Annotated in this window: 94 protein-coding genes and 1 tRNA gene (2 of these 95 only partly in view); 61 read left to right on the forward strand and 34 right to left on the reverse strand. The window is 41.4% G+C overall.

What is annotated here, in order from left to right:
* From narH to panC, 9 genes are all read right to left on the reverse strand, one after another.
* Positions 1–679 carry the 5' end (the start) of a nitrate reductase subunit beta gene (narH, locus tag H3U73_RS05035; RefSeq protein ID WP_198190146.1) on the reverse strand. The gene continues 875 nt to the left of window position 1, outside the view, so the window shows 679 of its 1,554 coding nt (coding positions 1–679); it begins with the start codon at positions 677–679; the stop codon falls past the left edge of the window.
* Between the two features lie 13 nt (positions 680–692).
* A complete protein-coding gene (locus tag H3U73_RS05040) occupies positions 693–4,388 on the reverse strand; it encodes a nitrate reductase subunit alpha (RefSeq protein WP_198190147.1) in 3,696 nt (1,231 codons plus the stop codon).
* 98 nt (positions 4,389–4,486) lie between these two features.
* The gene (locus H3U73_RS05045; RefSeq protein WP_084585996.1) at positions 4,487–5,857 is read right to left on the reverse strand and encodes a NarK family nitrate/nitrite MFS transporter; all 1,371 of its coding nucleotides are present in this window, start codon (positions 5,855–5,857) and stop codon (positions 4,487–4,489) included.
* A gap of 12 nt (positions 5,858–5,869) precedes the next feature.
* A complete protein-coding gene (locus tag H3U73_RS05050) occupies positions 5,870–7,093 on the reverse strand; it encodes a nitrate/nitrite transporter (protein WP_084585997.1) in 1,224 nt (407 codons plus the stop codon).
* A 189-nt stretch (positions 7,094–7,282) separates the two neighbouring features.
* Positions 7,283–7,936 carry a response regulator transcription factor gene (locus H3U73_RS05055; RefSeq protein WP_174830023.1) on the reverse strand — a complete coding sequence of 218 codons (654 nt, stop codon included), beginning with the start codon at positions 7,934–7,936 and terminating at the stop codon, positions 7,283–7,285.
* Positions 7,937–7,953: 17 nt separating this feature from the next.
* Positions 7,954–9,885, reverse strand: coding sequence for a histidine kinase (locus H3U73_RS05060; RefSeq protein WP_198190148.1), 1,932 nt, complete (start codon positions 9,883–9,885; stop codon positions 7,954–7,956).
* A 496-nt stretch (positions 9,886–10,381) separates the two neighbouring features.
* Positions 10,382–10,759 (reverse strand): DUF805 domain-containing protein, encoded by a 378-nt coding sequence (locus H3U73_RS05065; RefSeq protein ID WP_084550842.1) that lies wholly within the window; start codon positions 10,757–10,759, stop codon positions 10,382–10,384.
* A 773-nt stretch (positions 10,760–11,532) separates the two neighbouring features.
* Complete coding sequence (locus H3U73_RS10660; RefSeq protein ID WP_232336201.1) at positions 11,533–15,219, reverse strand: DNA translocase FtsK; 3,687 nt, start codon at positions 15,217–15,219, stop codon at positions 11,533–11,535.
* Positions 15,220–15,272: 53 nt separating this feature from the next.
* The gene (gene panC / locus H3U73_RS05075; RefSeq protein WP_037391876.1) at positions 15,273–16,112 is read right to left on the reverse strand and encodes a pantoate--beta-alanine ligase; all 840 of its coding nucleotides are present in this window, start codon (positions 16,110–16,112) and stop codon (positions 15,273–15,275) included.
* Positions 16,113–16,355: 243 nt separating this feature from the next.
* On the opposite strand from panC, the gene H3U73_RS05080 reads away from it, so the two are divergent.
* The 3 genes from H3U73_RS05080 to H3U73_RS05090 all read left to right on the forward strand — a co-directional run bounded on the left by H3U73_RS05080 (position 16,356) and on the right by H3U73_RS05090 (position 19,935).
* Positions 16,356–17,159, forward strand: a complete 804-nt coding sequence (locus tag H3U73_RS05080; RefSeq protein ID WP_198190149.1) for a basic amino acid ABC transporter substrate-binding protein — start codon at positions 16,356–16,358, stop codon at positions 17,157–17,159.
* A gap of 183 nt (positions 17,160–17,342) precedes the next feature.
* On the forward strand, positions 17,343–18,344 hold the full coding sequence (locus H3U73_RS05085; protein ID WP_084551604.1) for a 2Fe-2S iron-sulfur cluster-binding protein: 1,002 nt from the start codon (positions 17,343–17,345) through the stop codon (positions 18,342–18,344).
* A 7-nt stretch (positions 18,345–18,351) separates the two neighbouring features.
* Positions 18,352–19,935, forward strand: coding sequence for a phosphoethanolamine transferase (locus H3U73_RS05090; RefSeq protein ID WP_084551605.1), 1,584 nt, complete (start codon positions 18,352–18,354; stop codon positions 19,933–19,935).
* Positions 19,936–20,157: 222 nt separating this feature from the next.
* Here the strand turns inward: H3U73_RS05090 and clpA are convergent, their stop codons facing one another.
* Together clpA and clpS are read right to left on the reverse strand one after the other, a co-directional pair.
* Positions 20,158–22,452 (reverse strand): ATP-dependent Clp protease ATP-binding subunit ClpA, encoded by a 2,295-nt coding sequence (gene clpA, locus H3U73_RS05095; protein ID WP_025330481.1) that lies wholly within the window; start codon positions 22,450–22,452, stop codon positions 20,158–20,160.
* A 145-nt stretch (positions 22,453–22,597) separates the two neighbouring features.
* Positions 22,598–22,903 (reverse strand): ATP-dependent Clp protease adapter ClpS, encoded by a 306-nt coding sequence (gene clpS / locus H3U73_RS05100; protein ID WP_025330480.1) that lies wholly within the window; start codon positions 22,901–22,903, stop codon positions 22,598–22,600.
* Between the two features lie 226 nt (positions 22,904–23,129).
* Between clpS and H3U73_RS05105 the strand changes: the two genes are divergently transcribed.
* A complete protein-coding gene (locus H3U73_RS05105; protein WP_025330479.1) occupies positions 23,130–23,333 on the forward strand; it encodes a cold-shock protein in 204 nt (67 codons plus the stop codon).
* A 308-nt stretch (positions 23,334–23,641) separates the two neighbouring features.
* On the opposite strand, the gene H3U73_RS05110 is transcribed toward H3U73_RS05105, so the two are convergent.
* Positions 23,642–24,862, reverse strand: a complete 1,221-nt coding sequence (locus H3U73_RS05110) for a uracil-xanthine permease family protein (RefSeq protein WP_078474813.1) — start codon at positions 24,860–24,862, stop codon at positions 23,642–23,644.
* Positions 24,863–25,063: 201 nt separating this feature from the next.
* On the opposite strand from H3U73_RS05110, the gene H3U73_RS05115 reads away from it, so the two are divergent.
* From H3U73_RS05115 to H3U73_RS05140, 6 genes are all read left to right on the forward strand, one after another.
* A tRNA-Thr gene (locus H3U73_RS05115) sits at positions 25,064–25,139 on the forward strand.
* A gap of 444 nt (positions 25,140–25,583) precedes the next feature.
* Positions 25,584–27,317 (forward strand): MFS transporter, encoded by a 1,734-nt coding sequence (locus tag H3U73_RS05120; protein WP_084551606.1) that lies wholly within the window; start codon positions 25,584–25,586, stop codon positions 27,315–27,317.
* Positions 27,318–27,334: 17 nt separating this feature from the next.
* The gene (locus H3U73_RS05125; RefSeq protein WP_084551607.1) at positions 27,335–28,594 is read left to right on the forward strand and encodes an HlyD family secretion protein; all 1,260 of its coding nucleotides are present in this window, start codon (positions 27,335–27,337) and stop codon (positions 28,592–28,594) included.
* The gene (locus H3U73_RS05130) at positions 28,591–29,985 is read left to right on the forward strand and encodes an efflux transporter outer membrane subunit (RefSeq protein WP_084551608.1); all 1,395 of its coding nucleotides are present in this window, start codon (positions 28,591–28,593) and stop codon (positions 29,983–29,985) included. Before H3U73_RS05125 ends, H3U73_RS05130 begins: the two co-directional genes overlap by 4 nt.
* A 145-nt stretch (positions 29,986–30,130) precedes the next feature.
* Positions 30,131–30,973, forward strand: coding sequence for an RnfABCDGE type electron transport complex subunit B (locus H3U73_RS05135; protein ID WP_110414125.1), 843 nt, complete (start codon positions 30,131–30,133; stop codon positions 30,971–30,973).
* 90 nt (positions 30,974–31,063) lie between these two features.
* Positions 31,064–31,498, forward strand: coding sequence for an META domain-containing protein (locus H3U73_RS05140; RefSeq protein ID WP_078474818.1), 435 nt, complete (start codon positions 31,064–31,066; stop codon positions 31,496–31,498).
* Between the two features lie 134 nt (positions 31,499–31,632).
* Here H3U73_RS05140 and fumC read toward each other — a convergent pair whose 3' ends face one another.
* Complete coding sequence (gene fumC, locus H3U73_RS05145; protein WP_084551610.1) at positions 31,633–33,021, reverse strand: class II fumarate hydratase; 1,389 nt, start codon at positions 33,019–33,021, stop codon at positions 31,633–31,635.
* A gap of 371 nt (positions 33,022–33,392) precedes the next feature.
* Between fumC and H3U73_RS05150 the strand changes: the two genes are divergently transcribed.
* Positions 33,393–35,162: a sodium:proton antiporter gene (locus H3U73_RS05150; RefSeq protein WP_084551611.1), complete on the forward strand. Its 1,770-nt coding sequence runs from the start codon at positions 33,393–33,395 to the stop codon at positions 35,160–35,162.
* A gap of 205 nt (positions 35,163–35,367) precedes the next feature.
* Here H3U73_RS05150 and sbmA read toward each other — a convergent pair whose 3' ends face one another.
* From sbmA to H3U73_RS05175, 5 genes are all read right to left on the reverse strand, one after another.
* Positions 35,368–36,570, reverse strand: coding sequence for a peptide antibiotic transporter SbmA (gene sbmA, locus H3U73_RS05155; RefSeq protein WP_084551612.1), 1,203 nt, complete (start codon positions 36,568–36,570; stop codon positions 35,368–35,370).
* 480 nt (positions 36,571–37,050) lie between these two features.
* The gene (locus tag H3U73_RS05160) at positions 37,051–37,779 is read right to left on the reverse strand and encodes a 5'-methylthioadenosine/adenosylhomocysteine nucleosidase (RefSeq protein WP_084551613.1); all 729 of its coding nucleotides are present in this window, start codon (positions 37,777–37,779) and stop codon (positions 37,051–37,053) included.
* 145 nt (positions 37,780–37,924) lie between these two features.
* Positions 37,925–39,706: an exodeoxyribonuclease V subunit alpha gene (gene recD / locus H3U73_RS05165; RefSeq protein WP_084551614.1), complete on the reverse strand. Its 1,782-nt coding sequence runs from the start codon at positions 39,704–39,706 to the stop codon at positions 37,925–37,927.
* Positions 39,707–39,742: 36 nt separating this feature from the next.
* Positions 39,743–40,438 carry a lipoprotein-releasing ABC transporter ATP-binding protein LolD gene (gene lolD / locus H3U73_RS05170; RefSeq protein WP_084551615.1) on the reverse strand — a complete coding sequence of 232 codons (696 nt, stop codon included), beginning with the start codon at positions 40,436–40,438 and terminating at the stop codon, positions 39,743–39,745.
* Positions 40,431–41,681: a lipoprotein-releasing ABC transporter permease subunit gene (locus H3U73_RS05175; protein ID WP_078475273.1), complete on the reverse strand. Its 1,251-nt coding sequence runs from the start codon at positions 41,679–41,681 to the stop codon at positions 40,431–40,433. Before H3U73_RS05175 ends, lolD begins: the two co-directional genes overlap by 8 nt.
* A gap of 470 nt (positions 41,682–42,151) precedes the next feature.
* Here H3U73_RS05175 and H3U73_RS05180 point away from each other — a divergent pair, with 470 nt between their 5' ends.
* Positions 42,152–44,929 (forward strand): flavocytochrome c, encoded by a 2,778-nt coding sequence (locus H3U73_RS05180; RefSeq protein ID WP_084551616.1) that lies wholly within the window; start codon positions 42,152–42,154, stop codon positions 44,927–44,929.
* A gap of 24 nt (positions 44,930–44,953) precedes the next feature.
* Complete coding sequence (locus tag H3U73_RS05185; RefSeq protein WP_078475275.1) at positions 44,954–45,922, forward strand: FAD:protein FMN transferase; 969 nt, start codon at positions 44,954–44,956, stop codon at positions 45,920–45,922.
* A gap of 74 nt (positions 45,923–45,996) precedes the next feature.
* On the opposite strand, the gene hisC is transcribed toward H3U73_RS05185, so the two are convergent.
* From hisC to H3U73_RS05210, 5 genes are all read right to left on the reverse strand, one after another.
* Complete coding sequence (hisC, locus tag H3U73_RS05190; protein ID WP_084551617.1) at positions 45,997–47,055, reverse strand: histidinol-phosphate transaminase; 1,059 nt, start codon at positions 47,053–47,055, stop codon at positions 45,997–45,999.
* 81 nt (positions 47,056–47,136) lie between these two features.
* Positions 47,137–48,672: a SulP family inorganic anion transporter gene (locus H3U73_RS05195; protein ID WP_084551618.1), complete on the reverse strand. Its 1,536-nt coding sequence runs from the start codon at positions 48,670–48,672 to the stop codon at positions 47,137–47,139.
* Between the two features lie 29 nt (positions 48,673–48,701).
* The gene (locus tag H3U73_RS05200; RefSeq protein WP_084551619.1) at positions 48,702–49,889 is read right to left on the reverse strand and encodes a 5-(carboxyamino)imidazole ribonucleotide synthase; all 1,188 of its coding nucleotides are present in this window, start codon (positions 49,887–49,889) and stop codon (positions 48,702–48,704) included.
* Between the two features lie 479 nt (positions 49,890–50,368).
* The gene (locus tag H3U73_RS10820; RefSeq protein ID WP_084551620.1) at positions 50,369–50,959 is read right to left on the reverse strand and encodes a ricin-type beta-trefoil lectin domain protein; all 591 of its coding nucleotides are present in this window, start codon (positions 50,957–50,959) and stop codon (positions 50,369–50,371) included.
* Positions 50,960–50,987: 28 nt separating this feature from the next.
* On the reverse strand, positions 50,988–51,935 hold the full coding sequence (locus H3U73_RS05210) for a class I SAM-dependent methyltransferase (RefSeq protein ID WP_084551621.1): 948 nt from the start codon (positions 51,933–51,935) through the stop codon (positions 50,988–50,990).
* A gap of 425 nt (positions 51,936–52,360) precedes the next feature.
* On the opposite strand from H3U73_RS05210, the gene H3U73_RS05215 reads away from it, so the two are divergent.
* From H3U73_RS05215 to H3U73_RS05250, 8 genes are all read left to right on the forward strand, one after another.
* Positions 52,361–53,692: a DEAD/DEAH box helicase gene (locus H3U73_RS05215; protein ID WP_078475279.1), complete on the forward strand. Its 1,332-nt coding sequence runs from the start codon at positions 52,361–52,363 to the stop codon at positions 53,690–53,692.
* A gap of 297 nt (positions 53,693–53,989) precedes the next feature.
* Positions 53,990–54,130, forward strand: a complete 141-nt coding sequence (locus H3U73_RS05220; RefSeq protein WP_157785008.1) for a hypothetical protein — start codon at positions 53,990–53,992, stop codon at positions 54,128–54,130.
* Positions 54,131–55,407: 1,277 nt separating this feature from the next.
* Positions 55,408–55,947: an RNA pyrophosphohydrolase gene (locus H3U73_RS05225; RefSeq protein WP_025330459.1), complete on the forward strand. Its 540-nt coding sequence runs from the start codon at positions 55,408–55,410 to the stop codon at positions 55,945–55,947.
* Positions 55,948–56,074: 127 nt separating this feature from the next.
* The gene (locus H3U73_RS05230; protein ID WP_084551622.1) at positions 56,075–58,051 is read left to right on the forward strand and encodes a DNA topoisomerase IV subunit B; all 1,977 of its coding nucleotides are present in this window, start codon (positions 56,075–56,077) and stop codon (positions 58,049–58,051) included.
* 607 nt (positions 58,052–58,658) lie between these two features.
* Positions 58,659–59,021 (forward strand): roadblock/LC7 domain-containing protein, encoded by a 363-nt coding sequence (locus H3U73_RS05235; protein ID WP_078475281.1) that lies wholly within the window; start codon positions 58,659–58,661, stop codon positions 59,019–59,021.
* A gap of 445 nt (positions 59,022–59,466) precedes the next feature.
* Positions 59,467–59,964 (forward strand): PAS domain-containing protein, encoded by a 498-nt coding sequence (locus H3U73_RS05240; RefSeq protein WP_078475340.1) that lies wholly within the window; start codon positions 59,467–59,469, stop codon positions 59,962–59,964.
* A gap of 1 nt (position 59,965) precedes the next feature.
* Entirely contained in the window at positions 59,966–60,712 is a 747-nt protein-coding gene (locus tag H3U73_RS05245; RefSeq protein WP_198190150.1) for a phosphate/phosphite/phosphonate ABC transporter substrate-binding protein, read from the forward strand.
* Between the two features lie 777 nt (positions 60,713–61,489).
* Positions 61,490–62,890 (forward strand): DHA2 family efflux MFS transporter permease subunit, encoded by a 1,401-nt coding sequence (locus H3U73_RS05250; protein WP_084551623.1) that lies wholly within the window; start codon positions 61,490–61,492, stop codon positions 62,888–62,890.
* Positions 62,891–63,141: 251 nt separating this feature from the next.
* Here H3U73_RS05250 and H3U73_RS05255 read toward each other — a convergent pair whose 3' ends face one another.
* Entirely contained in the window at positions 63,142–64,536 is a 1,395-nt protein-coding gene (locus H3U73_RS05255) for a nucleobase:cation symporter-2 family protein (RefSeq protein ID WP_084551624.1), read from the reverse strand.
* Between the two features lie 224 nt (positions 64,537–64,760).
* Here H3U73_RS05255 and dapA point away from each other — a divergent pair, with 224 nt between their 5' ends.
* From dapA to H3U73_RS05315, 12 genes are all read left to right on the forward strand, one after another.
* Positions 64,761–65,636, forward strand: a complete 876-nt coding sequence (gene dapA, locus H3U73_RS05260) for a 4-hydroxy-tetrahydrodipicolinate synthase (protein WP_025330452.1) — start codon at positions 64,761–64,763, stop codon at positions 65,634–65,636.
* 46 nt (positions 65,637–65,682) lie between these two features.
* Positions 65,683–66,831, forward strand: a complete 1,149-nt coding sequence (bamC, locus tag H3U73_RS05265; protein WP_078475284.1) for an outer membrane protein assembly factor BamC — start codon at positions 65,683–65,685, stop codon at positions 66,829–66,831.
* A 746-nt stretch (positions 66,832–67,577) separates the two neighbouring features.
* Complete coding sequence (locus H3U73_RS05270) at positions 67,578–67,820, forward strand: hypothetical protein (RefSeq protein WP_025330450.1); 243 nt, start codon at positions 67,578–67,580, stop codon at positions 67,818–67,820.
* 193 nt (positions 67,821–68,013) lie between these two features.
* Positions 68,014–68,253 (forward strand): NGO_0222 family membrane protein, encoded by a 240-nt coding sequence (locus H3U73_RS05275; protein ID WP_084551625.1) that lies wholly within the window; start codon positions 68,014–68,016, stop codon positions 68,251–68,253.
* Positions 68,246–68,857 carry an RdgB/HAM1 family non-canonical purine NTP pyrophosphatase gene (gene rdgB / locus H3U73_RS05280; protein WP_084551626.1) on the forward strand — a complete coding sequence of 204 codons (612 nt, stop codon included), beginning with the start codon at positions 68,246–68,248 and terminating at the stop codon, positions 68,855–68,857. Before H3U73_RS05275 ends, rdgB begins: the two co-directional genes overlap by 8 nt.
* Positions 68,850–70,049 carry a radical SAM family heme chaperone HemW gene (hemW, locus tag H3U73_RS05285; protein WP_084551627.1) on the forward strand — a complete coding sequence of 400 codons (1,200 nt, stop codon included), beginning with the start codon at positions 68,850–68,852 and terminating at the stop codon, positions 70,047–70,049. Before rdgB ends, hemW begins: the two co-directional genes overlap by 8 nt.
* A 30-nt stretch (positions 70,050–70,079) precedes the next feature.
* Positions 70,080–70,466: a RidA family protein gene (locus H3U73_RS05290; RefSeq protein ID WP_025330446.1), complete on the forward strand. Its 387-nt coding sequence runs from the start codon at positions 70,080–70,082 to the stop codon at positions 70,464–70,466.
* A gap of 60 nt (positions 70,467–70,526) precedes the next feature.
* Positions 70,527–71,345, forward strand: a complete 819-nt coding sequence (locus H3U73_RS05295; protein ID WP_084551628.1) for a symmetrical bis(5'-nucleosyl)-tetraphosphatase — start codon at positions 70,527–70,529, stop codon at positions 71,343–71,345.
* A gap of 257 nt (positions 71,346–71,602) precedes the next feature.
* Positions 71,603–72,151, forward strand: a complete 549-nt coding sequence (locus H3U73_RS05300) for a hypothetical protein (RefSeq protein WP_078475288.1) — start codon at positions 71,603–71,605, stop codon at positions 72,149–72,151.
* Positions 72,152–72,382: 231 nt separating this feature from the next.
* Complete coding sequence (gene hslV / locus H3U73_RS05305; protein ID WP_025330443.1) at positions 72,383–72,916, forward strand: ATP-dependent protease subunit HslV; 534 nt, start codon at positions 72,383–72,385, stop codon at positions 72,914–72,916.
* 57 nt (positions 72,917–72,973) lie between these two features.
* Positions 72,974–74,311: an ATP-dependent protease ATPase subunit HslU gene (gene hslU / locus H3U73_RS05310; RefSeq protein ID WP_078475289.1), complete on the forward strand. Its 1,338-nt coding sequence runs from the start codon at positions 72,974–72,976 to the stop codon at positions 74,309–74,311.
* A gap of 85 nt (positions 74,312–74,396) precedes the next feature.
* The gene (locus H3U73_RS05315) at positions 74,397–74,984 is read left to right on the forward strand and encodes a biotin transporter BioY (RefSeq protein WP_078475290.1); all 588 of its coding nucleotides are present in this window, start codon (positions 74,397–74,399) and stop codon (positions 74,982–74,984) included.
* Between the two features lie 103 nt (positions 74,985–75,087).
* Here H3U73_RS05315 and H3U73_RS05320 read toward each other — a convergent pair whose 3' ends face one another.
* The gene (locus H3U73_RS05320) at positions 75,088–75,426 is read right to left on the reverse strand and encodes a P-II family nitrogen regulator (RefSeq protein ID WP_078475291.1); all 339 of its coding nucleotides are present in this window, start codon (positions 75,424–75,426) and stop codon (positions 75,088–75,090) included.
* 166 nt (positions 75,427–75,592) lie between these two features.
* Here H3U73_RS05320 and purL point away from each other — a divergent pair, with 166 nt between their 5' ends.
* The 16 genes from purL to H3U73_RS05400 all read left to right on the forward strand — a co-directional run bounded on the left by purL (position 75,593) and on the right by H3U73_RS05400 (position 93,836).
* Complete coding sequence (gene purL, locus H3U73_RS05325; protein WP_084551629.1) at positions 75,593–79,528, forward strand: phosphoribosylformylglycinamidine synthase; 3,936 nt, start codon at positions 75,593–75,595, stop codon at positions 79,526–79,528.
* 19 nt (positions 79,529–79,547) lie between these two features.
* Positions 79,548–80,054 (forward strand): S-ribosylhomocysteine lyase, encoded by a 507-nt coding sequence (gene luxS / locus H3U73_RS05330; protein WP_084547848.1) that lies wholly within the window; start codon positions 79,548–79,550, stop codon positions 80,052–80,054.
* Between the two features lie 386 nt (positions 80,055–80,440).
* On the forward strand, positions 80,441–82,720 hold the full coding sequence (gene nrdA / locus H3U73_RS05335) for a class 1a ribonucleoside-diphosphate reductase subunit alpha (RefSeq protein ID WP_084551630.1): 2,280 nt from the start codon (positions 80,441–80,443) through the stop codon (positions 82,718–82,720).
* An 86-nt stretch (positions 82,721–82,806) separates the two neighbouring features.
* Positions 82,807–83,940, forward strand: a complete 1,134-nt coding sequence (gene nrdB, locus H3U73_RS05340; RefSeq protein ID WP_025330436.1) for a class Ia ribonucleoside-diphosphate reductase subunit beta — start codon at positions 82,807–82,809, stop codon at positions 83,938–83,940.
* Between the two features lie 55 nt (positions 83,941–83,995).
* Positions 83,996–84,307, forward strand: coding sequence for a class I ribonucleotide reductase maintenance protein YfaE (gene yfaE, locus H3U73_RS05345; RefSeq protein WP_025330435.1), 312 nt, complete (start codon positions 83,996–83,998; stop codon positions 84,305–84,307).
* A gap of 79 nt (positions 84,308–84,386) precedes the next feature.
* Positions 84,387–85,118, forward strand: a complete 732-nt coding sequence (gene pdxJ / locus H3U73_RS05350) for a pyridoxine 5'-phosphate synthase (protein ID WP_084551631.1) — start codon at positions 84,387–84,389, stop codon at positions 85,116–85,118.
* A gap of 29 nt (positions 85,119–85,147) precedes the next feature.
* Positions 85,148–85,534: a holo-ACP synthase gene (gene acpS, locus H3U73_RS05355; protein WP_025330433.1), complete on the forward strand. Its 387-nt coding sequence runs from the start codon at positions 85,148–85,150 to the stop codon at positions 85,532–85,534.
* Entirely contained in the window at positions 85,531–86,322 is a 792-nt protein-coding gene (locus H3U73_RS05360) for an NUDIX domain-containing protein (protein ID WP_084585823.1), read from the forward strand. Before acpS ends, H3U73_RS05360 begins: the two co-directional genes overlap by 4 nt.
* Positions 86,323–86,409: 87 nt before the next feature.
* The gene (locus tag H3U73_RS05365) at positions 86,410–86,850 is read left to right on the forward strand and encodes a hypothetical protein (RefSeq protein ID WP_078475298.1); all 441 of its coding nucleotides are present in this window, start codon (positions 86,410–86,412) and stop codon (positions 86,848–86,850) included.
* 89 nt (positions 86,851–86,939) lie between these two features.
* Positions 86,940–87,245, forward strand: coding sequence for an accessory factor UbiK family protein (locus H3U73_RS05370; protein WP_084551633.1), 306 nt, complete (start codon positions 86,940–86,942; stop codon positions 87,243–87,245).
* Between the two features lie 11 nt (positions 87,246–87,256).
* The gene (locus H3U73_RS05375) at positions 87,257–88,753 is read left to right on the forward strand and encodes a YifB family Mg chelatase-like AAA ATPase (RefSeq protein ID WP_198190151.1); all 1,497 of its coding nucleotides are present in this window, start codon (positions 87,257–87,259) and stop codon (positions 88,751–88,753) included.
* Between the two features lie 98 nt (positions 88,754–88,851).
* Entirely contained in the window at positions 88,852–89,562 is a 711-nt protein-coding gene (locus tag H3U73_RS05380) for an SPOR domain-containing protein (RefSeq protein WP_198190152.1), read from the forward strand.
* Between the two features lie 29 nt (positions 89,563–89,591).
* Positions 89,592–90,287: a thiol:disulfide interchange protein DsbA/DsbL gene (locus H3U73_RS05385; protein ID WP_025330427.1), complete on the forward strand. Its 696-nt coding sequence runs from the start codon at positions 89,592–89,594 to the stop codon at positions 90,285–90,287.
* 98 nt (positions 90,288–90,385) lie between these two features.
* Positions 90,386–91,204: an undecaprenyl-diphosphate phosphatase gene (locus tag H3U73_RS05390; RefSeq protein WP_198190153.1), complete on the forward strand. Its 819-nt coding sequence runs from the start codon at positions 90,386–90,388 to the stop codon at positions 91,202–91,204.
* Positions 91,205–91,355: 151 nt separating this feature from the next.
* Positions 91,356–92,507 (forward strand): ATP phosphoribosyltransferase regulatory subunit, encoded by a 1,152-nt coding sequence (locus H3U73_RS05395; protein WP_174830001.1) that lies wholly within the window; start codon positions 91,356–91,358, stop codon positions 92,505–92,507.
* Positions 92,508–92,543: 36 nt separating this feature from the next.
* A complete protein-coding gene (locus tag H3U73_RS05400; RefSeq protein WP_198190154.1) occupies positions 92,544–93,836 on the forward strand; it encodes an adenylosuccinate synthase in 1,293 nt (430 codons plus the stop codon).
* A gap of 135 nt (positions 93,837–93,971) precedes the next feature.
* Here the strand turns inward: H3U73_RS05400 and H3U73_RS05405 are convergent, their stop codons facing one another.
* Positions 93,972–95,114, reverse strand: coding sequence for a D-alanyl-D-alanine carboxypeptidase family protein (locus H3U73_RS05405; RefSeq protein ID WP_232336202.1), 1,143 nt, complete (start codon positions 95,112–95,114; stop codon positions 93,972–93,974).
* A gap of 199 nt (positions 95,115–95,313) precedes the next feature.
* Here H3U73_RS05405 and ilvA point away from each other — a divergent pair, with 199 nt between their 5' ends.
* Complete coding sequence (gene ilvA / locus H3U73_RS05410; RefSeq protein WP_084551640.1) at positions 95,314–96,846, forward strand: threonine ammonia-lyase, biosynthetic; 1,533 nt, start codon at positions 95,314–95,316, stop codon at positions 96,844–96,846.
* Between the two features lie 161 nt (positions 96,847–97,007).
* Here the strand turns inward: ilvA and recR are convergent, their stop codons facing one another.
* From recR to dnaX, 3 genes are all read right to left on the reverse strand, one after another.
* Positions 97,008–97,613 carry a recombination mediator RecR gene (gene recR, locus H3U73_RS05415; protein ID WP_084551641.1) on the reverse strand — a complete coding sequence of 202 codons (606 nt, stop codon included), beginning with the start codon at positions 97,611–97,613 and terminating at the stop codon, positions 97,008–97,010.
* Between the two features lie 382 nt (positions 97,614–97,995).
* The gene (locus H3U73_RS05420; RefSeq protein WP_025330421.1) at positions 97,996–98,337 is read right to left on the reverse strand and encodes a YbaB/EbfC family nucleoid-associated protein; all 342 of its coding nucleotides are present in this window, start codon (positions 98,335–98,337) and stop codon (positions 97,996–97,998) included.
* 57 nt (positions 98,338–98,394) lie between these two features.
* On the reverse strand, positions 98,395–100,353 hold the full coding sequence (gene dnaX, locus H3U73_RS05425; RefSeq protein ID WP_198190155.1) for a DNA polymerase III subunit gamma/tau: 1,959 nt from the start codon (positions 100,351–100,353) through the stop codon (positions 98,395–98,397).
* A gap of 674 nt (positions 100,354–101,027) precedes the next feature.
* Between dnaX and H3U73_RS05430 the strand changes: the two genes are divergently transcribed.
* Complete coding sequence (locus H3U73_RS05430) at positions 101,028–102,185, forward strand: hypothetical protein (RefSeq protein ID WP_198190156.1); 1,158 nt, start codon at positions 101,028–101,030, stop codon at positions 102,183–102,185.
* A 349-nt stretch (positions 102,186–102,534) separates the two neighbouring features.
* Here H3U73_RS05430 and mltB read toward each other — a convergent pair whose 3' ends face one another.
* The 5 genes from mltB to rpsF all read right to left on the reverse strand — a co-directional run bounded on the left by mltB (position 102,535) and on the right by rpsF (position 105,137).
* Entirely contained in the window at positions 102,535–103,614 is a 1,080-nt protein-coding gene (gene mltB / locus H3U73_RS05435) for a lytic murein transglycosylase B (protein WP_084586542.1), read from the reverse strand.
* Between the two features lie 116 nt (positions 103,615–103,730).
* Entirely contained in the window at positions 103,731–104,186 is a 456-nt protein-coding gene (rplI, locus tag H3U73_RS05440) for a 50S ribosomal protein L9 (protein ID WP_025330417.1), read from the reverse strand.
* Between the two features lie 15 nt (positions 104,187–104,201).
* Complete coding sequence (gene rpsR / locus H3U73_RS05445) at positions 104,202–104,432, reverse strand: 30S ribosomal protein S18 (RefSeq protein ID WP_025330416.1); 231 nt, start codon at positions 104,430–104,432, stop codon at positions 104,202–104,204.
* Between the two features lie 5 nt (positions 104,433–104,437).
* Complete coding sequence (gene priB, locus H3U73_RS05450) at positions 104,438–104,734, reverse strand: primosomal replication protein N (protein ID WP_025330415.1); 297 nt, start codon at positions 104,732–104,734, stop codon at positions 104,438–104,440.
* Between the two features lie 19 nt (positions 104,735–104,753).
* Entirely contained in the window at positions 104,754–105,137 is a 384-nt protein-coding gene (rpsF, locus tag H3U73_RS05455; protein ID WP_025330414.1) for a 30S ribosomal protein S6, read from the reverse strand.
* 321 nt (positions 105,138–105,458) lie between these two features.
* On the opposite strand from rpsF, the gene H3U73_RS05460 reads away from it, so the two are divergent.
* The 10 genes from H3U73_RS05460 to cyoE all read left to right on the forward strand — a co-directional run.
* On the forward strand, positions 105,459–106,892 hold the full coding sequence (locus tag H3U73_RS05460) for a mechanosensitive ion channel family protein (RefSeq protein WP_084549762.1): 1,434 nt from the start codon (positions 105,459–105,461) through the stop codon (positions 106,890–106,892).
* Positions 106,885–107,328 (forward strand): dihydroneopterin triphosphate diphosphatase, encoded by a 444-nt coding sequence (gene nudB, locus H3U73_RS05465; protein WP_084549760.1) that lies wholly within the window; start codon positions 106,885–106,887, stop codon positions 107,326–107,328. The genes H3U73_RS05460 and nudB overlap by 8 nt, the downstream gene beginning before the upstream one ends.
* Positions 107,329–107,350: 22 nt before the next feature.
* Positions 107,351–108,106, forward strand: a complete 756-nt coding sequence (locus H3U73_RS05470) for an endonuclease/exonuclease/phosphatase family protein (RefSeq protein ID WP_084549758.1) — start codon at positions 107,351–107,353, stop codon at positions 108,104–108,106.
* A gap of 279 nt (positions 108,107–108,385) precedes the next feature.
* Entirely contained in the window at positions 108,386–108,943 is a 558-nt protein-coding gene (locus tag H3U73_RS05475; protein ID WP_279031355.1) for a LysE/ArgO family amino acid transporter, read from the forward strand.
* A gap of 368 nt (positions 108,944–109,311) precedes the next feature.
* Positions 109,312–110,319, forward strand: coding sequence for a porphobilinogen synthase (gene hemB, locus H3U73_RS05480; RefSeq protein ID WP_084549752.1), 1,008 nt, complete (start codon positions 109,312–109,314; stop codon positions 110,317–110,319).
* 1,020 nt (positions 110,320–111,339) lie between these two features.
* Positions 111,340–112,230, forward strand: a complete 891-nt coding sequence (gene cyoA / locus H3U73_RS05485; RefSeq protein ID WP_084549971.1) for a ubiquinol oxidase subunit II — start codon at positions 111,340–111,342, stop codon at positions 112,228–112,230.
* Positions 112,231–112,249: 19 nt separating this feature from the next.
* Complete coding sequence (cyoB, locus tag H3U73_RS05490; RefSeq protein ID WP_084549973.1) at positions 112,250–114,235, forward strand: cytochrome o ubiquinol oxidase subunit I; 1,986 nt, start codon at positions 112,250–112,252, stop codon at positions 114,233–114,235.
* On the forward strand, positions 114,235–114,846 hold the full coding sequence (locus H3U73_RS05495) for a cytochrome o ubiquinol oxidase subunit III (protein ID WP_025330406.1): 612 nt from the start codon (positions 114,235–114,237) through the stop codon (positions 114,844–114,846). Before cyoB ends, H3U73_RS05495 begins: the two co-directional genes overlap by 1 nt.
* A complete protein-coding gene (gene cyoD / locus H3U73_RS05500; protein WP_025330405.1) occupies positions 114,843–115,175 on the forward strand; it encodes a cytochrome o ubiquinol oxidase subunit IV in 333 nt (110 codons plus the stop codon). Before H3U73_RS05495 ends, cyoD begins: the two co-directional genes overlap by 4 nt.
* Positions 115,176–115,184: 9 nt before the next feature.
* Positions 115,185–115,343, forward strand: partial view of a heme o synthase gene (gene cyoE, locus H3U73_RS05505; RefSeq protein WP_041880326.1) — the 5' portion only. The gene runs 732 nt beyond the window's last position; the window shows 159 of its 891 coding nt (coding positions 1–159); it begins with the start codon at positions 115,185–115,187; its stop codon lies beyond the right edge, outside the window.

Raw genomic sequence — 115,343 nt, forward strand, 5'->3', positions numbered from 1 at the left:
GACAGCCAGAAACACACATACGCCAGCCACGGCATTTATCCTGATCAATCAGGACAATCCCATCTTCTTCACGCTTGTATATAGAGCCGGACGGACAACTGGCCACACAGGCTGGATTCAGGCAATGCTCACACAGACGCGGCAAATACATCATAAATGTATTTTCAAAAGCAGCGTAGATATCTTTCTGAATGCCATCAAAAAGTTTATCTTTAGAACGCTTGGCAAATTCACCGCCTAAATCATCTTCCCAGTTCGGTCCCCAGTGAATTTTATCCATTTTCTGCCCGGTTAATACCGAAACAGGCCGTGCTGTAGGCGGTGTTTGCATCAGCGGGGCATTTTGCAGATGCTCATAATCATAGGTAAACGGTTCATAATACTGGTCAATAGCCGGCATATTAGGGTTGGCAAAGATATTGGCCAGTACTTTGAGACGATTACCCTGCTTCAGTTTCAGCTTGCCTGAATTTTCACGTACCCAGCCACCTTTATACTGTTCCTGATCCTCCCAGTTTTTCGGATAACCGATACCGGGTTTCGTTTCTACATTATTAAACCAGGCATATTCAACCCCGTCACGACTTGTCCATACATTTTTACAGGTAACAGAACAGGTATGACAGCCAATACACTTGTCCAGATTTAACACCATTCCGATTTGTGCACGAATTTTCATGATTGTGTCCTTTTTATTCTGTCACCGGTGTTTTGGCCGGTTGATCCAGCCATTCCACTCTGTTCATTTTGCGTACTACGACAAGCTCATCACGGTTGGTACCTACCGTACCGTAATAATTAAAGCCCCATGATAATTGAGCATAACCACCAATCATATGCGTTGGCTTCATAACTACTTTAGTGACTGAGTTATGAATACCTCCGCGTTTACCGGACAGCTCTGAACCGGGCACATTGACAATTTTTTCCTGTGCGTGATACATCAGAATCATGGTTTCAGGTACTCGCTGACTTACCACTACCCGTGCGGTCAGCGTACCATTCACATTGAATACTTCCACCCAGTCGTTATCTTCGAGACCGGCACGTTTAGCATCAATTTCAGAAACCCACACATGCGGACCACCGCGTGATAAGGTCAGCATGCGTAAATTATCTGAATATGTACTGTGAATACCCCATTTCTGATGTGGTGTGATGAAATTCAGTACGATTTCAGGGTTGCCGTTGCTTTGATGGCCTTTCACGTTCAGCGTGGTTTTCAGATCTACAGCCGGACGATAGGAAACCAGTCCCTCACCAAACAGCCGCATCCATTGATGATCCTGATAAAACTGCTGCCGGCCGGTTAAGGTGCGCCATGGAATCAGTTCGTGCACATTGGTATAACCAGCGTTATAGCTGACTTTTTCACTTTCCAGACCAGACCAAGTGGGTGATGAAATAATCTTGCGCGGCTGTGCCTGCACATCGCGGAAACGGATAGCATCATCTTCACGGGCAATGGCCAGATGAGTATGGTCGATACCTGTATTTTTTGATAAAGCTTCCCATGCTTTAACTGCCACATGGCCATTGGTCTCCGGAGCCAGTGTCAGAATCATTTCCGCAGCATCAATAGCTGTGTGCAGTTTCGGCTGGCCTGTGGCCACACCTTCGGATTGGGTGTTGTTAAGTTTGCGCAGTAAATCTACTTCTGCACCAGTCTGCCAGCTAATACCTTTACCACCATTACCGATTTTTTCCAGCAACGGTCCTACAGAAGTGAATTTGTCATAAATAGCACCATAATCACGTTCAACCACGGTCATTTTCGGCATGGTTTTGCCCGGTACCGGTTCACATTCACCCAGTTTCCAGTCTTTCGGGTCAAACGGCTGAGCCAGCTCTTCTGGACTGTCGTGCATCAATGGTGTTAATACCAGATCCTTACGTACACCCAGATAATCTTTGGCAGTTTCGGAAAATGCTTTCGCCAGACCACGATAAATATCCCAGTCAGTTTTACTTTCCCAAAGCGGTTTTACTGCTTCACTAAGCGGATGGATAAACGGATGCATATCCGAAGTATTCAGATCATCTTTTTCGTACCAGGTGGCTGTAGGCAGCACAATATCTGCATACAGACAGGTAGTGGACATACGAAAATCCAGTACGGTAAGTAAATCGAGCTTACCCTCTGCTGCCGGACGTACTTGTACATCAATCGGCTTAATAGCATCAGTTTCATCACTCATCAGTGCATTTTGTGTGCCAAGCAGATACTTGAGGAAATACTCATGCCCCTTACCGGATGAACCAAGAATATTGGAACGCCAGACAAACAGATTACGCGGGAAATTCTGCGGATTATCCGGATCAGTACAAGCCATATCCAGTGCGCCCGATTTCATCTGCTCAACAGCAAATGCAATCGGATCTTTACCTTGTGCTTCTGCGTCACGGGTCACATCAAGCGGATTACGTCCCAGCTGCGGAGCAGAAGGCAGCCAGCCCATTCGTTCAGCTTTAACGTTGAAATCCAGCTGACTCATATCAGCCATCTGACCGGCATGAGTAGGCGCAATAACTTCCGACATCTTCAGTTTTTCATGCCGCCACTGGCTGGTGTGTGCATAGAAGAAAGAAGTACCATTCATCTGACGTGAAGGCCGGTTCCAGTCTGCAGCAAAAGCCAGAGGTGCCCAGCCGGTTTGCGGACGTAATTTTTCCTGACCGACATAATGGCACCAGCCACCGCCGCTCTGACCGATACAGCCACACATCATCAGCATATTGATAATGCCACGATACGCCATGTCCATGTGATACCAGTGATTCAGACCGGCACCCACAATTACCATACTTCGACCATGTGTTTCATGTGCGTTTTGGGCAAATTCGCGTGCCACCTGAATCACCAGCTCCGGCTTCACGCCGGTATGTTTCTGCTGCCACAATGGTGTATAAGGCACATCAGCCAGATAATCATCGGTAACGCCATCACCACCAAAACCACGGTCAATACCATAATTGGCACACATCAAATCAAATACTGTGGTTACCAGTATTTTTTCGCCATCTGCATTAATTATCTGCTTAACCGGTATATTTTTAACAATGACTTCTGCTGCATCATCCCCGCCGAAGTAATCAAAAGATACACCCATGATGACATCATGATTATCTTTAAGTGATATCAGCGCTTTAATTTCTGTACTGTCGGATTTTTGTGCCAGCAGATTCCATTTACCCTGCTCACCCCAGCGGAAGCCTATCGATCCTTTCGGTGCAACAATATTACCGGTATTTTCGTCGATAACCAGTGTTTTCCATTCAGGATGATTGCTTTCATCCAGCCCGCCTGCTATCTGGCTTGCACGCAGGAAGTAGCCCGGCAGCAGTTTGCCATTTTCCTGATTAATCACCACCAGATTAGGCATATCTGTCAGACGACGACAATAATCGATAAAATATTCTGACGGATTCTGCAGATGAAATTCTTTCAGAATCACATGCCCCATTGCCATTGCCAGGGCAGCATCTGTCCCCTGTTTTGGTGCCATCCAGATATCACTGAATTTCACCATTTCACCATAATCAGATGAAACTGCTACTGTTTTTGTACCTTTATAACGCACTTCAGTATAGAAATGCGCATCCGGAGTACGTGTCATGGGTACATTTGAGCCCCATACCATCAGATAGTTGGCGTTATACCAGTCGGCAGATTCTGCAACATCGGTTTGTTCACCCCATGTTTGCGGGCTGGAAGGCGGTAAATCGCAATACCAGTCGTAAAATGACAGCGGTACACCGCCAATCAGACTCAGATAACGCGAACCGGCAGCATAGCTCACCATCGACATTGCCGGAATCGGAGAAAAGCCAATTACACGATCCGGGCCAAACTCTTTAATTGTGAATGCATTGGCAGCAGCAATAATTTCATAAGCTTCTTTCCAGTCCAGACGGACAAAACCGCCCTGACCACGCTCAGATTTGTATTTTTTTGCCAGTTCCGGATTCTGAGTAATACTCTGCCACGCCTCAATTGCATTCAGAGTCTGGCGTTTTTCACGCCACATACGCAGCAAAGAAGCGCGAATCATTGGGTATTTCACCCGCTGAGCAGAGTAAACATACCAGCTATATGATGCACCGCGCGGACAGCCCCGCGGTTCATGATTGGGTAAATCGGCACGAGTACGCGGGTAATCTGTCTGTTGCATTTCCCATGTAATCAGCCCGTTTTTAACAAAAACGCGCCAACTACAGGAACCGGTACAATTTACCCCGTGAGTTGAACGTACAATTTTGTCATGCTGCCAGCGCTGGCGGTAAGCATCTTCCCATTCTCTGCTCTCAGCCACCACTGCCCCATGTCCGGCAGAAAATGTTTCTTTGGTTTTACGTAAAAAATTCAGTCTGTCTAAAAAATGGCTCATGAATTTGTGCTCCATAGAGGCAAAAGCCTCAAACAGTTTCTTATTGATTTATATTTTTTCTGCACCATTAACTATGACAATGGTGCGATCACTTCAAATTAACAACTCGTAACTGATTGTTTGCGAACATAAAACCAGTAATTAACTATCAGACAGCTTACATAGAAAACAATAAAGCCCCATAAAGCCACTGATGCGCTGCCTGTCGCCTCAATCGAAGAACCAAAACTTTTCGGAATCAGAAAACCACCATAAGCACCGATTGCGCCCATAAAGCCTAATACCGTAGCTGATTCTTTAGTGGCATGAGCTTCTGAGGTCTTAACATCGCCCTGATGCAGATGACGATGGAACTGAGAGAAAATCCGCGGCACCTGCGCGTAAGTTGAACCGTTACCAATACCGCTAAAGGCAAACAGCAACATAAAACTACAGAAAAAACCAACAAAACTGCCTTCATTGCCGCCAATAGGCTGAAATACCAGAACACCAATAACCCCGACAATCATCATGGCATAGCTGATTTCGGTAAGTTTTGCCGCAGACATCTTGTCAGACAACCAGCCACCCACGACACGCAGTACTGCACCAACAAACGGACCTAAAAAGGCAAATTTAACTGCATCCAGATGCGGGAAAGAATGGCTGATTAATAACGGGAAAGCAGCCGAAAAACCGATGAACGAACCAAACGTGCCCACATAAAGCCAGCATAAAATCCAGTTGTGCAACCGCTTGAAAATGACAAACTGTTCTTTTAGTGAGGAATGCATGCTGCCAATATCGTTCATCCCAAACCATGCAGCCAGCGTACTAAGCACAATAAACGGTACCCAGATAAAACCCGCATTCTGCAACCAAACCTGTGCAGAACTCTGTGGCGTAGAAATTGTCTGAGACTCACCGCCCATTGCACCAAACAGACAGCTAGTAATCGCCAGTGGCACAGCAATCTGTACTGCGGATACGCCCAGATTGCCCAAACCGGCATTAATCCCCATCGCCTGACCTTTTTCCGATTTCGGGAAAAACAGACTGATATTGGACATAGATGAACTGAAATTTGCTCCGCCAAAACCGCATAAAAGCGCCAGAATGAACATCGTTGTATAAGAAGTATTCGGATTCTGTACAGCAAAGCCCAAACCCAGTGCAGGAATCAGCAAACTGGCTGTAGAAATTGTCGTCCATTTGCGGCCACCGAAAATCGGAATCACAAATGAATAAAAAATTCGTAAAGTTGCACCTGATAATGCCGGCAAGGCTGCCAGCCAGAACAGTTCATTGCTGCTGAACTTAAATCCAACCAGTGGCAGCTTTACTACTGTCACACTCCATACCTGCCAGATGGCAAACGCCAGTAACAATGCAGGAACGGAAATCCATAAATTTCTGCGTGCTATTGCACGACCGCCTGACTGCCAGAACTGTTGGTCTTCCGGCCGCCAATCTTTTAAAACTTTACCCATATCAAACTCACTTTATTGGTGCTTAGGGTTTTTCAGAGAAAAATGCATCCAGATTAAACTGATACATACCGTGCCAAACATCAGCATGAAAGAGGTAGAACGTACACCTGTCCAGTCTACTAACCAACCAAACATAATCGGCAACAGAAAACCGCCCAGTCCCCCGGCCAGACCCACTACACCAGACACAGTACCCATGTCATCCGGAAACTCATCAGAAATAAACTTGAATACCGAAGCTTTACCGATTGCCATAGCCACACCGACCACAAACAGCAGCACAGTAAATATCGTTGCATTTAAACCAATATGCATATCCAGATGACCACTCACTGTACGAATAGACATTTGTGTTTGCGGATAAGACAACAGAAAGAATGCAATTGCACAAATCCACATTACAGCCCAAGTAACTTTATAAGCACCGTATTTATCAGACAGCCAGCCACCGAACGCACGCAGTACACCTCCCGGCAGAGAAAAGCATGCAGCCAGCAACCCAGCCTGTGCTAAGCCGAAGTTATATTCCTTAACATAGTAATTCACCATCCACAGCGAAATGCCCACATAGCCGCCAAACACTACCGAATACAGCTGACTGTATTTCAGCACTTGCGGATTTTTCATTAATAACAACTGAGCTTTCAGACTTGGCTGTTTAGCAGAAGCTGCTTTAGGCTCCGGATAACTGAAAAACCAGAACAGTACTGTAATAACCAGCAAAATTACGGTATATAAGCGGGGTACAGCCTGCCAGCCATATGCTACAACCAATGCAGGTGCCAGAAACTTATTTACGGCAGAACCAGCATTACCAGCTCCAAAAATACCCATTGCCAAACCCTGACGTTCCTTGCGAAACCATTTGGCCACATAAGGAGTACCAACAGAAAATGAGCCGCCTACTAATCCCAGCCACAGCGCAATCCAGAGAAACTGACTATATGTGTGTGCATATTGAAGCAGCCAGACTGCCGGAACGCATGACAGCATCAACAGAAAAAATACAATACGACCGCCAAAACGGTCAGTCCAGATACCTAAAGGCACCCGGATAAGTGATCCGGACAGTACGGGCATCGCTGCCAGCAAACCAAATTCAGCTTCATTAAGTTGTAATTGTTCTTTGATAGGTATTCCTAAAACGGCAAATATCATCCAGATCATAAAACAGACAATAAATGCAATCGTGCTGGAAGTAAGCACTGTTACCGATTTTCTAACACCAGAATCCATTCTGTACCCCCATTAATAATTCTCTTTAGTGTACGTAATCACCTTTTCATATCCAATTAGTCATCCGATGCAAAATCATTAACCAGAAAGCACAACGCCAAATAAGCAAAAAGACCTATTGACAAACTCAATAGGCCTTTATCAAATTCTGATATTCAGTAGTTATTACCTGATACTCAACTCACTTGTTTATTTATCCAGACCATGCTCAATGGCATAGACAGCAGCCTGCACCCTGCTGGCTACATTTAATTTGCGTAAAATATTCTGAACATGCACTTTTATAGTGCTTTCAGTTACATCCAGATTACGCGCAATCACCTTATTACTATTCCCACGTGCCAGCCAGCGCAAAATTTCCCGTTCGCGCGGTGTCAGTGGTTCAGTAATTTTTTCGTCAGCCTGCTCCTGCCTGCGCAACCTTGTTACCAGCTTACTTGTCATTTCAGGCGATAACACACTATCACCGCTAATCGCTTTTTCAATACTATCCAGCAAAAATTCCGTATCAATATTTTTTAACAGATATCCGCGGGCGCCCAGTCGCATACATTCGAGTAAATCGCTACCGTCTTCAGATACTGTCAGCATCAGTACCACCTGCTGTGGATTATGATTTATCATCTGCGGTAGTGCTTCAAGTCCTCTCATTACCGGCATATCCAGATCAAGGAGTACGGCATCCGGCTGGAGCTGTTGCTGCATTTTTACCCCTTCAAGCCCGTCTGTGGCTTCACCCACCACCTCAAAACGCTCACAACTATCAATCAGTGCACGCAAACCACGCCGAAACAAAGTGTGATCATCGACAATCAGAATCCGGTACTTATTTTTATTAAGCATTATTAAATTCCCAAAAATTATTTCTGCGCATGAATATACTGACGCGGCACCATCAACTCTACACATACCCCGTTATTTTCACGTGCAAATATTTTTAATTCTCCATTAATTTTGCCGGCTCGTTCTTTCATGATATGTACACCCACATGCCCGTGCAGCCCCTTCTGAATGAGCGTATCCTCGGCAAAACCTATTCCGTTATCTTCAATACAGAGATTCAGGCGATCAGCCAGATATACCAGCTTCACCCGCACAGCATCAGCATGCGCATGTTTACGTACATTTGATAATGCTTCCTGCACAATGAACACTACCTGCAATTGTACATCCGACTCTACCTCATACACATCGCCTTCTACCGACCAGTCTGCAACAATATCTGTTTGTTGTTCAAATCTTTTCATCACCTCCTGCAACGAACTGATTAGCCCTTCTGAAACCAGACGTACCCGGAAATTTGACAATAATTCGCGTACATCATCATAGCATTGCTGAATACCCTCATGAATAAAATCCAGAGTCTGTTTAGCCTGCTCTTGTTTCTGCTCTGCAAGAGATTTTTCCAGTACCTGTATCTGCATATTCATAAATGAAAGCGACTGCGCGATACTATCATGCAATCCTTGTGCCATCAGGTTACGCTCTTCCAGTATCGCCATCTGCTTATCCAGTTCATTCAGGCGCATACTTTCAATCGCTATCCCGAACTGGCTGCAAACAGTTGAAATCAGACGTTGATTTTCTTCACTCAGTGCAAATGGCTTCAATGCAAACAAGTGCAGCATACCGATTTCATCATCTACTGATTTCACTGCAAAAGTCAGACAAAACGGCAGAACCTGCTGCATCTGACAGCAATGATTATTTTCCTCATGAATGACCAGCGATTGATTATTGTAATTAACCACAGACTGATGCAACCGCACACAGCGCCCGCCATCACAGCGATAATCACGGAACATATCTACCTGCTCCTCTGTCAGCCCGTCCGAACCGGCTACTTCGAGCATCTGTGAATGGCGATTTTTTAACTGCACCACACAGGCATCCGCACCACTAAACGCCTTCATTTTATGCATAAATATTTGTACCAGCACCGTCAGATCATGCTGTTCCTGAAACAATGAGGTCATAGTATATAATACCGCTAGCTCACGATTACGCTTAACCACTGCCTGCGTTTGCTCAGCGACCCGGTTTTCCAGCGTGTCATATACTTCATACAATTTGGCGGCCATCAGATTAAAACCCTGTGCTACCTGCCCGAACTCATTGGCCGTACCCACTTTCAGGCGTGTATCAAAATAACCCTTACCAATCTGACTGATGCCCTGATTCAGACGTAATAGCGGCGAAATGACCAAATGATGCAGTAACAGCAAAGACACAATCGCAGATAGTACAGCCATCATTAATACTAGCGCCTGTAGCCAGCGCAACAGCCTAATATTGTGCGTATTATCTTGCTCAATAAGCAAAACCAGCCGGTCAATTACCGCAGTGAATTCTCTGGCCTGAGCAAGGAAAGCTTCTCCGCTTAGTCTGCCCTGTAAATAAGCTTCACGGTCAGCAAGAAAATCCTGCAACTGCTCCTCAATTTCCTGAACTTGGGTTAATAACTGTTTATGGCGCTGGCCGTTCATAACACCGGTATCATGCAATTCGTATAAATGACCAAGTATTTCCTTAAATTGACGCTTTTCATCCGCAAACTGCTGCTCTGCACCCGGTGTTTTCGTGACCAGTACCATATAAAACACCCGCTTGCGCAGACTGCCGGCTTCATTGATTGCCATTCCCAGCTCTTCCAGCCGCCATGAGGTATTCAACGACAACCCTACCAGACTGGTAGCCAGAAACAGCCACACAGCAATCAGCACAACCAGGACTTTTGATAACTTCTGTCCGCGTAAAAACGACCGATCAAACTTTTGCCACAGATTTTTCATAACACCCCAATCAGAAAACTGGCAGCACTATAACGCAAAAGTCAAAATATATCTTTGATATTTATTTAAACTTTGATAAGAATAAATTTATACATTGTTTAATTTTGGATTTTATTAAGTATTGCATCTCCGAATTTGATATTGAGCAAACAGACTGGTCTGCTTATGGAACCGCCATATTTTATTGTTCTGAAAGTATTAACATTATTGATATTGGCTGATAAAAGTATTCAGCAATGGAAAATATTTGATTCAGTGTTAATGAGCCAACGCAGAATATGAAGAATGCTCAATGAGTGCTGTAGATATCTAGTATCAAAAAATTATTTAAATCAATAAATAATATATTTTTAGCAATAACAATTAAGATATTTATCCAGCAGCTTAATTTCAAGTGAAATAAGCTGCTGGTAAAAAGAAAAAATAAGACTAAGCTATCAAACGGGCAATTTAAGTAATACTGAGCTATTACTGCAAACCAAATTACCAAAAAGCACTAGAATAATCTTTGCTCAAAACGGTTTGGCCTACCTGGCAACAACATCAGTATAATAAACCAAATTTGCCCGATGATCGGTATAAGAGTAATCAGAATCCACCATGCAGAACGGTTTGTATCATGCAGCCGTCTGAACTGAAGTGACAAAGTCGCTATCCACACAGCAAAGCAGACTACCAGAAAGACAAAATCAATCGTCCAGTCGCCCCATGTATAGATATCATTAATCGGATGTCCGAGCATTTTTTCAACTGCATACGTCAAAATTATTCCAAGAACATAGTTAATCACAATCGGCCACCAATAATCAGCACGATTAGAAGTCCCTGAAAAATTTAGAATGTTATGCCAGAATCGTTTGTAAGATTCAATCATAAATTCATCTCCAGATAATTAATATATTTTCATTTATATAAATATATAAATTTTGAAATTAGGATTTATATTTCAAACATTGCCGATTTATCTTAAGACTTATCTATAAACGATTCAAACAACTTAACTTTAAAAACAATTACTTACAATATTTATTTATTAATGAGAATTGATATATATATATTTTTATAATTTATCAATTATGAGAATTTATATACTTTAATTAATATATTTGTATATTTATTTGCGTTTTTATACGTACAAATCAAAATTAATTAATTGTTTGACATTATTTAAGCATAGACCGCGTTTCAGCGTAGCAGACAATTCTTAATAAATATGACATTTTATTAAAAAAAGGCTGTAAAATGTATAAATTAAACAACATTATTACAATCAATTCATTTTAATCATACAAATAAATACAAAGAATTAACTCAAATACTTAATTGGTTTAATATTCAGACTGAAAAATTTAGTTTAAATCTTCTATTTATCGTTTATTTTATAAATATCTACATATCAGTAATTGAAATATTCAATACTATAAATTGATACTAAACATACTTTACTACTAAATATTATTTTATTAAATTTTTCATCAGATGCTGAATACTGATATTAACTATTATGCAGCAATACTGTTTTTTAAAATCATCACTTTAATAAAATACTTGTACATAATATAGGGTTACATTTCATATTGATATAAAAAAACGCATATACAAATATGCGTTTAAGAAATCTATTCAAAACAAACTTATTTGAAAAGACTATCCATCCAGATGGCTATTTTGCGGAGCCAGTACAGTGCGGTTGCCATTACCTTCAGCAGCGGACACGATACCTTCTGCTTCCATCTGCTCAACTAGACGCGCAGCACGGTTATAACCGATGCGCAATTGTCTTTGTACAGAAGAAATACTTGCCTTACGAGTTTTGATTACCAGCGCCACTGCTTCATCATACAGAGGATCAAGCTCATCATCGCTACTGCGTGACGATGCATTGCTGAACATATCATCATCACTGACCCCGGCAGTTAAAATATCATCAATATACTGGGGCTCACCAAACTGTTTCAGATAATGTACTACCCGATGCACTTCTTCGTCGGCGACAAAGGCCCCATGCACACGCTCCGGATAGGCAGTACCCGGTGGTAAAAACAGCATATCCCCCTGTCCGAGCAAGTTTTCAGCGCCCATCTGATCAAGAATGGTACGACTGTCTACTTTACTGGATACCTGAAAAGCAATACGGGTTGGAATATTGGCTTTTATCAGTCCGGTAATAACATCTACGCTCGGACGCTGAGTAGCCAATATCAAATGGATACCGGCAGCACGGGCTTTTTGCGCCAGACGCGCAATAAGTTCTTCAATTTTTTTGCCGGCTGTCATCATCAAATCGGCAAATTCATCAACAATCACAACAATAAAAGGCAATTTTTCCAGTGGTTCAGGATTATCCGGCGTAAGTGAGAACGGATTAAACAGTTTTTGATTGCGTGCACCCAGTTCAGCAATTTTCTGATTGAATCCGGCCAGATTACGCACACCTGCATGACTCATCAGCCGGTAGCGTTTTTCCATCTCGTTTACGCACCAGGTCAGCGCATTGGCAGCCAGCTTCATATCCGTAACCACAGGCGCCAGCAGATGAGGGATACCTTCATATATGCTCAATTCAAGCATTTTCGGATCAATCATAATCAGGCGTACATCTTCAGGTGTGGCTTTAAACAGCAAAGACAGTATCATGGCATTAACACCTACCGACTTACCAGAACCTGTTGTTCCGGCTACCAAAAGATGTGGTGCTTTAGCCAAATCCGTTACCACAGGCTGACCGGTAATACCCTGACCAAGAGCGAGCGTCAATTTAGAACGGGATTGCTGAAATACCGAAGCTGAAAAGATCTCACTAAGACGGATAATCTGTCGTTTGGGGTTAGGTAATTCCAGTCCCATACAGGTTTTGCCCGGAATCGTTTCGACTACCCGGATAGAAGCAAAGCCCAGACTGCGTGCTAAATCTTTTTCCAGATTAACTACCTGACTACCGCGAACGCCCTGTGCCGGTTCAATTTCATAACGAGTAATGACCGGGCCGGCAAATGCATCGATGACACGAACTTTGACTTTAAATTCAGCCAGTTTTTCTTCGATGGTGATACCATTTTCCAGCAAGGTTTCTTCACTTTGTTGTGCCGCGGGATCATAATATGGTGGTAATAATAAATCCATCCCCGGCAGCATAGGTTTTAACTGTGGTTTATGCACCGGTGTGACGGCCGCTGTCTTATGTAAAGCTTTTTGCAGTGCCATACCGATAGCAGTTTGCGATGGCTGAGCACTATAGTTTTTTTGTTCTGTGGGTAGTGACTGCCGGTTATTTCGGATAACTACTCCGGCGCTTTCGACAACCGGTACTGATTCAGTTTGTTGTTCATCTTTTTCAATGACTTCGACATGATTAACAACTTCCGAACTGCCTTGCGGTTGAGTTTCAACCTTTGGCAAAAATGCAGATATATCTGTATTAGCTTCTTCTTCGTTGTAATGTTCATGCAAAGGGAAATAATCTGGCGTTTCTGTCTGCTCTTCAATTTCAGCGAAAAACGGATCTTCTGTAGCCAATATCGGAGTTTCCGCCACAGCAACATCTCCATCACTATCATCAGATAGATAGGAAGCGTTTCCAATACTAAAATCAGAATTCTCATAATAAGAATTTTCTGAATTATTATTGACAGTTACTGCCTGCTTTACTGTTGGCATATCCTGAGAATAATGAAACAGACTTCTTCTCGGGCGCAGATTCTCAGTGAAATTTTCATTCTGCTGTACTGGCTGCCGATTAAAAGAATCGCTATAGTCAGCATTACTGCTGGTGTAATTTTCTGCTACAGGAGCATTTCCAGCCGCAACTGTAGTAACAGATGTTGGCGGCATGGAATGAAAAGGTGTAAATCTGGTTGACAGTGGTGCCTGTGCACTGCCGGCGGCATCGGTAAAACCTTTGTCTGCAGACATATCAGCTACGGGTGCCGTCATTTTTACTGTATGGCTTTTACCGATACGTGCAGCTGCCGGAATAACACTTTCTCTGACTACCGGTCGCTGAAATTTCTGTTTGTTCACCGGTGAATCGGTTTTGGCCAGATTCGCATATATTTCATCTTCAGCTATTACTGGTATGCTATAACCAGAATTAAACTGCTGGGCATTTTCGTGATGGCGCTGTCTTGCCAGTCGCTGACGCAGCAGATTCAAACGAATATCTTCTTCGTTAATAATTTGCACACCATTATGTTCTCTCCCGAGTCTATGCTCATGAACTGACTGCTCAGGAATAGTAGTTACAGAATGCGGCAGGTGCGAAGGAGCACCAACAGAATTACCCAGTTTGTGATGGGTAGCCTGTTGTAAATCATCCAAATCAAAATTTTTTAATGCCCGGGCTTTTAACAAAGCAGCCTGTTCGGCTTTAGTACGCGAACGAACTTTATTTAATATCGGATCATCGACAGTAATTTCTTTCGCATTGCGATTGCGCTGCTGATTCTGACTGTTTAAAGGTTTGTACTGCCATTTAAGCTGAATAACTTCAAGAGCAGGCGCCTGTTCACTAACCGTATCAGTAAGCGGATGAGTTGCCACTTTACGGGTAGCTTCTGCCAGAGTAATTACTTCCAGATTTTTATCCGGAGGGAACACCACAGCGGTTTCAGCATGCTCATCACTGGTAATCAGTATGTTTTGATCTGTCTGATCATCATTATCGATATCAGTCTCTTCGTCTGTATCCGGCAAAATATTTTCTTCGGCCACAGCTTCAGCATGAATATCATTACCATCGGCAGCATCTTCTTTTTCGGCAGTATCTTCTTTTAAAGATTTAAACAATTTAACCGGAAACAAAGGGTTATCCTTTATTACCGGCAATTCATTATCAGTTTCGGCTGTGTCTTGTAAACTATCTTCATTTTCACTGACTGTTTTTTCCGTTTCACTTTTTACCGGTATAGGGGCGGATTCAATAACTGTAATCTGAGGAGTAACCGGTTCAGATTCCGATTTTTCAGTCTGTTGTTCTGGCTGACAGCTCTCACCAGTACTATTAGCCGGTACAGCCGAGTGAATTTCTTCATGATTATTTACAGTATCTATTGCTTCAGATTTAGTCTTTTGCAGTTCTGATTCTGACGGTTGTTCTTGTTGCGCTGAACTTTGAACTGTCTGATTGCGCTGTACAAGCTTTTGCGCCAGATAAGAAATACGGCTTTTCAAAGAGGGTCTGGCAACCTTCAATACCGGAAACTGACCTGCCTGAAACCGGTTTTCATAGCGAGTCAGATAGGTCAATTCCAGTTGCCATTTGCGTTCCTGAATATTACGCCACCAGAATAAAGCGCCTATAGCAATAATTAACAGTATTAATACAATCCACCACATACGTGTTCACGCTGCCTTATGGTTAATATCTGGTTAACAGACTATTTTTATTATTAATGCGACAAATTGACTTCTATATTATCAATTAAACGGGTAGTTCCCAAGATTGCAGCAGCCAGAATAACCAGATTTTTATCGGATATCTGAGCTTTTGTCAGCGTTTGTGCCTGCCTGATTTCAATATAATCAACCTGCCATCCATTTTGTTGCAAATACGTTGCGGCACTATTTTCCAAAGCCGAAAAGTTAGTATTTCCCAGCTTAATTGCATCGGCAATATTTTGTAACTGTGCAAACAACTGTGCTGCCTGTACATGCTCCTGTGCCGAAAGATAACCATTACGGCTGGATAAAGCCAAACCGGTTTGTGCTCGTTCAATTTCTACCGGAATGATTTCTATATTCATATTCAGATCCTGAACCATGCCTTTTATCACAGCCAGTTGCTGATAGTCTTTTTTACCAAAACAGGCTACATCAGGTTGAACAATATTAAACAATTTAGTTACTATTGTCGCCACCCCGCGAAAATGACCCGGACGGCTGCGCCCGCATAACTCATTCTGGATTGCCGGCGGTTCAACAAAATAACTCTGCACACCATTTGGATAAAGCTCGCTTTCATCAGGTGCAAATACCACATCAGCACCAGCTGCTTTAAGTTTTTCTGCATCCTGCTCTAAAGTACGCGGATATTTATCAAAATCTTCCCCGGCACCAAACTGTATCCTGTTAACAAATATACTTACTACCACTGAATCTGCATAAGCTTTAGCTGTACGTACCAGTGACAAATGACCTTCATGCAGATTACCCATAGTCGGTACCAGAGCTACGCGTTTAGCCTGCCTGCGCCATGAACGCATTTCAGCAATGGTATGTATTATATGCATAAATTATCCTGTAAAACTAAAACACACATAATTTATATACTGTTAATAAATGTCTTGTATATGTGAGAGTGAAATTATAACACTGCAAACCTACATTACAGAGTATCTGTAAAGCTTGTGTCATCATTTAAATATGTTACTATCAAACCAGACATGGCAGTAAGGATGCATATTATCAAATGTAAATTTTTGTATAGAACATCTTCCTTAGCCAATTAACCCATCTGAACTTAAGGAGCATTTATGAAAATCAAACACTGGTTCGCCGCTGCGGCCATGTGCTCTGCACTGGTGCTAACAGCCTGTGGCGGAAGTAAAAATAATTCAGAATCTGCATCTGCACCTGCACCTGCACAGTCTAGTGCCGATAAAACTTATATTGTGGGTACAAATGCCGAATTTGCCCCTTTCGAGTCACGTACCGCTAATGGTTCACTTACCGGTTTTGATATTGACTTGCTTACCGCAATGGCTAAAGCCGGTAATTTCAAAATACAGTTTAAAGACCAGCCCTGGGATGGTCTGTTTGCCAGTTTAAATAATGGCGATTTAGATATAGTAGCTTCCGGGGTAACCATCACTGATGAACGTAAACAAAGTATGACTTTCAGCGATCCGTACTTTGATATTTCTATGATGGTACTGACACCGAAAGCAAAAACCTTTCATTCTCTGGCAGAGTTAAATAATATGCAGCGGGTAGCTGTTGCAAGTGGTCAGACCGGTGATCTGGCCGTTCAGAAAATACTTGGTGCCCAAAGTACCAAAATTGCCCGTTTTGATAGTGTACCTTTAGCCATTAAAGAGCTGGAAAATGGCGGAGTTGAGGCCATGGTTTCAGATGGTGCTGTTATCAGTAATTATGTTAAAGCCAACGGTGCTGATAAATTTACTATTAATAAGGTACCGGAATTTGGTGTAGACCATTATGGATTCGTGGTACGCAAAGGTGATACAGCCACAGTAGAAAAACTGAATGATGCATTGAAAAAAATTCGTGCCAGTGGCGAGTACGACAAAATCTACGCCAAATACTTTTCTAATTAAATCTTTCCCTGCCTTTTCAGGCAGTATTCATGATAAGCCTGTTATTAACATAACAGGCTTTTTTCATTAAATAATAATGTAATCTGCGCTGCGGCATTTATTATCACTTTTTACCTCCTGATTTGGCTTTTATCTGGCAAGGTTCTAAAATAGCCGTTTTCTTTAAAATAATATAAAACAGATATGAGTTATCGGATAACTGTTTTACCGGCAAGTGAAACTTTTTACGCAAAACAAGGGGAATCACTGCTTAATGCGGCTATTGAAAACGGTATTATGCTGCCGCATGCCTGTAAAAGTGGCTGTTGTGGTGCCTGCAAGGCGCAACTGACCGAGGGCAAAACTACTGAAATCAATTCACAGGCGGCCTTGAACAGTAAAGACAGCAATCAGCAGGATATTTTATTATGCTGTCAGAGTGCTGAAAGTGATATAACACTTTATCTACCCAATTATCTGGGTAAAAATAATCAGCCGGTTCAAACGCTGAATGCGCGGATTGATGATATTCGCTATTGTGCCAATGTAGCCATTGTTACCCTGAAACTGCCGCTAAAAAAACAGTTTAATTTTACAGCCGGACAATATGTCGATATTGTTCTCGCTGATAATTTACGCCGCAGTTACTCCATCGCCGGTTTTAATACTGATACTCGTCAGCTGGTTATTCATGTCCGCCGCCATACGGGTGGTGTTTTTTCTGAACAATTATTTGACGGACGGCTTCAGCAAAAAGATATTATTCACATTCACGGACCTTTAGGCAGCTTTCAACTGAGTAAACAGCAAAAACCATTAATTATGCTGGCATCTGGTACTGGTATTGCGCCAATTGAAGCTATGCTGAATACTCTGGCTGAACAACAATACCGGCAGGCTATCCATGTATACTGGGGAGTAGCCGCAGAAGAAAATTTGTACGATGCTACCTTATTGGACAAACTCTGCGCCAAATTGGTTCAGGCAAAGTGGACAGCGGTACTGTCCCGTCCGGAATCAGCCTGGAAAGGAGCTCGAGGGTATGTACAGGATATCGCTTTAAATGATTATCCTGACATGAGCAACCATGAAGTATATGCATGCGGACATCCGCAAATGATTGCCAGCGCACAATCCTTATTCTTCAAACAGGCTGCTCTGGCAGAAACAGCTTTCTTTGCCGATAATTTTACTCCTGCATCCTGAGTTATTTATGAAACTGACACCTCGTAAACATTATCTGCTGATGATTTTGTTATTACTTATTTACAGTCTGGTAATGATTTATGCGCTGGCTTATCCGCCGAATCCTAACCGGATTATTGAAACCTGGCTGCTTATGCTGCTTTTACAGCGTTTCTTCCCGAGCGTATGGCGCTGGCTGATGTGGTTAAGTGCTATTATTATTCTTTTATACCACCCTACTGCTACTCTGTACGGCCGGCCAAGTTTTGGTATTGTTGCTTCGTTATTAAGCACAACCGCCAGTGAAGCAAGTGAATATATATGTGCTATTCCATGGCACACCTACCTTGCTACTATTTTACTGGCTGCCGTTCCGCTGTTTATTGTACGTTTTAATCGTAAAGCCGCAGCACCTCGCTGGCGCTTTTACTGGAGTATTCCGCTGGTACTGATTCTAATAGTAATGACAGTACAGACAGCACGTAAGGGCTATACAACCGGTGGTTTTGCGTTGCGCGCACAACCAGTGGAATTTTTAGCAGATGCCTATCTGCAACCACGAGCCTATTTTGCTGCACTGGCAAAAATGAAGCAGGATTTAGCCAAACCTGACAACTGGCAAATCAGCAGCAGCCATCAGATTTATCGTAACTATGTACTGATTATCGGTGAAAGTGTACGTGCAGACTATATGCATCTGTATGGCTTTAAATATGCAGATACACCATTTCTGGATAAACATGCCAATATTGTTATGGATAATATGCTGTCTGCCGGCCCCAACACGCCTATTTCATTATTACACGGCTTAACGCTAAGCCATGGCAAACCTTTCAGCATTCAGAATAATGTTATTACTCTGGCTAAGAAAGCCGGTATGGATACGGTCTGGTTATCTAATCAGGGGGCTCTCGGACAATACGATACATCAATTTCCACTATTGCTCATCAGGCAAATCAGGTGACTTTTCTGAAAACAACCGGATACGATTTTGGTATACGCAGCTTTGATGATCAACTTATTGCACCGCTGCAAAAAGTTTTAAATCAGCCACTGCCTGCGAATCGGTCACGGCTGATTGTGCTGCATATCATGGGTTCTCATCCTAATCCGTGCGACCGTCTTCCACAACCAGCGCATCACTATGTCGATAATAACAACAGTAACTGCTATATTGACACTATCCGGCAGACAGACAATTTACTAAGTCAGATATATAGTGCATTACAGCACAGCGGTCAGCCATTCAGTATGTTGTATTTCAGCGATCACGGTTTAAGTCACGATAAAAACAGTTATGAAAAAAACAGCATCGTGCGTTCTGAAAGTATTCTTCGTCATAATGATCACTTCTATCAGAACTATCATGTTCCATTAGTGATTATCAGCAGTAATCAAACTGGACAATTACGTAACAAAGCACGGCGCAGCGGTTTAGAATTGCTGGATGGAGTTGCACAATGGCTGGGAATCAGCACCCCACAACTGCCGTATAGTAAACAATTTTTCAGTGAAACGGACAGTACTCAGCTAGAGGTTCTGGATCTCAATCAGCGGTTACAACCTGTAGATAAGCTGCAAAACGATCCTCTCCCTGCACAATTGCAGTGACAATTACATAAAAAAACAATCTCTCTGTTTTTTTACAAAGCAGAGAGATTAAATTTTTCAAATAATTTCAGATTAAAGCTTTACATTTGATATGAATCAAAACACTTCTGAACAAAAACATTATAATGAATTTACTTTGATTGGTTTCCTCTTGATGTGTGTGTTTAAGTGTGGCTCTTCGCCACACTTTTTTTTATCTTAATTTTGACATTCTTAACATAATTATTCAATTGTTACTGATTCAAATTTGTTCTGATCAGCTTCCTGAGAATCCGCAAAATCCAGTACTACTTCATCTGACTGCGGAAGATAATCTATAAGCACAGCACCGCCCTCACTTAACCTTCCGAACAGCAATTCATCTGCCAGCAATTTACGGATACGTTCCTGTATCAGACGATGCATCGGACGCGCACCCATTGCTGCATCAAAACCATTTTTAGCCAGAAAAACACGCAGAGCCGGTGTAAATTCTGCCACAACCTGTTTAGACAATAACTGCTGTTCCAGAGCCAGCAAGAACTTATCAACCACTTTCGCAATAATTTGTTCATCCAATGCCTTAAATGGAACAATAGCATCCAGGCGATTGCGAAATTCAGGAGTAAAAGTATTCTTAATAGCAATCAAACTGTCAGACTGTTCACGCTGACCGGTAAATCCAAGATTCGGTCTGGCAAGCTCGGCAGCACCTGCATTAGTGGTCATAATGACAATTACATTACGAAAATCCGCACTACGTCCATTATTATCTGTGAGTTTGGCATAATCCATCACTTGTAACAGCACATTAAATACATCAGGATGGGCTTTTTCAATTTCATCCAGCAGTAACACACAATACGGCTGTTTATTCACCGCGTCAGTTAACAATCCACCCTGCTCGTATCCAACATAGCCCGGCGGTGAACCAATCAAACGCGAAACTGCATGCCGTTCCATATATTCAGACATATCAAAGCGTAGTAATGGTAAATCCAGCAACTGCGCCAGCTGTCTGGCAACCTCAGTTTTACCGACGCCGGTAGGCCCGGCAAACAGAAAACTGCCAATCGGCTTATCAGCCGGTTTCAAACCGGAACGAGCCATTTTTATTGATGCAGCCAGTACATCAATAGCCTGATCCTGTCCAAAAACTTTTGCTTTCAGGTTATCGGCCAGAAAACGCAATACCTGCTTATCATCATGAGAAACAGCAGTTTCCGGAATACGTGCCACCTTAGCGACAATAGCCTCAATCTCAGCCCGTCCGATAACTTTACGCTGTCTGGATTTCGGCTGAATTTTTTGTGCAGCAGCTGCCTCATCAATGATATCAATCGCCTTATCAGGCAGAAATCGCTCGTTTATATAGCGTGCGGATAACTCAGCAGCAGCCTGTAATGCTGCACGGGTATAACGTACCTGATGAAAGTGCTCAAATGCCGGACGTAAGCCCTGCAATATCTGTACCGTTTCCGGTACGGAAGGTTCTACTACATCTATTTTCTGAAAACGCCGGCTTAATGCATGATCCTTATCAAAAATAGTACGGTATTCCTGATACGTAGTGGCACCAATACAGCGCATACTTCCTTTAGCTAACGCGGGCTTAAGCAGATTGGATGCATCCATTGTCCCGCCGGACACACTGCCAGCTCCGATGATGGTATGAATTTCATCAACAAACAACACAGCTTTATCCAGCTCACTTAATTCTTTGATTACTGCTTTCAGGCGTGCTTCGAAATCACCACGATATTTGGTACCGGCCAGCAGTGCGCCCATATCCAGAGAAAAAACTACTGACCCCTTAATAGATTCAGGTACCTTTTCATTCACCAGCAGATAGGCCAGTCCTTCTGCCAGAGCAGTTTTACCTACACCAGCCTCACCTACCAGTAATGGATTGTTTTTGCGCCGTCGACACAATGTCTGAATCAGACGCTGCATTTCTTCATTGCGTCCGATTAAGGGATCAATACGTCCGGCCATTACCTCCATATTAAGATTCACTGTATACAGTTCGAGTGCTTTTGCCTCTGCTTTGGCTGCTTCTGTTTCATTATTCTGCTCGGTATTTTTATCCTGAGAAAAACGATGATTACCCAGTGTCAGATATCGCAGCACATCCAGACGGGTTACTGATTGCGATTCAATAAAATAGACAGCATGACTGTCTTTTTCCGACATTATCGCAACCAATACATCAACCGGCGTTACCTCTCCTTTTGCCTGAGCCGCACGTACATGCACGATAGCCTGCTGTAAAACCCGCTGAAAACCCAGTGTAGGCTGTAATTCAGACTGTTCCAGCTCATTATCCGGCAAAACCGGAGTGTTTTCATAAATACTCTGTTGTAACTGTTTAGCCAGCAAATGATTGTCTACACCCACAGCCTGTAATACTTCACTAACATCTTCACTTTGTTGCAACAGGCCGAGCAATAAATGTTCCACTCCAATAAATTCGAAGGCACGGCTACGAGCCTCGGCATAAACATATTGCAGAATTTTTTCAAGCTGTGCCGAAATCATATCCGACCTCCTGACAAAGTAACGTTATCAATAGCGACTGCAACCAATTTTATTCACTTGTATAAACAACATGAAGCATACACGATAAAATTCAAGTAGCGCCCGCAGAACTAATATTTCACCCGTAATTACCCAAACAGGCAATTCAGGCCTCTTCTACCAAACACTGTAAAGGAAAACCGGCTGCTTCCGAGCGTGACAAAACCTGATTACATTTTGTTTCTGCAATATCTTTTTGAAACACACCGCATATCCCGCTGCCTGATTCATGCACCATCAGCATAATAGCTATGGCCTGCGTATGTGGTAAATGAAACACATCCATTAAAATTGCAATTACAAAGTCCATTGTCGTGTAATCATCATTCAGCAAAACCACTTTATAGCGCTTTGGCGGCATTATCATGGATTTCTGGCTCTGGCTAACAATTTGTATCTTCGAATTTGACATTGTCTATTAATCTACATGTATCTGTGGGTTTTTAGTAACGGTTTTAATAATTTTATCATTTTTCGGTAAGCTTGCTTGACGTTAGTTCTTAACCTATGTAAAAAGACTACTTAACAAGTCAGACATAGACTGCCAGACAAACTGTTGTACAGTCGTTCACTATTTTTTTGGCCTTTTTGTGTCGTAAACTTGTTCTTTATTTTGTTTTTTATGTATAGGAAGTTTCATGGCAACTGGTATTGTTAAGTGGTTTAACGACGCTAAAGGTTTTGGTTTTATTACCCCAGATGAAGGTGGCGAAGATTTGTTTGCACATTTCTCTGCAATCAACATGAATGGTTTCAAAACCTTGAAAGAAGGTCAACGTGTATCTTTTGATGTGACCACCGGTCCAAAAGGTAAACAAGCGGCTAATATTCAGGCAGCTTAATCTTAGCCGGTTGTCCGGTTAGTCTAAAATAGCGGCAAAAGCCGCTATTTTCTGTTTGAAATTGAAGAAATTGTCTTTTGCAGGATAATGACCTAAATATTTATCTGTATCATTAATCTCTATTTAACTGGCCGTTGATATTCAGACAGTTAATATTCCTGCACGTAATTTGTCCTGAAATTCCTGTATCTGAATTGATATATTTCTTACTGAAACTATCTTAAAAGACAGAATTAATATCCAAATACAAAAACCGCAGCAATAAACAAGCTGCGGTTTTTTACAGGATAAATCGTTTAAATAATCTATCAGGACTGAACAGATGATTTAGCCGGTAACAGCAAATTAAGCACAATCGCCAGTAAAGCGCACAAACCCACACCAGCAAAGGCCATCGTACCAATCTTCACAACCATACCGCCGATACCGACAGTCAGTACGGAACTGACAATCACCAGATTACGCGGTTCCATCAAATCCACTTTGGCATCAATCAGCGTTTTCAAACCTAATGAAGCAATAGTACCAAACAGCAACAACATAATCCCGCCCATTACCGGCAACGGAATAGAGCTGAGAAATGCATTAAACTTACCAAAAAAAGCCATAAAAATTGCAAAAACGGCTGCCCAGGTCATAATTACCGGATTACTGTTTTTAGTAATCATCACCGCGCCGGTAACCTCTCCATAAGTAGTAACCGGAGGGCCGCCAATCAGACCGGCCACACATACACCCAAACCATCACCCAGCAAAGTCCGATGCAAACCGGGGTCTTTTACATAATCGTGGCCTGTTACCTTACCAATCGCCATGATTCCGCCAATATGCTCAATAGCTGGTGCGATAGCTACGGGCAGCATAAACAGTGCAGCCTGCCAGTTAACCTCAGGTGTAGCGAAATGCGGCACAGCAAACCAGGGTGCCGCTGCCATGGCACTGGTATCTACCATACCGGTAAATAAGGCCATAATATAACCGGCAGCCACACCGATCAGAATCGGAATCAGCCGCATCATTTTGCTGCCGAATACTGTAACAATAACCGTTACAGCAAATGTGAAACCGGACAAAAATAATGAATGAGCGTAATCAACCACCTGCTTATCACCGGATCTGCCCATAGCCATACTGCTCGCTACCACAGCCACCGATAAACCTATCACCATAATCACCGGACCAATGACCACTGGTGGCAGTAAACGATGTACTGAAGCCAGACCGCGCCATTTAATTAATGCGGCAAAAACAAAATACATAAAGCCGGCAGCAAACAGACCAAACATAGTTGAACCAAGTCCCCATTCCTGCATGGCATAAATAATCGGTGCAATAAACGCAAAAGAGGAACCAAGATAAATCGGTACTTTACGTTTAGTACAAAGTTGAAATAATAAAGTACCTATACCTGCACCCATTAATGCCAGTGCCGGATTCAGCCCTGTCAGCAACGGTACCAGAACCATAGCACCAAATGCTACAAACAGAATTTGCGCGCCGGCAAGCGCGAGTTTCAAATGGTGTCCCACCCTGACACTCCCGATAAATAAACAAAACCCAGTATTATAATATAGGACGTTATAAAAAATAGTTATAGTTTGTCGCCATCAGGCTAAAACTTGAATATTTTATTTAATCGTTAAAACAGCAGTTTAATTGTAAATTTAAAAAATAATCACCAAAAAGGCTTGCACGATTTAATTTTATTGCGCATAATGCGCTCCTCTTTCGCCGGCATAGCTCAGTTGGTAGAGCAGCTGACTTGTAATCAGAAGGTCCCGAGTTCGACTCTTGGTGCCGGCACCAGTTAAAAACAAAAAAGCATAATCTCAGGATTATGCTTTTTTGTTTTTAACGACCATCTACTCTTCTGGATTTTTTATTAACAAAATAAGTTAATACTTATGAGTGATTATCACTTATGCCTGTCTCTAAAAAATCAATCAGTAATTACTGAACTTTCGTCCTATCTTACATTAAACTAATATGCGGCCTTATCTGTTTTAATTATCGTATATTTATGTAATCGTAATTTATCTTTATCACTTGAGATTTATTGACAGACACAATAGTTTTATATTTATACAATGATAAATAATTTTAAAAATTAACAATTTATATCCGTTATTCTAAAGCAGAGTTATTATCACAGATATTAAAATATTGTTAGCAGAAACTAAAAATTTGTTTTAGAATAATTACACGCTGAACGTTTATCGCCCATCCATCTGAGTTAATCAGGATTACTGGATGGCATTTTTAATTGTAGCGGCTTCAGCATATGTATATTGCAGTAAAAAATCCATGTCTCAAAATATCTATCAGTTAAAACCGCATGAACGCCCCATGATGGCGGGCTCACCGTCATTTCCCGACCATCCGTGGAAAAGGCGTTTATGCTACGGCATCATTGGAACAATCGTTGGCTTAACTGCCGGATTTACCAATGGCATGATGCTGGCCAACATTCCCCAGATTCAGGGCTACTTGGGACTGACACCTGAACAGGGCGGCTGGATACAGGTATCTTATTACATGTTCAGCGCCATTATCAGTGTATTACTTTTTAAAATCCGCCAGAATTTCGGGTTGCCGCGTTATGTAGGCTATATCATTCTTGGGCTGATACTGACTAATTGCCTTCAGTTTTTTTTCCATGATTATTATATGGAATTATTCGCCCGTGGTATGAGCGGGTTGGTAGGCGGCAGCTTAAACAGTGTAGCCATGTATTACATGATGCAGGCGATGCCGGCTATTCATCGTGGTAAAGGCATGATATTCGGGCTGGGGCTTACTCAGCTCAGCCAGCCGCTGGCCAGATTTATTTCTCCCCTGCTTTTACAGCACGAACAGTTTCAGCTTGTATTCAGCTTTCAGCTAGGTATGGCATTACTGGTATGCGGTGCAGTATGGCTGTTACCTATTCCCTCTGGCTATCTGGAAAAATCTTTCGAAAAAATTGATCTGATAAGCTTCCCTTTGCTGGCTGCCGGAATTGCCTTTATTTCTGCAGGAGCGGTACAAGGCAGGATTGTCTGGTGGGACAAAGACTGGATTGGCTGGCTGTTTGTAGCCGGCGTCGTATGCTGTATGCTTTCCGTGATTATTGAATACAACCGCAAACACCCGATGCTGGATATCAAATGGATGATGCATACCAACGGTATGCTCCAGATACTGATTTTCGGTTCACTGATACGGGTTGCCTTATCTGAACAAAATATGGGTGCGGCCGGTCTGATGACAGTTTTAGGTCTGAGTAATGACCAGATGATACATTTTTATGCTGTTGTTTCCTGCGGTGCTGCACTCGGATTGCTTACTAGTGTATTAACATTCAATCCTCTTGATATTAAATTACCTTTGGTCATTTCATTTGCCATTATTGCTATGGCCAGTTTTATGGAAGTTGGACAGAATCAGTGGTCACGGCCGGTTAACTTCTATATTCCCGAGTTTATGATTGCCTTTGCTTCGCTGTTTTTTTTCGGGCCGGTTATGATGGAAGGACTGATACGGGCTCTTTCCAAAGACCCTGTATACATCATGAGTTTCTCGGCAGTATTCGGTTTTTCACAAACTGTCGGTGGACTAATCGGTTCAGCGTTACTTAATGCTTTCATTACGATCAGAACACGCATTCATCTGATTAACAGCGCAGACAGTGCATATCTGACAGACCCGCTAGTCAATCAGGCAATTCAGAAGAATGCTCTGGCCAGCCAGCGCTTTAGTTTTGATAGCAGCTGGAATCATGCCTATGGTGTCAGTAAACTGATTCAACAGGACACCATGCTGGCACAAATAGCTGCTTACAATGATTTATTTGTTTTGGTGGGAATCGGTTCGTTAATCTGCTTTCTGGTTGTCGGCGCACATCGCTGGTGGCATCAGATACACGGTACCAACCCTATCGGGCGTGAACTGAGAAACTATGCGGCTGCCCGCCAGCGTGCAATGCAAGAACCGCCAAAACAATAAAATAAAGAAGGACAATAATGACTGACACACAACAAAACAATCCGGATCAAAATCAGAAAACAACCGGCAATCAAACTGTACAGTCTGCTCCGGCAGCAAACAAAACCGCTAAAGAACAGACATCTGCTCAGCCAAATACGAATCAGGCGGGCACGAACCAGCAAAACAGCTCATCCGCTTCTGCCGGTAAGGCTAATCCCTCACCTGCCCAGCCGGCAGCCAGTCAGTGGCAGCCTCCTAAACGTAAATGGTTTGTAACAGCTATTCTGGTACTGGTATTAATGCTTGGTGTCCTGATGATTTTACGTGCATGGAAATTACCACCATTCCGCAACTCAATGGTATCAACTGATAATGCATATGTACGTGGTCAGACTACCATAATCAGTCCTCAAGTAACTGGTTACGTTACTAAGGTATATGTTCAGGATTTTGACGACGTTAAGGCTGGACAGCCACTCATACAGATTGATGACCGCATCTACAAACAAAAAGTTGCAGCCGCTGAAGCCGGAATTGGTTTACAGGATAGCTCTTTAGCCAATTACGAACAGAATCGCCGCAGTAAAGAAGCAACTCTGGCAGCCCGTGAGGCAGATATTGCCAATGCTCAGGCGCAACTGGAAAAAGCTCAGGCTGATATGGCCCGGGTAAATATTCTGGTTACGGATGGTTCGCTTTCCTTACGTGAACGTGACCAGACAAGAGCTGCGTTAAAACAGGCTCAAACCGGAGTTGCGGAAGCTAAAGCACAATATCGGGTTGCTCAGGAAGATCTGAAAAGCACTCATGTTAACAAGAGCGGCCTGAAAGCAAACGTTGATAATGCACATGCACAGCTCGGACTGGCTCAGATTGATTTATCCAATACCGTTGTCCGGGCGCCTGAAAGTGGCCGGCTAAGTGAAATCAGCGTCAAAAATGGTCAGCTGGTAAATGCCGGAACACAATTAATGTTTCTGGTACCCGCACGCAAATGGGTAGTCGCTAACTTTAAAGAGGCACAGACAGCCAATATCCGCGTTGGTCAGCCAGCATGGTTTACAGTGGATGCCCTGAACGGAGCCAGAGTCAAAGGTACCGTAGAAAAAATTTCTCCGGCTGCCGGCAGTGAATTTTCTGCAATCAAACCAGATACCACTACAGGTAACTTCGTTAAAGTACCACAGCGTATCGCTGTCCGCATACGCATTGATACCAGTAATGATCTTTTTGAACGTCTGCGCCCGGGCATGTCTGTGGTAGTAAGTATAGATACAACCAGAGTGAAAGCATGAAAACACCTTTAATCAGACTGTTTACCCTGATCGCCCTATCAGTCAGTGCCAGTGGCTGTATTCCCAGAATTCCGAACATTCCGGCAGCTGCGCGGGTCGACGTTCCGGTACAGTGGCATGAACAGTATCATCACTCCGCTCAACATGCAGATGCACAATGGTGGACTCAGCTTAATGATCCGGTTTTAAACCGGCTTATCAGTGAAGCACTTGCTAATAACATTGATATCGCTCTGGCACAAACACGAATACAGGAAGCACTCGCTCAGGAACATGCTTCGCGCGCATCCTTACTACCCAGTCTGGAAGCCAGCGGCGGTACTTCACGGCAAAAAAGCCTGAATGCTTTTGGTATTGCTACCATTAACCGGGTAGAACAGCCAACATTTCAGGCTGCATACGAACTGGATGTTTTTGGTCAAAACCGTAATGCATGGAAAGCACGTCGTCTGAACCGGCAGGCCAGTGAAATTGCCGAAGAAGCAACCCGTCTGAGTGTCATCACAACTACGGTTAAATCTTATGTCACTCTGCGTGCACTTGATGAAAAGCTGAATTTACTGCAAAAAACTCTGGAAGCGCGTCAGCGAGAGCTAAAAATTGCTCAATCTAAAGCTAATGTCGGCTATACATCCAAGCTGGAACTGAATCAGGCACAGGCTGAATATGCAGCCACACTGCAACAGATTCCAGTAGTTCAATCCAGTATCAGCCAGCAGGAACATGCTCTGAGTATGCTGACAGGCAGTAGCAGCCGTACCATTGAACGCGGTTTATCCTTATCGGAACTGCATGCACCGGCTATACCTGACATACTGCCTTCTGATCTGATGAAAAATCGTCCGGATATAGTTCAGTCAGCACTATTAATAGCTGCCAGTGATGCCAGTCTGGCTTCGGCTCAGGCACAATTTTTACCTTCCGTGAAAATCAGCGCTACATTCGGCCGTCTGTTTACCACTTCACCAATTAAAGAACCGGTTAATTTATGGAGTATAGGCGGCAGTATTCTGGCACCTGTATTCGAAGGCGGACGATTAAAAGCAAATTTTGATCTGAATGTAGCTAAACGTAATGAAGCTGTCTGGAACTATCGCAAAACTGTGCTGACTGCTCTGAAGGAAGTTGAAGACCAATTATCCGGCAGTTATCGCCTGCAGGAACAGGAACAAGCTTTGGAAATGGAACGAGATGCACTGGAGAATGCCCTGCACCATGCAACAAATCGTTATCGTGCAGGTTATTCTCCTTATCTTGATGTTCTGGACAGCCAGCGCAATTTACTAAGCGTACAAAGTCAGCTGATTCAGAGTAAAGCAGATTATCTGAATTCACAGGTTTCACTTTATCAGGCTCTTGGCGGAGGCTGGACAGCACCTGCAGGTAAATAATTTCAGCCACAACCGCACAGGATTGAATACAAAGCAGAATAAACAGACTATAATATTTAATAAAGTCTGCTTATATGTATAAATTTGCTGTTTTAGCTTTATGTTAGAATAGTTCTTTAAGTATTAAAAACTACGTAGTTTTATCATGTCTATTGCTTCTGAACACATTGACCGGCTTTTACCTCAGACTCAGTGCAGGCAATGTGGATATCAGGGTTGTTTGCCGTATGCTCAGGCATTGAGTCGCGGAGAAGCTGAAATTAACCTTTGTACACCGGGCGGTACTGCTGTCATCAGTGATTTAGCTAAACTGTTAAAAGTGCAGGTTCTTCCTCCGGCTGATGCGCTTAAAGCTGCCCTCCCTAAAGCAATAGCTGTAATTGATGAAACCGAGTGTATCGGTTGTACGGCATGTATTAAAGTCTGTCCGGTAGATGCGATTATGGGCGCAACCAAACAAATGCATACAGTAATCAGCACTGAATGCAGTGGTTGTGAATTATGTATTGCCCCCTGCCCGGTTGATTGTATCGATATGCAGCCGGTACTTGAACACTGGTTACCACGGTCAAGAACACTGACCGATGGGCAGGAAAGTGACCGTTTTGCTGCTGCTACTCAGGCAAGTCTGCGATTTCAGCATCGTACCGAACGTCTGCAACGCCTGCAGCGTTTAAAAGAGGAGCAACTGCATGCACGCAAAGCTAAAGAGCCTGCAACAACCACAACTTCTGCAGCAAAGTCTGCCGGAAAAATTAATCCGGCTGCCCTGATTGCAAAAGCAATGGCTAAAGCACAAACGCAACAGATACACAGAAGAGTGCCTGATAATCAAGACTCTTTTCAGCAGCAGCAAATTGCCAAGGCACAGGAGCAGGCTGGTTACCGCCGCGCCATGCGAGATTTACAATATGGAAATGATCAGCAAAAAACAGAAGCTCTTGAATGGTTACGTTTGTATAAACAACAACGCGAATCCGAACAATAATGCGCAAAATCTGACAAAATTGAATAAAAATGCTAAAATACTAAAATATGTCAAAATTAATTGGCTATATAAGTAAATGAAATTAAAAAGATGAAGAAACTAACATTCTTTCTGGGTTGTATGGCTGTTTTGCTTATAACTAATGCCTGTGCTTTTGCAGATAAGCCTGATACCAGATTTTTATCCGGTAACTGGGAAATCCGTTCTCTGAATGGAGAACCCACACCAGATACTTCTTCTCGCATTCGTTTTGATCCGAATACACACCAGTATTTTGCTTATTTCGGCTGTAATCATATAAACGGAACCTATCGCGACTATCGTCATACATTGCGATTAAGTAAGCCTTTCGGCATCACTAAACTATGTGCCAATATAGAAGATGAACGGACTGGTACCGGTACATTAGGTTTTGTTAAATCATGGCGTATAATCAATGATACTACTGGTGTACGTCTGCAATTACTGGACAAACACCGCTATGTAAGGTTAGAAGCGCGTTTAATTAAAAATACAGCAAACTAACTAAAATATACAAAAAATTTATTATCAGATTGTAATCAATTTTAAAAGCTTAATCATACAACCGATAATACTGAGTTTAATATCAAAAAGCCGCATGGAATTAATTCGATGCGGCTTTTAATCAGATTACACCATTAGTGTGGTGCAATCATATCTTCAGGAATAACCCATTTATCAAACTCTTCTGCTGTCAGAAATCCCAGCTCTATTGCTGCCTGTTTCAGGCTTGTATTCTGTGCATAAGCAGTTTTAGCAATTTTAGCTGCTTTTTCATAACCAATATGACGATTCAGCGCAGTAACCAGCATCAGTGAATGATGTAAATTGGCATCAATTTTTTCTTTTACAGGTTCAATTCCTTGTGCACAACGCAGATTGAAACTATTGCATGCATCAGCCAGTAAACGTACTGATTGCAGAATATTAAACACCAGTACAGGCATAAATACGTTCAGTTCAAAATTACCCGAAGCACCCGCTACTGTAATAGTCGTATCATTACCCATTACCTGAGCAGCTACCATAGTCATGGCTTCACACTGTGTCGGATTCACTTTACCCGGCATAATACTTGAACCAGGTTCATTTGCCGGAATAGTAATTTCTCCGATACCGCAGCGAGGTCCGCTGGCCAGCCAGCGAATATCATTGGCAATCTTGTTCAGGCTAACCGCCAGAGTTTTCAGGCTTCCAGAAGCGAATACCACTGCATCACGTCCGGCAAGTGCTTCAAATTTATTAGGTGCACTAACAAACGGTAAACCGGTTAACTCAGCCAGTTTAGCTGCTGCTTTTTCTGCATACTGCGGATGACTGTTCAAACCAGTGCCTACAGCCGTACCACCCAATGGCAATTCATATAACCAGTGTAATGCCTGCTGCAAACGCTCTAGTCCATGATCCAGCTGGCTGACATAGCCACTGAATTCCTGACCCAGTGTCAGCGGTGTTGCATCCTGCAGGTGTGTACGACCAATTTTAACAATATCTTTAAAGGCTTCTGCTTTAGAAGCCAGCGTGTCACGTAAAGCCTGCACAGCGGGAATCAAATGCTTATTAATCTGAATCGCTGTAGCGACATGAATAGCAGTCGGAAATGAATCATTGGTAGACTGAGCATGGTTAACATGATCATTCGGATGTACTGGTTTATAATTGCCCCGTGGCTGACCGGCTATTTCATTGGCCACATTAGCCAGAACCTCATTCATGTTCATATTACTCTGCGTACCAGAGCCGGTTTGCCATACTACCAATGGAAACTGGTCTGCCAGTTCACCAGCCAGAACACGTTCAGCAGCCTGTACTATTAAGCCGGCACATTCTCCGCTGATACGCTCAAGCTGCTGGTTGGTTAAAGCTGCTGCTTTTTTCACCAAAGCCATTGCCTGTATCATTGCCGGAGGCAAAGTTTCGCCGCCAATATCAAAATTCTGCAGACTGCGCTGCGTCTGCGCACCCCAGTAAACATTTTCAGATACAGCGATTTCACCCATGCTGTCATGTTCAATACGTGTATTCATATCGTCTCCATGATTGCGTGCTTGCATTATTGAATAAAAACAATAATTTGCGCACAAGTCAGGCATTAATTACATTCACAGAAATCCGGAATATACTTAATTCCCATTATAAACATGCATAATTGTGCAGCGATTCAACCAATTTAGCTACAAATTAATTGTATTTATAAACATAAATTAATATAACCTAAAGATATACATGTTAATTTCCATTAATATGTATTTGCCTGCCAAACAATCAGTCTAAGTTTGATAATCTGTCAATATAAATATCATTTAGTTAATACATAATCGTCACTTCATCGAAAATAATAATAGCGAAACAAGTTTGTGGCAGAATAGCAATTCTGAGAACTACACAAATATAAGCAATGGATATCGCTTTTCAGTTATCGATATTACTGGCTCTGGGCATGGGCGCTCAATGGCTGGCATGGTATTTAAAACAACCGTCCGTACTCTTTTTGTTGTTTACCGGAATCATGATTGGTCCGGTTCTGGGCTGGTTTCATCCTGATACAGTGCTGGGAAGTCTACTTTTTCCTTCTATTTCACTTGGCGTTGCCATTATTTTGTTTGAAGGCGCACTGACCCTGCAATTTCATGAAATCAGCCAGCACGGGCGAGTTGTGCAGAATCTGGTAACGCTTGGAGCAGTGATAACTATTATCTTATTATCGCTGGCGGCATACTGGCTGTTTAATCTGGATTTTCGGGTAGCTCTGTTATTTGGTGCACTTGTCTGTGTAACTGGTCCTACTGTCATTGCACCCATGCTGCGCAGTGTGCGTCCTCGTTCGAAAATTGCCAATATTCTGCGCTGGGAAGGGATAATTATTGATCCAGTAGGTGCCATTGCAGTTGTACTGGTATACGAATATATCGTTTCTGACGGACATGAAAATTCTCTATTGCTTTTTAGCAAAATTGTACTGGTAGCATTTATTTGCGGGGGTCTCGGTGCAGTATTTCTTGCCAATGCCATCAAACGCTACTGGCTGCCTGAATATATGCGCAATGTCGTAACATTTGCCTTTGTTTTAATTTTGTTTTCCGTATCCAATTATCTCGAAAGCCAGTCTGGTTTGTTAACCGTTACTATTTTAGGACTCGCCCTGGCAAACTGGCCGCAATTTCCCCGCCAAAGTATTCTCGCATTTAATGAATCTTTAACTTTATTATTTATACCCACGCTGTTCATTATTCTTGCTGCCCGTATGGACGTTACTGCGTTACTGGGTTTAGGCTGGCGTGGGCTGGCTTTGCTGTTTATCGCAATGTTTATTGCACGCCCTCTGGCTGTATGGTTCTCTTCTTTTAATTCCGGCCTAAGTATCCAGGAAAAAATAATGATTAGCTGGATAGGTCCGCGCGGTATCGTCGCTGCGTCCATTGCTTCATTGTTTGCATTACGCCTGCAAAATCAACATTTATCCGGAACTGAGCTACTGGCACCAATGGTTTTTCTGATTATTATCGGCACTGTCTTGATACAGGGACTTGGTGCCAAAACCGTTGCCGGTATACTAAAAGTCCGTGAACCCGGTAATAACGGTGTACTGATTGTAGGCAGTAATGAAGTAGCCCTGATGCTGGCTACAACACTTAAGCAGCTTAATATTGATGTTTTAGTTGCCGATTATCACTATGTACAAATTGCCCGTGCGCGCATGAAGGGTTTGCGTACATATTTTGGCAACCCTGTTTCAGAAAATGCACAAACTGAGCTTGACCTGATAGGTATTGGCTATCTGTTTGCTGTTAGCCGAGATAAAGAACTGAATACATTATGTGAACTGCAATTTCGGCATGATTTTGGCGAACAGAATATATATCGCATCCGTTTTAATGAAGAACAGGATTTAACTTCGCGTGCACAAAAACAGTATCAATATGTTTCCCGCCAGCTTTTTGGCAAAGATGTGACTTTCAGAAGGCTGGAAAATATGCTTGGTAAGCAGACAAAAATTAAAATTACCAATATTACCGCTACCTATGATTATCACCAGTATTGTCATGATCATCCGCAGGCTATTCCGCTTTTTTTACAGGATAAAAATAACATTTTGTATATCATCAGCTCTGAATTTCAGCCAGCAACAGCTATTGATAAAAAATTGATTGCACTGGATTATCAATAAAAAAACTCTGCAAATATAATCAAGATTTATTTTGCTTAATTACAACTTGTAAATTTAAATTTGAGAAATATCCAATAAAAATCTCATGTAACTCTTGGTTACATTATCACTAATCTTTCTCTATCGAAATCGGAGCAAAATGATAAAATTCTATGGGTATCCGGTCAGAGCCGGATACCTGTAGAATTTTCTAAACAATCAGATATCAATTTTTGTCATTCAGTATAGATTCAAAAGCCTTCAAACGTTTATGAATTGACAGCAATTCAATAATGGTTTTCCATGAATTAATAAGATACTGAAATGATTCACGAACATTATTAAATACGTTAAGAATTTGATTGATTAAGCCCAGAGTCATGGTACCCGCTGCAATGGATGGAAATAACATAACAAGCCCATATATACCATCCAGCTGTAAATACCATATACTCACCATATTGAAATAGGCATAGTGAAAATACAGTCTGTAGTAATTAACCTTTACCCGTTCGAAAAGCTCTTTCAATGTCGCCGGCTGAGCACGTTCACTATCATCTTCCCCATATACCAGCTCTTTACGATATGCAGCTTCTACTTTTTGAATATTAAACTGAAGTCCGGGTAATTTAATACCGACCGCAACTAATAAAACTGTACCAAACAAGGACCAGCCCAGTGCTGCCCAAACCAGTGAATATTTTACTTCACCAATTATTGGTAATGCCGGCACATGGCTGGATAACTGAAACAGTAGAGGTAAAAATGCAATCAATACCATAACCGCCCGAACCAGACTGACACTCAACTCTTCTACAATAGTGGCAAAGCGCATTGTATCTTCCTGAACACGCTGAGAAGCCCCTTCAACAGTACGCAGTTTCGACCAGTTTTCAATATAGTAATAATTCATGGCTGTACGCCAGCGAAATACATAATGACTGACAAAAAAAGTATTTAATACAAATACTGTTACTGCAACCATCGCAATCTGCAAAAATGTTAGTATATTCTGATACAAATCACTGATCAGCCCACCCCCATTACTGAGCATCTTCTGAATCATATCCCAGAAAGGACCATACCAGGCATTAATCGTTACGTTTATCTGTACACTAAACCAGATATTAAAAAGAATTAAAGCAGAACCCCATATTGACCAGCGCTGCCACGGATGTTTTGCTACTACTGACCAGAAAACAGCAAAAATGATTGTAGCCAGCAAAAACCAGAGATAAAACCACAAAAATGCCGGCGACCAGAAACGCGAAAGACCAATAGTCAGAGGTTTGTCCGCATAGCCTTGCGGCCAGCCAAACCACTCTCCGGCACTCTCCCCACCACAATACCAGAGGGCAATATTTAGGCCTATCCACAATATGGCAGACGGAAAAAACCAACGTGGCTTTGGAAAAAATGAATGGAACACAATCTCATCCTGATGAAATAAATGCCGGTTAAAAATAAGCTATTATTAGTCTTAATTTTCTATAGCTGCGGGCAGCACAGTAAATACAGTTATTACATAACCAGCTATATTGTAAAGAAGCTATTAAATAGTGGCTTGTCTACAAAGTCAATTAATAATATTTAAATTGTTTATAATCAAATTTTTTCAAACAAAAATTTAATGTAATCACACAGCACCTGTATCAAATTCGATATCTGAGAAACCGGCAAAATTAAATTTTAGCAATGTAATGCTTTTAAGAAAATTTTCTGCATAAACATGCTCAAACAGATAATCCAAATTATTTATTATTTTCTGCCAAGACTAATAAATGTCAAAAGATTGACAGTACCCAACACTATATTAAGACAATTCAGAGCAAGAAATAAAAAAACAGAGCAGTATCAGAATATTTATTTATCTGAATATCTACTCTGTTTTCAGTATCACTACTCTAATTTACTTGTTTTCAAAGGCAGATTTATTCAATCCTGAAGTAATTAAGTTGATTACCATTTGTGCAGAATTACCGGCAGCCTGTTGCAGAAACTGATCAAAGCTGACAGAAGCATTTGCATCACCATTATCTGAAATAGCACGAATAATCACAAAAGGGATATTAAGCTGATAGCAAGTTTGCGCAATGGCAGCGGCTTCCATTTCTACAGCCACAACATCAGAAAATTTTTCTTTAATCAATTGATTTTGTTCAGCAGTACCAACAAACTGATCACCACTGACAATTAAACCAGTATAGATTTCTGCACCTGTAAATACGTGTGCGGCTTTTCTGGCTGCATCAGCAAGATACTGGTTAGCGTTAAATCGTGCCGGTAATTGTGGTACCTGCCCCGGCACATAACCAAAAACAGTTACATCAACATCATGATGAGCTATTTCGCAACCTACAACAACGTCGCCAATCTGAATACCGGCTTTCAAACCACCGGCACTACCAGTATTGATAACATAATCAGGTGTAAATCTTTCAATTATTACTGCTGTTGTCAGCGCCGCATTGACTTTACCAATACCACTCAGTGCAAGTATCACTGGTACGCCTTTAATTTCACCCTGATGAAAATGAACAGCACCAGCCTGACTATCCTGCCGGTTATCCAGTTGTTCAAGCAGGTAATCCAGCTCAGGCTGCATAGCCGCAATAATGGCAATTAAAGGTTTTTGCATAATTGAAACTTTATTCTGTAACAGAATCAAACAGAATAGCATAATCTTATTTTATTCACCACATGGATGTAATGCACAACAATTTAATGATTAACAGATGAATTATTTGAACAAAACAACCAATGCGGATTCAGATTCCGCCAACTCAGAATAAAGACAATTGCGTCTGTTTCCTCAATAATTGAGTCAGAGCTGTACCTAATCCACTATGCCGCTGCTGGTTATTTTTTATACCTTGTACTAGCTGTTTAGACGCACCGCAAAAAGTAAACTGTTTTCTGGCTCTGGTTAATGCGGTATACAAAAGAGAACGGTTAAACAACGAATCATCAGCTGCTGCGCGCAACTGCGGGGCCAGCAACCAGACATCATCATATTCTGATCCCTGACTTTTATGTACCGTAATGGCAAAAGCTGCCTCATGCTGTGGTAAGCGGCTGAGGGAAATTGAACGATAATTTGTCCCTTCAGCAAAATAAGCGAGTAAATGCCCACTATTATTCTGTTCAGGAAGAATCACGCCGATATCACCATTAAACAAACCCACACCATAATCATTCTGAGTAATCAGAATCGGCATACCAGCAAACCAGCTATCTGTATTCTGATGTAACTGAGTCCGTAAATAGCTTCGGTATTGCTGATTAAATGCTTCTGCATCAGTACGCCATGCAGTCAGCACCATAATATCGGTAAGATGGCTGAATACTTGAGTAATATTATTTTCAGCCACTGCCTGCCACCATAGCTGTTGCTGTGAATATAATTTGCGACACAGTACTTGTATATCAAATTGGTGCAGTTGTAACTGCTCCGGAAAACTGTTTACTGCATTAAGTGCAGCCGTCGCGTCACCGTTGATACAAGCGGAGGCCAGAGCACCAATACCCTGTGTCGCATCAAATCGGTAACTGTGAGTTAAAGTTGCAACATATTGAGCTATACCGGCATTATCGCTGACAGGAGGCAAAAACTGTTCGGGCAATAAAGCCGTAAGCTGTTTTTTCAGTTCAGGAGACAGTACTGTCGGCTGGGATAATTCAGCCAGCACATTTCCTGCGCCTACAGCAGGCAGCTGATTAGCATCTCCCAGCAAAATGATACGAACATCAGGCTTTAAAGCACGCAACAGTGCACGAAACAGAGACAAATCCAGCATCGAAGATTCATCCACCACCAGTATATCAACCGGTAAAGGATGTTCTGCATCAAATGGGCCTGTTAATAATGGAGGCTGTAACTGTAACAGGCGGTGAACCGTCTGACCTGATAAATCCGCCAGCAATTGTCTGCTGTCATCAGATAATGGCAGCTTATCCAATGCACGTTGTAAAGCACTGGCCATATGTGCCGCTGCTTTGCCAGTTGGAGCTACCAGTGCAATTTGCGGCGGACGTGATAAATGCCAGGTATGTTTCAGCAATAAACCCAGTATTTTGGCTACAGTAGTCGTTTTACCTGTTCCGGGCCCGCCATTAATCACTACAAAATGCTGAATAAGAGCCAGTGCCGCAGCAAAACGTTGCTGGGTACTGTCGGCATCAGGAAACCAGTCCGCCAGATCAGCGGCTACATCCATATTCAAATGAACAGGCGGAATACTGGCCAATGCCAGCATAGACTCGGCTATATCCTGCTCAAGCTGCCACATTCTTCCTAAAAATAAATGATTGCTTTGCAAAATAAACGGCGTATAAGTACCAGCAGCTCCAACAAGAATTCTGCATTTACGAAGCGCCTCCGAATGCTGTCGGGGAACAATAATATAACTGTCTCCACGATTCAGCGCCCATAACAGTTTATCTGCCCATGGCTGAATAATTTCCCACTCATGCTGGGCAACCACCCGAAGCACATGCTCAATTGCAGCGAGTGCCGGATGTGCAGACTGTTCCTGAGTTTCTGCCGGATTGATAGCTTCAGCCATATTTAATCAATCAATACAACTTAATACATTCATACATCAACGAACATTAAAAGGCACTAATCTACCATCTGTCACCGTTAATACTTCATCAAAACGTTGAGCAAGCTCATCATCATGGGTAACAACTACCAGACTTGTATTCAGTTCATGTTGTAAATCCAGCATCATATCCAGTACATTGCCGGCATTTTTCCGATCTAGATTGCCTGTAGGTTCATCAGCCAGTATACAGGCGGGATGAGTAACCAGCGCACGGGCAATAGCAGCCCGTTGCCGCTCACCGCCGGACAATTCACCGGGGCGGTGGGTCATACGCTGCTTAAGCCCTACTTTATCCAGCATTTCCTTAGCACGTTCTTCTGCCTGAACTTTCGGTATGCGTCCAATCAGTAAAGGCATCATTACATTTTCCAGCGCAGTAAACTCTGGCAACAAATGATGAAATTGATAAACAAAGCCCAGATACTGGTTACGCAACTGACCTATGGCTTTCTGCCCAAGACGGGTAATATCTTGTCCCATCAGACGTATAGTACCGCTACTGGGTGTATCTAGTCCGCCAAGTAAATGCAGCAAAGTAGATTTTCCGCTTCCGGAAGCACCAACTATACTCACACTTTGACCGCATCTGACTTTGAAATCTAAATCATCCAGTACAGATACCTGTAAATGTCCGTCATCATAAATTTTGCTGACATGCTCACATTCAAGAACATACTCTGGTTTATTCATAGCGCAGAGCCTCCGCCGGCTGAGTTTTGGCGGCACGCCAGCTTGGATATAAAGTAGCAACGAAAGCCAGTAATAATGAAATAACAGCAATCATACAAACATCAGAAAATTCCACATCTGAAGGCAGATAGCTTACAAAATACACTTGCGAAGGAATCAGGTGCTTACCAGTCAGATGTTCAAAAAAGGCAACGATCCGGCCAATGTTCAGCCCGAGTGTTACACCAAAAAACACACCGAAAAACGTACCGAAGAATCCGGCTATGGCACCCTGAATCATAAAAATACGCATGATGCCGCCCGGCGAAAGACCGAGTGTACGCAATATAGCAATATCAGCCTGTTTTTCGGTAACTGCCATTACTAAAGAAGAAACCAGATTAAAGGCAGCTACAGCAATGATCAATAACAGGATAATAAACATCATCCGTTTTTCCATCTGCACTGCATCAAAATAACTGCGATTTTGAAAAGTCCAGTCGCGAATCCAGATTTCATTGTGAAGTTTTGCCGGCACAATATTTTGAATGACAGACGGTGCATTCTGCGGATCAGCCAGCTTTAAACGCAATCCGCTTACATTATTTCCCAGCCGGTACAATTTCTGTGCATCAGTAATATGAGTTAAAGCAAGTGTATTATCCACTTCATAGATTTTGGTTTTAACTACACCTACTAATGTAAACTGCTTCAGCCGTGGCACCATACCAGCCGGCGTAACATTGCCATCAGGGGTTATAACGGTTATCTTATCTCCGATATTAGCACCCAGTGCATCGGCTAAATCTTTTCCCAGAAGAATACCAAACTCTCCCGCCTTAAGATCAGCAAACCCATTTTTGGGCATACCCTGACCATAATCTGCAACTTTACCTTCCAGTGCCGGATCTATTCCGCGTATTTGCACACCACGAACTTCGCCGGCATTAGCAAGCAAAGCCTGATCAGCCACATAAGGAGCTGAGCCCAGTACTTGCGGATTACCTTTAACAAGCTTCTGCAAATCCTGCCAGTGCTGGTCCAGACTATTTTCATAGAAACCCATTTCAGCATGAGGAGCAACACTCAAGAGCTGATTGCGGATTTCTTTTTGGAAACCATTCATAACAGATAAAACAACAATTAATGTTGTCACTCCTAATGCAATACCAACTATTGATACTGCTGTAATGAATGACATAAACCCATTACGTTTTCTGGCACGTAAATAACGTAAACCAATCCATGTTTCCAGAGATGCCATGAGTACTGTATTTCAATAGAAAAAACAGATTGTACCTGAGCGCAGCAGACAAAGTCATGCTTATACAGCAAATACCTGATTATTAATATTTGTAAAAAATTAATTTTTATCTTTTCAGCACGTTAAATAATATGCAGAACCAATACTAATTATGCTCTGCTGATAATATCTATTTCATTAATAAAAACCGCAAAGCCGGATGTTGCTCGTATGAATCAGTATGCAGTACAAACTGTTTAATATAAGAGTGGTAGTGAACAATCTCACTCATAGTTAAAGAAGTATTTAAAACTGACCCAAAACAAATTATTTACCCGATTTAACCCGCTTAATTTGATAAACATCAATGCAATATATTATATATATGTCATTGTAATATATAACCCTTTTGCTTAATAGATGATTATTAGCGTTTACGCTACCATATATTTAAGTCTTTTTATCCCGTTCTGATGAACTCGTATCAAAATATGAATAAGCTATCTTCGCCCCTTTTCAATCCGCTGACGTTACCGAATGGTACTGTATTAAAAAACCGTTTAGTTATGGCTCCTATGACAACCTGCTGTGGTTTTTATGATGGAACTGTAACAGATAATCTGATTGATTATTATCGTGAACGTGCCGGCAGTATTGGCACAGTAATTGTTGAATGCGCGTATGTTGATACTTTAGGACCGGCTTTTCCGGGAGCAATAGGCATTCATAATGATGATTGTATCGAAGGTCTGAGCCTGTTAGCTGCAGCCATAAAAGAGCGTGGTTCCAAAGCAATTATACAAATCTATCATGGCGGACGAATGGTTGAGCCGCAATTAATCGGCGGTCAGACACCTGTCGGCCCCAGTGCGATTGCTATTCCGCGTCCGAATGCAACGGTTCCTGTAGCAATGACAGCCGGCGAAGTTGAAGATATGATTGAGAAATTCGGCGAAGCTGTCAGGCGCGCAATTGCCGCGGGTTTTGACGGAATCGAAATACATGGCGCCAACACTTATCTTATCCAGCAGTTTTTTTCACCACACGCCAATCAGCGCCAGGATAAATGGGGTGGCAGCCGCGAAAACCGCGTCCGCTTCCCGCTCGCCATACTTGAAATCAGCCGGCAAATGGCTAAAAAATATGCTTCTAATGAATTTATTATCGGTTACCGGTTTTCACCGGAAGAACTCGAAGTGCCGGGCATTACTTTTGACGATTCATTGTTCCTGCTAGACAAACTCGCTCAAATTGGTCTGGACTATATACATTTTTCTATGGCTGCCACACTGCGGCCATCCATCATCGACAGCAATGATGAAACACCATTAATTGATAAATACATACAATTACGCTCTGCCGTATTGGCTAAGATACCGGTTATCGGCGTCGGTAATGTCGTGAATAAAACTGATGCAGAAACAGCAATGGCACATGGCTATGATCTCATCGCTGCAGGGCGCGCCTGTGTGGCCTATCCTGACTGGGCTGAACGCATTCAGAAACATAATGATTTACAGCTATCCATGAACAGCGATCAGCGTACTAACCTGAACATTCCCGAACCATTATGGCGCTTTCCGCTTATTCATAGCATGGTAAGAGAAATCAATACCAAAAAATTCCATGCCGGCACCTATCAGCAAACTGTCAGCGACGATTTTGATAACCAATTTGTCATAAATGTAGAACTAGGTCAAGACTTTATCAAAGATTTGTCTTTAGTCAATGCCGAAAAACTGGATCATGTTTCTGTACGTAATTTCAATGAAATTAAAGAACGGATTCTGGCAGCCAACAGCCCTTATGTAGATGCAATCAGTGGCGCTACTTCACAATGTGATGCATTTAAAAAAGCTGTAACCAAAGCTATATCAACCTCATATAAAGTAGCGACAATTGTAGAAGGCGGTGATGCTGATGATAAATCCTGTGACGTAGTCGTCGTCGGAAGCGGCGGTGCCGGACTGGCCGCAGCTATTGAAGCACATGATAAAGGGACTTCAGTAATTATTATTGAAAAAATGCCGGTTATCGGTGGCAATACCAACAAAGCATCCGCAGGTATGAATGCGGCTGAAACCCGCTTTCAGCAACAGGCAGGAATTACCGACCATAAAGAATGGTTTTATAACGAAACCCTGAAAGGCGGTAAAAATAAAAATAACCCGCAATTATTACACTACTTTGTCGAATATGCTCCCACTGCAATAGACTGGCTGGATGAAAAAGGAATCCGGTTAAATAACCTGACTACCACAGGCGGTATGAGTGTAGACCGCACTCATCGTCCCGATAATGGTGCAGCAGTCGGCGGTTTTCTGATTAGCGGTCTGCTGAAAAATATTAATGACCGCGGGATAGAGGTAATGCTGGAAACCTCTGTAACGGATATTGAAATGAAGGACGGGCGCATTAACGCAGTAATCGTGCGCGACGAAGAAGGAAATGAACAACGCATCAGCACCAAAGCAATCATTATCGCAACCGGTGGCTTTGGAGCCAATGCACAAATGGTCACCCATTACCGCCCTGATTTAGCTGATTTTGTCACCACCAATCATAAAGGAGCAACCGGTTCAGGCATTGCTTTATTACAAAAAATTGGTGCCGGCACTGTTGATATGAACGAAATACAGATTCATCCCACAGTAGAGCAAAATACCGCTTATCTGATATCAGAATCCATTCGTGGCGGAGGTGCTATTCTGATATCGCAAAAAGGCAAACGCTTTGTCAATGAACTGGATACCCGTGACAAAGTATCCAACAGCATCATTGCTCTTTCTGAACATTATGCCTATATATTATTTGATGAACAGATTTGTGCTGAAAATAAAGCAGCAGAAACCTACATAAGCAAAGGACTAGCGGTAAAAGCCGGCTCACTGACTGAACTTGCAGAAAAGCTGAATATTAATCCGGATTCTCTCATTACCACAGTAGAGCGCTACAATCATTTTGTAAAACAACAGCATGATGAAGATTTCGGACGTACTACCGGCATGCGTCACCAGTTGAACCAGCCATTCTTTTACGCTATCCGCATTGCACCAGGCATTCACCATACTATGGGTGGTGTAACCATTAATACGAAAACAGAAGTTCTTGATACTCATGCAGAGATTATTAAAGGTGCTTATGCCGCAGGTGAAGTTGCCGGTGGTGTACATGGGGGCAACCGCATTGGAGGGAACGCCATTGCCGATATCATTATTTTTGGTATTCAGGCCGGTGATCAGGCTGCTGCATATGCTAAAAATCATTAATTACAGATAAATACCTCATCACTTATGTCTGGTACAAGTTACACCTATAGCCAACAGTTAATGGGGACAACGGTTTCCCTGAAACTGTTCGTTGAAAACCTAACCGCAGTTTCTGCCGTTTTTAACGCTATAGAGCAACTGGAAGCTCAGTTAACGGTAAACCGCTACCACTCAGAGGTGATGGGCATTAACCATGCTGCCGGCAAACAGCCGGTAGCAGTAAGCAAACTGGTTTTTGATTTAATCAGTCAGGCTAAAGCAGCCAGCCTGTTACCTGACAGCAAGTTTAATCTGGCAATTGGTCCGTTGGTGAAATTATGGAAAATAGGTTTTAACGGACGCAGTATTCCGGAAAAGGATGAAATAGCCCGTAGATTAACACTGACTAACCCGAATCACATTGATCTGAACCGGACAAATCAAACTGTATATCTGGCTAAAGCTGGTATGGAAATTGATTTAGGAGCTATTGCCAAAGGCTATATTGCGGACATTATCAAATTGCTCTTAGCTCAATATAATATTTTTCAGGCAATTATCAATTGCGGAGGTAATGTACTAACAATCGGTTACTCACCAATTACTGCTGACAAGCAATGGCATATTGGTCTGAAACGCCCTTTTGCCGAGGCAAACAATCTGCTCGGAATCATACATGTCGAAGACAAATCAGTAGTCACTTCCGGCATTTATGAACGCTATTTCATTTTTAACGACCAGCTGTATCATCACATCCTTGATCCGCACACCGGCTATCCTCTGAATAATGAATTGCACAGTGTAACCATCATTTCAGATAACTCATTAACCGGAGATATTTATTCAACTATTTTCTATGGCTTAGGTATCAGACAAGGGTTGAGTGAACTGAAAAAAAAGCAAAATATCGGAGTCATATTCGTAACACGGGATAAAAAAATAATTATTCAATCCAATCAGCATTTCACATTTGAATTAACAGCAGATGATTATCAGCTCATCAGCTATTCTTAACTGCATTAACCGAACAAATACCTTTTATGATAATTTGCACTTTCCAGACGAGCAAAATCAGAATGTATATTTGTCTATGGATTCAGCATTTCTTCCAATACTTCAATCAGCCTTTGCTGCTGTTGCTGTGTTCCGACACTGATTCGTAAAAAATTATTGATTCTTTCCTGAGGAAAATGCCGAACCACTACACCATGCCGGCGTAACTCAGCAGCAATTTCCACAGCTGTTTTATTTTTATGACTTGCAAAGACAAAATTGGCCTGCGAAGGTAAAACCTCAAATCCGAGCTGAGACAGATGTTTAGTCAGCCAGATACGGTTTTCAATAACTTTGGCACAAGTTGAGCGAAAATAATTTTCATCTTCGAATGCTGCAATAGCGCCAGCTTGTGCTAAACGATCAAGCGGATAAGAATTAAAACTGTTTTTAACCCGCTCAAGTCCTTCAATCAGCTCTGCCTGCCCTAGTGCAAGACCAATCCGCATACCGGCAAGCGAACGAGATTTTGAAAGTGTCTGCACCACAAGCAGATTAGGATAATCAGCAATCAATGCCACCGCAGACTCACCGCCAAAATCAATATAGGCCTCATCTACCAGTACCACACAGTCCGGATTGGCTTGTAATATCTGCTCTACCTGAGCCAAAGGCAAAATACATCCGGTAGGTGCATTCGGATTAGGAAAAACAACTCCGGCCTGAGCACCATAATAATCAACCGGATTAATAGCGAAGTGCTCATCAAGCCGGATATAACGGGCCTCAACATCATATAACTGACAATAGACCGGATAAAAACTATAACTGATATCAGGTAATAATAATTGTTGTTTTCCCTGAAAAAAAGCAGCAAATGCCTGAGCCAGTACTTCGTCCGAACCATTACCCACAAAAATCTGCTCCCTGGACAAACCATAATAATCAGCAATGGTCTGTTTTAATCTATCTGCATTCGGATCAGGATATAAACGCAAATCTTCAGTAGCAGCCTGCATTGCTTTTAATACCAATGGAGAAGGCGGAAATGGATTTTCATTAGTATTCAGTTTAACCAGATTAGCTATTTTGGGCTGCTCTCCGGGTACATAAGGTTGCAGCTGTCTGGTTTTCTCACTCCAGAATCTACTCATTCTCTCTCCAGCCTGAATAAAATATTCAGTATTAAAATCTCAGAACTGACATTCATATCAACAATTATCATATTGAGCAAATCATGCTATTACAGGACCATTATTATACTTATGACATATTAACAAAGATTCAGCACTGAGGGTACTGAATTGCTCGGCTGATAAATAATCCAGCTTTTTAGCAATAAGTATACGGTATGTTTTTTCATTCAGACCACATACAAATAACATTTTTTCCTGCTGATGCAATCTACGGGCAAGAGCTTGTAAATGAAAAAATACAGTCACATCAGCATGACAGCCTGCACTCATATCCAGATATATTTTTTTAATATCCAGCGTATTAATAAGAAGATAGCTTTTATTCAGCAGCGTGCTGACATTAGCAAACAATAATATCTGCGGTAAAATGATAACCGCTTCTTGCGCAATAATCTGAACTTCAGGCAATAAAACCGGCCAGGCATGCATCCGGAGTGAATACCAGCACATTACTATCAGAGCAAAAGAAATCACCAGCCACAAACCCGTACAGACACCAAACAGAATAATCAGTATGGCAGATATACACAGCCACAATAAATCGCTCCATTGCCAGCAATATAAACGTAATTCACACCAGTTAATCTGAACACAAATAACATATAACGCAATTACTGCCAGCACAGGTAATGGTACATATGCCAGCCATGACCAGCAAAAAATCAGTGCCATAAGCAATAACATTGCTATCAGCGTATTACGCTTAATCCTGAGAACCTCATCAGCTATGTAGCCTAAACTGATTACCATACCTCCGGTGAATGCTGTCAGAATATTACTAAAACCAACCAGGCCAACATTACGCCTGAACTGATTAGATAAATACTGACAACTTTCCATATATATTAATAGTGCTATTGTGGCACTTAAAAAAAACAATAATGGCCAGTCAGCATGTACGGGATTCATAAATGGCCAGAGCTGAACATTTTGCTGAACCGGAGTAGCAATTCCGACTAGCGCAAACGGCCATATATAACTGAGAATCCATACCAGTAATAATACCCATAAAGCCTTGGGCTGAGTTTTGCTTCTCCATAATACCAGCAAGGCAAATGATAAACCGGCCAAAACCACACTTGGCCAATTCCAGCTTTGCCAATTAATCAGCAGTTCACACATTCCCTGCCATGAACTATTATTGGACTGCACACCTAAAATGACCGGAAAAAGCATGACAATCAGAGTCAGCGTCATACCCAAACCAATACCATGCCAGACTGGCCGTGCAATCCAGTTCAGACAATGTTTGGGTAATATCAGTGACATCAATATTAACCAGCCACCGGTAAACAGCGTAAGTAAACTGGCCACAGCAATACGTTCACTGACTACACCTGCATAATAGGCTATTGCCGCCATCAGCATTAGTGCGGAAAAAGGTGATGGTGTTAATAATATTTTTTTACTACCGCCCAAAAGCAGACTGCATAACAAAGCACACATCACACCTGCAATTGCCATAGAAACAGGTAAACCGGCAATACCAGCACAGGCTAGGGCCATTGGCAGGACATATCCCAATAATTTCCAGCCAGAAGAAAACCACGCCAATGGAGACAGTTTTGTGCTCATCAGTTTCAAGGTATTATCCTTTGTCCATGTCAACAGGATTTATCTAAAGCAGTCGAGCAAGAATTTTGAGCTGAGTTTTGCAAGTGAAGATGAAGATTGCGTGCTGTCTGCCATGCCTGATCAGGGTTATCAGCCAGAACAGTAAAATGTCCCATTTTACGGCCGGGTCTCACCTGTTTTTTTCCATACAGATGTAAACAGGCAGTTTTATGATTCAGAACAGCATTCCAGTCCGGTTCGCCGTTTTCAGGCCAGACATCACCAAGAATATTCGCCATACAGCAGGGCTTTAATAAATCTGAAGCTGCCGGAGGCAAACCACACATTAATCTTACCTGCTGCTGAAACTGATCAGCAATACAGGCATCTAAAGTGTAATGACCTGAATTATGCGGCCGGGGAGCAATTTCATTAACAATCAACTGCATATCATTGCCTACAACAAACATCTCAACTGCCAGTACCCCTTGATAATTCATGGCCTGAGCCAGCTTAAAAGCCATATTTTCAGCCTGCTTTAATATAGCCTGAGGTAGCCTTGCCGGTACTAATGAGTACGCCAGAATACCATTCTTATGCTGATTTTCTGCAGGCGGAAAACATACTGCATACTGATTATTCAGACGGGCAACCACTACTGATATTTCAGCACGTAAATCTACTTTTTTTTCCAGCACACAGCGCACATGCTGCAATTGAGTAAAAGCTTTACGCAATTCAGCGATTGAATCAACTGTTTTCTGTCCTTTTCCGTCATAACCCAGAGTAGCTGTTTTCAGAATACCCGGTAACAATTTTTTCAGAGAATCATTAATATCAGATTCCGTGCTGATAACAGCATAAGGCACGGTAACCAGACCGGCGCGGTCAATCCATTCTTTTTCCTGTTGCCTGTCCTGAGCAATTGCAACACAATCACCCGAGGGCGATACAACCGTATATTGTGCCAGCCAGCGCATTGAATCAGCACTTACATTTTCAAATTCAGTCGTAACAGCAGCACATTTGGCCATATGCTGCAAAGCATCAGCATCATCGAATACAGAACATAAATGTCTGTCAGCAAACTGTGCTGCGGGCGCATTCGGATCAGGATCCAGAACCGTTACCTGATAACCCATTGTTTTAGCAGCTACCGTAAACATTGCACCCAGCTGGCCGCCGCCCAGAATACCCAGCATCGCCGGCGGCAGAATACAGGAAGAAAAACAAGACATAGTGGTATTAAATTACCTTACCAAGAATATAAATAAAATTAGCTGAAATCAAAAATTCCTGCAATGAAAGTCATCAGTATGAAATCGCCTTTTCTCATACATATTCGTTATATTTCTACCTGATAAATCAGATTAATAGCTTAATTACTACTTCTTTAACAGCTATTATTCCACCAGTGAAAACACTGAAACAGGCAAAGTTTACACAGGTAAAACATAAATAAAACTAATGTCCGTATTTATGATTATAAATATAAAAACAAATTTTTCAAAAATTTAAAGCAATTTCATCAAGCATTATCTTAACATAATAAAATATAACATTACATAAACATGCAGAATTATATTTAAGTCAAAGTTATTTATTTTTACTAAACTTATCAATTAAACAAAAGATTACAAACATAGATTCGCATTATAAAATATAACAATAATTTTTATTGAATATATTTATTATATTAACAAATCTGTAAACAGATTTAATGAAACTGCTGACTTTTATCATTACTGCAAGGCCGCAATTGTAAATGTCCTTGTGAACCATCCACACATAAATTACTGTTTCTGTCACGAATCTGTCTGCCTGTAAACAACCAATTATTGTCCCTGTCCGGTTCACAGAAAACTGTCCCTACTGAATGATTTTTCACCGCAAGACAACGATTATTCAGCCACACTTGCCCCTGATGAAAATAAAAAGCCTCGCTGATTTCACCACCGGCACAGGAATCGAGTGCTACCGACTGCCAGACCGAAGACATGCCGTCATTACGCAGACAGCCATGGCTTACTGGCCGTAAACTAATACTGGATGCAATAGGATAAACTGGCGGATACGGAAGTGCAGCAGGATAAACCGGCGTATCCGTATAAATCACTGTTGCACCGGCAGGAGCATCAATATGTACTGTTTTATTAATGGTTGTAGTTGATGAAACGGGTAAATTAACATAAACATGACGTTCGCCACGACCTGAATGGTAGATAACAGCGGCCTCAGCTACAGAAAATAACCACTCTGACAAACTCAATACACCAAAAACTAAAAATAATTGTATAGCCCGAATCATTTTTATCTCCCGCAAATTAACCTTTTGATTAACGATGCCGGATTTCCCAGCATTGATGAATACGAGTATTGCGAAAATCTTCAGGTATTGTTTTTCTGGAAATATTATTTACATCATAACGTTGCTCCAGAACCGGATTTAAAGTAAAACTACGCAGATTATTTGAAAAATACAAACTACCCTGTTTCGATAATAAACGCATTGCACCATCTATCAGTTTTTCCTGATCCCGCTGAATATCCAGAATATCCAGCATTTTCTTACTATTTGAGAAACTTGGCGGATCCATTACAATCAAATCAAACTGTTTGTGATCTTCAACAGCTTTCTGCAAATATTGAAATACATCAGCACGAACAATCTGATGAGCCTGCATATCCAGCCCGTTCAATTCAAAATTTCGTTGTGCCCATTGCAGATAAGTATTCGAGAGATCTACAGTTTCGCTGAATAAAGCACCGCCAGTTGCAGCATATACTGAAAAACTGCCTGTATAAGCAAATAAATTCAAAAATCGTTTTCCCGCCGCTATATTGCCTATTTTCTGGCGAGTATTACGATGATCAAGAAATAAACCTGTATCCAGATATTTATCCAGATTCACCCAGAATGCACGCCCATGCTCATGAATTACAAAATCCGTACCCGTAACACCAGTTTTTTCATACTGATCTTTACCTTTTTGCCTTTGTCTTTTTTTCACATGAACATGTTCTTTAGGCAGACCAGTCACAAATAAAACAGCCTCCACTACTTCAGCCAACCATTTTTCATAGTCTGTCTTATGCATCAACCAGCCCGTATCATATTCTTGTAAATGTACATGATCGGCATAAATGTCAGCAGCAAATGGATACTGTGGAATATCCCGGTCATACATACGCCATGCCTCTATATCCTGACGTTGTGCCCATTTACGTAAATGCTTAATATTTTTGCCCAGACGATTGACAAAAGCACCAATATCTTCACTCATAAATAAAATTTTACATTTCTGCAATAAATACACTAACAGTCACATTGTAACGGAAAAAACCACAGAAACCTTCGCACATTTACATATATAGATATAATAGCGCTCTTGCTTAAAAAGACCATATCTCTTATAATTAAAAAGATAATATTTGAAACCATCGTTTGCAACCTTATTAAATACGGCGAATTCATTATTACTTTAATAGTTATGTAATGCCGCTCTCCCAACACTCGCAGCAATGCGTACGTTGTCTGGTTGTTGTCGATGTATAAAATACCTAAACACACACGCTTACGACAACCAATTGCTATCTTTCCTTTGTTATTTTCTTTTTGGCTTAAGCTAGCAACAGTTCCCTGTAATCTAATTTCACATCAATAAACTAGATTATCACGTTTGGTTGGTCGTTTAACCAAAGGAAAATCATGACATTGTCTTTTTCAGATTTAAAACTAGACAAACAACTCACCAATGCACTCACTGCTGCCGGCTACGAAAATCCAACACCAGTACAACTTGAATCTATTCCGGCAGTTCTGGATAACCAGGATTTAATGGTTTCCGCTCAAACTGGTTCTGGAAAAACAGCCGCATTTTTATTACCAACACTGCAAAAACTGCTCAAACGCAGTGAAAAATCAGGCAAAGGCCCGCGTGCTCTTGTATTAACACCTACACGCGAACTTGCTCAACAGGTAGAAAAAAACGCTCAGATTTATGGTAAAAACATGCCTTGGCTGCGCACAGTAACGTTGGTAGGCGGTACAGCTTTCGGTCAGCAAATCCGTGCATTATCCCGTCCGATTGATCTTATCGTAGCTACTCCGGGACGTCTGATGGATCACATGCGTCAGGGACGCATTGATTTTGGCCGGCTTGAAGTGCTTATTCTGGATGAAGCAGACAGAATGCTGGATATGGGTTTTATTGATGATATTGAGACCATAGTTGCCGCAACTCCTGCTGAACGTCAGACCCTGTTATTTTCAGCTACCTGGGATGGTATGGTAGGTAAACTTGCCGAAAAATTAACACATCAACCGCAAAAAATCGATATTGCTCGGGAAGAAAAACAAGGCAAAATTGATGAAAAACTGTATTACTGTGATGACATCCGGCATAAAAACCGTCTGCTTGATCATCTGTTGCGTGATACCAGTATTGATCAGGCAGTAATATTTACTGCCACCAAAGCTATGTCTGAACAGCTGGCTGATGAACTTTATGAAAAAGGCTTTTCGGCTAACTGTCTGCATGGCGATATGCCACAAGGCTGGCGTAACCGTACATTAATGGATTTACGCAAAGGCCGGATTAAAATACTAGTGGCTACTGATGTTGCCGCCCGTGGTATTGATGTACCAACCATTACACATGTCATTAATTATGATTTACCTAAGCAGGCTGAAGACTATGTACATCGTATCGGTCGTACAGGCCGTGCTGGCCGAACCGGTCTGGCCATTACTTTTGCTGAAGTAAACGAGTATATTAAAGTACATAAAATTGAACGCTACCTAAACCGCAAACTACCTGAGCAAACTATTGCCGGTATGGAACCGACACGTAAACGTGCTGGTAAAATAGCGAATAAAGGTCGCCGCTCCTATGGTAATCACAACAAAAATGGTAACTGGAATGCAAACCGCCGTCAGTCTGGCGAACAGCAACCAAACCGTTCCCGCCAGAACATTCCGGCTGCCCGTCAGAGAAACAGTCAGCCAAACAGACGTAGTAATAGCCAACCCAAGCAATAAGCTCCTCACTTTATCGTAATAAAAGGTCAGGCTACTGATTCAGACCTGACCTTTTAACAATTCTGCGGTTTTTCTATTTATCATTTCCTCTCAATTTAAAGACAGACATACATCACTGTCTTGCAATATTCTGTTATATCTTATATATTGTTTAATGAACTAATAAATTATTACGTTAAAAACAATATCCGAACTGATAACTGATCTGCATTATTAATTTATCAGTAAACTTATACTTCCAAGTTATAAATGACAACAGTTGGTGCCCCACACCAGCAAGCGAGAAAGGATTTAACTATGCAACATCGTCGTAGATTACAAATTTTTCAGGCAGCTAAACGCGCTGCTTTTTATCAACATACTCAGGCTGTAAATGGCAAAGAGCAAACTCCTGAAAATGAAAAAGCCATTCACAATTTCGAACCTGTTCATCAATAAAATTTTTGCTAAAAAAGAGCCCTATCTGCAGAGATAGGGCTCTTTTTAAATATGCTCTCTTTAATAAAAACTATAAATAATATTTTCGGAAAAGTTATTACCAGTAACAAATACCTATAAACTCATTACATCTTATTTATAATAAAATTTCAAATACAAAAAGATTGCAGTAATGTGGATTTTTTTCAGCTGAATTTGTTTTAATTCAATTATTGAGTACAGATTCAACTATTATAAATCGGTATGAAAATATTTTTTAATCAGTTATTCCTTAGTATATTTGACCACACTAAATTAAATAAAATTTTTTATAAATCAAACGATTGACAATACAATAAATATCATCATATCCCAGTCCTAAAATTGAATATCTTTGCGCTAAAATAAAAATATTAAATTTCTCTGCATCTGCATTCATTTTGTAAATGACTTTAATTTGACTAGATAGACATTTTTATCTTTTATATACCGTCCCACTATTTCAACCTTTTCAGGATTAAGCTCCAGGAGCAATATTAATTATCATCAGCTATACCAGTCACTATAATATAGATTCAACCACCCTCACTACAATATTGTTTTTCTTTTAGACAATTAATTTTATGATAATTGCTTAATATTAATAATTTTTTCAATTTAATATATACCCTTACCAACTGTTCAATCATTCATAGATTTAACAGAATTGTCTTTTTTAAAATATCAAAATGAAAATAAGCAGAATATTAGAAATAATAATTTACCTGTTTATCAGCATAAAGTTTATCTTTCGTCTAAAATATTGGAAATGAGAAAATATTTGGAAAAATAATTTTCGTATATCGTTTATTCCAAACGACCACATAATCCCAATGATATTCTATTGATAGATAAAGAAAGATACGTTTTTTACGCTTTTAACTGATTTAATATTTACACAATTATCTGGTTTCTGAAAACTATAAATAAAATATAAAACAAATACACTACTCTATATGAATAATAAACTTCGCCGGATTTTTCATACATCAGTTCGAATTGAATCATAATAATTAATAACAAGACTAATTAAATACCCAATCTGAATGATTAAAACTCATCCAGATATCTAATTAATCATTAATAATAGATTTCACCAATATTATTTATAGCTAAATCCAGATTTTTAACTGAAAATTTCCATATGCCAATATAATATAAAAATTTACTTAATTTAATTTGATATTTCACATTTAATCCTTACTAGTCTCACTGCCTGATTTGTGCGAAAATTCAATTTATTTATTGGGCGAACTACCATGTTAGACAGAGAAGGTTATCGCCCCAATGTCGGGATAATCATTACTAACGACCATAACGAGGTTTTTTGGGGCAAGCGTGTACATGAACACTCTTGGCAGTTTCCGCAAGGCGGTATTAAGCCGGGTGAAAGCCCGGAAGCCGCCATGTATCGTGAACTCATGGAAGAAGTCGGCCTGCTGCCGCATCATGTCAAAATAATCGGACGCACCCGGGACTGGTTACGTTATGATGTACCTACACATTGGATCAAACGCGAATGGCGGGGTTCTTATAAAGGCCAAAAACAGATCTGGTATTTGCTGCGTCTAACCGGACGGGAAAGTGATGTTCATCTGCGAGCAACCCATCATCCTGAATTTGATGCATGGCGTTGGCACCAATACTGGGCTCCAGTTGATGAAGTTATTGAATTCAAAAGAAATGTCTATTTGAATGCATTACACGAGCTTTCACGCTTTTTACACGAACTGCCCAGCTGGACTGAATTTGTTCAAACTCGACAAAATCATGATGATAAATACTCACTGGCAGAATGATTGCCTGTGAATAGTTCTGTATTGAAGATTCCGCCAAAATTCTGAATCTGAAACAAATTACCGAAAAAATAAATTTTTTACGGTAATTTGTTTTATATTGCGATTAATACTTATCTAAAAATAAATTATGAGCAAATCCACAACTTATGATGAATCCAGTGTCACCGTTCTGAAGGGTCTGGCACCGGTTAAAGAACGCCCTGGTATGTATACCAGAACGGATAGCCCTACTCATATCATTCAGGAAGTAATTGATAATGCCGCAGACGAAGCTCTGGGCGGCTATGCACAAAATATCGATGTTACTCTGAATCGCGATGGATCCGTTACCGTCAGAGACAATGGTCGCGGTATTCCCACCGGATTACACCCAACCGAAAAAGTACCCGTAATTGAACTGGTTTTCACCCAACTACATGCTGGTGGTAAATTCAATAAAAAAAGCGGCGACGGTGCTTATGCTTTTTCAGGTGGCTTACATGGTGTAGGCGTTTCCGTGACCAATGCACTGTCTTCCCGGCTTGAAGTTACTGTCAAAAGAGCCGGAAATATTTACCATATTGCCTTTGCTGGTGGTGACGTCATTAAGCCTTTGTCTGTAACCGGCAAATGCGCCGTTAAAGACAGTGGTACCGAAGTTCGTATCTGGCCTGACGGACATTACTTCGATAATCCGCAATACAATCTGCCGGAACTGGAACGCAATTTACGTGCTAAAGCTGTTTTATTACCCGGCGTGAATGTTACCCTTACCCGCTACCAGAATGCTACGGATGAAGCTCAGACACAAAACTGGCATTATCCGAATGGCCTGAAAAGCTATTTACTTGACTTACTTTCAGATAGCCAGACTGCCACACCCATTTTCTCAAGTGAAAATTATTTAAACTCAAATCATGGAACTGACTTTAATCAGGGTGAAGGTGCAGCTTTCGCTCTGACATGGCTGGAAGACGGACATACACCAAGTGAAAGCTACGTTAATCTGATCCCTACCGCGTTAGGCGGCACTCATGAAGCCGGGCTGAAACAGGCAGTTTTTCACGCTGTAAACAACTTTATCAATCATCATAATTTACTTCCACGCGGCGTAAAACTACAGTCAGATGATGTTTTTTCACGCGTTGCCTTTGTTCTCTCTGCACGGTTGCTCGATCCTCAGTTTCAAGGGCAGACAAAAGACAAATTAACCAGTCGTGATGCACTCAAACTGGTAGCTGCAGTATGTAGTGATCCATTAGAACTCTGGTTAAACCAGAATATCGATACAGGTAAAAAAATAGCTGAACTGGCTATTAGTCAGGCTCAGGCGCGAATGCGTTCAACTAAAAAAATTGAAAAGAAAAAAGGTTCTGGCGTAGCTGTTTTACCAGGCAAACTTACTGACTGCGAAAGTGAAGACATCCGAGAAAATGAATTGTTTCTGGTAGAAGGTGATTCAGCCGGCGGCTCAGCTAAACTGGCCCGGGATAAAAATACTCAGGCAATTCTTCCATTGCGCGGTAAAGTTTTAAACAGTTTTGAAATTCATCGCGACCAATTGTTTGGTAATGCAGAAATACATGATATTTCTGTTGCCATCGGAGTAGACCCCCACGGTAGAAACGATAATCCTGATTTATCTGGCTTACGCTATGGAAAAATAGCCATCTTATCAGATGCTGATGTTGATGGTGCTCATATACAGGTTCTATTACTCACCTTGTTTTATACCCATTTCCCGCGACTGATAGAGACCGGACACATTTATGTAGCCCAACCACCACTTTTTCGTATAGATGTAAATGCACAGGGTAAAAGCAAACCTGCACGCAAGATTTATGCTCAGGATGAGGCAGAACTGGAAAGCATTAAAGACAGACTGCAACTAGAAAAAAGTACTTATCACATAAATCGCTTTAAAGGTTTAGGCGAAATGAATCCTGATCAGCTCAAGGATACTACCATGAATCCGGATACACGCCGTCTGTTGCAAGTACATATTCCCGATGAAGAAAACAGTGAAACCCGAAATATTTTTATCAAATTAATGGGAAAAGGTGAAGCAGCTTCCAGAAGAGTATGGATGGAAGCTGAAGGAGATAAAGTAGAAGCCGATATTTGAAATTAACCTAACAAACAGGTTGTTTATCATATTGAGAACAACCTGTTTAAATTAATTTATATATTAAACAACAAAATAAACATAATTAACATTATCAAACTATAAGGGCACTAATTTCACTTAATTGTCTTTTTAATAAATAACATTAATTTAAATTTGTAAAATATATAAGCAAACTTACAACACACTATTAATTTATATATTAATATGCACTAAAAAAGTAAGATTTTAATATTTAAAACAATTCATTTACCATTAGTTAAGCATAGAATTAAACATATATTCGCAGTCTCAATAGCATATAAAATATAAAAAATGAGATAACATTTGATAAATATCAAACTTTAGCTAAGTTGACAGGATTATATTACGCAATCTACTATCTAAAATGCTATAATTTCATTTACATTTCAATAAAATTCAATAAACTGTAACAATAGCTTTCATTGGTTCTGAATAATTATAGATAAACTAAAAAATAAAGAAATGTAAATAAAATAGAAAGCTTAAATAAAGATAATTAATAAAATTTAATAACATTTTTTTGCAAAAACATTCACCCATCTTTATAATTGACAAAGTTACAGTCAATTTAAGAGGAATTTCCATGAAATATGATTTTATCGACGGCGTATTGAAAACCCTGAACAGTACACCCGACATTACATCTTCAGCAGTTATCTCAACTGATGGTTTGCCAATTGCTTCAGCTTTGCAGAGTGGCATGGATGAAGACCGTATTGGTGCAATGGCTGCAGCATTACTGTCTCTGGGTAATCGTTCTGCAAAAGAGGTATTAAAAGGTACTCTGGACAATACCATTATTCATACTGATAAAGGCTACATGCTGCTGTTTCAGGCCTCTGAAGCTATTCTGTTAACCATTACTACCACTCATGAAGCCAAATTAGGTCTGATTCTGTTTGAAGCTAAACGGGCATTGAAAGAATTAGCTGACCATTTTAGTTAATAATCAATTTGCTTGATCTGAAATATGCAATGCTATTTAAATACCCGCTCATGCAAATTTGAAATTAACACGTTTTATTGCAGTTTATAATACTGTAAAAATAAGCTTTAAAATCAGGCAGTACTCTTGTATTCGGATATTTTCTGAATTCTGACTAAATTGCTGTTAGTCAAACCTAAAGAAAACTAAAGCTAAAACTAAATTTATTGCATGAAAGGGCGTTTAAATGTTTTATAACTATATTGAAACGCATCGCATATATGTATTGGGTAATATTTAAAATCCCGATTGTATGCATTTCCAGAAATTTATATTAGCAGTAAATTTATTAAAGTAGAAAGAATAAACTACTGTAAGAAAAATAAAAAATCTGAAATGCATTTCTATTAAGCACACTCATTCTTTATCAGATTAAACCAAAATTGAAGGACAGATAAATATGGATATGAGTCGTTGGATTCAGCCAAAGCCTGAAGGTGAATTTTCAGAGTATAAAATTAAGCATTATCAGCAAGACGGAGAATCAACAGTATATGTAACTCATCAGGAATTTCCTTATCCTGATGGTGCTTTAATTGTATCACGTACAGATCTTAACGGTATTATCACGCATGCCAATGACGTCTTTGTTGATATCAGTGGCTGGGCACGTGATGAAATTATTGGTGCTCCACACTGCCTTTTACGTCATCCTGACATGCCAAAAGCTCCATTTGCCGATATGTGGGAAACCTTGCAAAGAGGCGAACGCTGGTACGGTTATGTTAAAAACTTACGAAAAGATGGCGGCCATTACTGGGTATACGCCACTGTAATTCCGAACTTACGTCAAGGCAAAGTGATTGGCTATAGCTCAATTCGTCGCAAACCAAGCCGTGAACGTGTTAACGAAATGAGTGCCAAGTATATAGAAATGCTGAAAACTGAACAGGAAGGAAAATAATATGCTGAGTTTAATGGTTGTACCCGATTATTTGCCTGATCAGTTCAGCACATGGTATTTGCTAAATAATTACCTGCAAAAGAAAAGCAATCAGAATATTTCTCTGATTATGCCTCCTTCATTTGATGAAGTAAAAGCACAGCAAGATAAAGAAAAAGTCTCTATGCTTTTTGTTAATCCGTTTGCTGCCGGTAATTATGTACGTGAACAAGGTTATTTACCACTGGTTAAACCTAAAAATCAACCAGATGAGATTGTAATTGTTACTGCGGCTGATTCGGAAATTAATGCTATTGAAGAGCTCAAAGGTACTGTTGAACTGGCTCTTTCCAATAATGAAGATGCCAACTTTATTGGTTTGCGTTTGCTTGAACCAGCTAATCTGAGCGATGATGAGCTGGTTATCAATCGTAAAGATAACTTCCTTATGGTAGCTTCCAGTGTTATCCGCCAACAAGCAAAAATTGGCATTATTCAAGCTGAAGTATATGACAGCTTTAACTCTGTTACCAAAGATCAGTTAAAAGTATTACTGAAAAGCCGGATTAATGAAGTATCTCATGTCATGTTATATCATAAAGATATAGCTGATAAAGCAGAGCCGTTGAGAGAGATATTATGCAAAATGGCAGGCGATTCTGATGGCGCTACTATTGTTAAAGCATTAAGTTTTCCAGAAGGTTTTACCGAGTTATCTGAAGAAGATATGGAATTCATGATTGATGTTGTAGACACATTACGTATGTAAGTCTATTACTGCATTCTAGGCCGTGTTAGCTTTATTAAGCTAACACGGTTTATTTTATATCTAATCTTTTTGTTTATATAAACAGAGTAGATATTATCCATGTACAACCTATATAAATTTTTTGAGATTTATTCAATACTTTCTCATTTTATAATTATCCACCTTATTTGAAAAATTTTTTTATAAGCCGGATACTAAAAGCAAGCTTGTACTTAACAGCATCTGCAATAATAAATTTATCTTATATTCATAATGATATATACGCAATGACTATTATTTAATATATCTGAATATTTTGTTTTTTACGCTAAATTTATAATGATTACTTTGTATGTTTGTTAGCTTTTTCCATTGTAGTGAAGCAATGTGTCTTCTGGTAAACAAGTTTAATAAATGTAAAAAACAGATATACCTTAAATAATCCATATACTGGCATTTTTCACCAGACTTTTATATAAGCTTAAATATGATTCAGAAAAAATAAAATAATATCTATCTATACAATTATCCGAACATTATAAACAAACTCAACAAACCTATATTTTATAAAAAATTACTTATCAGAATTTGGTAATGCATGCCTGCTTCGCATTATTAATCTACCATAATAAAACATATATCAACCTTAAAGCATAAACACTTCTTATATACATTTATTATCTTAAAATTATGAATATAAAAAATATACTTTCATAAATTTATGCTTTTATATTAACAAAATAATGCATTACATGAGTCTGTTATAATAAATGAATACATTATTGATAAACAACAATTATGGCTTCTATTAACGACAGTAAACCTTCTCGCTTTTTGCCCATTTTGTTGGCTATAGCCATTTTTATGCAGCAGCTGGATGCTACTATCCTGAATACTGCTCTGCCCTCAATGGCTGCCGATCTTGGGCAGTCACCGCTTAATATGCAATCGGCAATTATTGCCTATGCGCTAACGCTAGCAATAATGATGCCTTTGTCTGGTTTTCTGTCGGATAAATTAGGAACTCGTAAACTCTTTATGGGTTCTATGGTCATATTTATTATTGGATCTGTACTGTGTGCTGCAAGTAATAATCTGGCTTTGCTGGTACTGGCCAGAATCATTCAGGGTTTAGGCGGCGCAATGCTAACACCGGTAGCCCGTTTAACCATGATGCAGGCCTACGACCGCTCTAAACTCATAACTGTTATGAACTATGCCATCATGCCGGCACTGATCGGACCGGTACTGGGGCCAATTATTGGTGGCTATCTTGTTGTATATACCAGCTGGCACTGGATATTTTTGCTTAATGTACCGATAGGGTTATTAGGATTATTGGTTACCTGGTATATCATGCCCAATTTTAACCGTCCGGCAAATTACTTTGATGGATTAGGTTTCTTTCTGTTTTCGGCATCTGCTTTTTGCATGACGCTTACTTTCGAAACCATGTCACATGCTAATAATATTTTATTTGGTTGTATGATGGCTATTGCTGGTATTGGCGCTTTATTTGCCTATCTTGCTCATGCACGCCAGAACAACTGTGCTTTGTATCCTCCGCATTTAATTCTGGTGCGTACATTTCGTCTGGGACTGGCAGGTAATTTAGTAAGCCGCCTTGGCATGAGCGCCCTGCCTTTATTATTGCCTTTATTATTTCAGGTTGCTTTTAACTATGATGCGGTAAATTCAGGCTGGCTGCTGATGCCTCTTGCTTTGGCGGCTATATTTGCCAAACCCTTTCTGAAGCCTTTAATGAATCATTTTGGTTATCGTAATACACTTGCCTGGAACACACGTATTATCGGTATACTGATTATGTCACTCGCTTTAATCAGTGCCAGTACACCGCAATGGTTGATATTATTACATCTGTGTATTTTGGGCGCCTGTAACTCTTTGCAGTTTACTGGTATGAATACCATTACGCTGGCTGACTTACGTCCTAATCAGGTTAGCAGCGGCACCAGTCTGATGGCTGTTAACCAGCAACTGGCATTAAGTTTCGGTATAGCAATTGGCGCATTACTTTTACAATCTTTCAGTCGTGCCAGCTTTATCAATCACAATATTATTACCGCGTTTCGCATTACTTTTATTATTCTCGGCGTATTCACCCTGCTTTCAAGCTGGATATTTGCCCGTCTGCATTCAACTGACGGTGCTAATCTGCTTTCAAAGGAAAAAGCATAGATTAACAATTTTCTGAATCCTGACAAAACAAACTCCTTACCTGTCGGATATTGTTATCAAATCTAAGAATAATACAAAATTAAAAGTAATTTTTAATACAATACTAATACCACCCAGAATTACAAATAATTAAACTTTTCCCTATAACTTATAGTATTCATTAATTAAAGTAGAATTTACTATTTAAAATCATTATTTTAAATTTATAAAAAAGCTGCCAATATTTTCGGCAGCCTTTTTTCAGATATTAATTAATGTGGAATGTCGTCACTTAAATAAACAGCCGGTTCACTTTTATCATGTGGCAACACTATATTTAGAATAATCGCTACAATTCCGCCCATACAAATCGGATTTTGAAACAATATTGGTAACTGAGCAAATACTTCCGGTTCAAAAGCCACACCCAAACCAAGCCCCAGTGATGTAGCACAAATAACTGCTTCACGGCGTCGAATACCGGCAGTAATAATAATTCTGATTCCGGCAGTGACAATCAAACCGAACATAACCACCATTGCGCCGCCTAAAACCGGACTGGGAATAGTGGTAAAAATAGCACCAACCCATGGAAATAAGCCAAGTATAATCAGAATAGCAGCAATATATTTACCGACATACCGGGAAGCAACTCCCGTCATCTGAATTACGCCATTATTCTGGGCAAAAGTGGTTAACGGCAATGAACCCAGTGCTGTAGCAATTACGGATACCAGACCATCAGCCATTACCCCGCCGCGTAAACGGTTTGTGTACAACGGACCATCTACCGGTTGATTAGAAATCATGGCGGTAGCAGTTAAATCACCTACTGCTTCAAATACACTTAAAAGATAAATGGTACCGGCCACCATAAAGGCATGCCAGTCAAAAGCAAAGCCGTATTTAAATGGAATTGGTATTGTAATTAAGGGTAAATCGTGCAGATTGGAAAAATCTACAATGCCCATAAAAATTGCAATTACATAACCTGATATTAAACCTACTGCAATGCCGGCCATACGCCACCATGCATTTTTAAAACAGTTAAATAACAATACAGTAAACAGTACAAATGTAGACAGAGCCAGATTAGACCATGAACCGAAAGTATGATTTGCTTTTGCAGTAAGACCACCGCCAAAGTCAGTAATACCGACATGAATAAGGCTCAGGCCTATCATCAATACCACAACTCCGCTTACAGTAGGTGTGATGATTTTTTTCAGAAAAGGTAACAGCCATGATGCCCCGATTACTAAAAAGGCGCCCACGAATGAGACGCCCAGTAAAGTTGAAATCATAGTATTTTCATTCATCCCGCTTTCTTTCATGCCCAGCCCCAGCGCAATCATGACAGTGACAAATGAAAAATTAACTGATTGAATTGATAACAGCCCCGAACCAATAACACCAAAGCGGTGTACCTGAATATAAGTACCTACACCTGAAGCTACCATAGACATTGAGACCAGATAAGCAGTCATGTCAGCCGGCAGTTTCAGCGCACCGCCCACCACAAGAGCCGGCGCCACCATAGGAACAAAAAGAGCGAGTAAATGGGTTAATGCACTGAGCAAACCATTTAAAACAGGAGGTTTTTCCTCCAGACCATAGACCAAATCAGAGTGTTCATTCTGCTTACGAACAGAGGAATTATCGGCCATGTCATCCTTCCTTATTTGCTTTATGCATGTGTGAAATGTATATAAAGCAGCGTATTTTAAGCGATACGGCACTGTTTAATCCAGAGCAAACTATTGAGGAATAGAATCTTTAACACAAGCAAACTACTTTTATCAAAAGTGGTTCGAATACCGGCAGTTTTCCATGTAAGCAAAAAATACGCTACAATCATCACATTTTTAGCTCACCTGTAAAGGGTAGAATTATGTTGACAGGCAGCCTGGTTGCCATCGTAACGCCTATGCATGAAGATGGCAGTATTGATTATGAACAATACAAACAGCTTATTGACTGGCATATCGAGTCCGGAACCGATGCCATTGTCGCCGTGGGAACAACCGGTGAATCAGCCACACTCAGCGTGGATGAGCATTTGAATGTCATCAAAACTGCTGTAGAACATGTAGCCGGACGTGTGAAAGTAATTGCCGGTACTGGCGCCAACAATACTCATGAAGCAATTTATCTGGCTCAGGAGGCTCAGCAGGCTGGTGCAGATATGACTTTGTCTGTAGTACCCTACTACAATAAACCGAATCAGGAAGGTATCTACCGCCACTTTAAAACTATTGCCGAAGCAACCAGTATCCCCATGATTTTGTATAATGTCCCGGGTCGCACTGTTGCCGATATGCAACCGGACACAGCCTTACGTCTGGCAGAAATTGACAATATTGTTGGTATTAAAGAAGCCACTGGCAACATTGGCCGTGCATGTTATCTGTTTAAGCACGTACCTGAAAATTTTGCAGTTTATTCCGGTGATGATCCTACTGCCCTGGCATTTTTACTGTGCGGTGGTCATGGTGTGATCAGCGTTACTGCTAACGTTGCTCCGAAATTGTTTGCAGATATGTGTCATGCAGCTTTGCGCGGAGATATTACCGGTGCACGCGCTTTAAATGATAAATTACAGCGTCTGCATGGTGATCTTTTCTGTGAACCAAGCCCTGCACCAACGAAATGGGCACTGTCTAAACTGGGTAAAATCAATCCGGTTTGCCGACTGCCTATTACTGAATTAACTCCTGCCGGACAGGCTGTCGTGTTAGCCGCCATGCAGGAAGCCGAATTAATTTAAACACAAGCCTACATTGTCATTGTAATGCACACTGAAAGTGGCCGATATGAATATAAGTAAAACCGTTGCACTAACCCTGCTGGCAGCCAGTCTTGCCGCCTGTGCCAGCAAAAAAGATAACCTGCCTAAACTGGATTATCAGTCTGACAATAAAAAAATTGTTCAGCTGGATGTACCTCCTGATTTGACTGATCCGAATCAGGGGAACCGCTTTAGTGCACCTGGCAGTACACTGATTAATGGGGCTGTACGTGCCAGTGACATGAACAAGAAAGCAGGCAAAACTCAGAATAATGCGAATGCACAGGTACTGACTCAGGTACCGAATATTCATTTACAACGTGATGGCAGTATTCGCTGGCTGACTATCGATAACAAGCAAGCTGCTGAATTATGGCCGCTGCTCAGAGCATTCTGGCAGGAACAGGGCTTTACCATCGAGCGTGAAGAACCATCCATTGGTCTGATGCAAACCAACTGGGCGGAAAACCGTGCCAAACTGCCATCTGATGTGATTCGCGGTATATTCGAAAAAGTAGGTCTGGGTGGTGTTTACTCCAGCGGCGAGCGGGATATGTTTACTATCCGTCTGGAACGTAATAGCAAAGGCGGTACAGATGTATTCTTCAGCCAGAAAGGTATGAAAGAAGTCTATACCAGCAAAGATGGTGACAGCACTGCATGGCAGCCAAGACCAAATGAGCCTGAGCTGGAAGCAGCATTTCTTGCGCGCTTTATGCAATATCTTGGTGCAGACGCCAAACAGGTACAGCAACAGATAGCTGCCCAAAAACAAAACCCGAATGAATACAATCTAGCCAAAATTGATGGCAATAGTATTTACCTGCTTGGACCTCAGGAACGTAATTGGCGTCGTGTTGCACTGGCTTTGGATCGTGTTGGTCTAAATGTAATTGGCGAAAACCAGAGTCAATATGCTTATCTGGTTGAAGTAGCTGCTGCAGAAGCCTCTTCTGTTTCTAATAAAAAACCAGGATTATTCGGACGTATGTTCGGACGCAGCAAAAAAGCTGAACAACAGCAACAGCCAAAACAGCAACCTCGTCTGATGGTACTGGCAATACCTCTCAAGGATGGCGGAACACGTGTCACTCTGGCCAATGAAGATGGCACAATATATACCGGAAAAGATGCCACAAAATGGCTTCAGCAACTGGATCAGCAATTACGCTAACTTTAACAGCCTGCTTATGCAGGCTTTTTTAAACCAAACAACTACTCAGACTTTTATTTCAGGTCGCCTAATTAAATAATTAGAATCAATTTGGATTAAATGGATTGTTTGATTTCTAATCAGAGCTAATTAATTACTTTAAGATTAACTTAACTGGCACCGGATTTTTGTTTTATGCTGTTTTCAGGATTCGATTAAATTACTTATCAAATACTTTTTTAAATTACATACTAACGATTTAATATTTATATCTTTTAAAAATAAAATTATTTTTATACAATCTTTTTTACTGTTCAATCTGTTTATTATAAAACCGGTTTTCTTGTCTATTAGACAGATAAACAGATTCTAAAGATAGAAAATAAAAAATTCTGAAGTGTCAAATATGAAAAAATTAATTGTTAGTTATTGTGTTCTTTCAATGACCGTAATTGGAGCTTTAGTTATCGGTACAATATTCTTTGCGGATATACGCTTTCCATTATGGTACAGTATCACCTGCTTTGTTATTGCTGCTTTCGGCTTAATAATACTAACGCCATTTACCATTAAAATAATTAAAATTAATCGAAACTTAAATTAATTCAATATCCATTTTCAATAATATTAATTTATTTTATATGCATATTTTTAACTATAAGTTGTAAATATTTATTATTTAAATATTTACAATAGTTTTCATTTAACAGATTTTCTGTATATAATTGGCTGGAATTTCTTCTTTAACCTTTTATAATGTCAGACTAATGAAAAAATTAATTATAATGCATATCTGCACAAGCCTTATGTTTGTAATCTTTCTCGGTATCGGATTTTTTCTCTATAATAAAGATCAGCAACTGACAATTTATAGTAAAACATTTTTTATCCTAGGTGCAATTATGGCCATCGGAGAAATGCCTTTGACCTTTAAACTAACCAAAATGAAACAAGAGAATCAGCAGAAATCTGAAACAACTACAGATTTTACTTCATTGGGAAAAAAATAAAATTTTTCAGTTTATGAAATCACTATAATTAATATTAATCTGTATTTTATAAATAACTCATATTTTTTTACTTAAAATTGATTTATAAACTGATTTATTTTATTCCGGCTGTAAGTAACAATTGTAAATAGCTGTATCTTTCTGAATTAACCAATCTGCCCAGCCAATTTATATCTTTTTAAAGCATTTACGAATGACGAAACTCAAACTTTTATTACTCATTCTGGCTTCATGTACATTTATGTTTATTGGCTGGATTGTGCTGGGCTGTTATTATTGGGTACATCAACAGCACACTATTGCGATAATCTGCTGTTTACTCGCTTTCATTAGTGTACTGGGGCAATTTGCTGCGCTGGCGTTTACTTTGCGTGAACGTGCATACCGGCAAATTAATCAAGTGTTATCCTCAAATGATGTAAACCATGAATAAAATTGTTCTTGCCAGTAATAATCAGGGCAAGCTGGCTGAATTTAGCCGCCTGTTTAATTCTTTAAATATCGAAATTGTTCCGCAGTCTGAATTTAATATTCCTGAGTGCCCGGAACCTTATGTCACATTTGTTGAAAATGCACTCGCTAAAGCACGTCATGCCAGCCGTTATAGTGGCTTACCGACATTAGCCGATGATTCTGGTATTTGTGCCAATGCACTGCATGGTAAACCTGGTGTCCATTCAGCACGTTATGCAGGTACAGAACCTAAATCAGATACAGCCAATAATGCCAAGCTGGATGATGAATTACGCAATTGTGATAACAAAAGTGTGTTGTATGTATGCGTACTGGTTTTAGTGCGTCATCCTGATGATCCACAGCCATTAATTGCAGAAGCCAATTGGTCTGGGCTGTGGCAATCCTCTGCTGCAGGAAGCAATGGTTTTGGATACGATCCGCATTTTTATGTTCCAGACCAGAAACTGACTGCAGCACAAATGAGTCAGGAAGAAAAAAACCGGATAAGTCATCGTGCTCAGGCATTAAATATTTTAATGGATAAACTGCGTCAGCAGTATGGCCTGAATACTCATGTCTGAGTTTCCCGTTTCTCTGCAAATACCGCATTCTGTTACGCCAGCTTTGACCAGTTTACCGCCACTATCTCTGTATATTCATATTCCATGGTGTGTTCGCAAATGTCCGTATTGCGACTTCAATTCGCATCAGCTTAAACAAGAACTGGATGAGCAGAAGTATATTGATGCCTTATTAACTGATCTGGAAACTGAACTGCCTTATTTCTGGGGTAGGTCTGTTCACACAATTTTTATCGGTGGAGGGACCCCCAGTCTGTTTTCCGCATCTGCATTTGAAAAGCTCTTAAGCGGCATTCGTGCGCGGGTTAATCTGATACCCACAGCAGAAATTACCCTTGAAGCCAATCCGGGCACATTTGAACGCGATCGTTTTGCAGACTATGCAGCAGCCGGTATAAACCGGCTTTCCATCGGAATACAAAGTTTTGCCAATGACAAACTGGCTGCACTGGGAAGAATTCATAACCGCAATGAAGCACTGAATGCCATTGAATCAGGCTTAATCCTGTTTCCTAAACTCAATATTGATTTGATGTATGCCTTACCAGGACAAACTGTCGCACAGGCAAAGGATGATATTAATACAGCTATTGCAACTGGCGTAAGGCACATTAGTGCTTATCAGCTTACACTGGAACCTAATACACCTTTTGCCCATTCACCTCCTCCGAAGCTACCGGATGATGACCATATTGCTGATATAGAAGAAGCTGTACATACATCACTGTCACAGGCAGGTTTTCATCATTATGAAACGTCTGCCTTCGCCCAGCCTCTGCAACAATGCCGGCATAATCTGAATTACTGGCAATTTGGCGATTATATCGGTATCGGAGCTGGCGCTCATGGTAAGATATCCGGAGCTCAGGCAATTGAGCGCACTACCCGGTGCAGGCATCCGAAAGATTATCTGCAAGCGATGCAGCAGCAACCTCAGTGTGCTATTGCCCGCCGGCAAATTTCTGCACAGGATTTACCTTTTGAATTTATGCTGAATGCTCTGAGATTAACTGATGGAGTTCCTACTACATGGTTTAGCGAGCGTACCGGCTTGCCTGTTACCTCCATTCAATGTGCGATTACTCAGGCCGTAGAGCGAGGTTTAATGGACGCAGATCCGTTAAACTTACGTCCGACTGCACTCGGACGTACTTTTCTGAATGATTTACTGGCTTTATTTTTGAAAGACTGATAACCCCTTTTCATACCAAGGAGTAAAAACATGGGAAAAAATATTATTCATACTGAGAAAGCACCGGCCGCTATCGGTGCTTATTCACAAGCAGTACGTGCTGGCAATACAGTATATCTTTCCGGTCAGATTCCGTTAGTAGCTGAAACAATGCAAATCGTTGATGGCGGTTTTGCTGAACAGGCACATCAGGTGTTTAAAAATCTCCGGGCGGTTGCAGAAGCTGCCGGAGGCAGTCTGAATGATTTGGTAAAAGTAAATGCCTATCTGACTGATTTGAGTAATTTTGCTACGTTTAATGAGATTATGGCGCAATACTTTACAACTCCTTATCCAGCTCGTGCTGCTGTTGAAGTTTCTGCTTTACCTAAAGGTGCTCTGGTAGAAGCTGAAGCCATTCTGGTACTGGACAAGTAAACAGACAAATCGGGACAAACCAGTTTGATTAGGTTTATCCCGATTTCTCAGGAGATGAATATGGCACAGTATGTGATTGGTGATTTACAGGGATGTCTGACAGAGTTTAAAAAACTGCTGGATAAACTGAGTTTTAATCCCGGTACTGATACCTTATGGCTTACCGGAGATCTGGTAAACCGGGGTCCGCAATCACTGGCTACATTGCGTCTGGTAAAACAGCATGATGGCTGTATGCAGACTATTCTGGGAAATCATGACTTACATTTACTTGCACTACATTATGGTTATGGCAAACTCAAACGTGCAGATACAATCAGTGACATTCTGAATGCGCCCGACAGAAAACAATTAATTGACTGGTTACTCCGACAGCCCTTATATCGCCAGCAGGACAATTATGTCATGGTACATGCAGGGATATGGCCTGAATGGACAAGCGATCAGGCACAGCTACTGGCTCAGGAAGTGGAAACCGTATTGCAAAATACACCGGAACAATTTTTTTCCCGAATGTATGGAAATAAACCTGTTCGTTGGAACAATAATCTCAGTGGCGATGAGAGATTGCGTTTTATCACTAACAGCTTTACCCGGATACGTGCACTGACTGATGACGGAGCAATGGATTTTGATTATAAAGGGACGCTCATTAATATACCAGCGCATCATATTCCATGGTTTAAGGTGCCGCACCGCCAAAATATCGATAAAACCATTCTATTCGGTCATTGGTCGGCATTAGGTTTATATCAGGCCGATCATGTTGTGTGTGTGGATACCGGTGCTTTATGGGGGGGTAGCCTGACAGCTTTTAATCTGAATGACAGAAGCGTGGTACAGATACCAAGTGAAATAAAGTTAAATATTGAAAATTAAATACAGTTGAAATAATGACTTTCACATACTGACAGTTGGCCTTGAAAGCAAATATTTCACTTGAAACATGTTGTTGTGAAGAATTTTTTATTCATGTACTATTAACATAGTAACGATAACGTTTAAACTGTATTATTTAATACTACCCTACATTAGCTAAAAAAGACTAAGATACAGCTATTGCATCTTTACCTAAGCCAAGTATGATGGTTTATGTTATCAGAAGATTTATTCATAAATGCTTATAAGGAGTTGTCATGAAAAAAGTTCTTGTCCCGGCTGTATTGTTGATGCTGGCTGTTACCGGCTGTGCATCAAAACATCATCATAAAGCACCTTCTGCACAGGTAGTCGTACCTGCTGCAACTACAGCGAATGTACAGATTGATGCACGTAAAGAAGTAGCTTATTTATGCGGTACTGGAGCAGCCAAAAACCGTTTGACTGTAATGTACGGATTGCAAGGTCAGAACGTCGTGGCAGCTCAGGTAAATTATCAGGGCAGACTTTCTCCTGTAATGATGCGTGATGCACGTGATGTTAACTACAATACTTTCGTTTCTCCCGAAGGCATTACCTGGAAAACTGCTATTGCCAACAGCGATACTGTAGATAAAGTTGGTGCTCTGGGTCTGTTACAGCCAAGCAAACAGGTGATTAACGGTCAGGAAAAAATTGTTCCGCAAATCGTTACCCAGAACTGCGTAATAGATAATGGTACAGTGGCAGTAGCTCCGGCTAAAACCAAAACTGTTAAAACCACCAAAACTGTTACTACCAAAAAAGTGTACAAACGCAAAAAATAATTGATTGTATTTTGAAAAACGGCAACCTTTCAGGTTGCCGTTTTTATTTTATATATGAATAAAAAACTTTTCTACTTCGTATCTGCACTAGCCAGTCGGAGTAACAGACAAATTCTAATTAATCAGAATAAATCATGGTTTAACTTGAAAGCAGTAATAACTGCCCTTATTTAAATGCAGTTATTTTCTCCGGCAGCTATCCGGCTGCTGGTCAGCAAAGGATCACGAGACATGCAACAATTCGACGGTACAACCATTATTTCCGTTCGCCGCGGTGAAAACGTCGCCATCGGTGGAGATGGTCAAGTGACACTGGGTAATACCATTATTAAAGGGACTGCACGCAAAGTGCGCAAACTGTATAACAATCAGGTGCTGGCCGGGTTTGCCGGTGGTACCGCCGATGCATTTACCCTGATAGAACTATTTGAAAGTAAATTGCAAAAACATCAGGGTAAACTGATGCTGGCTGCAATTGAGCTGGCTAAAGAATGGCGTACCGATCGCGCATTACGCCGTCTGGAAGCAATGTTAATTGTGGCAGATAAAAAAAACACACTGGTAATTACCGGAAATGGTGATGTGCTCGAACCGGAACAAAGCATTGCAGCTATTGGTTCCGGTGGTGCTTTTGCCCAGTCGGCAGCACGTGCATTAATGGAAAATACCGAGCTTGAACCGGCTGAGGTAGTTAAAAAATCCCTCGAGATTGCCGGTGACATCTGCATTTACACAAATCAGAGCCACACTATTGAAACCTTGTAAATTTATTGGCCGTTTAATCTGTATTTTAAAACGGTCATATCTCAAGATTGGAACAAGATGAGTACATCTGTAATGACCCCGAGCGAAATCGTTCATGAATTAGATAATCATATTATCGGGCAGACTCAGGCCAAACGTGCAGTAGCAGTAGCGCTGAGAAACCGGTATCGCCGCAGTTGCGTTGCCGAACCCTTACAAAGCGAAATCGTTCCGAAAAATATTCTGATGATCGGGCCTACTGGTGTAGGTAAAACTGAAATAGCCCGCAGACTTGCCCGTCTGGCCAACGCACCTTTTATTAAGGTAGAAGCTACCAAATTTACTGAAGTAGGCTATGTAGGCCGTGATGTTGACAGTATTATTCGCGATTTGATTGAAATTGCCCTGAAAAACATTCGCAACCAGACAATTGCTAAAAACCGCGACCGTGCTCAGGATGCCGCAGAAAACCGTATTCTGGATGCCCTGCTGCCTCCGCCACGCAGCGTCGGTTTTGCCGGTGAGCCACAGGAAGCTCAACCGGAAAATCATACCCGGCAGAAATTCCGTCAGATGCTGCGTAAAGGCGAGCTTGACGATAAGGAAATCGAGATTGAGGTTGCCGCTAATCCTTCTCCGACCATGTCTGTTATGGGTCCTCCGGGAATGGAAGACTTCACGAATCAGTTGCAAGATATGTTCAGCAGTATGGGACAGGGTAAAACCAAAGCTCAGAAAATGAAAGTAAGCGCTGCTATGAAATTACTGCTGGATGAAGAAGCAGCTAAACTGGTAAGCGAAGAAGAGTTACGTGAACAGGCAATTAAGTCAGTTGAACAAAATGGCATCGTATTTTTGGATGAAATTGATAAAATTGCTACTGACAGCAGTCGCCATGGCGGAGATGTTTCACGTCAGGGTGTGCAGCGTGATTTACTGCCTCTGGTTGAAGGGACAACGGTACAGACTAAGTATGGCATGATTAAAACTGATCATGTTTTATTTATTGCATCTGGCGCATTTCATCTTAATCGACCCAGTGATCTAATCCCCGAATTACAGGGGCGCTTTCCAATTCGTGTTGAGCTGGATAATCTGAGTGTAGATGACTTTAAAGCCATTCTGACAACGACCCATGCTAATTTGACTGAACAGTATTCTGCTTTACTGGCTACTGATGATGTCAATCTGCAATTTACTGATGACGGCATTGCCCGTATTGCTGAAATCGCTTTTCAGGTTAATGAAAAAACCGAAAATATTGGAGCACGCCGATTGCATACAGTTATGGAAAAATTACTTGAAGAAGTTTCCTTTGATGCGCCTGCCGGCGATATAACCATTGACGCAGCTTACGTTGATGCGCGTTTACAGGATATAGCTGAACGTGAGGATCTGGCTCGTTACGTATTGTAATTCTATATTCAAGCGGCTTCGGCCGCTTTTTATTAATTGCGAACCTCTTTTTTCTCCCTGATATTCAACTAAATATAACCAATCCATGACCTCAATTTTATCGCAAACCTATCAGCCTTATCTTTTGCAGCACTATAGGTTAACCCAGTGGTCGCACCAGTTACTTGCAACTACATTAGCAGCATTATTAATGGCTATATCAGCCAATATAAGCATTCCTCTGCACCCCATCCCTTTATCGCTGCAATCACTGGCAGTTTTACTGCTCGGTGCATTTTTAGGGCGAAAGCTTGCTGTATTAGCCATACTTGAATATTTGCTGCTCGGCGCCTGCGGTCTGCCCTTTTTTGCGGGCGGGCATGGCGGAATAAATGTATTGGTATCAGCCTCTGCCGGTTATCTGTACGGTTTCATATTCAGTGCGTATATCGCCGGCTGGGCTGCTGAAAGAGGCTATGACCGACATTTTTTCAGCGGATTATGCGCCTTTGCACTTGCTCATCAGATTATATTTGTCTTTGGTGTTTTTTATCTGGCTTCTTATTTACATACCAGTATTTATCATGCATTGCAATTAGGCTATCTGCCATTTGCCGGTTTTGATTTACTTAAATTTTTTATTGCTGCAACTATTATGTTCACTCTGTGGCAATTTGGTAAAAAGCCAAGCTAATATCTTCAAGATAAGAAAACCGTACTAAAGCAATGTAGCAACACACTTGAATCATGTTATCACTGCTATTCTCAGACGGTTTTCTATTTATTCGGACTATTTTTTAAATTGCCGTATCGTCCCGCTCTCCGGTCCGAATACGAATAGCGCTTTCTACCGGCAATACAAAAATTTTACCATCTCCGATTTTGCCGGAATGAGCAGCGGCAATAATTACCTCAATCGCCTGTTCAACTCTGTCATCCGGTAATACCAGCTCAATTTTTACCTTGGGTAGAAAATCGACTGCATATTCAGCGCCGCGATAAATTTCTGTATGTCCTTTCTGCCGACCAAAACCTTTGACCTCAGATACAGTCATTCCGCTGAAACCTACATCAGACAAAGCTTCACGTACATCATCTAGCTTAAACGGTTTAACAATTGCTTCAATTTTTTTCATGCCGCCATGTTCCTTTTTACTGTATCCACAGTGCTAAAAACTACCATATCCTTATCTGAAACTCAAACTACCATGATTTAATAACATAAATTTAAGCAAAGCACTTATTTTTCGCGTAAAATTGCGTTTCAGCCAAAACCCACTACTAAAGTGAGCTACTCTCATCATGTCAGTTGTTCTGTCACTGTGCGGCGAGGCCGCACTATCCCCGTTTCGTATCGAAAAATTGTTACAGCAGGCAGCCAGATTACAACTGGATTGTAATATTCAGATAAACAGCGAATATCGCTATTTTGTGGCTTCAGCCACCGAACTTGATTCTGGTCAACAGCAAAAACTGCTTCAACTTTTACGTGCTACCCATCAGAACAGCAATACTCTGACAGGCACGCAATTATTGGTTACACCCCGTCTGGGCACTATTTCACCGTGGGCATCCAAAGCAACCGATATTGCACACAATTGCGGACTAAACGTAATTGAGCGCATTGAGCGCGGCATCCTGTATTCATTTTCGCGCGAGCTTAGTCAGCAGGAACAAGATAGCTGGCAAACCATACTACACGACCGCATGACAGAAAGTGTATTAACTGCTGTAGCGGACGCTGCACAACTGTTTCACACAACTGCGGCAAAAAGTTTTACCAGTATTGACATACTGGCAAATGGCAAAACAGCTCTACAAGCAGCTAACCAGCAAATGGGGCTGGCATTATCCGCAGATGAAATAGATTATCTGGTTGAAAATTATCAGCAACTGCAACGTAATCCTACCGATGTAGAACTGATGATGTTTGCTCAGGCAAACTCAGAACATTGTCGACACAAAATATTTAATGCCAAATTTATTGTTGATGATGAAGCCAAACCTGAATCCCTGTTTGGCATGATTCGGGCTACGCATCAGGCGTATCCTGAAGGTACACTGGTCGCTTACAAAGACAATTCATCAATCATTGCCGGTGCCAGTATAGAACGCTTTTACCCACAGGCAAATCAACAGCAGAAATATCAATTCAGCACTGAAGAAACACATATTCTGATGAAGGTGGAAACCCATAACCACCCTACCGCTATCGCACCTTTTGCCGGCGCTGCAACCGGCTCTGGTGGGGAAATCCGTGATGAAGGCGCTACAGGAAAAGGCGCACGTCCTAAAGCGGGTTTAAGTGGTTTCAGTGTTTCTAATCTTTGTATTCCCGAATTTACTCAGCCATGGGAACAATATACAACTACACGTAATCAGTACGGTAAGCCAGCACATATCAGCAGTGCGCTGGATATCATGCTGGATGGCCCGATCGGTAGCGCGGCCTTTAATAATGAATTTGGTCGTCCTAATTTGCTCGGCTATTTCCGTACCTTTGAAGAATTATTCAGCGGTACTATGCGCGGCTTTCATAAACCTATTATGATTGCAGGCGGGCTGGGTAATATACAGGCACAACAGGTTTTCAAAGACAATATTCCCGCAGGTGCATTACTTATTCAGCTGGGCGGACCGGGCTTATTGATCGGTTTGGGTGGCGGAGCAGCCTCCAGCATGAGTACCGGAGCAAATCATGCTGATCTGGATTTCGACTCAGTACAGCGTGGTAATCCTGAAATTGAGCGGCGCGCACAGGAAGTTATTGACCGCTGCTGGCAACTTGGCTCAGAAAATCCGATTATATCCATCCATGATGTTGGTGCAGGTGGTTTATCTAACGCTTTTCCGGAGCTGGTCAACGATGCCGGCCGCGGGGCAATCTTTCAGTTACGCCGCATACCACTTGAAGAGCACGGCCTTAATCCGTTGCAGATTTGGTGTAATGAAGCTCAGGAACGCTATGTTTTGGCAGTACAGCCTGAAAATCTGGAAATATTTCAGTCCATATGCCAGCGTGAACGTTGTCCGTTTGCTGTTGTCGGCACAGCTACTGATGATGGCCAGCTACAATTACGTGATGAATTATTCAATAACAACCCGGTAGATATTCCTCTGGACGTGTTACTGGGCAAACCACCTAAAGTGACCCGTACAGATTCTGCCGTTATTGAAGAGATTCCTCCTTTTGACGGAAGTAAACTGGATATTCGTGAAAGTCTGTACAGAGTATTAGGTCTGCCTGCTGTAGCCAGCAAACAATTTCTGATTACTATTGGCGACCGCAGTGTTGGCGGCCTCACGCATCGCGATCAGATGATTGGAAGATATCAGACACCGGTTGCAGACGTTGCCGTAACCAAAATGGGCTTTAATACCTTACGTGGCGAAGCCATGAGTATGGGTGAAAAATCACCTGTAGCCTTATTTTCCGGTGCAGCCTCAGGGCGTATGGCAGTTGGTGAAGCATTAACCAATATTGCTGCCACAGACATCGGAGAAATGGGCAAAATTAAACTTTCTGCCAACTGGATGGCTGCCTGTGGTTTTACCGGAGAAGATGCCCGTCTGTATGAGACTGTCAAAGCCGTATCCGAACTGTGTCAGAAACTGCAAATCAGTATACCTGTAGGCAAAGATTCATTATCAATGCAAACACGCTGGCATGATGCCGGTGAAGAAAAAAGGGTAGTTTCACCCTTATCTGCTGTCATCACAGCCTTTGCACCGGTTCAGAATGTGCTCAACACAGTGACACCAGAGTTACAGAATATTGCAGATACTACCCTGCTGGCCATTGACCTCGGTCAGGGATACAGCCGAATGGGTGGAAGTGCTTTGCAGCAGGTATGGAAAAATCTCTGCGGTTTAGCTCCGGATATCAGCAATCCCGAAATCATTTCTAAATTTTTCACACTTATTCAGTCATTGATTCAGGAACATAAAATTCTGGCCTATCATGACCGCAGTGATGGCGGATTGGTAGTAACACTGGCTGAAATGATGTTTGCTGCCCATATCGGGGTGACTATTGATATTGCATCTCTCATCCGGCAAACCAATAAGCACAGCCAGAATCAGAAGCTGCAAGATGCCGCTGTACGCAGTCTGTTTACAGAAGAGCTTGGTGCGGTTATTCAGATACACAATGATGACCTTGCCAGCATTCAGAATGCTTTTGCCTCTGCCGGCATGGCTGAAACTTTACATGTGCTTGGTCACATCAATACAACTGACCGGTTAATGGTTCAGCATGGTAATACTGTTTTACTCAATGAAAACCGGGTTGAATTGCAAAAGAGGTGGAGTGAAACCAGTTATCAAATGCAACGCTTACGCGATAATCCTTGCTGTGCAGACAGTGAATTTGCCTTACTGGAGCAGGAACAGCTGTCAGAATTATTTGCCAGCCTGAGCTTTAATCCGGAAGAAGATATTGCTTTACCTTATATTCATCGACATCAGCAGCCTAAAGTTGCCATTCTTCGTGAACAGGGCGTCAACGGACAATTAGAAATGGCAGCTGCATTTACCCGCGCTAATTTCGAAACTTACGATGTTCACATGAGTGATTTACTAAGCGGACGGGTTAAATTAAGTGATTTTCAACTGCTGGCTGCCTGTGGCGGATTCAGCTATGGTGATGTACTAGGCGCCGGAGAAGGATGGGCAAAAAGTATTCTGTTTAATGAACAGCTGCGACAACAGTTTGCAGATTTCTTTGACAGACAGGATACACTGACACTAGGCGTGTGTAACGGCTGTCAGATGCTCAGTAATCTGGCTGAAATCATCCCGGGTACAGATAACTGGCCACGCTTTCGGCGCAATATTTCCGAACAGTTTGAAGCTCGCCTGAGCATGGTCACTATTCCGGCTTCCTCATCATTAATTCTGGCTGATATGGTCGGCAGTAGTTTACCGGTAGTGGTGAGTCATGGAGAAGGACGTGCAGATTTTGCTCACCTGACCAATGAAACCATACCGGCAGATCTTTCTGTTGCACTCCAGTATATTGATGGTCAGAATCAGGTAACGGATATATATCCGCTCAATCCGAATGGCTCTCCGGCCGGTATTGCCGGTGTCAGCAGTACGGACGGCCGCGTCACCATTATGATGCCGCATCCTGAACGGGTATTCCAGAAAGCGCAAATGAGCTGGGCTCCGCGCGACTGGCCGGAAATGTCCGGCTGGTACCGGCTGTTTGCCAATGCACGAAAAATTTTAAACTGATAATTGCGAGGGAATCATCATGCCATTACTCGACAGTTTTACTGTAGACCATACCCGTATGCATGCTCCGGCAGTACGTGTGGCTAAGAATATGACCACACCCAAAGGAGATGACATTACTGTATTTGATTTACGCTTCTGCAAACCGAATCAGACTATACTGCCTGAAAAAGGTATGCATACTCTTGAGCATTTGTTTGCCGGATTCATGCGCGATCATCTTAACAGTGATCAAGTGGAAATTATTGATATCTCACCAATGGGCTGCCGCACCGGTTTTTATATGAGTTTGATCGGAACACCTGATGAAGCAACTGTGGCCAAAGCCTGGGCGGAATCTATGCAGGATGTGCTTGCGGTAACTGATCAGAGCAGCATACCTGAACTTAACCGCTATCAGTGTGGCAGCTATGCCATGCATTCACTTGAAGAAGCCAAGTCCATTGCCCGAACAGTTCTTGAAAGTAAGATTAGTATCAATTATAACAATGATTTAAAACTAGATGAGTCACTATTGCAACACTAGATGCTAATCGTTGTCATTGCTGCCTGAAATTAAACGAAGCTGTGCTGAGCTTATATTTTAGGCAGTTTTTCTTTTTTCCTGTAAATGTAGATATATACAGCATAAACTTATCCCCTGATATAAAAAAACTAATAAAACAAAAAAATTAATAATTTTTTTTACAATTTTATTCAAATTGAGACAAATCAAAGCAAACTGCTTGTCAATCAACAAAAATCATTACTTCACTTAACCCAACCATTATCAAGAAGCGGATATAGTCAGTTTTGACAAGTCTTTTTTTTAAAGCAAAAAACCAGTATATTGTGTCTGGAATAACAGTTGACCACTACATTTTGTGTTGGCACTGTTTTTTTCTGCGTTAATTATGCTAGAAAGAATAACTCATGAATGCGGTTGCCAACCTTAAAGTAACCAAACGTAATGGTAGTTTGGAAGACATCAATCTGGATAAAATTCATCAGGTCGTTACCTGGGCTGCAGAAGGCCTGGATAATGTATCCGTATCTCAGGTCGAAATGCGCTCACACATTCAATTTTATAATGGTATTCGTACTGACGATATTCACGAAACCATTATTAAAGCAGCAGCCGACCTGATTTCCACAGAAACACCGGATTATCAGTATCTGGCAGCCCGCTTAGCTATCTTTCATCTGCGTAAAATTGCTTTTGGCCAGTTTGAGCCGCCTCACTTGTATGATCATGTGAGTAAGCTGACAGAATCAGGTAAGTACGATAAACATATTTTAGAAGATTATTCTCGTGCAGAATTTGATGAACTGAATGACTGCATTGAACATAACCGTGATTTAACTTTCTCATATGCTGCAGTTAAACAGCTGGAAGGCAAATATCTGGTTCAGAACCGTGTTACCAAACAAATTTTTGAAAGTCCGCAGTTTTTATACATGCTGGTAGCAATGTGCCTGTTCGCCCGTTACCCTCAGGCTACAAGACTGACTTATGTAAAAAAATTCTATCATGCTATCAGTACTTTTAAAATTTCCCTGCCAACACCAATTATGTCAGGTGTCCGCACCCCGACCCGTCAGTTTTCTTCCTGCGTGCTGATTGAATGTGATGATAGTCTTGATAGCATCAATGCTACTACCAGTGCAATTGTGAAGTATGTATCTCAGCGCGCAGGCATTGGCATTAATGCCGGCCGGATCCGTGCACTGGGCAGCGAAATCCGTGGCGGAGAGGCACAGCATACAGGCTGTATTCCATTTTATAAGATGTTTCAGGCAGCTGTGAAATCATGCTCACAAGGCGGTGTCCGCGGTGGTGCTGCTACCCTGTTCTATCCATTGTGGCATCTGGAAGTAGAAAATCTGCTGGTACTGAAAAACAACCGCGGAGTTGAAGAAAACCGCGTACGGCATCTTGACTACGGTGTACAAATTAATCGCCTGCTGTATACCCGCCTGATTAAGGGTGAAAATATCAGTCTGTTTTCGCCTTCAGATGTCCCGGGGTTATATGATGCATTTTTTGCAGATCAGGACGAATTCGAACGTCTTTATGTTTTATACGAAAAAGACAACAGCATCAACCGCCGCAGTATTCCAGCAGTGGATTTATTTTCATTATTAATGCAGGAACGTGCCGGTACCGGACGCATTTACATTCAGAATGTCGACCATTGTAATACCCATAGCCCGTTTGACCCGAAGCTGGCTCCGGTTCGTCAGTCAAATCTGTGTCTGGAAATTGCTTTACCTACCCGTCCGTTAAATGACATTAAAGACCCTGAGGGAGAAATAGCTCTCTGTACCCTTTCAGCATTTAATCTGGGTGCACTGGAAAGTCTGGAAGAACTCGAAGAACTGGCCGAGCTGGCTACCCGTGCTCTGGACGCTTTGCTGGATTATCAGAACTACCCTATCAAAGCAGCTGAACTGGCTACCATGAACCGGCGGACATTAGGTATCGGTGTCATTAACTTTGCATACTATCTGGCTAAAAATGGCGTTAAATACAGTGATGGTTCTGCTATAAACCTTACCCACCGGACTTTTGAAGCCATTCAATATTATCTGCTGAAAGCTTCTGTCAAACTGGCACAGGAACTGGGAGCATGCCCTAAATTCAGCGATACTACTTATGCTCAGGGTTTATTACCGATTGATACTTACAAAAAAGATCTGGATAAAATCTGTCAGGAACCTTTGCATCTGGACTGGGAATCATTGCGTGCCGATATAGTTAAACACGGCCTGCGCAATTCCACTCTGACGGCACTTATGCCATCAGAAACATCCAGCCAGATTGCCAATGCTACAAACGGTATCGAACCACCGCGCGGGCTGGTATCTGTCAAGGCGTCCAAAGATGGTATTCTTAAACAGGTAGTACCGGAATTCGAACGTCTGCACAACCAGTATGAATTGCTCTGGGATATGCCGAATAATGAAGGTTATCTGCATTTAGTCGGTATTATGCAGAAATTTATCGACCAGTCGATATCTGCCAATACCAATTACGATCCGCAGCGTTTTGAAGGACAAAAAGTCCCGATGAAGCAATTAATCAAAGATTTGCTGACAGCCTATAAATTTGGTCTGAAAACTTTGTATTACCAGAATACCCGTGATGGTGCCGATGATATGCAAACCAGTATTCAGGATGACGGTTGCGCCAGCGGTGCTTGCAAAATCTGATTAAACAAGGGTGCATCAGCACCCTTATCTCCTTTTTCTACATTAATTAAATAAAGAGTATCGCCATGGCCTGTGAACATCTGTCTATGAATTACAGTACATTCTGTCAAAAACCGAATAATGCCCTGACAGAACCGATGTTCTTCGGACAGCCGGTTAATGTAGCCCGTTATGACCAGCAGAAATTTGATATATTCGAAAAACTGATTGAAAAACAGCTTTCATTCTTCTGGCGTCCTGAAGAAGTAGATGTATCGCGTGATCGCATCGATTATGCCAATTTACCAGAGCACGAAAAGCATATTTTTATCAGTAATCTGAAATATCAGACCCTGCTTGATTCCATTCAGGGGCGCAGTCCTAATGTTGCCTTACTGCCTCTAGTATCTATTCCTGAGCTGGAAACATGGATTGAAACATGGTCTTTTTCTGAAACCATTCATTCACGCAGTTACACTCACATTATCCGCAATATCGTGAATGATCCTTCGGTTGTGTTTGATGATATTGTACAAAACAAACACATTATTGCCCGTGCTGAAGAAATTGCCTGTTACTACGATGATTTAATCGAATATACCCAGTACTACAACTTACTGGGCGTAGGTGAACATGAGATTAACGGTAAAACCATTGTAATCAATTTACATGAACTCAAGAAAAAGCTGTATTTATGCCTGATGTGTGTCAATGTACTGGAAGCAATCCGCTTTTATGTTTCATTTGCATGCTCCTTTGCTTTTGCTGAGCGCGAACTGATGGAAGGCAATGCCAAAATCATCAAACTGATTGCCCGTGATGAAGCTTTACACCTCACTGGCACCCAGCAAATGCTTAACCTGATGCGTACCGGCGCAGATGATCCGGAAATGGCGGTGATAGCGGCTGAAACGGAAGAAGAATGTTTCCGGCTTTTCCGTCGTGCTGCCATACAGGAAAAAGACTGGGCAGAATATTTATTTAAAGACGGATCTATGATTGGTCTGAACAAAGATATTCTTGGTCAGTATGTCGAATATATCACCAACCTGCGTATGCAGGCTGTAGGTTTACCGCCGGCTTTTGAACACGCCAAACAAAATCCCATTCCGTGGATTAATGCATGGTTGTCTTCCGACAATGTTCAGGTAGCACCACAAGAAGTAGAAGTCAGCTCATATCTGGTTGGTCAGATTGATGCCGAACTTAATGAAGACGACTTAAGCGATTTTGAACTTTAAAATTTCTGTCTGAATCCAGTTTTCAACAAAACCTACCGGAGCAGCTTCAGCTAAAATGAGCTTAATCACCACCTGCGACAAAACATTCACTCTTCAGCAGGATGAAACCCTGCTGGAAGGTCTGGAACGTACCGGACATGAAGTTGAATATCAGTGTCGCAGCGGTTATTGTGGTTCATGCCGGCTCAAACTGCTATCCGGGCAGGTCAGTTATGCAGAACAGCCGCTGGCCTTTATCGCCCCGGGAGAGATACTTCCCTGCTGCTGTCAGGTAAAAACCGATTTGCATCTGGTCTGCCATCTTCGAACCGATACACCGGAACACAATCCAGACCTTTTTGACAACGATTTATTTGCAGATAAATAAAGTTAAACCGGTTATCTTTACCGCCGGAAAAAGGTAAAGTATCGTGACATCCATTTAACTCAGCACTAGGTAAAAACTTATGTTACTTGGCGTAAACATAGATCATGTGGCAACAGTACGTAACGCTCGCGGCAGTATCTATCCCAGCCCGCTGGAAGCAGCACTGCTTGCCGAAACACATGGTGCCGATCTGATTACCATGCATTTACGTGAAGATCGCCGCCATATTCATGATGCTGATGTATTTGCCGTAAAAAATGCCATCAGCACCCGTCTTAATCTGGAAATGGCACTTACCCCGGAAATGCTTGACAACGCTCTGGCTGTTCAGCCTGCCGACGTATGTATCGTACCGGAAAAAAGACAGGAAATTACCACAGAAGGCGGACTGGATGTTCTGTCACAACAGGATAAAGTAGCAGAATATGTCCAGAAACTGACAGCTGCGGGGATACGCGTATCACTGTTTATTGATGCTGATAGCCGGCAGATACAGGCCTGTCAGGAAGTCGGTGCACCAGTTATTGAGCTGCATACCGGTGCTTATGCTGATGCACCTGAAATGCATCAGCGCCGGCAGCAGCTGACACGAATCGAAGAAGCAGCTCATCAGGCCAGTGAAATGGGCATAATTGTTAATGCCGGCCATGGTCTGAATATTCACAATGTCACCCCTATTGCTAAAATTCTAGCTATAAACGAACTGAATATTGGTCATGCCCTGATTGCTCAGGCTATTTTCATCGGCTTACCACAAGCCATTGAACAAATGAAGACCACTATTTTCCGTGCACGCAGCCTTCCTTATTAACCTAACCTTTTACCAGCAAAAGGAACAACATGATTTACGGCATAGGTACAGATTTAGTTAAAATTGAACGTATTGCCAAAATGTGTAAAACCTATGGTGCCAATGCCGTAGCAGCAAAAATGCTGTCACGGATTGAAGCACTAGAGTGGCCTTCAGCCAATCATCCTGTACAGTTTCTGGCCAAACGCTTTGCCGCTAAAGAAGCTTTTGCCAAAGCCGTCCATACCGGTCTGCGCAGTCCAGTGACCTTACGCAATATCGGAATTGGTCATAATGAACTCGGCCGGCCTGAATTTATTGTTGAAAAGCCATTAGCACAATGGCTCAAACAAAAAAACATTGGCCGTATCCATCTGAGTCTCACAGATGAAGACGACTACATAGTGGCTTTTGCTGTAGCAGAGTATGCTAAATGACGCAGGATAATCTCATCGAAGTAGTTGCCGGTGTCCTTTATAACCAGCGCGGTGAATTTCTGCTTAGTTCACGTCCGGCAGGTAAAGCATATGCGGGGTACTGGGAATTTGCAGGCGGTAAAGTAGAATCAGGGGAAAGTCCGCTGGCGGCATTGCAGCGGGAATTTGCCGAAGAACTAGGCATAACCGTTAATTCAGCTACACCATGGATAAGCAAAACTCATCGTTACGAACATGCCCACGTACATTTGCAATTTTATCGCATTGCAGCCGATCAGTGGCAGGGACAACTAACTGCACGAGAACAGCAAAGCTGGAGCTGGCAGCAGCCAGGTTGTCTTGCTGTTACCCCCATATTACCTGCTAATGCACCTATTCTGGCCGCATTAGCGATTCCTGCTCATATGAGCGGAAATTTAAATAGAGGTTTTCATACCGCGGCAAAGCAGGAACCTGCCTTAAACATATACCCTTATCACTCAGGAATAGCAGCAGGATCAATTATTTATACACCAGCAGATCAGCTGCAGCAACTGGTGAATCTGCATCCTGTCAGCGCCATCTGGGCTATATGTCATAACAGTGAAGAGTGGCTACAGGCACAAGCAGCTGCGGCGATAATCTGGCCGGTTGGCCAGTATGAAGATATTCAGCTGCTGCTTCATCTGCTGCATAATCAGCCTTCCTCTGTACCCGTTATGGTTTTACAGCAAACAAACGCTCAGCTCATCGCACAGCCAGACTGGATGACTCTGGGTGTTCATGGCATCATAATGGAACAACAATAATAAATATTACAACCTCTGTGTATTCACGACCACCTGTATTGCAATTACCAGATAATTTTTCTTAATTTATATTGGTCAGCCAATCTCATGAATCAGCCCGCAAAAAAATCAACTGCTGTTATCATCGGACTACTTATTTTTATCATAGCTGTTCCGCTTATTATTGGCATAGTTTTCTGGCATAACACCCGTACCGATGCTTTGAGCACCCTCAGTAACTGTAATGTCCGTACCGGCTGTATATTACCCGGAGGAGCTGTCATTCAATTTACGCCTCCGGCAGATATCACTAAACCTTTTGATATCAGCATGCGTAAAGTACCTGCATCTGTAAAACGTATCAGCATACATTTCACCATGCGTAATATGAGTCTGGGTTTTAATCGTACCGACTTCAAACCGCAGGGACAGGGGGTATGGACAGCTTACCGTGCCGTATTGCCCGTATGTGTTGACGAACGTAATGACTTTCTTGGTGATTTAACTGTTGACGGCAAGCATTACAATATTGTGTTCACTGCACCGTAAACAGCACAGCATATAAGCATTGCATCTCAGACGGTTTCACCCGTACAATCACAGACATTGATTACCTTGCCATTAAAAGGATTCAGGTCATGATCAGCAAAAAATTTTTTGAAGACATCAGCGATAAACTCGGCGATACCATCAGTAACAGTCCCATTAAAGATATGGAAAAAAATGTTAAATCTATGCTTGGCAGTGCTTTTAACCGGATGGATTTGATTACACGTGAAGAATTCGATATTCAGCAACAGGTCTTACTAAAAACCCGGGAAAAACTGGCTGAGCTGGAAAGCAGAGTGATCGCGCTGGAAGCGTTGTTAGCACAAAATAATAACAACCATGAAACCACCGATCCGGCTGCTCCGACAGATAATCATACTGATTTGTCTGACTAAGGAATTACGCCATGTCATGGGCAGTTGTTTATAGTCGTGCTCTGGCTGGCATGGCAGCACCACTCGTAGAGGTAGAAGCTCATCTGGCCAACGGCTTACCTGCATTCAGCATTGTTGGTCTGCCGGATACAGAAGTTAAAGAAAGCAGAGATCGGGTAAGAGCGGCTATTATTCAGTCCGGTTTTGACTTTCCGGCTAAAAAAATTACCGTTAATCTGGCACCTGCTGATTTACCCAAAGAATCAGGCCGGTTTGATTTACCGATAGCTATCGGCATACTGGCAGCATCCGGTCAGATTGATGGTACCAATCTGCATCAGTATGAACTAGCCGGAGAACTTGGCCTGTCCGGTCAGATCAGGCCTATCCGCGGAGCTATCGCCATGGCAGAAGCAGCCAGACAGCACCAGCGTTCATTTATTCTGCCCTCAGATAATGCTTTTCAAACTGCCCTGTTACCCAATGCGCATGTTTATGGCGCCGATACATTATTGGCTGTAGCAGCTCATCTTAATCAGGACCAACCACTTTCCCCTGTTGATGTACAACATATACAACAACAGCCTGATGAAACAAACTATCCTGATATGGCTGATGTACGCGGGCAACAAACAGCCAGACTGGCACTGGAGATCGCCGCAGCCGGCGGTCACAGTATCCTCATGTCCGGACCGCCTGGAACCGGTAAATCTATGCTGGCACAGCGTCTACCCGGTATCTTACCGCCACTTACAGCCAAAGAACTCGTCAGTGTCTGGTCATTACAGTCATTGTTGCCTCACGGACAGCAAAAATACCGCCTGAACCGGCCATTTCGCTCACCCCATCATAGTACTTCGGCTGTTGCACTGGTAGGTGGTGGCTCCGATCCCCGACCCGGTGAAATTTCACTGGCACATCATGGTATTTTATTTTTGGACGAACTGCCGGAATTCGACCGGAAAGTTCTTGAAGTTCTGCGAGAACCACTGGAAAGCGGAGAAATTCATATCTCACGCGCAGCACGTCAGGCTACTTATCCGGCTGAATTCCAGCTGATAGCAGCAATGAACCCCTGCCCTTGTGGATATCTCGGACATCCTGTTAAACCATGCCGCTGTACACCCGAAGCCATAACCCGTTACCGTGATAAAATTTCCGGTCCGCTGCTTGACCGTATAGACCTGATCATTGAAGTGCCCAGTTTACCTGCCAGTGATCTGTTACAGCAGGCAAACGGTGAAAACAGCAGCAGTATTCGTGAGCGTGTCAGAACAGCACGCTCGCGCCAGTATCAACGTCAGGGTAAAATCAATGCTCAACTGAGCAACCGTGAGCTGGATGATATAGCCCGAATCACCCCTGAAGCCAAACAAACCCTGGCCAGTGTAATGGAAAAATTGTCGCTGTCAGCACGCAGTTTTCATCGTATTTTACGTATTGCACGTACATTAGCAGATATGAATGATATACATGATGTTGAAACCAGTCACATTTTACGCGCCATAAGCTTCCGCCGTGCTTTATAATATCAGCAGAACTGAAATTGATAATGTTATCTATACAGATAGCTTCCGGTTCTGAACAGAATTTGCCGTATATAATGCCAAACATAAAGGCTTTTAACATGCATATGTACACACCACTTCGTCAGGCAGGTAAGGGGCTTGTCAGCTTTATAATAGGTTTGCTTCTTGCAACCTTAATCATTGCCTGTATCCTGTTCTTCCTGAATAAAAGCAAATCAGATTTTAAAAATCCTGATAATCCCGCTGCTTCTGTTCCGCCACAACCCGAAATACTTACTCCGGCCAATAGTACAACAGCATCTTCTCAAATCTTTACTCCTGATACTCCTGCGTCTTCAGGAACCACCGTTGAAACCCCGGAGACTATACCGGCTTCACAACCGGTCAATATGGGAGGGATTGAAAATGACATTACTATTGAACACACACCGACAACACAACCATCTATACCACATAAAACACCAGAAAAAACACCCAGAAAAGCACCCCCAGTCAGTCATACAGATATAACTCCGGAACAAATTCTGAATAACGGCAGTCTTGAAAAAGCTCAGCGTGCTGCAGCAAAGCAGCGTACTGAAGACAAAGTTTTTTTACAAATCGGTTCATATAACAACCGTACTGATGCTGATGCCCAGCGTGCCAAACTAGTGATGCTGGGAATTAACAGCAGCGTACATAGTGCTAAAGTGAACGGTACAATCAAATATCGTGTTCAGACTGATAATCTGAGTCAGAATCAGGCAAAACAGATTAAACAAACTTTACAGCAGCATAATATCGACAGCCTGACCAGAACAGCATCCTGAGTCAGCCAGTTTCATAACAGGAAATTAACATGCTAAAAAAAATCATTACTACCATGGTGACAGCAATGGCTTTTGTCACTGGCATAGCACAGGCAGCAATAGTAAAAATAGATTATGATGTACTGGATAAACCCATTCCGCAACTGCATAAAGACAAAGTAGAAGTTCTGGAATTTTTCTCCTACAGCTGTATACACTGCTCACATCTCGAGCCCTTTATGCTTAAAGAAATGAAATCTTTTGCGCCTGATACCTATCTGCGTCCCGTTCATGTTGTCTGGGATGATGACGTTTATTTCAATCTTGCCCGTGTTGCTGCCGCAGTAAACAGTACCGGAATGAAATTACAGGCAGACCCGCTAATCTTTGATGCTATTTTTAATAAACACATCGAATTATGGCAACCTGATGTATTTAACAAGTGGGCTATAAAACAAACTGCTTTTGACGGGCAAAAACTGGTAAAAGCCTATAACAGTCTGGAAAATTCAGCTACGGCCACCAGCATGCGTAAAATGGGCGAAAAATACAACATTACGTCAACACCTACTGTTATTGTAGGCGGCAAATACGTACTTAAATTTCCGAAAGGATTTGCAGCAGGAATGAAAACAATGAATGAACTAATTGAAAAAGTACGCAATGAGAATAGCGCACATGCTGCAAGCACACGTAAACTACCTAAAAGCATAGGTGCTTCACTAGCAGCCTCTGCCAATCGATAGACTCTGGTCTTCGATCAAAACAATAGTGTGTTTAACCTTAAACACACTATTGTTTTGTATAAATTTCATGGCTTAAATACACAAATACAGTAAATAAAATGGATATTGTCTTGTTTTTAAAAGCCCTGATTCTGGGCATTGTAGAAGGTTTGACCGAATTTCTGCCTGTTTCCAGTACCGGACATCTGATAGTAGTCGGTAATCTGCTGAAATTTGAGACTACAGGTGAAGTATTCGACATTACGATACAGCTTGGTGCAATTCTTGCCATTGTTTTTGAATATAAACACCGATTTGCTCATATCATTACCCATATTGGTAAAGAACCGGCTACCAACCGCTTTGTTCTTAATCTGGCTATAGCCTTTATTCCCGCAGCCATCATGGGCTTACTGTTCAGTGAACAAATCAAGCATTATCTGTTTAATCCAATTACTGTTGCTACAGCACTTGTAATAGGCGGTTTACTTATTCTCTGGATTGAAAAACGTCAGAGCCGTACCGAACCGAAAGTTAAAACTGTTGAGAACATGCGGCCTCGCGATGCACTTATCGTCGGACTGGCGCAAATTCTGGCATTAATTCCCGGTACATCTCGTTCAGGAAGTACGATTATGGGCGGCATGCTTTGGGGGATTGAGCGCAAAGCAGCAACAGAGTTTTCTTTTTTTCTGGCCGTACCAGTAATGATTGCTGCCACCGGTTACGACATGCTTAAGCATCTGCATGAGTTTACCCGGGATGATTTATTGCTGATTGCTATTGGTTTTGTTGCCGCATTTCTTTCTGCCCTGGTAGCAGTGAAAGCATTACTGCGCTTTGTTGCTCATAAAAATTATATCCCTTTTGCGTGGTACCGAATTATATTTGGCGGTATCATTTTAGTTACCTGGGCTACAGGCTGGGTAAAATGGTAATCAGAATCTAATTGTCTCTGGTATAAAAACGTTAAATTGTGATAAAGTGATATTTTAAAAGACCTCAGGCACAACATTCAGCTGCCTTTCCACGTCCACGTCACACTGTTCCGTCAGGGTCAGTGTGGCTTGTATTTTGTGAGGAATCCCAATGCAGTCTTGGCAATTGCCCGAATATATTGCCGACATTCTACCTTCAGCGGCGCGCCAGCTTGAAAGCGCCAAAGAACAGCTGTTAGCACTTTATCGCGTCCATGGCTACGAACTTGTCAGCCCCCCTTTACTTGAATACAGCCAGTCCTTACTTACCCGTATTGATGAAGGGCTGTCACTAAAAACCATCCGTGTTGTCGATCAGCTTAGTGGCCGGCAGCTTGGTCTGCGCGCAGATATCACACCCCAGGTTGCCCGTATAGATGCTCATCTGCTGTCAGCCAATAGCGGGATTAACCGATTGTGTTACGCCGGTCCGGTTTTACATGCACGACCTGACGGCTTTTTAAGTACCCGGGAGCCTTTACAGATCGGCGCTGAATTATATGGATATGCGGGTATCGAAGCCGATATCGAACTTATTGATTTAATGCTCAAAAGCCTGGCCATTGTCAAAGTACCCAAACCAACACTTTCACTTGGACATATCGGTATTTTTCATACACTGGCTAATGCTGCCAGCCTGACTACACAACAAGCGGCAACTTTATTACAGCTGATGCAGGCTAAAGATGCAGCCGCAGTTCAGCAGTGTGTACAACAATGGCAGCTTTCTGAGCAGTGGATTAAAGCTTTCGTCGCTTTACCTGCATTATATGGAACCCAGACAGTATTGCAGACTGCCGCAGACTGTCTGCCAGACCTGCCGGAAATAAGTGAAGCATTACAGCAGCTCCGGCAAATCTGCACAGCATTTGCAAACCATAATATATTTATTGATTTAAGTGAATTGCGGGTAGACAACTACCATACCGGATTGCTGTTTGCCGCCTATAGCGAAGACTGGCCGGACGCACTGGCACGAGGCGGACGTTATAATGGTCTGGGTAAATATTTTGGCCGTAACCGCCCTGCTTCCGGCTTTAGTTTTGATTTACGTGATTTAATCGGGCATCTGCCTCCGGTAGAAAAACTGCGCGGCATAAAAGTCAGCGTACAAGATGCCTCTGCTGCAAAAACCGAAATAGAGCAACTGCGTTCAGCCGGTGAGTGTGTCATTATTGATTACACTCCCGAATGTAACGATATCAGAGGATGCGACCGCCAGCTGGTATGGCAAAACCAGCAATGGCAGCTGATTCCTTTGTAGCAATAATTAACCCTTAGTATGAGCAGGTAAAACCATATGGCAAAAAACGTCGTTGTTGTCGGCACCCAATGGGGTGATGAAGGCAAAGGTAAAATTGTAGACTGGCTGACTGAACGTGCCTCCGGCGTGGTACGTTATCAGGGCGGACATAATGCAGGGCATACTCTGGTGGTCAATGGCAAAAAAACTGTTTTGCGTCTGATTCCCAGTGGTATTTTACATACAGGTAAACGTTGTTTTATCGGTTCTGGTGTTGTCGTATCACCAGAAGCCCTGCTTAGCGAAATGGCTGAATTACAGCAGGCGGGTATTGATGTAATCAAACAATTAACTATTGCACCGACCTGTCCCTTAATTCTTCCCTATCATATCGCTCTGGATCATGCTCGTGAAGCAGCTAAAGGCGATAAGAAAATCGGCACGACCGGTCGTGGTATCGGACCTGCATATGAAGACAAGATTGCCCGGCGTGCAGTTCGTATTATGGATTTATTTCAGCCTGATGTTTTACAGCAGAAAATTAAAGATGCAGTAGCCATTTATAACTGCCAGCTTACCGGCCTGTACGGTCAGGAAGCACTTGATGCTGAAAAAATTTACCAGCAGACTCTGGAACTGGCCGATCAGATAAAACCAATGGTCGGAGATGTTTCCCGTGAGCTGAACGACATGAATGCCCGTGGTGAATCTTTGCTGTTTGAAGGTGCTCAGGGTACTTTCCTTGATATTGATTACGGTACCTATCCTTTCGTTACCTCCTCTAACTGCATTGCCGGAGCAGCAGCTGTCGGTTCTGGTGTAGGACCGACTAAACTGGATTATGTACTGGGTATTGTCAAAGCTTACACAACACGAGTTGGTTCCGGACCATTCCCGACCGAACTTTTCGATAGCGTGGGTGAAGGTCTGGCAGAACGCGGCAATGAATTTGGTGCAGTAACCGGACGTCCGCGCCGCTGCGGCTGGTTTGATGCTGCTCTGATGAAACGGTCTATCCAGGTAAATGGTATTTCCGGCTTATGTTTAACTAAACTGGACGTTATGGATGGCATGGATAGCATTAATATTTGTGTCGGTTATGATTATAACGGGCAAAAAATAGATATTTTGCCTTGTGGTTCCGACGCCGTTTCTGCCTGTACGCCTATTTATGAAACAATGCCGGGCTGGCAGGAAAGCACTTTTGGTCTAAAATCATACGACGCACTACCAGACAATGCTAAAGCCTATCTGAAACGTATTGAAGAAATTTGCGGTGCTCCGATTGCCATGATTTCTACCGGTCCTGATCGAGAAGAAACTATTCTGCTCTGTCATCCATATGAATAACTGAAATTAAAAATAAACCCATCAGCTGATGGGTTTATTTTTAAAACAAATCAATCAATTCAGCACATATTACCGTTAAACTGATTAATTAGCCGCTTAGATAAATGCTTATCACTCAAAAAACAGCCGGCTTTATCAATTAAAAAGGTTATGCCACCACATGGCGATACCATCCAGCCAGCGACCGAACCCGCTTGCTTCACCCACATTATCCAGTGCCACAACATTCTGTCGGGCAATTTCCTGTTTACCTGACAGCAATTTTAAAGTTCCGATATTCTGGCCTTTGTACACCGGAGCTACCACTGGTTGAACAGCCTCCAGCTCTACAGACAATTGTTTAGCACTACCAGACGGCAAAGTGACATAAGCGTCACCTAAAAAACCTGCTGCTACTTTCCTGTGTGCACCTTTATAAACAGTAATATCACTTACTTTATGTCCGGCCGGATATAATCTGACCGTATTAAAATTAGTCAGAGCCCAGCTTAATAATTTACTTCCCTCTGCTGCTCTGGCCTCACTACTGTCAGCTCCTACCAGTACAGCTACAATTTTGCGTTCATTGCGTTTACTGCTTACAACCAGATTGTAACCACCATGTATAGTATAGCCGACTGCCAGACCATCTACCTGATCATCTCTGAATAGGAGCAAATTACGGTTTAACTGAGTAACACCATTATAAGCAAAAGATTTTTTAGCAAACCAGCTCTGATATTGCGGAAAATCGCGCACCAAAGCCTGAGCCAGCAGCAGCAGATCCCCCACACTGCTATATTGTCCCTCTGCCGGTAATCCGGTGCAATTGACAAAATTGGTATTTGTCAGTCCCATTTTTTGCGCCTCAGCGTTCATCTTGCGCACAAAAGCTTTTTCGTTTCCGCTCACAGCTTCAGCCAGCGTAATTGCTGCATCGTTAGCTGAGATAACCAGCATACCCTGCACAACCGTTTCCACATTTACCGGAACACCCTGCTGTAAAAACATCCGGCTGCCATCTGCCTGCCAGCCGGTAGCGGAAACTTTCAGCGGTTGCTGCGCTTTCAGTTTACCCGTATGCAAAGCATCTAATACCAGATAAGCTGTCATTAGCTTTGTCAGTGCAGCAGGTTCAATCCGGGCATCTTTATCACGGCTGGCCAGAACTGTACCACTTTGCTGATCTGCCACTGCATATGCAGCAGCATTAATTTCAGGCATAGTTACAGCATGTGCCGGTAGCAAAACAATCATCAGCACAGTTGTAATGAGCCAGCGAAAAAAATTTCTCATCATTTCTATTATCAAATTTAAATCTGAATTAACCGCGATTAACCACTTCCATAACCGCTTATTATAAACAGTAGTCTGCACAAGAGAAGCAATATTGGCAAATTTACTTGCATAAAAAAAACAGCCGCGTTATCGTTAATTTTTGATTAATTCAGTTAAGCAGATAATCTGCAAAATAAAATCAGTTTTTTCATTCTACATTATGAACAATCACACAAACTACCTTACCCGCATTCTTACTGCCGCAGTATATGATGTGGCCATTGAAACACCCTTGGATTATGCTGCTAATCTGTCAGATCGACTGAACAATCACATCTGGCTGAAACGGGAGGATTTACAACCAGTATTCTCTTTTAAAATCCGCGGTGCCTATAACAAAATGGCCAAACTGGATAAAAATGCCCTGGAAAAAGGTGTCATCACGGCTTCGGCCGGCAATCATGCTCAGGGCGTAGCACTTTCAGCACAAAAACTGGGTTGTGAAGCAACTATCGTTATGCCACAGACCACACCACAAATTAAAATCGATGCTGTAAAAAAACGCGGTGGCAAAGTAGTACTGGCCGGTGAGTCCTATAATGATGCCTACAACCATGCCATGCAGCTGGTTGCCGAAAGTGGCCTCACATATATTCCACCTTTTGATGATCCGGATGTCATTGCCGGACAGGGTACCATTGGTATGGAAATATTACGCCAGCACCCGAAACCTATCGATGCTGTATTTGTTGCTATTGGCGGTGGCGGGCTGGCTGCAGGAGTGGCAGCGTACATTAAAAATGTACGTCCGGAGGTCAAAGTAATCGGCGTAGAAACTGAAGATGCCTGTGCTATGAAGCAATCTATTGCTGCCGGCAAACGCATAGAACTTAAAGAAGTAGGTCTGTTTGCGGATGGTACTGCAGTTAAACTGGTAGGTGAAGAAACATTCACACTATGCAAAGACTTACTGGATGATATTATTATTGTAGATACCGATAGTATTTGTGCAGCAATTAAAGACATTTTCGATGATACCCGCAGTATTACGGAAACCTCAGGTGCACTGGCTCTTGCCGGATTAAAAGCCTATATCGCCCGGAATCAATGTCAGCATCAAAATCTAATCGCAGTAACCAGCGGTGCAAATATGAATTTCCATCAACTGCGCCACGTCTCTGAACGCTGTGAACTGACAGAGGGACATGAAGGAATTTTTGCGGTAACCATCCCAGAAAAACCCGGTAGCTTTCGTTTTTTCATTGATCTAATCGGTAACAGAAATATTACCGAATTCAATTATCGTTATGGTGATGATCAGAAGGCCCATATATTTGTTGGTATTCAAAGCAATGATACTGCTGATTTACAGACTATCGTACAGGAACTGAACAACAATGGTTTGCCAGCTCTGGATCTCACTCATAACGAAATGGCCAAACTGCATATCCGATATATGGTAGGTGGTCGTACCAGCAAAGTTGCTAATGAGCGTCTGATTAGTTTTGAATTTCCTGAGCGACCGGGTGCTCTGAGACGTTTTCTGATACATATGCAATCCGACTGGAACATTACTTTGTTTCATTATCGCAATCACGGAGCCGATTTCGGCCGCGTACTGGTTGGTTTGAATATTCCCCCGGCTGATGCAGAAAAATTTTATGCATTTCTGGATAATGTGGGTTATATCTATCAGGAACAAACTCACAATGCCGCTTATCAGCTATTTCTGAGCGAATCCGCTACCTCCTGATAATTAAATCAGAAATACAACCACAAAACAACAGACAGAGTAATTGCTAAAATTACTCTGTCTGATTTCTTAAATGAATCTGTGACTGGCTTAATCTTTCCTAGTGATATTTTTATTCTCCATTCTGCCATTAAGCCGATTTTATCTGTAAATTATAGTGTTTACTTTACATTACGGCGTTCATAAACAGCCTGAGCCAGAGTACCCGCATCTATGTATTCCAGTTCTGCTCCGAGTGGCATACCTCGCGCCAGACGCGTAACTTTTGCCGGAAACTCAGCCAGTAATTGTGCCAGCACGTACGCAGTAGCATCTCCTTCAGCAGTAAAATTGGTAGCAATAATAATCTCATCTACTTCATGATGCTGTAATCGCGTTACCAGTTTATCTAAAGCAATGGCCTGCAAATCTGCTCCCTGAGCCGGACTAACCTGTCCCATCAATACAAAATACAAACCATCATGGCAATGTGCTGATTCCATACTGGCTACATCCACCGGCATTTGTACTATCATTAATCGTTTGGTGTCACGCTGCTCATCAGAACAAATTGCACACAATTCACCTTCACAGAAAGTATTACATAAACGACAATGCTGTACCTGTAATAAAGCAGCTTGAATTGCTTCCACCAGCTCTTCTGCGCCCTGACGCTGGTGCTGTAATAATTCATATGCCATGCGCTGCGCTGTTTTAGGGCCAACATTAGGCAATACTTTTAATGCATTGGTTAAGCGGCTAAATGCGTCCACATGTTTTGTACTCATTTTTTACCTGTAACAAACTCTTCAGTCATACATAAAACCAGCCCGTTTTCACTGACTGCCCGGATCTATTTCATAAAAACTATAGATTATTTTATATATAGCTCTGATGTAATTAAACTCTCATCAAACCGGAAGAAACGGAACTGGCTTCACCAACTCAGACAAAACATCTTTACCTTATCCAACCTGATATTTGTATACCATGTAAGATTACCATCAGACTAACCCGGTTCACTTATCATCCTGCCTTCTGAATTTCAATATAACATTTTACCTGCTTAGTTTCGTAACTAAGCAGAAAACAATGGTTTTAATGATACCAGCTTAAATTAAAAACAATAAAAAAGGGTAACGTAACCGTTACCCTTTTTTATTGGCGTAATTATTTAAATAAATCCCCCATACCTGCTGGCAAATTCATACCCTGAGTAAACTGACTCATACGTTCTGAAGAAGTTGATTCAGCTTTACGTACGGCATCATTAACCGCAGCTGCAATCAAATCTTCCAGCATCTCTTTGTCATCAGCGGCATCAGCAAGCAAACTGTCATCAATATGGATACGTTTTACTCCATAGTGACAATTCATGGTTACCTTAACCATACCAGCCCCAGATTCACCTTCCACCTCTACATTAGCCAGATCAGCCTGCGCCTTTTTCATGCGTTCCTGCATCTGTTGCGCCTGCTTCATCAAACCACCCAAACCTGCTTTTCCAAACATAATATCTTCCTTACACGTCAATTAAATAGAGAGAAAAAATTAAACAAATAATGGCAATTATTCTTTATCCAGATGTAAACTTTCCGGTATCCATTCTGCATTAAAAGTTTCCATCAGCATCTTTACAGCGGGCTGCGCTTCTAACACTGTCTTTGCCTGCTGTTGTTGTTCTGCATGTAATCGCTGCTGACGCATTTGCGGTGTTTCCGGCATACTCTGCTCCTGCCAGCTACAGGTATGCAGATGTATCGGCCGTTGATAAACTTCTGACAACGATTCAGCTAGCCGGTTTAATAACTCACGATTGGCTGTCGGCTCACCCTGCTCAGCCAGAGCAATAGTTAAATCACCACTATTTTCATCATAAGCAACAATCGCCGTATGCTGACTGAACAACTGTACTGCACCGAGACGATGTGCCAGCAAAGTTAAAATTTCCGGCCAGTTCTCTGCCGTCAAAGGCGGAAAATCATTTTTTACCAGAGATAAATTCTGATCATCTCTGGGTTTTTCTGCGGATATATCCGTATCTTCATCATACTTTTCTGCCGCGTTTGCATTGACTGATTCTACAGACTCAAACACACTCACAGCCTCGTAGGATATGTCATCAACACCTGTTTCCCAGGGTGGCGGAGGCTCATCGCTAATCGTTACAGACTGAGGTTCCTGCAAAGCAGGTGAAGAATCATTTAATATCTTGCTATCAGCAGCTGTTATCGACGACGATTTTTTTTCGATTATTTCAGTTTCTAATGTTACCGGTACTTCAGTAGTTGCATCAGATGCTGTCTCTGACAGTGCTTCAGATACTGAAGCTGGACTATTTTCTTCAGAAACAGTTGGTATATTATCCATCTGCTTATTGTTTACTGGCACATCATGCAACTGTGTACCGTCGATTTGTCCATGCAAACGTTGTGTATTCAGTGCAGCCAGAGGTGCAAATGCAAGCATCCGCAATAAAGTCATGATAAACCCGGCTTTCTCATCCGGAGCAAGCGGCAAATCTGCCTTACCTCGTAATACACACTGATAATATAATTGAATCTGCTCTCCTGAAAACAAACTCGCAAAACGGGTTAAAGCCGTATATTCAGGATCATCAGCGCCGACTGCCGGAACAGATTGCAGTATTGTTAATCGCTGTAATAACAGAGCCAGCTCAGTTAACGCACTATCAAATCCTACCGCGCAACTGGCCATTTCCTCCGCTTTAGCCAGTAATGCCTGACCATCCCGTACAGCCAAGGCTTCCAAAAGCGCATACAAATAACTTTTATCAACCGCGCCAATCATATTCCGCACATCAGATTCAGTCACCTTTCCTGAACCAATGGCAATAGCCTGATCAAGCAAACTGAGTGCATCACGCATTGAGCCGGCAGCAGCCCGGCCTAACAGCCATAATGCCGGATCTTCATAAGCAATTTGTTCCTGCTGTAATACATAAACCAGATGATCATGTACCTGAGTACTATTCAGATTGCGCAAGACAAATTGCAGACACCGGCTTAAAACCGTAATCGGTACTTTCTGCGGATCTGTTGTCGCCAGAATAAATTTCACATGTTCAGGCGGCTCTTCTAAAGTTTTGAGCATGGCATTAAAAGCACTTTTCGACAACATGTGCACTTCGTCGATGATATAGACTTTATACTGCCCCATCGTTGGCGCATATTGTGCGTTTTCGAGTACTTCGCGGATATTATCAATTCCTGTATTGGAAGCAGCATCAATTTCCAGCACATCAACAAAACGGCCGGCATCAATCTGGCGACAAGAATCACATTGGTTACATGGCTCACCATGTTCAGTATGCTGGCAATTCAGGCTTTTAGCCAGGATACGGGCAATGGTGGTTTTACCTACACCGCGAGTCCCTGTAAGCATATAAGCATGATGCAAACGTCCTTTATCAAGCGCATTTAATAATGCCCTGACTACATGCTCCTGTCCTACTAAATCAGCAAACTTTTTTGGTCGCCATTTTCGTGCCAATACTTGATAAGTCATAACCATCCGCAACTGCCAGCCACAGCAAAACTTAAAGGCAAAATAAATCTTGTTCAGTGCAATCTAAACAAGCACTTTATTGTAACCAAAAACCAGCATAAAAGGTTATACCGAAGCCACAAACTAGGTGAAACAATCAGATGAAACAACCTCAACTTGCTTTAACATCTGTTGTTATTACTTTAAATAGTTAAGATTGCAGAATATATATTTAATATGCTTAAATCATCAATAATAAATTAAAGTACAAATATTTTACACAAATCGCTCTTAGTAAATATAACTACGCGAAAATAAAAACAAAAAGAAATAAAAAGTCATTTGCTACATGAAAAACTATCTGAATACATGTAACCACGCACTTAGTCTGTATGCTTAATTATAAACCAATCTTAATTTATGAAATATATAACATTACTTGAGCAGCCGCGTTTAACAATCACATTATTCCAATATTAAATATTTTTACTCTTAATCTAAGCATCTGGATGGGTAAAAAATTACCAGAAATTTATTTATCCTTGTCAAAAGAGTTCATATTTACAAACTAACCTACCAATAATTTGATATAAATACACAATATATCAATATTATTTGTTTTAAATAAAATAATTAATTTATATTAATAACAGGGTCAATATAATTTTAAAAAGATATTTTTAGTGAGCCTGTACATGGATCATCCTTATTATCACACTGATAGTTATGTTTTTGTATGGATATTTATACTGCCTTTTTTCTACATCGTTTTTCTTCCTACCCTGATAATTGTTTATAGAAAAATTTATAAATTTATCAAAATAGGCTTTGCCATTATTATTGCCGGATGGTTAGTTTTCAGCCTGATATTTGCTGACATCTATATTTTTTTATTTTCAATAACAGGAGTACTTTTTCCAGTTATTCTTCGCTACTGTCAATCCTTCACGGCTCATTTTCAAGGCATTAAGCAAAAATTTTATTCTGTTATTGTTTATATTGTTTTGCCATTCTTATGTACCTTTTTCTGGCCAGCCTATCTTGTCGCTCCCGCGTTAATAGAATACTGGCAAAACCGTCCAGACAGTGAATGCAAACAAAATGGCCGATTAGTGGCTTTATCAGAAGATATTAACTTACGTATTTACCCGATCTCCAAATATCCATCATTTTGGATTAGAAGCCTTGCTCCTAAGTTAGAAGATTATATTTTTAATACCGCTCAAAAGAATTTTTGCAGGCAGTTTTCAGCTTCTCAACCAACTTTAATCGACTCCATTGGTAAAATAAATATTGATTTAGATACTTTATGCCAACATCCGGTTTCAAAAAAAATGGCCGGCTATTGCGAAAATCCGGCAACCAGACAAATAAAATTTGAATGGCTTGAATTCGAACTGATAAAAAAAGATAAGAATACTAAAAGTCCATGGCAACAATTTCAAGACGATCTGAATAATAAATATATTTATACTAAAGAAGAAAAATTAAATTATGAAATAGTGAATCATCACACTGAATTGATTGAAAATTTAAAATTTGATAATCAAGTACAAATGTTTAAGTTTTCTGATCACTACTATAATGTCATAACTGTTCCCAATCCCGGTTGGTTACCATCTGTAACGGAACCTCTTGTTATTAATTGCCCGACTGATTATGATTTAAAATGCTATATAACTCATGATTTTACTAATAATTGGGAAGTTTCCTACTTATACTCTTTTACAATTAATTATAAGAATAATCCTGATAATGATGATCAAAATTCTATCAATCAAAAATTAGATGCAGCTAAACTGGCTTATCAGATTATAGAAAGTGTTATCGAGGAAATGCAGGTAAATCATTAGTTTAATCATTATCTAATAAACACGAATAGCCATATTTAGATAAAATTTCAAATCAGCGTTATCGGCAAAGAAAAATAAAAACTTATTTGAACACATAAACTAATATTAATAGCTTCTACTATAACTAATTTAATAATCATTAATCAGACATTTATCCTCATTTCAATGATAAATCAGACTATGGTTTAATTGAGTATCCTGCAGTATTAATACAGGTAAGAATTACACCAGATTAGTTTCATCTTTATTTAAATTTTTTAATAATTATTTTAATCAATCACTACTTACCATAGCAAAATAAAAGCCATCTGTATAACAAGATGGCTGATGATTGCAAATGAATACTCATTTATAAATTAGCATTGGCATCTGCCAGATTATTCGCAATCTGACGAACGGCAGCCACATAATGTCGGCTATGGTTATATTGCCAGATAGTGTAGAAATTATTCAGACCAAACCAGTAATCATATTCGCCGGAAGATCTTTCCAGACGATATAAAATACCCTTTTCCTGATCTTTAATCTGCGCGGGAATGACTACGCCTAACTGACGCAACTGACCTGCGGTGTATTTAAGCGAAGTAGGTTCATCAATGATTTGCTGTAATCGCGGTGTTGGCTGCATATTTACCGGAACAGCAATCGGCGCTCCGGACTGCCAGCCATGCTGTTTCATATAATTGGCCACTGAGGCCAGTGTATCACCAGAATTACGCCAGATATCCCGATGTCCGTCACCATCCCAGTCAACAGCAAACTGGCGAAAACTGGATGGCATGAACTGTGGCATACCCATTGCCCCGGCAAAGCTGCCCTTAAAGCTTAATGGATCCTGCTTTTCTTCATAAGCCAGTTGCAAAAATTCAGATAGCTCACGCTGAAAATATTCAGCCCGCCGTGGATAGTGATAGCCCAATGTTGTCAGTGCATCAGCAACCCGATATGAGCCCATAGTATTGCCGTAATTGGTTTCAATCCCAACAATCGCCACCAGCAATTGCGGCGCTACTCCATAACGTTTTGATACTGCCTGAATTATTCCGGTGTTATTTTTCCAGAAGATATTTCCGGTATTAATACGAACATTATTGGCATTATTCTGTACAAATGTATACCACGGTAAGGATGTTCCCGGTTTATCCATACCACGAACAATACTTGGCCGGTAGCTTACCTGCCGGAAAAAATTTTCCAATTGAGCCCTGCTATATTGTCCCCGCTTAACTTCAAAATCAATAAAACGATTTACATCATTACGTTTCAGTAAATCTATTCCACTGTCCGTCAAAGCAAACACTTTATTATCAGCTGGTGACGATACACTGGTTGTAGCAGTAGGCTGAAGTGGTTTTTCCTGAATTGGATGGGTACTTTGACAAGCAGACAGAAACAAAGCTGCACTTATCATCCTGACTAATTTCATTATTATGGTTCCTAGCATATGCTTCATGCACAGTTTAAACTAATTTTACCATCAATAACAAAAAAGCTGTCCGGATTAACCCGAACAGCTTACGCTTTCCTGATGTGTGTCAGTTATATTTATTCTGCAGCAGCTACAACAGTTACTGTGATAGCAGCAACAGCATCACTGTGCAGAGCTACTTCGATTTCATATTCACCAATGGCTTTCAAAGGACCATTAGGCAAACGCACATTAGCTTTAACTACTTCAACACCAATAGCAGTTTTAATAGCTTCTGCAATATCATGAGTCGTTACAGAACCAAACAGACGACCATCAACACCAGCTTTTTGCGCTACACTGATGTTCTGACCATCCAGTTTCAGTTTACGTGCTTCAGCATCAGCAAGAACAGCAGCCTGATGTGCTTCATATTCAGCACGTTTTTCTTCAAATGCAGCCAGATTGGCAGCATTGGCACGCTGAGCCTTACCCTGAGGAATCAAAAAGTTACGGGCATAGCCATTTTTTACATTAACCAGATCACCCAGATTGCCCAGGCCACCGACTTTTTCTAACAAAATAATCTGCATAATAACTCTTCCTTATTATTTATGTTGATCGGTGTAAGGCAGCAAAGCCAGAAAACGGGCACGTTTTACAGCTGTAGACAGCTGACGCTGGTAATGTGCTTTGGTTCCGGTAATGCGTGCCGGAATGATTTTACCATTTTCAGTAATAAAATCTTTTAACAAATCAACTGCTTTATAGTCTACTTGTTTGATACCTTCCGCAGTAAAGCGGCAAAATTTTCTACGTTTGAATGATTGACGAGCCATGTCGTTTAACCTTTATATTCACGAATTTGTTGGATATGCAGTACCGGACGGGAGTGGTATATACCTTTCTGGCTGAGAAATCCGCTGACTTCGACCATATTTCCCGGCTGATACGACCAGTTTTCAGCTAAATCACCCAGTGCTTTCGCCTGAATTTCTACTTTTGCCAGATACTGCTGTTGCAGTTCCGTTTGCCATGACTCATGGGTAAGCCACATGGTCAGAACCGGCAAACCGGCTGGCGTATAGCGTAAATTGTCCAGACTTTTAATCTGTGCACACAGGCATATTTGATTCAGCAAACCGGCCTCAGTAAATTAATCAGGCTTCAGCTGCTTCTTCTGAAGCAGTTTCAGTGCTGTTACCTGCTAACAGATTTTTAGACTTCTCGTCTTTCATCATCGGAGAAGCTTCAGTCACTGCTGCGTCCATTTTTACAGTCAGATGACGCAATACAGCATCATTAAAGCGGAATGCTGTTTCAATTTCGTCAATCACTTCAGGTGTGGTTTCAATATTCATTAACACGTAGTGTGCTTTATGAATTTTATTGATCGGGTAAGCCAGCTGACGGCGGCCCCAGTCTTCCAGACGGTGAATTTTACCATTAGCTTCGGTAATCATGGTTTTGTAACGTTCAACCATAGCACCGACCTGTTCGCTTTGATCCGGATGGACAATGAACACGATTTCATAATGACGCATGAGTACTCCTTGTGGCTAATCGATCCCTTTACCATGCGAAAGTGCAAAGGGCAAGGTTGGAAAACCGATTATTATAAGCATCTTTGTATTCAGAATCAAATAATAAGTTGCCTGCTTAAGCTGATTTATTAAAATCACAACAAAAATATGTTTTTTATAAACAATTTTAAATAAACCATCATTCTTACAAGTATTATTTACCACTATCATATGCACAGATTAAGTTATCTATATTTGATAATTTTAATAACGACAGTTTACAGAAACCAATTAGAACGCCTACCATTAGGTCAATTTTAAAATTTTTTTCTTTGCCCTACCATGAATAACTACTTTGACTCCATGTTTGCCCGCAAAGAATTTCTGGCACGCCTGATAGTACATAGTTTAAAAACCACTACCGGCTGGCTGGAACTGGCCTGTGCAGTGGTGATTATGATTGGTACTTATTGGCTCAGCCTGCAAATGCTGTCGGCCGTATCCAAACGTACTGAAAACCAGAACAACATTAAATTTCCGTTTCTGTACCACCTGTTTACACGCCTGCTATGGCCCGTATTGCTATTTATCTGCACTATTATTGCAATGATTATCTGGCGTGCCGGCACAGGTGAGTCGGTATTATGGTTACAAATAACTGTTTTTACTGCGCGCTGGTTACTGATGATTCGCATCATTATGGCCGTGTTGCACAACGCTATCCCGAATAACCGTTTTAATGAGCATTATGAGCGCTCACTATCCACATTCCTATGGGTATGTTTTATTCTATGGCTCACCAGTCTGGATACCTTTATTGTCCGCCTGCTCAAGTCACTGGCTCTGCCCATAGGTTCAACCAGTCTGAGCCTGTATACTGTCATTACCGGTAGTATTATTGTCGGGATTGCCATTATTATTGCCATGTGGCTGTCCCGATTTACCGAAAGACGTATTCTTAAAGCAGAAAAACTCGACGTCAATCTGCGTTATGTACTGGTGAAAATTGTCAAAACTTTACTGGTAGTGGTTGCCGTACTAATTGCCCTGCCAATGGTAGGAATTAACTTAACTATTCTCTCTGTTTTTGGTGGTGCTCTGGGTGTTGGTCTTGGCTTGGGCTTACAGAAAATTGCCAGCAACTATGTATCCGGTTTTATCATTCTGGCAGACCATTCCGTGCGTCCTGGCGACAGGCTGAATATTAATAATTTCACCGGCTATGTAACCAAGATAACTGCCCGTTTTGTAGTACTACGCAGCAGTGATGGCTCAGAAGCCCTGATTCCGAATGATACCTTTGTTTCAAATACGGTTATCAATGATTCTTATTCCAGTAAAATTATGTCCAACAACCTGACCTTACAGGTAGCCTACAATACAGATCTGCCTCAGGCTTTGGAAATACTAAAAGAAGCTGCAGCCAAACAGGCAAGAGTATGCGATGATCCTAAACCAAACAGTTATGTTACCGGCTTTGCTGATTCCGGAATTAATCTGTATGTTAATTACTGGATTCGTGATCCAGAAAATGGTTTTCTAAGTATCAATTCTGCAATTTTGCTGGAAATCTGGAATCGTTTTAAAGAAGTTGGTATAGAATTTCCATTTCCGCAGCAGGAAATACGTATTCTCAATGATAAAGAAGATCCGATTACCTGCGATACCATAACCAGTTCAGTAAAAACTGAAACTGCTTCAGCTTATCCGGAGCCCTTACCCACCGCATTAAGCGTTTCATCTTATCGCTCAGCTCATCAACAGCATCATGATTAACAATAAACCATATAAACAACCTGTATCTGTACTGGTTGTTATTTATGATAACAACCGGCAGATACTGCTACTGGAACGCGCAGATAAGCCGGATTTCTGGCAATCTGTAACTGGCAGTCTGGAACCGGGAGAAACAATTGAGCAGACTGCAAAACGAGAACTGGCAGAAGAAACCGGCATTTATAGCAATGATATTCTTAACTGGCAGCAATCCACTATCTACGAAATTTATCCGCACTGGCGTCATCGCTATGCTCCCGGAGTTACTTATAATACCGAGTATATCTTTTCTCTGTGTATAGCAGCAGAAACTCCTATTCTTCTGTCACCACGCGAACATTTAGACTATATATGGTGTTCACCTGAACAGGCAGCGGAAAAAGTATTTTCGCCATCGAACCGTTCAGCAATACTGCAACTACCCCAACACTGGTAATTCAGAATCATCGGCCATTTTCATGAATAAAATCACCATTGCCTCCTATAACATACATAAAGGCATGTCGGCACTTAATAAAAAAGTACAACTTCCTCAAATGGCTGCCGCCCTGCATCAGCTGGCTCCGGACATACTGTTTTTACAGGAAGTGCAAGGAATAAATAGCAAACGGGCAGAAAATATACCGGATTTTCCTAAACAACCTCATTATCAGGTTCTCGGCGAACAACTAGCCTATAATGTAAGTTATGGTCGCAATGCCCGTTATAAATTTCGTGATCATGGTAATGCTATTTTAAGTCAGCTACCGATCGTAACCTGTCATAATCTGGATATAAGTGTAAACAGTGTTGAACAACGAGGACTGTTACATTGTGAAATACAGCCCCCGCACTGGACACGACCTTTGGTATGCCTGTGTGCCCATTTAAACTTACGTGAACCAGACCGAATAAAACAGTATCAGACTATTTATGACTATATCCAAAGTGAAATAGATCCGGCCAATCCATTAATTTTAGCCGGCGATTTCAACGACTGGCGCCAGCGTTCCCACGATACTTTAGGTTTAAAATTAAATTTGCATGATGCATTTTATGCTTATCGCCATGCACCGAAAACTTTTCCCGCCCGCCTGCCTATTTTAAGTCTCGACAGAATCTTTACCCGCCATCTGGAAATACATGAAGCAAAACCATTAACAGGTCTGCCATGGCAAAAACTCTCCGACCATCTGCCTTTGTACGCAGTTGTCAGCCCTCTGAGTAAAACTTAATAACCTGTTTTCAAATGAATCTAAATCATTATTCCTAAGCTGGATTTCATCTAAGCTATTTTTATCCAGACATTTTCCGAATAATTTTAAAAACCGTCGTATCTATTGAATTAATAAAGCTTTCAGCAAAATTATTAATAAAATAAACTTGTTATATAAATATACTTTAATATAACAAGTAATAGAAATTGCGTTAATTATTTTACATTTCAATAGTTTAATAGGTTAAACTCAATATTTGCTTTACTATCAGGACTAGGCCTTGGCTTTTCATTAATTATAGCTATTGGTGCCCAAAATGCATTTGTTTTAAAGCAAGGTTTAAAGCAGCAATATGTTTTCTGGGTATGCCTAATCTGCTCAGTATCAGATACTATTCTGATTTATTTAGGGGTAACCGGATTTGCTAAAGTACTTAACCGCTATCCGGAAATTATTATTTATGCCAAATATTTTGGTGCTACTTTTTTATTTATTTATAGCATACGAAGTTTTTATTCTGCATTGAATCAAAATTCAGCGCTGAAAACAAGCCTGATTGATAAAAGTTCCTTAATGAAAGTTATTGGAGTATGTCTGGCTTTTACATGGTTAAATCCACATGTGTATCTGGATACAGTGATTTTAGTTGGTTCGATATCAGTATCATTCAAAGATAATCTTCATCTATTTACACTTGGAGTTATGCTTGCCTCATGGCTGTTCTTTTTTTCATTAGGCTATGGTGCAAAATTTTTATCTCCTTTATTTAATCAAAATCTTTCATGGAAGATATTAGACTTAGTTATAGGCGTTATTATGTGGAGTATAAGTTTTAGCTTGATTTTCATTAAATAGTCACATTGAACGCTAAATTCATTGAAAAATCAGCTTTCTTTTCTGTCAGCAATAAAAATTTATTCTATCAATTAACTCAGTCAGACTTTGTTTCAAACATTTACTGCTTATCAATTTTAATTAAATACTAAACACAAGGAACTTTAAAAGCAATTATGCTTTTTCCTAATTACATCTTATAAATACATTTTTAATTACAAACCAGAATTTAATAGTTTTTATTAATAATCAGTACAGAATTATGTCATTAGAAGTCCTGCCTGAAAGGGTTTAGAATAACAATCCGAATTTCACTAAGCTTTACAGGCCGTGATTTTAGCCAGCTTATAGGTGGCTGGCTGTAATTATTAAAAATCAGGATTATTATTATGAACTTTCCTCCTCGAATTATGCCCAATACACGTATGCGGCGTATGCGACATGATGATTTTTCACGGCGTATGATGCGTGAAACCATACTGACAGCCAATGATTTTATTTTGCCGGTATTTGTACATGAACAAACTGGGCGTATGCCTGTTGACAGCATGCCTGGTGTAGAACGTTTATCTATTGATGAATTATTAAAAGTTGCGGAACAGGCTTTAAAACTGGGTGTACCGGTTCTGGATTTATTTGGTGTTCCCAATCCTGATAGCAAAACTGCTGACGGACGGGCGGCATGGGATGAAAACGGTATTATTCAGCGTGCTATCCGTGCTCTGAAATCCCGTTTTCCTGAGCTGGGTGTAATGGCAGATCAGGCTCTCGATCCTTATACAACCCACGGACAGGATGGCCTGCCGGATGAAAATGGTTATATTAAAAATGATGAAACGATAGAAGCGCTTATCAAACAATCACTTTCACATGCAGCAGCCGGTGCGGATATTCTTTCTCCAAGCGATATGATGGATGGACGTATCGGAGCTATCCGCGAAGCATTGGAAGAAAATGGTTTTATTCATACCCGGATTATGTCTTATGCTGCCAAATATGCTTCAGCTTTTTACGGTCCGTTTCGCAGTGCGGTAGGCAGTGCCGGTAATCTGGGTAAAGGTAATAAATATACTTATCAGATGGATCCTGCTAACAGCAATGAAGCACTGCATGAAGTAGCACTTGATATAGCTGAAGGAGCAGATATGGTAATGATTAAACCGGGTATGCCTTATCTGGATGTAATCAGACGGGTTAAAGATGAATTTGGCGTTCCTACATACGCCTATCAGGTATCTGGTGAGTACGCCATGCTGCAGGCAGCCATCAGTAATGGCTGGCTCGAGGCTGATAAAGTAATTTTAGAAAGCCTGCTTGCATTTAAACGAGCCGGTGCAGATGGTATTCTGACCTATTTTGCCTTGCAAGCAGCGCAGCAATTACAACAAAATAGCTAGAATAAAAAGATATATAGCCATCAGGAATGCATCAGTTTGCAAACAACCCAGCCGGTATGAAAGCAAACTGATGCATTTATATATTTATATTTGAATGCATGCTGATTTATTTTGAATTTGATCACTGATTCTTCTATACCATCATACAAATATCATTAACAATATAGATAATCAGATAGTTAAAACACTTAATGATTATTTTGAGAAATTACAATAAATATGAATTCAATACAGAAAATATGCAAAATGGTATGAAAATTGCTAAACATTTACTCAAATGTTAACAAGTAAGGAAAATAAGCATAAAAACAATAAAGATAATAATTATCTAATTTGAATTAGATTGTTTACTTTAGTTATATTATTTAAACCATGTTGCAAAAAGAAATCAATCAATATTTTATTTCAGTCGATACCTTTACAACACCCGAATATTTGTTTATTTCAAAACGAGTTCATAAAAAACCATATAATACAAAATTTTAAATACAACAATTAGACGATCTGGCTTTTAATTATTGTTGAAATTATTTTAAAAAAATTATTTTTTAAAATAATTCACACAAAATTGATACAGATTAACCTTTTTATAATCTTAACATTTATCTTCTTTTTTTTCAGAAAAAAAGCTTGCTGTTTTTTTCTTAAAACATACACCCTATATTTATCTATATAAATCAGCATTTTATATTTAATAAAAATTTAAGTTTATTCATGATAAATTTAAATATTAAACTAATTTTCAAGATGACATTTATGTGTTAATAAACGGATTTTATCGGAAATCAAAGCAGTATTCTTATCTTCACGACAAAGAAATATAAAGTAATTTTTTAATATACATATTTGTTTTATATTATAAATAATAAAAAATATTTTAAAAATTTTTTATTTATTCCGCTATGTTTTTTAATAATGTGTTGAATACTGCAATATACAGTTCAGCTACATTGTCTTAAAATAGTAGCACCCGTTTTTTACAAACGTTAATCGTGTTTCCCGTAATGTTGAGGTCGTTACATGAAATTAAGTAAGCTCTCAGGGATAGTATTGACGATGCTGATCGGTTCGCTTTTTTTAAGCGGCTGTGATGCAGCTCTGCTAAACCCTAAAGGCCATATAGGTCAGGAAGAACGCACACTGATACTGACAGCCTTAGGCTTGATGTTGATAGTCGTAATTCCGGTGATTATCATGGCAGTTTTATTCTCTCTGAAATTCAGAGAGGGTAGTAATGCCAAATATTCACCGAAATGGGCGCATTCCAACAAACTCGAAGCCGTAGTTTGGGGTATTCCTATCCTGATTATTCTCATTCTGGGAACAATCACATGGAAAACCACTCACTCTCTGGATCCCTATCGTCCGCTGGAAAGTGATAAAAAACCGGTGGTAATCGAAGTAATTTCATTAGACTGGAAATGGCTGTTTATTTATCCTGAACAGGGTATTGCCACTGTTAATGAAATTGCTTTTCCGAAAGATACCCCGGTGGAATTCAGAATCACTTCCAATACAGTGATGAATTCATTCTTTATTCCGCAGCTGGGTAGCCAGATTTATGCTATGGCTGGTATGCAAACCAAATTACATCTGGTTGCTGATACAGCAGGTGAATACAAAGGTATTTCATCCAGCTACAGCGGTGCCGGTTTCTCTGGCATGAAATTTACTGCCATTGCGACACCGGATGAAGCCAGCTTCAATCAGTGGGTGGATAAGGTGAAACAGTCGCCCAATACACTTAATGACATGGCTTCATTCAACAAACTGGCTGCGCCTAGTCAATTCCATAAAGTGGAATATTTCTCCAGCGCAAATCCGAGTTTGTACGGCAACGTGATTGCTAAATTTGCCAATCACAATATGCCTGCTGCTCTACAGGCCAGTGCAGCCAGCAGTGCTGAGTAAGCTTGCGAGGAAATAAACAATGTTCGGAAAATTATCTTTAGATGCGATACCGTTCCATGAACCGATTGTCATGGTAACGATTACAGCTATCATCGTCATTGGTCTGGCGCTGGTAGGTGCAATTACGTATTTTCATAAATGGGGCTATCTGTGGAAAGAATGGTTTACTACAGTTGACCACAAACGCATCGGTATCATGTATATCATTGTCGCTATTGTGATGCTGGTTCGTGGTTTTGCCGATGCAGTGATGATGCGTAGTCAGCAGGTTTTAGCCTCATCAGGTACCAGTGACGGCTTTTTGCCACCACATCACTACGATCAGATTTTCACCGCTCACGGTGTAATCATGATTTTCTTTGTTGCCATGCCTTTTGTAATCGGCCTGATGAACTTTGTCATCCCGCTGCAACTGGGTGCGCGCGATGTGGCCTACCCATTCCTGAATAATCTGGGTTTCTGGTTTACTGCTGTAAGTGTGGTACTGGTTAACTTATCACTGGGAATCGGTGAATTTGCACAAACCGGCTGGTTGTCCTATCCGCCGCTGTCTGGTCTGGAATTCAGTCCGGGGGTAGGTGTTGATTACTGGATATGGAGTTTGCAGATATCAGGTATCGGGACAACGGTTAGTGCTGTTAACTTTATTGCTACTATCCTGAAAATGCGTGCACCGGGCATGACTATGATGAAAATGCCTATTTTCTGCTGGGCATCTTTCTGTAGCAATATTCTGATTCTGACTTCCTTCCCTATCCTGACAGCCTCTGTTGCCATGCTGACATTAGACCGTTACCTCGGCACCCACTTCTTTACTAATGAACTGGGCGGTAACATGATGATGTACATCAACCTGATCTGGGCATGGGGTCATCCGGAAGTATATATTCTGATACTGCCAATCTTTGGTGTGTATTCAGAAGTTACAGCTACATTCTCACGCAAGACCATGTTTGGCTATACTTCAATGGTATGGGCAACTGTGTGTATCACCATATTGTCTTTTATCGTATGGCTGCACCACTTCTTTACCATGGGTTCAGGTGCCAATGTCAACGCATTCTTCGGTATCGCAACCATGATTATTTCTATCCCGACCGGGGTAAAAATCTTCAACTGGCTGTTTACCATGTATGAAGGTCGTATTTCCTTCCATGTGCCGATGCTGTGGACTGTAGGCTTTATCATTACATTCTCTGTAGGTGGTATGACCGGTGTACTGCTTGCTGTGCCGGGTGCGGACTTTGTACTGCATGGCAGTCTGTTCTTAGTCGCTCACTTCCATAACACCATTATCGGTGGTGTAGTGTTTGGATTGTTTGCAGCACTTAACTACTGGTTCCCGAAAGCATTCGGCTTTAAGCTGGATGAAAAATGGGGCAAACGGGCTTTCTGGTGCTGGTTTATCGGCTTCTTTGTAGCATTCATGCCTTTATACGCACTGGGCTTCATGGGTATGACCCGCCGTCTGAGTCAGCACATTGATCCGGCTTACCATAATTTGCTGTGCGTTGCTGCCAGTGGTGCTGCCATTATCGCTCTGGGCGTAGTATGCATGGTGATTCAAGTTGTAGTTTCCTGCCTGCATCGTAAGGAAAACCTTGATGTTACGGGTGATCCGTGGGATGGTCGTACTCTGGAATGGTCTACTTCTTCCCCTGTACCTTTCTATAATTTCGCTGTGCAGCCACAGGTTGAAAGCCGTGATGCATTCTGGGATGAGAAAGAAAAAGGTATTGCTTACAAGAAACCAGCCAAATATGAAGAAATTCATATGCCGAAAAATACTGCTGCCGGTCTGGTGATTGCAGTGTTCTCAATGATTTGCGGCTTTGCCCTGATCTGGCATATCTGGTGGATGGCTATCGTTGGCTTTGCCGGCATGATTATCAGCATTATTGTCAAGAGCTTTGACACGGATGTGGATTACTACGTTCCGGTTGCTGAAATCGAAACCATTGAAAGCAAACGTTTTAATGAATTAACTAAAGCAGGACTGAAATAATGTCAACTGAAACCTTGATTCACGGTAGTGCGCATGAGCACGCTCACCACGACAACGGTTCACTGAAGGTATTCGGGTTCTGGATTTACCTGATGAGTGACTTGATTTTGTTCTCCTGTCTGTTTGCCACCTATATCGTGCTCCTGCCGGGCACAGCAGGTGGTCCAAGCGGCAAAGACATTTTCGAGCTGCCTTTTGTGCTGGTAGAAACTTTTGCTCTTTTATTGAGTTCCATTACTTACGGCTTTGCCGTGCTGGCAATGAATCGCAATAATCAGAGTCAGGTTTTATTATGGCTGGTGATTACTTTTGTATTCGGTGCATGCTTCATCGGGATGGAACTGTATGAATTTCATCACCTGATTACAAGTGGTATGGGTCCTGACCGCAGTGGTTATCTTTCTGGCTTTTTTGCTCTGGTCGGCACCCACGGTCTGCACGTTACTGCCGGTTTAATCTGGATGGCTGTAATGATGATTCAGGTAGCTTCACGCGGTCTTACCAGTGTTAACCGTATGCGCATCAACTGCCTGAGCCTGTTCTGGCACTTTCTGGACATCGTGTGGATTTGCGTGTTCTCAATTGTATATCTGATGGGGGTAGCGTTATGAGTCAGTCAAACCATCAAGACCATATCCCACAACATGGCAGTGCTAAAAACTACATTATCGGGTTTATCCTGTCTGTAGTTTTAACTCTGATTCCATTTATGATGGTAATGAATCAGTCCGCTGACAAACAAACTCTGTTTGCTGTGATTGTCATTACTGCCGTTTTACAGCTTATTGTTCAGCTGGTATGCTTTTTGCATCTGGGCAGTAACCCTGAAGAACGCTGGAATCTGATTTCATTTATCTTCACTGCTATTGTGATTGTATTGCTGGTAGGTCTTTCCATCTGGATTATGTGGAGCCTCAACGCAAACATGGTGTTAGGTTAAAGGCAGTTCATGATTAAGCCATACCTGCAAGTAACAAAACCAGGTATTATCGTCGGCAACCTGATTTCGGTTGTCGGCGGGTTTTTGCTGGCGTCAAAAGGCAGCATAAACGGCTACCTGCTAATCCTTACCCTGCTGGGCGTGTCTTTGGTAGTAGCCTCCGGCTGT

This window comes from Snodgrassella sp. W8124, assembly GCF_016100875.1.
In the GTDB taxonomy this organism is placed as follows: Bacteria; Pseudomonadota; Gammaproteobacteria; order Burkholderiales; family Neisseriaceae; genus Snodgrassella; species Snodgrassella alvi.

Coding starts and splice junctions, on each gene's coding strand:
- H3U73_RS05040 (WP_198190147.1), bottom strand. CDS start 4,388: ATGAGCCATTTTTTAGACAGACTGAATTTTTTACGTAAAACCAAAGAA.
- H3U73_RS05045 (WP_084585996.1), bottom strand. CDS start 5,857: ATGGGTAAAGTTTTAAAAGATTGGCGGCCGGAAGACCAACAGTTCTGG.
- H3U73_RS05050 (WP_084585997.1), bottom strand. CDS start 7,093: ATGGATTCTGGTGTTAGAAAATCGGTAACAGTGCTTACTTCCAGCACG.
- H3U73_RS05055 (WP_174830023.1), bottom strand. CDS start 7,936: ATGCTTAATAAAAATAAGTACCGGATTCTGATTGTCGATGATCACACT.
- H3U73_RS05060 (WP_198190148.1), bottom strand. CDS start 9,885: ATGAAAAATCTGTGGCAAAAGTTTGATCGGTCGTTTTTACGCGGACAG.
- H3U73_RS05065 (WP_084550842.1), bottom strand. CDS start 10,759: ATGATTGAATCTTACAAACGATTCTGGCATAACATTCTAAATTTTTCA.
- H3U73_RS10660 (WP_232336201.1), bottom strand. CDS start 15,219: ATGTGGTGGATTGTATTAATACTGTTAATTATTGCTATAGGCGCTTTA.
- panC (WP_037391876.1), bottom strand. CDS start 16,112: ATGCATATAATACATACCATTGCTGAAATGCGTTCATGGCGCAGGCAG.
- H3U73_RS05080 (WP_198190149.1), top strand. CDS start 16,356: ATGAAAATCAAACACTGGTTCGCCGCTGCGGCCATGTGCTCTGCACTG.
- H3U73_RS05085 (WP_084551604.1), top strand. CDS start 17,343: ATGAGTTATCGGATAACTGTTTTACCGGCAAGTGAAACTTTTTACGCA.
- H3U73_RS05090 (WP_084551605.1), top strand. CDS start 18,352: ATGAAACTGACACCTCGTAAACATTATCTGCTGATGATTTTGTTATTA.
- clpA (WP_025330481.1), bottom strand. CDS start 22,452: ATGATTTCGGCACAGCTTGAAAAAATTCTGCAATATGTTTATGCCGAG.
- clpS (WP_025330480.1), bottom strand. CDS start 22,903: ATGTCAAATTCGAAGATACAAATTGTTAGCCAGAGCCAGAAATCCATG.
- H3U73_RS05105 (WP_025330479.1), top strand. CDS start 23,130: ATGGCAACTGGTATTGTTAAGTGGTTTAACGACGCTAAAGGTTTTGGT.
- H3U73_RS05120 (WP_084551606.1), top strand. CDS start 25,584: ATGGCATTTTTAATTGTAGCGGCTTCAGCATATGTATATTGCAGTAAA.
- H3U73_RS05125 (WP_084551607.1), top strand. CDS start 27,335: ATGACTGACACACAACAAAACAATCCGGATCAAAATCAGAAAACAACC.
- H3U73_RS05130 (WP_084551608.1), top strand. CDS start 28,591: ATGAAAACACCTTTAATCAGACTGTTTACCCTGATCGCCCTATCAGTC.
- H3U73_RS05135 (WP_110414125.1), top strand. CDS start 30,131: ATGTCTATTGCTTCTGAACACATTGACCGGCTTTTACCTCAGACTCAG.
- H3U73_RS05140 (WP_078474818.1), top strand. CDS start 31,064: ATGAAGAAACTAACATTCTTTCTGGGTTGTATGGCTGTTTTGCTTATA.
- fumC (WP_084551610.1), bottom strand. CDS start 33,021: ATGAATACACGTATTGAACATGACAGCATGGGTGAAATCGCTGTATCT.
- H3U73_RS05150 (WP_084551611.1), top strand. CDS start 33,393: ATGGATATCGCTTTTCAGTTATCGATATTACTGGCTCTGGGCATGGGC.
- H3U73_RS05160 (WP_084551613.1), bottom strand. CDS start 37,779: ATGCAAAAACCTTTAATTGCCATTATTGCGGCTATGCAGCCTGAGCTG.
- recD (WP_084551614.1), bottom strand. CDS start 39,706: ATGGCTGAAGCTATCAATCCGGCAGAAACTCAGGAACAGTCTGCACAT.
- lolD (WP_084551615.1), bottom strand. CDS start 40,438: ATGAATAAACCAGAGTATGTTCTTGAATGTGAGCATGTCAGCAAAATT.
- H3U73_RS05175 (WP_078475273.1), bottom strand. CDS start 41,681: ATGGCATCTCTGGAAACATGGATTGGTTTACGTTATTTACGTGCCAGA.
- H3U73_RS05180 (WP_084551616.1), top strand. CDS start 42,152: ATGAATAAGCTATCTTCGCCCCTTTTCAATCCGCTGACGTTACCGAAT.
- H3U73_RS05185 (WP_078475275.1), top strand. CDS start 44,954: ATGTCTGGTACAAGTTACACCTATAGCCAACAGTTAATGGGGACAACG.
- hisC (WP_084551617.1), bottom strand. CDS start 47,055: ATGAGTAGATTCTGGAGTGAGAAAACCAGACAGCTGCAACCTTATGTA.
- H3U73_RS05195 (WP_084551618.1), bottom strand. CDS start 48,672: ATGAGCACAAAACTGTCTCCATTGGCGTGGTTTTCTTCTGGCTGGAAA.
- H3U73_RS05200 (WP_084551619.1), bottom strand. CDS start 49,889: ATGTCTTGTTTTTCTTCCTGTATTCTGCCGCCGGCGATGCTGGGTATT.
- H3U73_RS10820 (WP_084551620.1), bottom strand. CDS start 50,959: ATGATTCGGGCTATACAATTATTTTTAGTTTTTGGTGTATTGAGTTTG.
- H3U73_RS05210 (WP_084551621.1), bottom strand. CDS start 51,935: ATGAGTGAAGATATTGGTGCTTTTGTCAATCGTCTGGGCAAAAATATT.
- H3U73_RS05215 (WP_078475279.1), top strand. CDS start 52,361: ATGACATTGTCTTTTTCAGATTTAAAACTAGACAAACAACTCACCAAT.
- H3U73_RS05220 (WP_157785008.1), top strand. CDS start 53,990: ATGCAACATCGTCGTAGATTACAAATTTTTCAGGCAGCTAAACGCGCT.
- H3U73_RS05225 (WP_025330459.1), top strand. CDS start 55,408: ATGTTAGACAGAGAAGGTTATCGCCCCAATGTCGGGATAATCATTACT.
- H3U73_RS05230 (WP_084551622.1), top strand. CDS start 56,075: ATGAGCAAATCCACAACTTATGATGAATCCAGTGTCACCGTTCTGAAG.
- H3U73_RS05235 (WP_078475281.1), top strand. CDS start 58,659: ATGAAATATGATTTTATCGACGGCGTATTGAAAACCCTGAACAGTACA.
- H3U73_RS05240 (WP_078475340.1), top strand. CDS start 59,467: ATGAGTCGTTGGATTCAGCCAAAGCCTGAAGGTGAATTTTCAGAGTAT.
- H3U73_RS05245 (WP_198190150.1), top strand. CDS start 59,966: ATGCTGAGTTTAATGGTTGTACCCGATTATTTGCCTGATCAGTTCAGC.
- H3U73_RS05250 (WP_084551623.1), top strand. CDS start 61,490: ATGGCTTCTATTAACGACAGTAAACCTTCTCGCTTTTTGCCCATTTTG.
- H3U73_RS05255 (WP_084551624.1), bottom strand. CDS start 64,536: ATGGCCGATAATTCCTCTGTTCGTAAGCAGAATGAACACTCTGATTTG.
- dapA (WP_025330452.1), top strand. CDS start 64,761: ATGTTGACAGGCAGCCTGGTTGCCATCGTAACGCCTATGCATGAAGAT.
- bamC (WP_078475284.1), top strand. CDS start 65,683: ATGAATATAAGTAAAACCGTTGCACTAACCCTGCTGGCAGCCAGTCTT.
- H3U73_RS05270 (WP_025330450.1), top strand. CDS start 67,578: ATGAAAAAATTAATTATAATGCATATCTGCACAAGCCTTATGTTTGTA.
- H3U73_RS05275 (WP_084551625.1), top strand. CDS start 68,014: ATGACGAAACTCAAACTTTTATTACTCATTCTGGCTTCATGTACATTT.
- rdgB (WP_084551626.1), top strand. CDS start 68,246: ATGAATAAAATTGTTCTTGCCAGTAATAATCAGGGCAAGCTGGCTGAA.
- hemW (WP_084551627.1), top strand. CDS start 68,850: ATGTCTGAGTTTCCCGTTTCTCTGCAAATACCGCATTCTGTTACGCCA.
- H3U73_RS05290 (WP_025330446.1), top strand. CDS start 70,080: ATGGGAAAAAATATTATTCATACTGAGAAAGCACCGGCCGCTATCGGT.
- H3U73_RS05295 (WP_084551628.1), top strand. CDS start 70,527: ATGGCACAGTATGTGATTGGTGATTTACAGGGATGTCTGACAGAGTTT.
- H3U73_RS05300 (WP_078475288.1), top strand. CDS start 71,603: ATGAAAAAAGTTCTTGTCCCGGCTGTATTGTTGATGCTGGCTGTTACC.
- hslV (WP_025330443.1), top strand. CDS start 72,383: ATGCAACAATTCGACGGTACAACCATTATTTCCGTTCGCCGCGGTGAA.
- hslU (WP_078475289.1), top strand. CDS start 72,974: ATGAGTACATCTGTAATGACCCCGAGCGAAATCGTTCATGAATTAGAT.
- H3U73_RS05315 (WP_078475290.1), top strand. CDS start 74,397: ATGACCTCAATTTTATCGCAAACCTATCAGCCTTATCTTTTGCAGCAC.
- H3U73_RS05320 (WP_078475291.1), bottom strand. CDS start 75,426: ATGAAAAAAATTGAAGCAATTGTTAAACCGTTTAAGCTAGATGATGTA.
- purL (WP_084551629.1), top strand. CDS start 75,593: ATGTCAGTTGTTCTGTCACTGTGCGGCGAGGCCGCACTATCCCCGTTT.
- luxS (WP_084547848.1), top strand. CDS start 79,548: ATGCCATTACTCGACAGTTTTACTGTAGACCATACCCGTATGCATGCT.
- nrdA (WP_084551630.1), top strand. CDS start 80,441: ATGAATGCGGTTGCCAACCTTAAAGTAACCAAACGTAATGGTAGTTTG.
- nrdB (WP_025330436.1), top strand. CDS start 82,807: ATGAATTACAGTACATTCTGTCAAAAACCGAATAATGCCCTGACAGAA.
- yfaE (WP_025330435.1), top strand. CDS start 83,996: ATGAGCTTAATCACCACCTGCGACAAAACATTCACTCTTCAGCAGGAT.
- pdxJ (WP_084551631.1), top strand. CDS start 84,387: ATGTTACTTGGCGTAAACATAGATCATGTGGCAACAGTACGTAACGCT.
- acpS (WP_025330433.1), top strand. CDS start 85,148: ATGATTTACGGCATAGGTACAGATTTAGTTAAAATTGAACGTATTGCC.
- H3U73_RS05360 (WP_084585823.1), top strand. CDS start 85,531: ATGACGCAGGATAATCTCATCGAAGTAGTTGCCGGTGTCCTTTATAAC.
- H3U73_RS05365 (WP_078475298.1), top strand. CDS start 86,410: ATGAATCAGCCCGCAAAAAAATCAACTGCTGTTATCATCGGACTACTT.
- H3U73_RS05370 (WP_084551633.1), top strand. CDS start 86,940: ATGATCAGCAAAAAATTTTTTGAAGACATCAGCGATAAACTCGGCGAT.
- H3U73_RS05375 (WP_198190151.1), top strand. CDS start 87,257: ATGTCATGGGCAGTTGTTTATAGTCGTGCTCTGGCTGGCATGGCAGCA.
- H3U73_RS05380 (WP_198190152.1), top strand. CDS start 88,852: ATGCATATGTACACACCACTTCGTCAGGCAGGTAAGGGGCTTGTCAGC.
- H3U73_RS05385 (WP_025330427.1), top strand. CDS start 89,592: ATGCTAAAAAAAATCATTACTACCATGGTGACAGCAATGGCTTTTGTC.
- H3U73_RS05390 (WP_198190153.1), top strand. CDS start 90,386: ATGGATATTGTCTTGTTTTTAAAAGCCCTGATTCTGGGCATTGTAGAA.
- H3U73_RS05395 (WP_174830001.1), top strand. CDS start 91,356: ATGCAGTCTTGGCAATTGCCCGAATATATTGCCGACATTCTACCTTCA.
- H3U73_RS05400 (WP_198190154.1), top strand. CDS start 92,544: ATGGCAAAAAACGTCGTTGTTGTCGGCACCCAATGGGGTGATGAAGGC.
- H3U73_RS05405 (WP_232336202.1), bottom strand. CDS start 95,114: ATGATGAGAAATTTTTTTCGCTGGCTCATTACAACTGTGCTGATGATT.
- ilvA (WP_084551640.1), top strand. CDS start 95,314: ATGAACAATCACACAAACTACCTTACCCGCATTCTTACTGCCGCAGTA.
- recR (WP_084551641.1), bottom strand. CDS start 97,613: ATGAGTACAAAACATGTGGACGCATTTAGCCGCTTAACCAATGCATTA.
- H3U73_RS05420 (WP_025330421.1), bottom strand. CDS start 98,337: ATGTTTGGAAAAGCAGGTTTGGGTGGTTTGATGAAGCAGGCGCAACAG.
- dnaX (WP_198190155.1), bottom strand. CDS start 100,353: ATGACTTATCAAGTATTGGCACGAAAATGGCGACCAAAAAAGTTTGCT.
- H3U73_RS05430 (WP_198190156.1), top strand. CDS start 101,028: ATGGATCATCCTTATTATCACACTGATAGTTATGTTTTTGTATGGATA.
- rplI (WP_025330417.1), bottom strand. CDS start 104,186: ATGCAGATTATTTTGTTAGAAAAAGTCGGTGGCCTGGGCAATCTGGGT.
- rpsR (WP_025330416.1), bottom strand. CDS start 104,432: ATGGCTCGTCAATCATTCAAACGTAGAAAATTTTGCCGCTTTACTGCG.
- rpsF (WP_025330414.1), bottom strand. CDS start 105,137: ATGCGTCATTATGAAATCGTGTTCATTGTCCATCCGGATCAAAGCGAA.
- H3U73_RS05460 (WP_084549762.1), top strand. CDS start 105,459: ATGAATAACTACTTTGACTCCATGTTTGCCCGCAAAGAATTTCTGGCA.
- nudB (WP_084549760.1), top strand. CDS start 106,885: ATGATTAACAATAAACCATATAAACAACCTGTATCTGTACTGGTTGTT.
- H3U73_RS05470 (WP_084549758.1), top strand. CDS start 107,351: ATGAATAAAATCACCATTGCCTCCTATAACATACATAAAGGCATGTCG.
- hemB (WP_084549752.1), top strand. CDS start 109,312: ATGAACTTTCCTCCTCGAATTATGCCCAATACACGTATGCGGCGTATG.
- cyoA (WP_084549971.1), top strand. CDS start 111,340: ATGAAATTAAGTAAGCTCTCAGGGATAGTATTGACGATGCTGATCGGT.
- cyoB (WP_084549973.1), top strand. CDS start 112,250: ATGTTCGGAAAATTATCTTTAGATGCGATACCGTTCCATGAACCGATT.
- H3U73_RS05495 (WP_025330406.1), top strand. CDS start 114,235: ATGTCAACTGAAACCTTGATTCACGGTAGTGCGCATGAGCACGCTCAC.
- cyoD (WP_025330405.1), top strand. CDS start 114,843: ATGAGTCAGTCAAACCATCAAGACCATATCCCACAACATGGCAGTGCT.